We start from the raw sequence: 112,351 nt of genomic DNA on the forward strand, positions 1-112,351 counted from the left end.
CAACATCGTTCATGAGTAAAGTGGACGGAATTGCGACGAAATTCAGTCCAGAAACGATTTTGTCACAGCTGGATAAATTCACAACATCGTTCATGAGTAAAGTGGACGCAATTGCAACGAAATTCAGTCCAGAAACGATTTTGTCGCAGCTGGATAAATTTACGACATCGTTCATGAATAAGGTAGATGAAGTCGCCACAAAGTTTAGTCCAGAGACAATTTTGTCGCAGCTGGATAAGTTCACAACATCGTTTATGAGTAAAGTGGATGCAATTGCAAGTAAATTCAGTCCAGAAGCGATTTTTAAGCAGCTTGACAAGTTTACAGATTCCTTTATGAAAAAAGTGGATGATATCGCAAGCAAATTCAGTCCAGAAGCGATTTTTAAGCAGCTTGACAAGTTTACAGATTCCTTCATGAAAAAAGTGGATGATATCGTAAGTAAATTCAGCCCGGAAACAATCTTTAACGAGCTTGACAAGTTTACAGATTCCTTCATGAAAAAAGTGGACGATGTCGTAAGTAAATTCAGCCCGGAAACGATTTTTAACGAGCTTGACAAGTTTACAGATTCCTTTATGAAAAAAGCAGATGATGTCGCCAGCAAATTCAGTCCAGACGCCATTATTACTAAAGCGGAAGACTTTGTAACAAATATTGTTGACAAAATTTCAGAGAAATTTAATTTCCTGAACCCGGATAAAATCGCTAATAAAGCAGAAAAGTTTGTTGATAACATTGTTTCAAAAATCGCCAAGAAATTCGAGAAATTCAGCCCTGATAAAATTATTGAAAAAGTGGGAGAGTTTTTTGAAAAAATTATAAAAGGCATTGCTGAGAAGCTGGGGAATCTGGATATTGGCGGGTTGTTTGGCGGCAAATCCAGCGGAAGCAAAGGCAAACAAAAAGCTTCAAAAGCCAATACAAAGAACTCAACTTCTAACAATTCAAACCGCACTAAAAAACCTTCTATGAACCAAAAATCTTCAGGTTCAAAATCGAAAAAGTCAGGCGGCAAATGGGGCGGGGCTTGTGGTTGCTGCTGTGCCGGAATCAGTACAGGCAAAAGCAAAAAAGTCAAAAATAGAAACGGTTCATCAACAAAAGGGAATAAAACAAATCCTGTGAATACACCTAAATCTGCTAAAGGAGCAGCAGGCAAAGGTTTTTCAGGCCTTCTGAAAACATTGGGTGAATCAAAAGGCTTAAAAGGCGGACTGAAGGGCTTAAAAGGAGCTGCAAAAGGAATACCGGGATTGGGCGAAATACTGTCCCTTGCTGACTTAGCCGGTATCAATAAGGATAATGCTGGTGAAAAAGTAGGTTCAGCCGGCGGAGGTTTAGCAGGAGCCGCTGCAGGAGCGGCTATTGGAAGCGTTGTGCCGGGAGTCGGGACCGCTATTGGCGGTGTTGTAGGAGGAATTGCCGGTACTTTCGGCGGTGAAAGTTTAGGCAAGGCAATTGATGCCGGCGCTCTAGAAGATACATGGAACAGCATCACAGAGGGTGCGCAAAATGCCTGGTCAGCCATTCAGGATACTTGGGGAACTGTATCAACATGGTTTATGGACAATGTCTGGACGCCAGTATCAACTGCAGTTGTGGGTGTAGCAACAAGCATATGGTCCAACATCGTAAATGCATGGACAACGATTCAAACGATATTTAGCACGGTGGCAACATGGTTTATGGACAATGTCTGGACGCCGGTTTCATCAGCAGTTGTGGGTGTAGCAACAGCAATATGGTCTAAAATCGTAAATGCATGGACGACAATTAAAAATGTGTTCAGTACAGTTGCTTCATGGTTTATGAGTAATGTGTGGGGGCCAGTCAAATCTGCTGTAATAGGAGCGGCAACTACAATCTGGGATAAAATGACCGGTGCTTGGAATAAGATTAAGAGTGTTTTCAGTACGGTATCGGGATGGTTCATGGATACAGTTTGGAACCCGGTCAAAAATACAGTCTCAGATGTAGGCAAGGGAATCTCAGAGGCTTTCAAAAAAGCGATAGACACCGTTAAGAACATTTGGAAAGGCCTGAGCGGCTGGTTTAAAAAGAATATTCAAGAACCTCTTACAAAGGTGGGAGAAGCGATTTCAGATGCTTTTTCTAAAGCGTTCGGCTGGGTGAAGCAAATCTGGGATAAAGCTGGCGGCGTAGCTAGTAAAGTAATTAATTTTGTAACCGGCGGCGGTGATCCGAATAAAGGTAAGGATCCGGATAAAAATGCCACAGGCGGCTACATCACCAAACCAACCATCTCGTGGATCGGTGAAGCCGGCAAGGAATTCGTTATCCCGGTCGATAACAACCGAGGCCGGGGGAAGATGCTTCTTTCACAAGCGGCGTCTAAGCTGGGTATGCAAGTTGTAGACGACATGGGAGCAGCTTCGTCTTCTGGCGGAAGTCCAGCATCTATTTCAGGAGGAGCAGCTGTCAGTCCTTTATCAGGCTCAGCCTCCCCAGCAATGAACACTGCAAATCTTACAGGCCAAGCGTCCACACTTGGACAGCAATTTTCAGAAGGCTTTGGTAAAGGCATCAGCGATCAGCCGGTCAAAATGGAAGACTGGAAAAAGAAAAACATCAATACGCCATTTACACAAATGATTTCTGCTTCACCAAATTACGGTAAACAAATGGTAAGCGGGTATGCCAAGGGCCAAAACGGCACTGCAACCGGAACGGACGGCTTTTTGCAATCAAAAGTTAAAACGCCGTACCAAGCCACTATGAACAAATCGTCTTCATGGGGCACAGGAACGGTCAAAGGCTTTGCGCAAGGACAAAACTCAACCCAAACAGGGACTGCACAGTATGTGAGTACACATGTTGACAAACCGTTCCTGCGTTCAAAAGACACATCGAACAGCTGGGGTTCAGGCATGATCGGTAACTTTGTGACAGGCATGAATTCTAAATCCAGTGAAGTAAAACAAGCAGCAAAGGATATGGCCAAGAGAGTGGAGCAGGCTTTCCGTGAGGAGCTAGATATCCATTCACCTTCCCGTGTCATGATGAGCTTGGGGCGTTTTGCTTCAATTGGTGTTGTCAAAGGCCTTGGCTCAGTAGATGTAAAGAAATATGCTGAAAAACAAGCCGGATCACTGGCGGCTGCCTATTCGGGAATGGGAGCCATGGGCGGGAACGTAAAACAATGGATTATGGCTGCTCTCATGGCCACCAAGACACCGATGAGCTGGCTTCCGGGACTCATGACGATTGCGCAGCATGAATCCGGAGGCAATCCGAATGCAATTAACTTGTGGGACAGCAACGCAAAAGCGGGGCATCCGTCGCAAGGGCTGATGCAGACGATCCCAAGCACCTTTAATGACCATAAAGCACCGGGGATGGGTAACATTAAAAACCCGATTCACAATGCAGCTGCTGCGATCGGCTACATTAAAAGCAGATATGGATCAATCAACAATGTGCCGGGTATTAAAAGCCTGAATCATGGCGGACCGTATGTCGGTTACGCAAACGGCGGGCTGATTACAAAAGAACAAATTGCCCGTGTCGGAGAAGGAAACAAGCGGGAATGGATCATTCCGGAGGAGCGAGGCATCCGCGGCCGCTACCTCCTTCAGAGAGCTGCGCAAGCTCTTGGTATGGAAGTGACAGATCCGTCTCAATCCCAGCAGTCTGAGCTTTCTTCAGGACAAGTTTCAGCAGTTACATCCGGTACACGGCAAACGATACAAACAGCCGGAACGAAAGAAATAAAGATTGAGTTTAACGGCGATCAGCATTTCCATAATGGACAGGATGCTGATGGCCTGGTTGCGAAAATCAAGCAGGCATTACTTGATGAATTACAAAAAGACATTAACACCGGAACAAAGGGGGTCGTGGCTTTTGACTAAGTCTATCTATGAATTTTGGATATCACAGGGGAAAGAAAAGCTGCGATTCCCGGTTCTTCCTGAAGCGATTGATATAGCGAATAGTGTACAAAATGACTCAGTAAAGATAACGGGATTGGGTGAACTAACGTTTATTGAAGAACCCGGAGCAAAAGAAATTTCATTTTCTTCTTTTTTTCCAAAAAAGTATACGCCGATAGCTGAATATCAAAATCTCCCGTCTCCGGAAAATGCCATTGCGAAAATTGAAAAATGGATGAAGGCAAAAAAGCCTGTTCAATTTTTAATTACGGGAACAAAAATTAATATGACATGCAGTATTGAAAGCCTTAAATATAGTGAGGGAGACAATGAAATAGGTGATCGGGATTTTGATATTGTGCTAAAAGAATACAAAACCGCTTCTCCGCGGAAAATCAAGCAGAAGAAAAAAACAAAGGCAAAACGTCCGTCGAAGGCTGCGCCGAAGACGTACACAGTGAAAAAGGGAGACACGCTATGGGACATTGCAGGCAGATTTTACGGGAACAGTACTCAATGGCGCAAAATTTGGAACGCCAATAAAACAGCAATGATCAAACGAAGCAAACGGAACATTAGGCAGCCGGGCCACTGGATTTTTCCCGGCCAAAAATTAAAGATACCGCAATGAAACAGGTGATGTATGATGATAGAACTGTTCGTCATTAAAGACACAGAGTGGCTTGAGCTGGTTGCAGAAAGCGTATCGCTTGAAGGCCATCGTTATCAGGCGCCGCGCTCCATTGAAGCGACCATCGTCACCAAACAGGGCGACCAGACGTATTACAGTGTCTCAGAAGGAGATACGGTCTTGTTTAAATGGAAGGGAAAAGAGCTTTTTCGGGGCATTGTTTTTGCAAGAACCCCGGACGAGCATACGCTTGCCTTCAGCGCTTATGACATGCTGCAGTACCTGGTCAAAAACCAGGATATGTACGTGTTTTCCAATCAGCGGGCCGACCAGATCATCAGAAGGATTGCTAGTGACTTCCAGATACCGACAACCTCGATCGCGAACACAGGCCATACGATCAAAAGTCTTGTCATTAAAAATGATACGACATTGTATGACATCATATTAAAAGCGCTGAAACAGACGAAAAGCCAGACAGGACGACATTACCAGCTGTATTCGGAAAAAGGAAAGCTCGGTCTGCGCGCTTGGCCAGATCCGTCAGAGGTATGGGTGCTTGAAACGGGCGTCAATATCACGGGCTACCAATACAGCACTTCTATAAACGACACTGCTACTCGGGTGGTGCTTCGCCGGCAGAAGGACAATAAGACATATAAAGCCTCTGCCAAGGACAGTTCAGGCTTAAATAAATACGGTGTGCTTCAATATACGGAAACGGTCACAGATGACATCAACCAGGCACAGCTTCAGCAGCGGGCAGATGTACGGCTTGCTGAAAAAAAGGGCGTGAAAAAAGAACTGAAAAATATTCAGGCAGTGGGCATCCCGGAAGTGCAGAGCGGCTTGCCTGTCTATATTTCTATTCCGGAGGCCGGCATCAAGAAAACCTATTGGGTAGATACGGACCGGCACGAATTTAAAGGAACGAAACATACGATGACGATCGATGTTGTCGAAAAGAATACGATGCCGGAAGGAGTTTCCTGATGAGATTAAGTGAGGCTATAAAACATTTGGCAGTCGGCGCAGTTGACGCTGAGTCTCCGGTAGAACTGCTCCCGGCTGAAGTCGTTTCGGTTTCTCCTGTGGAAATCAAATTAAAAGAAAACAGCAAACTGATCATACCGGAAGACGCCATCATTATCCCAAAACGAATGCAGTCCGGAGGAGACGATGCACTCGAGCCGGGGGATCGCCTCATGACCGCGGCTCTGACTGGCGGGCAATCGTTTTTTATTTTAGATAAGGTATAGACAAAACCGCTTCAGTACGAAGGGGTTTTTATTTAGCATGTAAAAGGAGTGGGCATCATGGCCCTGACACCAGAAGTGGAGTTTGAAGATATTGAAGATGAGAGCGAAGTCATTGAAACCTCGCAAACGTACAAAATAGATTTTGAAAACGGAAGAATTACGAATGAGCTGATTACCGGGCTTGAAGCGATCAGGCAGTTCGTGTATATCGCCTTACAGACAGAACGCTATGCGTATTCCATATACAGCCATAATGTCGGAAATGAGCTTCAGGACGTGCTGACAGATCATGAGACGACTGATGCCTATAAAAAGATGGAGATTCCGAGGCTGATAGAAGAGGCGCTGGTTTATGATGACCGGATATCGGCTGTAACAGACTTTGAGATAGAAAAACAAGGCGATGCGTTTCATGTGTCCTTTGTGGTGGAGACGGATGAAGGAACGCTTGAGATTGAGGAGGTGATTGGCGAAGATGTTTGAAGATCAGACTTTTGAAGCGATTATGGAGCGTATGCTGAACAGCATTTCCGCAGATATTGACACAAGAGAAGGCAGCGTCATTTATAATGCGTTAGCCCCGGCGGCGGCCGAGCTTGCGAAGTCTTATATATGGCTGGATACTGTGCTTGAGCTAGTTTTTTCTGATACCGCACAAGGCGAATTTTTAGACAGGCGTGCAGCGGAAGCGGGAATTGAACGGACAGCCGCGACAAAGGCGGTCAGAGCGGGAGAGTTTACATCTGGAGTTACTATTCCTGTCGGCTCCCGCTTTTACGTGGATAATCTTTATTTTCAATATACGGCAGACGGGACGCTCATCTGTGAAACACCTGGTGAAGCGGGAAACGCCAATCTGACCGGACGCAATTTACTGTCATTGGATACCATTCCCGGTTTAGAAACGGCCATTGTCAAAGAAATCCTGATTCCGGGGCGCGAGGAAGAGGGAGATGACAGCTTGCGAGAACGGTATTTTACAAGGGTTCGGCGTGAGGCCGTCAGTGCCAATAAAATGCATTATAAAGAGTGGGCTGAGGAAGTGGACGGTGTGGGAAAGGCAAAGATCTTCCCGCTTTGGAACGGTGAAGGCACGGTCAAAATTGTCGTCACGAATGCGAATCTTGAGCCCGCTTCTCCTATTTTAATTCAAAAAGTGAAAGATTATATCGACCCTGAACCAGGACAGGGAGAGGGACAGGCGCCAATCGGAGCCGTTGTCACAGTGGAGAGCGCGGTCTGGAAAGAAGTTGAGATTTCTGCCGAAGTGCTGCCTGAGATCAATCACTCAATTGATGAAGTGAAGTCAGAAATTGAGGAAGGCGTTTTAAATCTCTTTAAGAAAATGGCGTTTGAAGACAACGTTATCCGCCTTTCTCAAATTAACAATATCGTCTATAATTCACCGTCAGTCAGTGATTACTCCAATATTCAAATCAACGGCACGTCTGAAAATCTGGTGCTGAGCGACGTGGAAATTCCTAAGCTTGGGCAGGTGAAGATCATTGAGCAAACAAGATGACATGACAGCGTATCTGCCGCCGTTTCTCACCAGCCTTAAAGAAATGGCTGAGCTGCTGAAAGCGGAAGCGCCTGAGTTTGATAAACAGAATAACAGCATATTTGATCTGACGGATCAGTTATTCGTACCGACGGCGACATGGGGGCTCAGCCGCTGGGAAAAGATTTTAAATGTGCCTCGGGAATCAGGCGACACAGATGAGATCAGACGATTGCGGCTCATTTCCAAAATGTCGAACATCCCGCCAATCACATATAGGGCCATTGAGCAGGCGGTAAACCGTTTCTTGAAAAACCCGTCTGCACAGATCCGTCTGCTTCCCGGTGAATACCGCTTTAACGTGGATATCAATGTTGATGACCTCCAGCACATGAATGAGCTGATTGAAGCCATAGAAAATATGAAGCCAGCTCATTTGGCGTATACGCTCAGAGGCGGATTAAATGAGACGCTTCAAATCAAAGATACAGTCATCCTGAATCACCGCAGATACCGAACGGCCAGTGAACTCAAGGTCGGTTATTCTGTCACTCTTAACAACAATGAGGTGGTTTTAACTTGATTTCAACCATATACAGAGAACGTACAGCGGCTGATCTAAAAAGCAGAATCGATCACGTGCTGCTCAACGGCCAAAAAACAGAAATAGTAGAGCTCGCCATTGACGGTGCGACCGTCACCGTTCTGACAAAACGTGAGGAAGACATTAAGCATATCGAAACGGTACAAATTTTTGACGAGCTGGGCAACATCATCACAGAGAGAAAGGCTGACCTGGACGTCAGCGAAAACAGAACACTTGATTTCAGATTTACTTTTGAGGTGGTGTAAACATGGCATACGAAGAAAAAACAGACTGGCTTCCGGACGACCCCATCAACGAAGATGACGTCAACCGCTGGGAAAAAGGCATAAAAGAAGCCCACACAGACATGGCTGCCCACAAAAACGACATGAACAACCCCCACAACACAACAAAGGCGCAAATCGGGCTGGGGAATGTGGATAATGTGCAGCAGGCGGCGAAGAAGGATTTTGACAAGCATGAGCAAGATCAGGTGCGGCATGTTACAGAGGAAGAGCGAGAGAAATGGAACAAAGGTCAATTATCTAAGATTACAAAAGATGATGGCTCAGTCTTTATCAACATAGACAATGGACAAGATTTTAACAAAGCAGCTGCTGAGCAAAGGAAGTCATTTACTTTTCATACAGAAAATACAGGAGTGAATACACCTCCACAATCAACGAAAGGCATTTATTTATACTTTTCCGAAAACGACGGGGAAGCGATTGCTATGACAAATGACGGGGGAATTTGGAGAAAAACATTAACGAGCGGAGTGTGGTCCGAATGGGTATCATTCGAGACAGAAGCAGGATCTAAGAGTAAGTCTGAACAGGCTGAGGAAAATGCTAAAAATTATATAGACAAACATATTGGTAATAGCAACATTCATATCACTAATGATGAACGTGTGAAATGGAATGGTGCTCAACTCAAAAAATTGACCAAAGATAATGGTAGAAGAACTAGGGTACCTGATGGGACAGATATTCTATCATTATCAACCGGTTTTTATTATGCATTAGGTAAAAATATAGTAAACAACCCAGTTGAAGGAGATAATGCTTGGTATAACTATGATGTCATAGAGGGGGAGAGCAGCAGAAAAACAATTGTTGCTTACCAAAGCTATGAAGTGACCATGTGGATCGGAATGGTTCATACTGACGGTGAGTTCAGAGGATGGAAGCGGCTGATTACTTCAGAAGAATTAAAAAGTGAAAATATCAATAAAATTGCTGATGAGTCACTGTATCAAGATGCAGCATATTCAGGTAACAATTATCCAATCGGTATTACCACCGTCAGTATTCTCCAAGGGTCTACAGGTTATCCCTATGAATTTGGTGAAGTGCTGAATATAAAATCGAGCATATATCGATTTGCACAGTTTTTCTTTTATGCCGGAAACGCAGGTCAAAAGAAAATATTTATTCGTCACTGGTATGATAGCACAGGCTGGACTGAGTTTATTACGATCCCTTCATCAGATGAACTAGAAACTGTTTTAAATACAGCAAAGCTTTATACGGACAGTCATGCTAATAACACGGAAATCCATGTCACGCAGAACGATAAAACTAAGTGGAATAACAGTCAGATTTTCAAATTGACTCAAGATGATGGAACGTTGGGAAAATTCTACAATGAAGATTTAAATAATATAATTAAAACAGGATTTTATTATATTTATTCTTCTACGACTGAATTAAATGCTCCTATTAATAGAAATGGGTATTTGCTTGTATATAATGTTGGTACCTATCCGTATCAAGAATTTACTACTTATTCGGGAGAAACAGCTTCTATTCCAGACAATAGAAGAAAATTTATCCGAAATAAAAAGCAAGATTCAGAAGAATGGACTCCGTGGATGGAGATTGAAAATTCACAAGGAGCACAGGCAAAAGCAGACAAAGCTTTAGCTGATGCTAAAACCTATGTAGATACAAATTATACAAATCAAAAATTAACCAAACTTTCAGGCTCTGATGCAATAACAGATGCTAGAACTGGAGGGGATGAGTATCCTCAGGGATTAACTTTAATAGATATTGGTCAAGGAAATAATACCGGTTACCCGCTTCGTTACGGCTTCGTGAAAAATGAGAAACACAGTGATTTTAGATTTGTTCAATATTTTTATGGCACTGGAAATGAATCTGGCAGTTACATTGATAGTACTGGTACATGGATAAGGCATTGGTGGAGTGGGTCAGGCTGGACAGCTTGGCATAAAATTTCTGGATTTGCTCATGCAAATATAGGAACTACAGGCATACAGTATTTGGATAAAAAAGCCCACACAAAAATTCAATTTAACCGCAAAAGAAAAGATAGTCACAATGCATTTGATACAAAAAATAGTAGATTCGTTGCTCCTAATGATGGAATGTTTTTAGTAGGAGTGGGGCTGTATATGATAAATACACCGGCTTACATCAATTTTCATCTGAAACTCTATCTAAATGGATCATTGTATAAACCAATTGACCATTTGAGGGGGGACTTTAATGATAAGGAAAGTGAAATGAACCTTGACTTAAATGGTACTGTAACCGTTCCTATGAACAAAGGTGATTATATAGAAATCTATTGCTATTGCAATTATAGCGGTGATGATAGAAGAGGTGTATCCGATTATAACGAGGCATACAACTATATAGACATTCAAGAACTTGGAGGGCTTAACTATCCTACAGTATAAGTATAGGAGGAAAAACGATGATCGCAGAAGCAATCATGTATAAATACCCCAATGCAGATCCAACAAAAGATTTTATCGTTCAGAATGATGGGGAAGGGTCTTATATAGCTGAATGGAACCTGCGCGCCCCAATCCCAACACAAAAAGAACTCGAAACCTGGTGGGAAGAGCTGCAAAAAAATCCGCCGTACGAGCCGCCTGATCAGGTGGAGCTTCTCGCTCAAGAATTGTCACAAGAAAAGCTGGCACGCAAGCAGCTTGAAGAGCTGAACAAAACTTTGGGAAGCGAGTTGTCAGATATAAAGCTATCATTACTTTCCTTGAAAGGAGATCTTGCCGAATGAATTATTGGGTGCTAGCCCTTTATTATGAGTGGGCGACAGCAGATATGGTAAAACAAGCATTAGCATATAAAGACTGTTCAATTGAGGATCTGGCAGAGGGTGTGAACAAAAAGCTGATCACAGCTGACCAGTATAAAGAAATTACCGGTAAAGCCATGTAAGGCTTTTTTATTTTGCCTGTTTTTAGATCAAAGGAGGATGAAGATGGTGAAGTATCAATATGAATTTCCTCTCGATAAGGCTGGAAAAGCCGGCGCTGTAAAGCCCTATCGAGGAGGAAAAAATGATTTTGTGACACCTGTTTCGAATTTGTCAGGCGTAGCGGAGATTTTAACAAATGCTGCTTTAAAGGCGACTGAGGCATACAGTCAGCTCGGGCAGGACAGGCTTGGCGCAGTTCTGATTTCGAAAGTGAAGGGCTGGGCGTATGCAGATCGTGAAGGTACGCTCTTTATAGAAGAAAGCGACAACAACAATGTTTGGACAACGACAGCAGCAGTTAATGTCGCAGCAGGCGTCCTGACAGCGACGGACTGGGTATATCTTTCTAAACGCTATTACCGTTTCCGCTATGTGAACGGGAATCTTCAGCAATCTGAGTTTGTATTATACCAATCAGTCGGTGCGGGTGAGATGGATGTGCGTGTCAATGAAAAAACGCCTTTACAGATTGACTTTGCGGAGAATCAAACACAAGATGGACGGCTGAAAGTCGAGGCTCGCAAAACATTTGACTTTGTCTTTCATGAAAATGCAGAGTCCGCCGGCGAGGGGGCTGCTTTACCTGTTGACGGTGCCGCGCATTTACTCGTTGAAGTCTACGGCACAGCAGAAATGAGCGAAGTCAAATTTTGGGGCAAATCGGTGTCAGGACAGAAACTGCCGATCAGAGGCGTGAAAACTGATGATGCTACCACTGCCTCCAGTACATTAGGAAAAGCTGAGGCATGGGCCTTTGATATTAAAGGGTTTAAGGAGATCATCATGGAGATTATCAGTATCACCGGCGGTACTCTTTCGGTAAAAGGGACCGCGGTTTCATAATAGTCTCGGCCCTCGGAAGGGAGGTGATCTGCATGTGAAGGAGGAGTGAGAGATGCAGCAAGAGGCAGACGTGAATGTGTTTCAGCAGGATTTAGCAGACATGAAAGGCGAGCACAAAGCACTTGAGCAGAGGGTTTCCGCATTAGAACGCGTGTCTGACCGGCAAGACCAGCAAATCATGACGCTGAACGAAAAATTAAACAAAATTGAAGAAAACACCACGTGGATTAAACGCACCATCACAGGTGCCATCATTACAGCAGTGTCTACAGGCATCATTGGCGGAGCCATCGCCATTATGTACAGCCTGCTGCAGCATTAAAGGGGGATTTTTATGAACACGTTTGACAAGGGCACGGTCATCAGGACGGTGCTTCTTTTAATTGCTTTAATCAACCAGACCATGCTGATGCTCGGCAAATCACCATTGGACATTCAGGAGGAGCAGGTCAATCAGCTCGCTGACGCTCTTTATTCAGCCGGTTCCATCGCATTTACAATTGGAACGACACTTGCCGCTTGGTTTAAAAACAACTATGTAACAGAAAAAGGGAAAAAACAGCGCGACTTGTTAAGGGACAATAATCTGACGAAATAAGGAGAGATGAAAATGGTTAACATTATTCAAGACTTTATTCCGGTTGGCGCAAATAACCGTCCAGGCTACGCAATGACGCCGCTTTACATTACGGTGCACAACACAGCGAATACCGCAGTAGGAGCAGATGCTGCAGCGCATGCCCGCTATTTGAAAAATCCTGATACGACGACAAGCTGGCATTTTACAGTTGATGATACAGAAATTTATCAGCATCTACCTTTAAATGAAAACGGCTGGCATGCGGGAGACGGAAATGGCAGCGGCAACCGGGCTTCTATTGGAATTGAAATTTGCGAAAATGCCGATGGCGATTTTGCAAAAGCAACAGCAAATGCCCAGTGGCTCATCAAAACATTAATGGCTGAACATAATATCAGTCTCGCCAATGTCGTCCCTCATAAGTATTGGTCAGGGAAGGAATGTCCGCGAAAATTGTTAGATACGTGGGATTCGTTCAAAGCAGGAATTGGGGGAGGCGGCAGCCAAACTTACGTCGTGAAACAGGGCGACACACTTACATCCATAGCGAGAGCATTTGGTGTTACGGTTGCTCAGCTGCAAGAGTGGAACAATATCGAAGACCCGAATCTTATTCGCGTTGGTCAAGTATTAATTGTAAGTGCTCCATCGTCCGCTGAAGAACCCGAGCTCTATCCGCTCCCTGATGGTATCATTCAATTGACAACACCTTATACCTCAGGAGAACACGTCTTTCAGGTGCAACGAGCACTTGCGGCTCTGTATTTTTACCCTGATAAAGGCGCTGTTAACAACGGAATTGACGGCGTTTACGGACCGAAAACAGCTAACGCAGTTGCCCGTTTTCAGTCTGTTAACGGTCTAACTGCTGACGGTATCTACGGGCCTGCGACGAAAGAGAAGATCGCAGCGCAATTAAGCTGATCAAAGACCATAAAAATCCCGGAGCCGCTCCGGGATTTATTTTTTCTTCTTCAACTTTTTTATAATTCCAGCACTGCGCTCCCTCACCCGAAGCGAGTACCCGGAAAGCCCAAACCTTCCGTAATCAACAAACTTCACACGCCTCACCAATTTTTTCACTGTATCACCTGACATTATCCTCTGTTTGTATTTATTATATGTCACCCTTTAAGAAAAGGAATAAGGACAAGAGCTGTTTTCCCTTGTCCTTTTAGTGTGATCATGCTTTTTTTCGTTTATACTCGTCAATCAGCCGTTCGTTTTCTTTGAAGATTCTTGCTGTATGCGGACTGACTTGATAGCTTGCGACACTGGTGGTTGAACGTTTTTTCAGGATTTTAAACGGCTTCGCCGCTCTGGGCTCGCATCTGTTTTGAAACGCACGTTCCATTATCCTTCACCTTCCTCCTCAATTGGCAGCACCAAATCATATATGCTCGTTAATGACGTAAATAGCAAATAATCAAATTCCGTGACAATGCTGTCAGACGTCAGCTTGATGACATAGTTCTGTGTCTCGATGGTAAAAGGGATGAGAACCACTTTTCCGTATTGGTCGTAATAAACATCCTTTCGATCGAGCCGTGTTTGTACATCTGCCGGATCATCCATATGCTCGGTTAACCGGTCTTTATCAGCCTGTGTCGAATAGTGGCAAAGAGAAGCCGTTAAGTTCATTTTATCAGCATAGGTTTTCAGCAGCTTATCAATACCTTCAGCATAAGCATCTATACTTCCATAATAAACATGGATCGGTTCGTTTTTCAATAGGTATTGGTATGTTTTCAGCCGATTGAGATACATGTGGAGCATTTCGTTGTTTTCTTCAAGAATTTCTCTTGTGTCTGTTTCAAGCTCGCTGCCGGCCAGTTTTTTGACGTATGCACTTAAGAAGATAAAAGCATCAATCAAAGCAAAACTGACTGCGACAATGAGATACCGTTTCCAGTGGGTAAATAGGGAAGTGGGCTCATATGTCCAGTATACCATAGCGCCTAGAACAAACAGCAAATACCAAGTTTTCCGGATGGCGGACATTTTTTCTTTGACCTTCGCTTCGAAACGCCACGTGGCATATACGTATAACCCCAGTCCGGCCACGATGCACCAGACCATGATCTGAAAGAATAAAACCATATTCGAATCCCTCACATCTGAAATAGGTTCTGCTTATTGTATTCGAGAGATCCGGATGGTTTTCCTGTTCCATCAAAAAAACCGCTCCTTTGACAGAAGCGGTGTGACATTAAAATATCATATTTAAAATAAAGTAGGCGATGGCACCAAGTGTCGCTGAAATCGGAAGCGTGATGACCCATGTAATGAGCATTCGCTTGGCCGTACCCCAGTTTACGCCTTTTACGCGGTGGGACGCACCGACGCCAAGAATTGATGAAGAAATGACGTGGGTTGTACTGACCGGCAAATGAATAAATGTGGCGCCGAAAATAATGGCTGCTCCGGTTAAGTCAGCGGAAACACCGTTTACCGGGCGGATTTTCATGATCTTTCCGCCAACGGTTTTGATGATTTTCCAGCCGCCGATTGATGTTCCGAGACCCATAGCTGTCGCGCAGGCGAATTGCACCCAGGTAGGAATATCATTAGCAGAAGTATGTAAATTCGCTGTGATGAGAGCCATTGTGATAATTCCCATTGCTTTTTGCGCATCGTTTGTTCCGTGTGTATACGATTGCAGGGCAGCTGTTACAATCTGCACTCTGCGGAATTGCTTATTCGTTTTCGCCAAGTTGCTGTCTTTGAAAATCAGCTTAACGATGCTATAAAGAATAAAACCAAGGACAAAGGCAATAATTGGTGATAGGATCAGTGCTTCAATGATTTTAATGAAGCCCTTATAGTTTAACGCTGCAAATCCGGCTGCCGCAATGGCTGCACCGGCAATAGCGCCGATGATGGCATGGGATGAGCTGCTTGGGATACCGTAGTACCATGTGATAAGGTTCCAGGCAATTGCAGCGAGTAGCGCAGCCAAAATGACAACAGAGCCATTTTCCAGCGTATAAGGATCTACGATGTCTTTCGTAATGGTTTTGGCAACACCTGTAAACGTCATTGCTCCGACAAAGTTCATCACAGCAGCCAATATAATGGCATGGCGTGGTTTTAACGCTTTTGTTGATACCGAAGTCGCAATTGCGTTTGCCGTATCATGAAACCCGTTGATGAAATCAAACGCCAGAGCACAAATGACTATTAGTATCGTTAATATTAATAGAATATCCATTTTTACCCCTCGTTACGCGTTTTTCATAATGATGGTTTCAAGATTATTGGCAACACTTTGACAAGAGTCGGCGATTTCTTCAAGCGTTTCGTATATTTCACGATATTGAATGACTTTGATTGGATCTGTTTCATTTCCGAAAAGATTCTTTAATGATTTTCTGTGCAAGTTGTCACAACTGTGCTCATACTCTTTAATTTTGATTGCGTGAGGCTGAATATCCTTTAAGCGATTTTCTGCCAGCAGCTCGATCGTAATCAAAATCTCTTTCGCACATTCTCTGATATATCCGCTGAATTTATCAATATGCTCGTCTGATGAAGTAATTGAGAAAATCTCCATCATGGCAGAGAAATGTTCGATTCCGTCAAGCACATCATCCAAGCTGTTTGTCAGCTGAAGGATATCTTCGCGCTCAATAGGAGTGATGAACGCTTTGTTAAGCTCTTTAATCATGACATGAACATGATTGTCACCTTTTGTTTCATATTCCTTTAACGTATCTGCAAATTCTTTAAGAGTCGTTTGGTTAGTGACCTTAAAATTCACAAAATATTCTGCAGTTTCGTCTATGTTCTTTGCAATTTCTGTTAAAAGGAGTGAGAACTTATCTTTTTTTCTTCTTATCATTAAAAACCCTCCATAGTTTGAATGAACAATGCACACATCAAATTATTATATAGCCTTTTGTCGAAAAAAAACAGGTAAAGTCGAAAAAAACGTATCTTGACTTTTTTGATAAATCGTGTCTCCTTATTTTGACCTACTTCGCTTTAAAAAAACGACCCAAGTTTGCAAAAACTTTCTGCTTAACGTAAAAAGTATATCAAAAGTTGTGTTTTTCCTGTCAACTTTTATCTTCTGTTTCACCAAAAAACGGTTCCCTAAACAAGGGAACCGTTTTATCAGCTTGCTTTTCGTTTTTTCATCCCGTAATAGACAGGCAGTCCGGCAAGGCCGATGAGGATGGATAATCCGCAGCTCATTGTATCTGTAATGAGTGTGCTGCCTAACACAAAGAAGGAGCCCGCGATTGCCAGAATTGGCATAAATGGATAAAGCGGAACACTGTAGGCGCGCTTTTCTCCCTTTGCTCGCTTGCGGAGAATAAACACTGCAAAAAAGGCCATCACATAAAAAATGTAGATCATGAAAATGGAGATTTCTGAGAGCTTATCAGGGTTGCTGATAAGCATCATAATCAAAGCCAAAGCAATTTGAAAAGAAATCGCAATCCATGGTGTGCGGAACGACGGGTGTACATGTGACAGTTTTTCAGCAAATGGAAGCTGTTTGCGTTCCGCCATTGCAAATGAAACACGCGGGAAAGAAAGCACCTTTCCATTTAAGCACCCAAAGATGCTGACGATAATCCCTACACTGATCAGCTTTCCGCCAATTGAACCGAACAGCATGGTTGCAGCGGTGCTTGTCGCATTTTCACCAAGCGTGACAATTTCGTTCGCTGACAGGATGTGAAGCAATGCAAAATTAATGAAAATATAGATCGCCGTTACAATTAATAATCCGCCCGTCATAGCGCGTGGCAGCAGCTTTTCGGGATTTTTCATTTCTCCGCCGAGAGCGGCAAGGAGAATCCATCCGTCATAAGCAAACAACGTAGCTAAAATAGCCGCCCCGAAGTTCATATCAGAAATGCTTTCGTTTACTGCTGTGAAGATGTGCTGATCGCCTTTCCAAAGGCCAAAGATGATGATGCAGGCAATCGGAATCAGTTTTCCGATCGTTGTCAGCGTTTGGACAAAACCGCCGTATTTTGTACCGATAATATTAATGACGCATAAAAAGAGAACTGCTATAATTCCAATGACTTTTGATAGTCCAGATCCCCAGCCGAAAAGATTCGCCATTAAAGATCCAAAATATAAACCCAGCGCGCCGATAATCGCCGGGCCGTAAATGATAATCTGCACCCAGCCGCACAAAAATCCCCAAAACTCGCCGTACACTTCTTCAAGGTACGTATAAAGCCCGCCGGTTTTTGGAATCTGCGTTCCGATTTCCGCGATTGTCAAACCGCCCGCCAGTGTTAAAATACCGCCTAACAGCCAGGCGAAAAGCGCCATTTTTGAATCACCTGAATAAGCAAGCACAGCGCCGGGCTTCATAAAAACACCAGAACCGATAATGGTTCCGATGACAAGAGTAAGGGCAAACAAGAGGCCTATCTCTTTTTTCAAACCGTTGTCTTCAGTATGCATGTCCTTAACCTCCTATGACGTTGAAGCTTCATGTTGAATAATCTATTTTTTCATATTGTAAACCCTATTTTAGAAAAGTGAAATAAAATAAATTTTCTGATTTTCGAAATTTGCTTTGTGTACAGCAAATAAAACTGTAAAAACGCCTGTTTTAACAATCTATAAACGAATAAACTTCATGATTTTTATTTGCAAAGTTCGTGTTTTCTGTATTAGGATTTTAGCCGGTACGGAGGGGAGGTGAGAATTCAGAAAATGAACGAACCTTCGGTGAAGCTGATATGTTGACTTTCTCATGCGAATAAAATACTTTGTTATTAGAACAATAAATATACAATTATGATACGATATCTCGAAATCGAGATAAAATAACCTGGAGGGACACATATGAAAGTTAACGGCATTCACCACGTATCGGCATTAACGGCCGACGCACAAAAAAACTTGGATTTCTATAAGAAAGTATTAGGATTAAAGCTCGTGAAAAAATCCGTCAATCAGGATGAACCGACAATGTACCATCTGTTCTACGGAGATGAAGTGGCAAACCCGGGAACTGAGCTGACGTTTTTCGAGATTCCCCGCATTGCACCGTTTCATGCGGGAACAAACAGTATTTCTTCTATTGGATTGCGCGTTCCAAGCACAGAAGCCCTGCATTACTGGAAAGAACGTTTTGAAGAGCAGCAAGTAACGCACAGCGGTATATCCAAAAGAGCTGGACGTGACATATTGGCATTTCAAGATCATGAAGGGCAGCGACTTGTGCTGACTGCTGATGAGGAAGGAAAAGGATATGGCCTGCCTGTTAAACAGAGCGGCATCCCGGAAGAATTTTCGTTTCGCGGGTTAGGGCCGATTGAACTGACTGTGCCATATGCTGAACCAACCTTACACGTATTGACGAATATTCTTGGATTTACAGAAATCAGCCGTGAACCAGTCGAAGGGCAAGGAACCGCCGTTATTCTGGAATCAGGAGAAGGCGGTGCTGCAACGGAAATCCATTTAATAGAAAGAAACGATCTTCCGCGCGAGCGTCAAGGCAAAGGGAGTGTTCACCATGTCGCATTTCGGGTAAGAGATGAAGAAGAACTTGCCGGGTGGCACCGGATCATCAGCCGCGAAGGCTTTAGCAATTCCGGCATTGTGGAGCGCTACTATTTCAAGGCGCTGTATTTCAGAGAACCGAACGGCATTTTGTTCGAGTTATCAACGGACGGACCGGGCTTTATGGTAGATGAAAATCTTGACGAGCTTGGCCAAACGATTGCTCTTCCGCCATATCTAGAGCATCGAAGAGCAGAAATTGAAGCGAAATTGAAACCGATCCAATAAATTGTGATTCATTTGCCTTCCGGCGCCGCCGGAGGGCTTTTTTTATTACCATAATTAATTTTGACCTAAACAGCATGCCTTATTAGGGAGGAAATATCAGATGCTGATTGGGAGAAATGGCTTAAAACCCTTTGCAAATATGGGTGATTGGTATGGAATGGCCTCGGCAAAAATATTGTCTTTGTTTATTAATAGTTTATTCATATTTGCTTGTTACACTATTCCCAAGTTAGACAAAAAGGAGTGAAAAACACGTGGAAAAGAAAAAACGCGAGCTGGATATTTTCCTCATCCTCATTTTGCTCGCATCTGCATTCTTAAATATCTATAACATCTGGAATGATGATACGGTGAATCCTTATTACACCGCTGCAGTCACAAGTATGATGCAAAGCTTTCATAATTTTTTCTATGCCTCATTCGACGCGGCGGGGTTTATAACGGTTGATAAACCGCCTATTACGTTCCAGATACAAACCATCAGCGCACTTATATTCGGTATGCACGGCTGGAGCGTCATCCTGCCTCAGGCACTTGCTGGTGTAGGTTCTGTCCTTTTAATGTATCTGTTAATAAAACCGACATTCGGTAAGACAGCAGCAAGAATTGCCTCTTTCATCATGGCATGTACACCGATTGCTGTAGCTGTAGCACGTACAAACAATGTTGATGCATTACTGGTATTTTTCTTATTGCTTGCTACATGGCTTCTCTTTAAAGCGATCAGAAAAGGAAAGCTGATCTGGCTGTTAGCAGCATTTTTCGTTGTTGGAGTAGGTTTTAATACAAAAATGCTGCAGGCTTACATGATTTTACCGGCCTTCCTATTGTTCTATTTGATTGCGGCAAATGCCGCGATGAAGAAAAAAATCATTTCGCTGGTCAGTGCGTTAGCCGTATTAGCAGCCGTTTCGTTATCGTGGCCGCTCATTGTCGACAATATCCCTGCAAGCAAGCGGCCTTATATCGGAAGCAGCCAAACCAACTCTGTTTTGGAATTGGCTTTTGGCTATAACGGAATCCAGCGGCTGACAGGCCAAAATTCAGGCGGCGGCCAGGGTGCGCCAAACAAAGACGCTTCAAAAGAAATGTCTTCTTCTGATAACACTCAAGCACCGCCTAATCAGTCATCAAACAGCAGCTCATCAAATGATGACAAATCTTCAAATGGCAATATGACGGCACCTCCATCCAATGGCCAAATGCCAAGCGGAGGAGAAATGCCAAGCGGCGGTCAAGGAGGCCCTCCAAGCGGCGGAGATGGCGGCCAAGGCGGACCTGGCGGAGACGGAGGGAAAGGCGGTACAGGAACCGGTTCGAAAATGCAATCAGGTTCAGGGATGTTTGGAACGGGAACACCTGGTCCACTGCGGCTTTTCCAAACAGAGTTATCTGATCAAATCAGCTGGCTTCTGCCATTTGCGATATTTGGAATCGCAGGCTTACTGATCGCAGGCGCGAGAGAAAGAAGAAGATTATCTGTAGAGCAGAAGGAAACGGTGTTCTGGGTTGCGTGGCTTGTACCGATTGCCGGATTCTTCAGTGTCGCAGAATTTTTCCATCATTATTATCTCATCATGCTGGCACCGCCGATTGCGGCTCTTGTTGGTGCGGGATGGGTTGCCCTTGTTCATCTGTATCGCAATCAGACAGGCTGGAAAGCATGGCTTTTGCCAGGAGCAATTATTGCGACAACTGGATTTGAATTGTTTATTCTCAGAAACTACAACGATCAAATCGGTGTTGGATGGAGTATCGGGGTAGGTGTTATCGGCGTGTTGTCAGCGATTGCTTTGCTGCTGTTTAAACAGCGCCAAAAACCGTTCAGTTATTATGTTTCACTTGCAGCTCTCTTCGCATTGCTGGTGATGCCGATTTATTGGGCAAGTACGCCACTTCTGTACGGAGGCAACAGCTCACTGCCTGAAACAGGCCCTCAGCTCGCATCAATGAGCGGAAAAGGCATGGGAATGTCTGATGCGACTGTAAATGAAAAACTGATCAAATATCTAGAGGAGAATAACTCCGGAGCTGAATACCTATTCGCCACAACCGATTCGAACACAGCGGCACCATATATCATTAAAACGAAAAAAGCTGTCATGGCTATTGGCGGATACAGCGGTTCTGACCCGGCAATCACACTGACTCAATTCAAAAAACTTGTAAAAGAAGGAAAAGTGAAATACTTCTTGGCTTCTGGAATGGGAAGAGGCGGAAACAATGACATTGTTGAATGGGTTGAGAAAAATGGAAAAGAAGTAGCATCAGAAAAATGGCAATCAAGTTCTGATCAAAAAACAGAAAATACTGATTCAGCTGATACATCAAGCAGCAAGGCTTCAGGTGAAAACGGCAAAATGGGCGGACCTGGCGGAATGAATCAGTCAGCAACATTATACGAACTACATGCTGATGAATAGGAGGCAAAAACATGAGCAGACATATTCAATATTCAATTGTTGTACCTGTGTATAATGAAGAGCTTGTCATTCATGAAACCTATCAGCGCTTAAAAGAGGTCATGGATCAAACGAAGGAAAACTACGAGCTGCTTTTTGTAAACGATGGCAGCAAAGACCGCAGTATTGAGATTTTAAGAGAGCACAGCCTGATCGACCCGAGAGTGAAAATTATTGATTTTTCAAGGAATTTTGGACACCAGATCGCCATTACGGCGGGTATGGATTATGCACAGGGGAATGCAATCGTCGTCATTGACGCCGATTTGCAGGACCCTCCTGAACTGATTTTAGATATGATTGAAAAGTGGAAGGAAGGCTATGAGGTCGTGTACGCCGTGCGGACTAAACGAAAAGGGGAAACCTTTTTCAAAAAACAAACCGCGGCTATGTTTTACCGGCTTCTCAGCGGTATGACAGATATTGATATCCCGATTGATACGGGGGATTTTCGTCTCATGGACAGAAAAGTCTGTGATGAAATGAAGAGATTAAAAGAAAAAAATCCATTTGTCAGAGGGCTAGTCAGCTGGGTGGGCTTTAAACAGACAGCGGTCGAGTATGTACGTGATGAAAGGCTTGCCGGAGAAACAAAGTACCCGCTCAAGAAAATGCTGAAGCTGTCAATGGACGGCATCACGACATTTTCACATAAACCGCTGAAGCTGGCAAGCTATGCGGGGATTTTAATGTCAGGTGCTGGATTTCTGTATATGTTTATCGTGCTGTATCTGAAGCTATTCACAGACAGCACGATTACCGGCTGGTCATCACTTATTGTGATCCAGCTCCTGTTCAGCGGCATTGTCCTTCTGATTTTGGGCGTGATCGGCGAATATATCGGCAGAATCTACGATGAAGCCAAAGACAGGCCGCTTTACATCGTCCAAAAATCGTATGGAATTGAAAATAAAAGACTCTATAGAGACCAGCATATGTCATAACCTCAAACCCCCTGTCCGTTACGGACAGGGGGTTTTTATGTTCTGAGCACGATCTAAAGCAAAAGATGCTGATAGATATATGGAAATTGGGTAAAGAAGAGATTGTGAGCTTGTACTGCGGTTCAGTCATGCTGAAATAAAAACAGCAAAACTTAAAGATTTCGTCCTCGGCTTTGCTGCATGTCAGCTGTTATATTGGGGGGCTTTTAAGAAACGCATGATTAGAGCCGTACCAGTTATATTTAATAGAATACTGGTACCCAATACAATTCCCCACGTCAACGTCGATTCAGAGAGAAGAAAGCTCAGCAAAAGAAAAGCCAATCCTGCGCAGATCATACTCAGTCCCACGGTTTACATGTTCATGCCTCCTAGCAAACGATGTTTCTAGCATCTGATGTGAATGATGTCAATCTGTATGATATACGGATATCTCGTCAGAAAGTTTCATAGAACAATTAGGTCTTTTATCTAATAAAAAGCCTCAGACCGCTTTTACGGCCTGAGGCGTTATGTCTTACGAAGTTTTCTCTTCTTTTTGATCCAGTTTAATTTTTTTCGTCATTTCTTTGCCGTTTCGGAGAATTTTCACTTCAACGGTATCACCGATCTTTGCGTCTTTATATAAGATATTGCGCAATTCACTGCCTGTATCAATTTCTTTACCTTTTAGGCCGATGATAATATCCTCCGCTTTTAATCCGGCCTTTTCCGCAGGAGAGCCTGAAGCGACCTCACGGATGTAAACACCTTTATTCAGCTGGCTGCCGAACAGGCCGAGTGTGCCTTCTTGGTAATTTTGCGGCACTTGTTCTAGATCAAGCATGCTGACACCGATATATGGACGTTCAATTTGTCCTTTAGACAGCAATTCTTCAGCAATCGGTTTTACGTCATTGCTTGGAATGGCGAATCCGATACCCTCAACATCATCCTCACTGATTTTCATACTGTTAATGCCGACAATTTTGCCGTCTGCATTTAACAAAGGACCGCCGCTGTTACCTGGATTAATTGCTGCGTCTGTCTGAATGACGTTAATGCTCGTTTCGCCGGCTGATGTAGACATTGAAACCGTTCTGTCCACGCCGCTTACAATTCCTTGTGTTACTGTGCGGGACAGATCTTTTCCAAGCGGATCCCCAATCGCAATAACGGTCTCGCCTGTTCTGAGATCAGATGAATCACCGAAGTTTGCCACTTTTGTGACGTGGTCATCACTGATTTGGAGGACGGCTAAATCAGTTAACGAGTCACTGCCTACCAGCTTTGCAGTAACCTCAGTGCCGTCATATAAAGATACCTTCAGTGATGATGCCCCTTCTACGACGTGGTTATTTGTAATGATATAAGCCTTGCCATTCTCTTTTTTGAAAATGACACCTGACCCTGAACCGCTTTCTGTATCTTCGCTGGAATCAGAAGAACTAGAGCCGAACAAAGAGCTGTTTGATTGTGCCTGAAGATTTGTAATACCGACAATCGCTGGTGAAAGGTCTTCTACCATATCTGAGATTTTAGAAGAGTCCTCGCTCTTGAATGCAGATGAGCTGCTTGAGCTTGATGAGCTTTTTTTAGATTCAGAGGAGGTGCTTGTTGCTGTAACAGATTGCGTTTGCTGCTGGCTGGATGATTGTTTTGCAGTGTCCTGAGAATCATGGTCGCCAAGCGGTGTAAACGTGTAAATGCCAAGGGCGAGACTGCCGCCGATCACTCCGCCAAGCAACGGTCTGAACCATCCGAATCCTCGTTTTTTCTTCTCCTGATCATGAATGACATTGCGGGCCGAGTAGGAGGCGCTCTGATCGTTCTCTTTCGTTAAAAAGACCTCATTCTCATTACCTTTCGTTCTGTTTTCATCACGATAGTTATCCATCATGTTCACTCCGTTTCTCTATTTTCACATGTCTATTTATATTGATAGGTTTATGACTTGAGTTTATCATAAACAAAAACTGTGGGATAAAAATGAAAAGATTATGGGAAATTGTGAAAAAGTGCGGAAAACGGTACACTTCATATTGTATATGAAAGGACTGAGTAGATGGAACAGATTGGATTGATTGGATATGGCAGCATGGCGGATATGATCGCCAGACAGCTGTTGAAACATGAACAAATAAAAGAGAATGAGCTATTTATTGAGACGAGAACGAAGGGGGAGCGGCTGCGGGCACTCATGTCAGATTATCCAAACGTATCGGCTGATCCGTTGGAGAATTGGGCAAATACGTGCCAATTGATTTTGATATGCGTCCCGCCACTCCATGTCATCGAAACAATGCGCCGTCTGCACCCGTATGTGAACAGAAATACTCACATCGTATCCATAGCTGCCGGTGTGCCGCTGCGTCTTTTGGAGGCAGAAACAGAAGCGGGTATCTCACGTGTTATTCCTGCCATTACGTCCGAAGCAGAAGCTGGCATTTCACTTGTCGTTCACAGTGAAGCACTGGCTGCGGAGAAGAAAGAGCATCTGAATGAATTGTTATCGGTTTTCAGCCGTGTTCGAGAAATCAAAGAATCGAATGTTGATGCGGCCAGCAATTTAACGAGCTCGGCACCGGGATTCATAGCTGCAATCTTTGAAGAGCTGGCACTGTCTGCCGTCAGAAACAGCAGCCTGTCCAAAGAAGAAGCCTTTGATTTTCTGATTCATTCGCTATACGGAACTGGCAAGGTGCTGATCGAAAAAAATATGTCTTTCGAGGAGACGCTGGAACGTGTTGCAACCAAAGGCGGAATAACGGGAGAGGGAGCTGAGGTGATACACGCCTCTGTGCCGGACGTTTTTGATGAGGTGTTTGAAAGAACCCTGAAAAAATATGAACTGCTTACAGAACAGGTTGGTAAACAGACATGAATCCTTGAAAGAGGATTCTTTTTTTATCACTGAATGATTGAGATTTTTCCCAGTTATATTGCATTTTTCCTCTTTTTTTAATATAATTTGTTAGAATATTCATAATTTAGTAAAAAAGGAGGAGCGTTATGAAATTGTACATGTCAGTAGATATGGAAGGTATTTCGGGTCTTCCGGACGATACCTTTGTGGATTCCGGCAAGCGGAATTATGAACGCGGACGGCTTATCATGACTGAAGAAGCAAACTACTGTATTGCTGAAGCGTTTAACAGCGGGTGTACCGAGGTGCTGGTCAATGACAGTCATTCGAAGATGAATAATCTGATGGTTGAAAAGCTTCACCCTGAAGCAGACTTGATTTCTGGTGACGTCAAACCATTTTCAATGGTGGAGGGACTGGATGATACGTTTACAGGCGCTTTGTTTCTCGGTTATCATGCGAGAGCCTCGACTCCTGGTGTCATGTCACACAGCATGATTTTCGGCGTCCGTCATTTTTACATAAACGATCGGCCTGTCGGTGAGCTTGGATTAAATGCATACGTTGCCGGTTATTATGGTGTCCCGGTATTAATGGTAGCCGGGGATGACCGGGCGGCAAAGGAAGCGGAAGAGCTTATCCCGAACGTGACGACAGCCGCAGTCAAACAAACCATTTCAAGATCCGCAGTAAAGTGCTTGTCGCCTGCGAAAGCCGGACGGCTGTTGACAGAAAAAACTGCGTTTGCCCTGCAAAACAAGGACAAAGTCAAGCCGCTCACACCGCCTGACAGGCCGGTTCTGAGCATTGAATTCGCCAATTATGGCCAAGCAGAATGGGCGAATCTGATGCCGGGAACGGAAATCAAGACGGGAACTACAACCGTTCAATTTCAGGCGAAGGACATGCTTGAAGCCTATCAGGCGATGCTTGTCATGACTGAGCTTGCGATGCGGACATCATTCTGCTAAAGGGGTGTTTTAGGCTTTGGCGCGATACATGATAAAGCGTTTTTGGGCAATGGCAGCTACGATTTTGGTGATTACCACCCTGACTTTTGTTCTCATGAAGGTCATTCCCGGATCTCCTTTTAACGAGGAGAGAGGCACAAATGAAGCCGTTCAAAAAAATCTCGAAGCCTACTATCACTTAGACGATCCTCTCATTTTCCAATACATTTTCTACTTAAAATCCATCATTACATTCGATTTCGGACCTTCAATTAAAAAACCGTCGGACAGTGTAAATGATATGCTGGAACGCGGATTTCCCGTTTCCTTTGAGCTTGGGATGACAGCGATTGTCATTGCTGTGATTTCTGGGCTGGTGCTGGGCGTAATTGCTGCACTCCGCCGCAATGGCTTTTTGGACTACGCCGCGATGAGTCTTGCAGTACTCGGCATCTCCATCCCGAATTTTATTCTGGCAACATTGCTCATTCAGCAATTTGCTGTCAATCTCAAACTATTTCCCGCTGCGACATGGACGAGCCCGATTCATATGGTGCTTCCGACCGCAGCGCTTGCTGTAGGGCCAATGGCGATCATTGCCAGGCTGACACGGTCGAGCATGGTCGAAGTTCTGACACAGGATTATATCCGCACAGCAAAAGCAAAAGGGCTTTCTCCGTTCAAAATTATCGTAAAACACGCACTCAGAAATGCACTCATGCCCGTCATTACCGTCCTGGGCACACTCGTCGCCAGCATCTTAACAGGAAGCTTTGTCATTGAAAAAATCTTTGCCATTCCGGGAATGGGAAAATATTTTGTTGAAAGCATTAATCAGCGGGACTACCCCGTGATTATGGGAACGACCGTTTTTTACAGCGTCATTCTGATTATCATGCTGTTTTTGGTCGATTTGGCCTACGGTCTCTTAGACCCGCGCATTAAACTGCATAAGAAAGGGTGAAGCGTGTGAATCTCCCTGTACAAACGGATGAACGCCAGCCAGAACAGCACAATCAGGTGCCTGATGAGTGGTTTGTCTCGAATCAGGAAAAAAATCGGGAAGCCGATTCGGTCAAGCGGCCGAGTTTGTCATACACGCAGGATGCCTGGAGGAGGCTGAAAAAAAATAAATTAGCGATGGCCGGACTCTTTATTCTTTTATTTCTTTTTGTCATGGCAGTTATCGGGCCCTTTTTATCGCCCCATAGTGTCGTACGCCAATCGCTGACAGAACAAAATCTTCCGCCCTCAGCCGATCATTGGTTCGGCACCGATGAACTCGGCCGGGATGTGTTTACCCGAACATGGTATGGCGCGAGAATCTCGTTGTTTGTCGGCGTGATGGCAGCACTGATTGATTTTTTGATCGGTGTCATTTACGGAGGCGTTGCCGGCTATAAAGGCGGCAGGATTGACAGCATTATGATGCGGATTATCGAAGTGCTGTACGGGCTGCCGTACCTGCTTGTTGTCATTTTGCTGATGGTGCTCATGGGGCCGGGACTGGGCACTATTATTGTGGCGCTTACTGTGACCGGGTGGGTCGGCATGGCGAGAATTGTAAGAGGCCAGGTGCTTCAGATTAAAAATTATGAATATGTACTCGCCTCGAAAACCTTTGGCGCGAAAACCTTTCGCATCATCCGGAAGAATTTGCTGCCGAATACTATGGGAGCGATCATCGTACAAATGACATTAACCGTACCTGCCGCCATATTCGCAGAATCATTTTTAAGCTTTCTCGGCCTCGGCATACAGGCTCCGTTTGCAAGTTGGGGCGTGATGGCGAATGACGGCCTGCCTACGATTTTATCTGGGCATTGGTGGCGCCTGTTTTTTCCGGCCTTTTTCATATCTCTGACGATGTACGCGTTTAATGTGCTGGGGGACGGATTGCAGGATGCGCTTGACCCTAAGCTGAGGAGGTAGCTGTATGGAAAAAGTTCTGTCAGTCCAAAATCTGCACGTGTCTTTTACGACTTACGGCGGGACGGTTCAGGCGGTCAGAGGGGTGAGCTTTGATTTGTATAAAGGAGAAACCTTTGCGATCGTCGGCGAATCCGGCTGCGGCAAAAGCGTTACCTCCCAAAGCATCATGGGCCTGCTTCCGCCTTATTCGGCGAAGGTGACAGACGGCAGCATTCTATTTAAAAACAAAGACCTTTGCCGTCTCTCTGACAAAGAAATGAGAGGTATAAGGGGAGCCGACATTTCTATGATTTTTCAAGACCCGATGACGGCGTTAAACCCTACGCTGACTGTCGGCGACCAGTTGGGGGAAGCGCTATTGCGCCACAAAAAAATGAGCAAAAAAGCGGCACGGAAAGAGGTGCTTTCCATGCTGTCATTGGTTGGTATTCCAGATCCCGAAGAGCGCCTAAAGCAATATCCCCACCAATTCAGCGGCGGTATGAGACAGCGGATTGTCATTGCGATGGCGCTGATTTGCGAGCCTGATATCTTAATTGCGGATGAACCGACCACCGCCCTGGATGTAACCATTCAGGCACAGATTTTAGAGCTGTTTAAAGAGATTCAGAGAAAAACGAATGTGTCTGTCATTCTGATTACGCACGATTTAGGGGTTGTTGCCCAGGTAGCTGACAGAGTCGCAGTCATGTATGCCGGGAAAATGGCGGAAATCGGCACAAGAAAAGATATTTTTTATCAGCCGCAGCACCCATATACAAAAGGCCTGCTGGGCTCTGTCCCGCGGCTGGATTTAGATGGCGCTGAGCTGACCCCGATTGACGGAACGCCGCCGGATTTATTTTCGCCTCCGCCGGGCTGCCCGTTTGCCGCTCGCTGTCCGAACAGGATGGTTGTGTGTGACAGGGTGTACCCGGGCCAGACGATCAGATCTGACTCGCACACCGTCAACTGCTGGCTGCAGGATCAACGAGCAGAGCATGCGGTGCTGTCAGGAGATGCGAAGGATTGAACATGAAAAGGGGGAAGAGGATGAAACGAGTGAAAAAGCTATGGGGCATGGGTCTTGCATTAGGACTTTCGTTTGCGCTGATGGGGTGCACAGCAAATGAACAGGCCGGAAAAGAAGGCAGTCATGATAAGGCAAAAACCAGCGGAGAAAAGGTGCTGTATGTAAATAATGAAAATGAACCGACTTCATTCGATCCGCCGATCGGCTTTAATAATGTGTCATGGCAGCCGTTAAATAACATCATGGAGGGGCTGACGCGTCTTGGCAAAGATCATGAGCCCGAGCCGGCAATGGCGGAGAAATGGTCTGTTTCGAAAGATAATAAAACTTACACATTTACGATTCGGGAAAATGCGAAATGGACAAACGGAGATCCTGTAACAGCCGGAGACTTCGAATACGCGTGGAAGCGGATGCTTGATCCGAAAAAAGGCGCTTCATCGGCATTCCTAGGTTATTTTATTGAAGGCGGCGAAGCATATAACAGCGGGAAAGGGAAAAAAGACGATGTGAAGGTGACGGCAAAGGATGATCGAACCCTTGAAGTTACATTGGAAGCACCGCAAAAATATTTTCTGAGCGTTGTGTCCAATCCTGCGTATTTTCCGGTAAATGAAAAGGTCGATAAAGACAACCCAAAGTGGTTTGCTGAGGCGGATACATTTGTCGGAAACGGCCCGTTTAAGTTAACGGAATGGAAGCATGATGACAGCATCACAATGGAGAAAAGCGACACGTATTGGGATAAAGATACAGTGAAGCTTGATAAGGTGAAATGGGCGATGGTCAGTGACAGAAATACAGATTACCAGATGTTTCAATCAGGGGAACTTGATACCGCTTATGTCCCTGCTGAGCTGAGTGATCAGCTGCTTGATCAGGATAACGTCAATATTGTTGACCAGGCGGGTCTCTATTTCTATCGATTTAATGTCAACATGGAGCCGTTCCAAAATGAAAACATCAGAAAAGCCTTTGCGATGGCTGTGGATCAAGAGGAAATTGTAAAGTACGTCACGAAAAATAATGAAAAACCGGCGCACGCCTTTGTATCGCCTGGGTTTACGCAGCCTGACGGCAAAGATTTCCGTGAAGCAGGCGGAGACCTGATCAAGCCTAACGAAAGCAAAGCGAAGCAGCTGCTCGAAAAGGGCATGAAGGAAGAAAACTATAATAAGCTTCCTGCGATCACGCTTACTTACAGCACAAAGCCGGAGCATAAAAAGATTGCCGAAGCTATTCAGCAAAAATTGAAAAATAGCCTTGGAGTCGATGTGAAGCTGGCCAATATGGAATGGAACGTATTTTTAGAGGATCAAAAAGCGCTGAAATTCCAATTCTCTCAAAGCTCATTTTTGCCTGATTATGCAGACCCTATCAGTTTTCTGGAAGCCTTTCAAACGGGAAATTCGATGAACCGCACAGGCTGGGCCAATAAAGAATACGATCAGCTGATCAAACAGGCGAAAAATGAAGCCGATGAAAAAACACGGTTCTCTCTTATGCATCAAGCTGAAGAGCTGCTCATCAATGAAGCGCCGGTCATTCCGGTTTATTTTTATAATCAGGTTCACCTGCAAAATGAACAAGTAAAAGGAATTGTCCGTCACCCTGTCGGCTATATCGATTTAAAATGGGCAGATAAAAACTGATGGCGGTGATTGAGGAAATACTGCTTCTTTATGCGAAGGAGCGGTATTTTTTCTCTTTCTTGCACGTATACGTAGGGTGCAGAGCAAATGAAAGGAGTGTTTTCGTTGAATTACAAGCCGAAAGCGCTGAAAAAGGGTGATACAGTCGGAGTGATCGCGCCCGCAAGTCCGCCGGATCCAAAAAAGCTTGACACCGCGCTTTTATTTTTAGAAGAGCTCGGTCTTCAGGTGAAGTTGGGCAAGGCGCTGAAAAACCAGCACGGCTATTTAGCGGGACAGGATGATGAGCGGCTGGCGGATCTCCATGAGATGTTCAGAGACGATGAGGTAAAAGCAGTGTTGTGCGCATGCGGGGGTTTTGGCACAGGACGTATCGCCGCGGGCATTGATTTCAGCTTGATCCGCAAACACCCTAAAATCTTTTGGGGATACAGCGATATTACGTTTTTACATACTGCCATTCATCAAAACACAGGTCTTGTCACTTTCCATGGCCCGATGCTCAGCACGGATATTGGCCTTGACGACGTTCACCCGCTGACAAAAGCGTCATATAAGCAGCTCTTCCAAGAGACGGAATTCACCTATACAGAAGAGCTTTCTCCGCTGACCGAGCTTGTTCCTGGAAAAGCGGAAGGCGAGCTTGTCGGGGGAAATCTGTCTTTGCTGACGTCTACACTGGGCACGCCATTTGAAATTGATACGAGAGGAAAGCTTCTGTTTATTGAAGATATTGACGAGGAGCCTTATCAAATCGACCGAATGCTGAATCAGTTGAAAATGGCGGGGAAGCTGACGGACGCGGCCGGAATTCTAGTTTGTGATTTTCACAATTGTGTCCCGGTGAAGCGAGAGAAGTCTCTCTCGCTTGAGCAGGTGCTGGAAGACTATATTATATCTGCGGGCAGGCCCGCTCTGAGAGGATTTAAAATCGGCCACTGCTCGCCAAGTATTGCCGTTCCGATCGGTGCGAAAGCTGCTATGAATACAGCAGAAAAAACAGTCGTAATAGAGGCGGGCGTTTCAGAAGGGGCGCTGAAGACATGAAAATCATTCGAATCGAAACAAGCCGAATCGCCGTTCCGCTGACAAAGCCGTTTAAAACCGCGCTTCGCACTGTGTATACGGCTGAATCAGTCATAGTAAGGATTACTTATGACAGCGGTGCAGTCGGATGGGGAGAAGCACCCCCGACGTTAGTGATTACAGGAGACAGCATGGATAGCATTGAAAGTGCCATTCACAATGTTTTGAAACCGGCATTGCTTGGAAAAAGCCTGGCGGGCTGTGAGGCCGTTCTGCACGACATCCAGCATCTTCTTACAGGAAATATGAGCGCGAAGGCTGCTGTAGAAATGGCGCTATACGACGGCTGGGCGCAGATGTGCGGGCTGCCGCTTTATCAAATGCTTGGCGGATATCGAGATACGCTGGAAACAGATTATACCGTCAGTGTCAACTCACCTGAAGAGATGGCAGCTGATGCCGAGAATTATCTCAAACAAGGCTTTCAAACGCTGAAAATAAAGGTCGGAAAAGATGATATTGCAACAGATATCGCCCGTATCCAGGAAATCAGAAAACGTGTCGGATCAGCTGTGAAACTGCGTTTAGACGCTAATCAGGGGTGGAGGCCGAAGGAAGCGGTAACTGCCATTCGGAAAATGGAGGATGCGGGTCTAGGCATTGAGCTTGTCGAGCAGCCTGTCCATAAAGATGATCTCGCTGGGCTTAAAAAGGTGACAGATGCAACAGATACGCCGATTATGGCTGATGAAAGTGTTTTTACACCGCGCCAGGCGTTCGAAGTTCTGCAAACCCGGAGCGCAGACTTGATCAATATTAAATTGATGAAAGCGGGCGGCATTAGCGGAGCAGAGAAAATTAATGCCATGGCGGAGGCCTGCGGGGTGGAGTGTATGGTCGGCAGCATGATCGAAACGAAGCTGGGCATTACGGCCGCGGCGCATTTTGCGGCAAGCAAGAGAAACATCACACGCTTTGATTTTGACGCGCCGCTGATGCTGAAAACAGATGTATTCAAAGGCGGCATAACATATCGCGGCAGCACGATTTCGATGCCTGGCAAACCGGGCCTCGGAATCACCGGGGCTGCGCTTTTGAAAGGGGAAAAAGAGCAATGATGCACACTGTCATATCAGCAGTGGCCAACATCTGGACAGCGCCTAATTCACCTCGTCTGTCTGATCAATTCATGCTTCAACCGACTGTAATGATCAGAGACTGGCTGGAGCGCATGACGTATGATGAACGGCTTGGATTATGTACAGACAATGTAATCCAAACTCAGGTTCTCTTTGGCGAAAAGGTACTTGTGACGGCGGAACAGGGGGAATGGGTTTCTGTGATCGTGCCTAGCCAGCCATCCCGAAAGGATCCGCGCGGATACCCGGGCTGGATGAAAAAGTACCAGCTGGAAAAAACAAAGCCCATCCATACACAACACGATGTGATGATCAGCAAACCTGCTGCCTTTTTGTACAGAAGCAATGGGGAAAAGGAGATCGAATTAAGCTTTTTGACAGTTCTGCCCCTTATTGCAAAAGAAAACGGATATTTTAAGGTTTCGACCGTTTTTGGGGAAAGGTTTGTGAAGCAAAGTGATGCAGTGCCTGTCAGCCAACAGAAAGGGACTGCTGAAGACATCATTCAAACGGGTGCGTTTTTTCTTGGCCTTCCCTACCTGTGGGGAGGGATCAGCGGGTTTGGGTTTGATTGCTCCGGATTTATGTACAGTATATTTAAGGCGAATGGATACAGCATCCCCCGTGATGCGGGAGATCAGGCTAAGGCGGGGAAGGGTGTCCCGCTTGATGATATGAAGGCTGGTGACCTGCTGTTTTTTGCTTATGAGGAAGGAAAAGGAGCGATTCATCACGTCGGTCTGTATGTAGGCGGCGGGAAAATGCTGCATTCTCCAAAGACAGGGAAATCAATCGAAATCCTCACATTAAAAGAGACAATCTATGAAAAAGAATTATGTGCGGTGCGCCGCTGTTTTTCAGAATAAGGAGGGAGACAAATGACGCCACTGCCTTTGTTAGAGGTCAGCCAGCTGAAAATGCATTTTGACGCAGGGAAAAAGCGGACAGTCAAAGCCGTCGACGGGGTCACCTTTCAGATTCGTGAAGGAGAAACGTTCGGGCTAGTCGGGGAATCAGGGTGCGGGAAATCAACCTTGGGGAGAGTGCTGATGCGCCTTTATCAGCCGACAGAAGGAAGTGTGATATACAGAGGCACAAATCTTCATGCACTGAGTGAAAAAGAGCAGTTTGCCTTCAACCGCAAACTGCAGATGATTTTTCAGGACCCTTATGCTTCACTTAACCCGCGCATGACCGTTCGAGAAATTATTTTGGAGCCGATGGAGATTCATAATCTCTACAATACCCATAAAGCACGGCTTCTCGTCGTGGACGAGCTGCTTGAGGCAGTTGGGCTTCACCCCGATTTTGGCAGCCGTTATCCGCATGAATTTAGCGGCGGGCAAAGGCAGAGAATCGGGATTGCGAGAGCACTGTCGCTGAATCCTGAATTTATCGTGGCGGACGAACCGATTTCTGCACTTGATGTCTCTGTTCAAGCGCAGGTGGTCAACCTGCTGAAGCGGCTTCAAAAAGAGAAAGGGCTAACGTTTTTATTCATTGCCCATGATCTTTCGATGGTGAAGCATATCAGTGACAGGATCGGTGTCATGTACTTAGGGCACATGATGGAAATTACAGAGAGCGGCACCTTGTATCGTGAACCGCTCCATCCCTATACAAAGGCGCTTTTGTCCTCGATTCCGATTCCAGATCCTGAATTGGAGGACAAGCGTGAGCGTATTCTCTTAAAAGGAGAGCTGCCGAGCCCGGTCAATCCGCCAAGCGGCTGCGTGTTTCGGACCCGCTGTCCGGAGGCGATGCCTGAATGTGGAGAATCTCGTCCCCAGCTTCAAGAAATCGAACCCGGCCGTTTTGTCGCTTGCCATTTGTATCGAAATGCTGAAACGAAGGAAAAAGTGAGATAAATAAAAAGAGTGGCTCCTTTTTACTAGAGCCACTCTATTTGTTTATATTTGATGTAAAAACTTTACACAAACCGGGTAAGGGACAGAAACCGTTGATGGGAGGAGTGTCAATCGGCCGGTTTCTTTGTCTCTTTCAAACAAGACAAGGTTGCCTGTTTCTTCATTTGAAGCAACGAGGAACCCTTCCGTTGGGTCAAATACAAAGTCACGAGGCCAGTTTCCTTCTGTCGACACTCTTTCTACGAAAGCCAGCTCTCCTGAATATTGATTCACTTCAAATACGGCGATACTGTCATGGCCGCGGTTTGCGACATAAACAAAACGTCCGTCCTGCGTGACATGAATTGCGCTTCCCTGGCTGTTATCTGTAAAATCATCAGGTATGGCAGAAACAACTTGGATTTCTCTAAATTCGCCGGCTGTCGGGTTGTATTCAAGCGCAATCACTTCATTGCTTAATTCTGTCATGACATAAGCGTATTTTTCTTTCGGATGAAAAGCGATATGGCGAGGTCCTGCACCGGGAGCGAAGGAGTGGCTTCCAGATTCAGTCAATACGCCGTCTTTCAGCTTATAGGTGTACAACTTATCTATACCTAAATCAACCGCTACCACATAATTGTGTTCAGGTGTGAACCCCGCGTAGTGTGTATGCGGTTTTTCTTGTCTTTCGTGCGGCCCTTTTCCTGTGTGAGCGGCCTCTGAAACAGGTGATTGCAAACTGCCGTCTTCCTGAACCGGAAAAACGTGTACCTTCCCGCTGTGATAATTGGCAGTCAGTACGAATTGATTTTGATCATCAACGCTTACGTGGCATGGCGAAGGGCCATCAATTAACTGATGATTCAGAAATGTCAATTCGCCGCTGTTTTTATCGATTTGATAGGCAGCAACTCCGCCTTGGCCGTCTGCTTTTTCGATGGAGTAAAGGATGGTGTTGTTTTTATTCGGCGCCACATATGTCGGGTTGCCCAGCTTAGCGGCCAGCTTTGGCTCGCTCAGTGCTTTTTTCTCAGTATCAAGCTCAAATGAATAAATTCCTTCGCTTCCGCCTTTTGTATATGTTCCCACATATCCTATGTATTTTGTCATGCGATTTCCCCCTTAAAAATGATGTCACCTCTATATTAACGTATCTTGCTAAAATAAGCTGTTCAAAACATGAAAAAGGGGAAGATTCTTCAATCGCCTCGAATCAGCGGCATTGTGCAGCACCTGAAGGAGCCGCCCGATTTAATAATTTCTGACAGGTCAATTTCGATAATGTGATAGCCTCTTTTCGATAGCTGTTGATTGACATGGCGGTTGCCAGGGAGACTGATGATCGTTTTTTTTCCGATTGAAAGGACGTTGGTGCCAAGCGTAAATTGTTCGTCCTCGGGCACCTCAATAAGATCATAACGTTTTGCCAGCATATCGGCTGCCTTTGGCTCAATGGCTTGTGGATAAATTAACGCTTCGCTTTCAGATACAATGTTAAATACGCAGTCCAAATGCAAAAATTTTTCATGCAGCTTCACTGGAACGATCGTGTTTTCAGGAAGTGCCTCTTCCAGCTGGCCGATAGCTGAAATGTCGGTGCGCTGGCTGATTCCAACATAGACAATGTCATCATCGATAATGACGTCTCCGCCTTCAATACTCGTATCAAGCATGCGGGTGTAAGAGATACCTTGGCTGTGAAAAAAATCTTTTATAACGGCTTCTTCTCCTTGGCGAATCGGTTCAGTCATGCTCGATAGGAACGCTTTTTCTCCGATGACAAACCCTATATCCCTAGTGAAAACCTGTTCTGGGAGTCCGTCGCGAACGGGCAAAAGGACGACCTCAACGTTGTGTGACCTAAGTGCCTCCACTAAACGGCTGTGCTGGTCGTTGGCGGTTTTTACATGAATATTGTCATCTTCAAAATGTTTTTGTGTTTCGTTTATAACATCTTTTATGGTCATGTGCTCAGGTTTGCATAAGATCACTTTCTGAAGTGTGCCGTATTCCGTTCGGCATACTGTTTTGTGCTGAGATTTCGGGATGGATACGTCCATTTGTTTTTCCTCCTAAAGTGTGAAGAATACATTTATTATTCCCTCATCATGAAAATCATTAAACCATTTTAAATTTTAGACAAATGGAAGAGAATATTGTTTAATAGGAGAATATAAGTGCATTTAGCTAAAAGATCAGACATCAAAGGGGAGAAAGGTATGGAAACACCGGAAACAAGATTTTGTAAAGAGTCAAAGGTTGTAAAAACCAGCAGGGTGTTCCCGCTTGACACGAACAACCATAATACGCTGTTTGGCGGAAAATTAATGAGCTACATCGATGACATTGCCTCTATTTCCGCGGCGCGCCATTGCAGACGTGAAACCGTAACGGCTTCAATGGATTCTGTAGATTTTTTAAAGCCGATCGGGCAAAAGGATTCTGTCTGCCTAGAGTCATATGTGACATGGGTCGGCACATCTTCTATGGAAGTATTTGTGAAAGTCATTAAGGAGCATTTGATGACTGGCGAACGGGAACTCGCTGCCACATCCTTTTTGACATTTGTCGCATTAGATTCAAATGGCAAGCCGGTGCCTGTACCGAGAGTTGTACCGGAAACAGAAGAAGAAATCATGCTTCATAATACAGCAGTACAGCGCGCTAATGAACGAAAGAACCGCAAGAAACACAGCCAGGCGCTTGCAAATGCGCTCGGAACTGATAAACCTTGGTGACGTTAAACCCAAAACATAAGTTGTTTTGGGTTTTTTTTTGTACTTATCAATGGTGATTATTACAATGGTTAGTCCGTTTTTGCTAGGGGATTCTATAAAAAAGTAACAAATGTCATGTTAAATTGATAATTTTGTGACAACTTTATTAAAGATTCATTTTAGATATATCTTTTATTCCTAAGATCATGTATTTTAAAGATATATTCTAAATACATCTTTTCGAAAGGATTGTTTATACAATGTTAGATAACAAAACAATCGAAATTATTAAAAGCACTGTACCCGTATTGCAACAGCATGGAGAAACAATCACTGGCCGTTTTTACGATCGGATGTTTCAAGACCATCCAGAGCTTTTGAACATTTTTAATCAAACAAACCAAAAGAAAAAAACACAGCGAACTGCACTGGCAAATGCCGTTATTGCAGCTGCGGCAAACATTGACCAATTAGGAAACATCATTCCGGTTGTCAAACAAATCGGCCACAAGCACCGCAGTATCGGAATTAAGCCTGAGCACTACCCAATCGTCGGTAAATATTTGCTGATTGCGATTAAAGATGTATTGGGAGACGCTGCAACCCCTGACATTATGCAGGCATGGGAGAAAGCGTACGGAGTCATTGCTGACGCGTTCATCGGAATTGAAAAAGACATGTATGAACAGGCGGAAGAGCAAGCCGGCGGCTGGAAAGAGTATAAGCCATTCGTTATCGCAAAAAAAGAGCGGGAAAGCAAAGAAATTACATCCTTCTATTTGAAAACGGAAGACGGCAAGCCGTTACCTGAATTCCAAGCAGGGCAATATATCAGCATCAAAGTTCGGATTCCTGATTCTGAATATACGCATATCCGCCAGTACAGCCTGTCTGATATGCCGGGAAAAGACTATTATCGAATTTCCGTGAAGAAGGATGGTGTCGTGTCTTCCTACTTACACGATGGGCTGCAGGAGGGAGATTCAATAGAGATCAGCGCACCGGCAGGGGACTTTATTTTAGATCCTGCATCACAAAAAGATCTCGTTTTGATCAGTGCCGGAGTTGGCATTACACCAATGATCAGCATGCTGAAAACATCTGTTTCCAAACGGCCTGAACGGCAAATTCTGTTCATTCATGCGGCGAAAAACAGTGAATATCATGCATTGCGCCATGAGGTAGAAGAAGCAGCAAAACATTCTGCTGTTAAAACAGCATTTGTGTATCGCGAGCCGACCGAGGAAGACCGTGCAGGTGATCTGCATTTTCATGAAGGACAGATTGATCAGCAATTCCTCAAAGAACTGATTGCCAACACAGATGCGGATTACTATATTTGCGGTTCACCGTCGTTTATTACGGCAATGCATAAGCTTGTATCAGAACTCGGATCAGCGCCGGAGTCTATCCATTACGAGCTATTCGGTCCGCAATTAAGTTTGGCGCAGTCCGTTTGAACACATACATGAAACTCTTCTCCTTTCAGAGAAGAGTTTTTTATTGAGATATAAGAAGGTAGACAAACGCCGGTTTCTACATCCGGACAATCACAGACCCGCCGCCATTTGTGCATACACGGTTTTGCTGTTCTTGCATTGTTCTCAGCAATTCATTGTTTACCTCAATCGCTCTAATTAGTTGCTCCATCCTTAGCTCCAAACCGGCCAGCCTGTCGATTGTTTGCTGCTGGTAGCCCGCGGGTTGGGGAGCCAATGGCAGATCAAAGGGCCAAAGGGTATTCGACTTCTGATTTTTCATATTGCGTATTGCGCCTCCAATCGGTGTCACTTTCTATTATGTTATGTTCAGGCGATGTGCACGTTCGCCTATTTAGACACTGATGCATAGAGGGCCTGCCAAGGGGCACAATAGGCTCAATATGACCAGCGGATGGAGGTAAAGATCGGTGTTATGGATGATATGGGTATTTTTACTGAAGCCAGTTATCGTATTTTCGATTGCATATATTTTATTTCGGCTTGCCGGTAAAAAAGCTGTGTCACAAATGAACAATTTTGATCTGCTTTTGACCTTCGCAATCGGAACTATTATCAGTGAGCCGATCCTTACATCCAAGCTGCCGATGTCAATTTATTATGCGGGTGCTTTTTTGGTGCTTTATCTTATCATGAGCAAGCTCTCTTTATCTAATAAATGGCGATGGCTCCTAGTCGTGAGCCCGACTGTCCTAATCCGAAACGGGGATATTGATGAACGCGGCCTTCGTAAAGAAAGGCTGACTGTTAATGAACTGCTCGGAAAGCTGAGGGAAAAGGGCTATGCCGACCCGGCTGACATTGATCTTGCTATCATTGAAGAAACGGGAGAAGTAAGCGTCATCCCGAAAGAGGAAGCGAGAGCGGTGCAGGTGCGGGATTTGAATATGGAAGCTGAACGGAATTTTATCCCGATTCCGCTCATACTGGATGGCGAAATCCTTGATCATAATTTGAAATATCTCCAAAAAAACCGATCCTGGCTGTTTGAGAAGCTTGAGGAAAAAGGGTACAGCCCCAAACTGCTGTCTTCGATCACCTTAGGCACGATGAATGCGCGTGGTGATATATCCCTTGATTTAAATACCTCTAATGACCCGCAGCATGATCCTTACTTATATAAACCGGGAAATAACAACTAAGATGGCTCTCTCTTGTAATGAGAGCTTTTTTCTTTTTTAAAGGGGATTTTTGTTTGGTGTCAAATGTACCTAGTTAGGAGGGGAACTGAACATGAAGGACTTATCCATAAGAAACGACATGGCGCCAACGGTCAGTCTGCTGTATTCCGCAGTGGAAGAAAACAGTCTCCGTCTGGCTTCTATCGTAAGCCATATGACACACAGTGAACTTTACTATAAGGGGCGCTGCCAAACAAAAAACAGCACGGCTCAGCTTTTGCACCATATCACAAATGTTGATATCAGATGGGTCTGGCGTATCAAGGAAAATCGGATACCGAACCATATTGAACAGGCATACGGCCCGATGACAGATGAAAGCGGACGGCTGCCTGAACCGGTGAATCAGCCAGACTTAGATGAACTCCTGAAAAGACATCAGCATGTAGTAGACGAGCTGAAATCGGTATGCTTCACTTTAACTGAAAATGCTTTGAACCAGCCGCTTTCTTTCGAAGGTGACACCGCGACGATACGATGGGGAATTTGGCATATGGCAGATCATAACCGCTATCATCAGGCACATATTGAAGCTCTCAAAAAAGAATGGAAGCAGGATGTGGCGAAGTATGAACGCTAAAACGAAGCTTGTGACTGATCGAATTCGTTTGCGCTGTATGGAAGATCGGGATCAAGCCACTTTGTTTGGGCTGCTTTTTAATGATCCTGACGTCATGAAATATTATTCCGGTTTAAAAGATAAGAGGCAAACCCGCGAGTGGGTCAATTGGAACCAACGAAATGAAAAAGGGTACGGCGTTAGTCTGTGGATCGCCGAAGATAAGCGGACAGGGGAGTTTTTGGGGCAATGCGGCATCGTTCCCCAGCAGATCGAAAATCAAACCGTAATGGAAATTGGCTATATGTTTGCCCGCCGCCACTGGGGGAACGGCTATGCGCAAGAAGCGGCTCGGGCCTGTCTGGACTATGGCTTTAACGAGCGGCAGTTCGGCAAAATGGCGGCTTTGATTGATCCGGGTAACAAAGCGTCCATACGGGTAGCGGAGAAAATCGGCATGCATTACAGCAAAACGATCAGAAAATGGAATAAACAGATCGCGGTATATGAAAGAAAATCTTACAATTGAAAGATAGAGCTGAGTTTAGTATCATGATATCATGTAAAGTTTTCTAGGGTTCCGCATGTCAATTGACATGGACTGGTCCGAGAGAAAACACATACGCGTAAATAGAAGCGCGTATGCACACGGAGGGAAAAAAGCCCGGGAGAGTCAATCTCATGTGAGACGACTGTCCGGGGTTTTTTTGTTTTCGGAGAATCCTAATAGATAGAAAGGAATGACTCAAAATGAAATGGGGATTGGTCGTGCTTGCCGCTGTTTTCGAGGTTGTTTGGGTGATAGGCTTAAAGCACGCTGACTCAGCCTTAACATGGAGCGGCACTGCCATCGGCATCATATTCAGCTTTTACCTTCTAATAAAGGCGACTCACAGTCTGCCTGTTGGTACCGTGTATGCCGTCTTTACCGGACTCGGCACAGCGGGAACAGTACTTAGTGAAATCGTTCTGTTTCATGAACCGATTGGATGGCCGAAGCTATTGTTAATTGGCGTGCTCTTAATCGGTGTAATCGGGTTGAAGCTTGTGACACAGGATGAGACAGAGGAAAAAGGAGGCGAGGCATAATGCTGCACTGGATCAGTTTACTGTGCGCGGGCTGTTTAGAAATGGCCGGCGTGGCCCTTATGAATCAATATGCGAAAGAAAAAAGCGTGAAATGGGTGCTGTTGATCATTGTTGGTTTTGCCGCTTCATTTTCCTTGCTGTCGTACGCAATGGAAACCATTCCGATGGGAACGGCTTACGCGGTCTGGACAGGAATTGGCACCGCCGGCGGGGCGCTTGTCGGCATCCTCTTTTACAAGGAGCAGAAAGACGCCAAACGGATCTTCTTTATCGCGTTGATTTTATGCTCAGCGGTTGGTTTAAAAATTCTGTCATAAATTGATTTTTATCAAATCTTCAGTATAATGGATAAATAGTTTAGACTTACAAAGATAAGAGGGATTATTCATGAAATCATATATGACTCAGCGGTTGGACGAATACCGTGACGGAAATGAGGATAAAGGGCGGCTCTTGGTCAGCTGCCCCGATCAGCCGGGTATCGTCTCTGCAGTTTCCGCATTTTTATTTGAACACGGTGCCAATATTATAGAATCAAATCAATATACGACAGACCCTGAAGGCGGCCGGTTCTTCCTGAGAATCGAATTCGACTGCGCGGGCATTCGTGAGAAAAAAGCATCTCTTCAGGCGGCGTTTGCCTCTGTAGCGGAAAAATTCGACATGACATGGAGCTTAACTTTGGCAAGTGAATTGAAGCGTGTCGCCATTTTTGTTTCAAAGGAGCTTCATTGCCTGCATGAGCTGATTTGGGAATGGCAAACCGGCAACCTGATGGCGGAGATCGCTGTTGTCATCAGTAACCATGAGGAAGCGAGAGAGCTGGTTGAGCGCCTGAACATTCCATTCCACTATATGAAAGCGAACAAAGACATCAGAGCGGAAGTCGAAAAGAAGCAGCTTGAACTGCTGGAGCAGTACGATGTTGATGTCATCGTGCTTGCACGCTATATGCAGATTCTAACTCCTGATTTTGTTTCGGCTCATCCGAATCGCATCATCAATATCCACCATTCATTCCTGCCTGCTTTTATCGGTGCGAATCCGTACAAACGGGCTTACGAGCGCGGCGTGAAACTGATCGGTGCGACATCTCACTATGTGACAAACGATCTTGATGAAGGGCCGATCATTGAACAGGATATTGAGCGCGTGGACCACCGCGATAATGCGGAAGCGCTGAAAAACATCGGAAGAACAATTGAACGCAGCGTGCTTGCCCGTGCTGTGAAATGGCATTTGGAAGACCGTGTCATCGTTCATGAAAATAAAACAATCGTCTTTAACTAGACTGAAAGAGGCCCGCGCAAAGCGGGCTATTTTTGATGACAAAAAACCTTGACAAGTGTCTTTTTTCTTTGCATAATATAAAAAAATCATTGAGCGTTGAAGAGGATTAGTAAGCAGATCTTTCTGTGACAGAGAGCAAAATGAATCGCTGAAACATTTTGCCGCATGAAACCTGCCGAACCTGCCTTGGAGTCCTAGGGGGAAAACCTAGGCGCATAACCTGGCGTTACAGGAGAGCGGAGCGTGCAAAAGCGCGTTCAATCAAGGTGGTACCACGGAAACCCATTTCGTCCTTATGAATCAGGATGAAATGGGTTTTTTTATTGTAGAAGAGCCGCGGAGGAGAATAAATGAAAAAACAAAGAATAGTAGTGAAAATAGGAAGCAGTTCGCTCACAAATAGCAAAGGAAGCATTGATGAGGCAAAAATCAGAGAGCATGTTCAGGCGATTTCCGTGTTAAAAAAAGCGGGGCATGAAATGATTCTGATTACCTCGGGTGCCGTAGCGGCGGGGTTTTCCAGCCTCGGTTATCCGTCCCGTCCCGTTACCATCAAAGGAAAACAGGCGGCGGCCGCGGTCGGACAAACACTGTTAATGCAGCAATATATGAATCAATTTAAACAATACTCACTGACTCCGGGACAAATCCTTTTAACGAGAAATGATTTTTCGAAAAGAGAACGGTATCGAAACGCGTATGCTACGATAATGGAATTATTGGAACGCGGCGTCATTCCGATTATCAACGAGAACGATTCTACATCTGTTGAAGAATTGACATTCGGAGATAATGATATGCTTTCTGCGTTAGTCAGCGGATTGATTCACGCGGACCAGCTCATGATTCTCACCGACATTAACGGACTGTATGATGCCAATCCAAATGAAAATCCTGAGGCGAAACGATTTGATTATTTGCCGGAGATCACGCCTGAATTGCTTGGATATGCAGGTTCAGCCGGATCAAAGGTCGGAACCGGCGGAATGAAATCAAAGCTGTTAGCCGCACAAACCGCGCTGTCTCTGGGAGTGAAAGTATTCATTGGAACTGGCAGCGGAGAGCAAAAACTTGCGGACATTTTGGACGGCAGGGGAGACGGCACTTATATCGGAGACAAAGAACTATCTTCGGTTAACAACACAAGGCAGTGGATTCAGTTCCACTCGCCGATATCGGGAGAAATTATCATTGATGCGGGTGCCGAGGAGGCGATGATCCATAATGGAAGCAGCCTTTTGCCCGCTGGCGTTGTGGGTGTGAACGGAAGCTTTCCGAAAGGGGCGGTTGTGGAAGTCAGGGGACCGGGCGGCGTGATCGGCAAAGGCCAAACCCATTACTCCTCTGAGGAGATTATGGAAGCCAAAGGCAAACGCAGTGACGAACTTGATTTTGAGAAAACGTTTGAGGTTATTCATAGGAATGACTGGGTCAATGTAAACGACTAGGAGGCGGAAAAATGAGTGAAGTTTCTGTAAAAGCGAAGCTGGCGAAAGAAGCAGCAGCCGAAATGATCATGAAAACAACAGCCGAGAAGGATGAGGCGCTCAGCCTCATTGCAAACGGACTTCGCAAAGAACTTGATTTTCTCTTGGCGGAGAATGCAAAAGACATTGAGAACGGAAAAGAGAATGGTTTAACACCGGACATCATTGACCGTCTCACATTGGATGAGAAACGGATACGCGATATCGCGGACGCGGTGGAGCTCTTAATCGACTTAGCGGACCCGGTCGGCGACTCTCTTGAAACGATTGAAAAAGAAAACGGCCTGTTTATTGAAAAAATCCGTGTGCCGCTCGGTGTCGTAGGAATGATTTATGAGGCGAGGCCAAACGTCACAGTTGATGCAGCTACCCTTTGCCTGAAGACAGGGAACGCGGTTGTTCTGCGGGGAAGCTCCTCAGCCATCCATAGCAACAAAGCGCTCGTCAGTGTCATTCACAGAGCACTTGAGCAATCAGCGCTTCCGATTCACGCTGTGCAGCTGATTGAGGATACGAGCAGAGAGACAGCAAAAGAGCTCTTTACGTTAAATGATGGTTTAGACGTATTGATTCCGCGCGGAGGCAAGAAACTGATTGATCTCGTTGTGAGAGAATCAACAGTTCCTGTACTAGAAACGGGAGCAGGAAACTGCCACATATTCATTGACGAAACAGCCAAACCGCAAATGGCAGAAAAGGTTGTTGTAAATGCCAAAACGCAGCGCCCTTCTGTATGCAACGCGATTGAATCATTGCTGATTCACAAGGCTTGGGCGAGACAGCACGGGAAAGAATTGCTGGACCAGCTGGAAAACGCGGGAGTTGAAATTCGCGGTGATGAATTGGTATGTGAACTTCATCCTTCAAGCAAACAAGCATCAAAAGAAGATTGGGAAACCGAATTTTTAGCGCCTGTCCTCAGCGTAAAGACGGTTGAAAACGTCCGAGAAGCTGTAAAGCATATCCAACAATACGGCACCAATCATTCTGAAGCGATTTTAACTGAAAATGACAAAAACGCGGCATATTTTCAAACGGCTGTCGATGCTGCCGCTGTCTATCATAACGCGTCAACCCGCTTTACCGACGGCTTTGAATTCGGCTACGGAGCCGAAATCGGCATCAGCACGCAAAAGCTTCATGCAAGAGGACCGATGGGGCTTCCTGCACTGACTTCTACAAAATACATCATTAAAGGAACTGGGCAAATCCGTGAATAGCGGGGCAATGTTCAATGAAAAAGCTTATCTCGTAATGAGATAAGCTTTTTTATACGTGAAAAATTGACATACCAAAATTAATTGTGTACAATTTAATTGTATAAAATATATTGGGGGAATGAAAAATGAGTCAGCCATTATTTACAGCAACTGTTTCAGCGGTAGGAGGAAGAGAAGGAAAGGTCATTTCATCAGACCGCGTTCTTGAGCTTGATGTCGCAATGCCGGGGACACCGAGAGCCAAGAAATTAGAAAAAGCGACAAATCCAGAGCAGCTGTTTGCAGCAGGTTATGCAGCTTGCTTTGACAGCGCCCTGCAGCTTGTCGCAAGAACAGAACGAGTAAAAGTAGAGACAGAGGTTACAGCGAATGTAAGCCTGTTAAAGGATGAAGCGGACCAGGGCTACAAGCTTGGTGTGACGCTGCAAGTAAAAGGAGAAGGAGTCAGTGCATCAGAATTGGAGGCGCTTGTGAAAAAAGCGCACGGCGTCTGCCCGTATTCAAAAGCAACCTCCGGAAATATTGATGTGACACTTGAAGTTGCTGAATAAATAAAAAGAGGATGCCTGTACAAGGCATCCTCAATTTTTTTGATGAAGTGTTTCCAGCAATGTATATAGAGCGGATTTTAACTGTTTGAGATCCTCCCCAGACTGCTTTGAGAGCCCCAGAATTGTCTCTGGAATGTCAACCGCTTTTTCTTTTAATAACGCTCCGTCCTCTGTCAGGCTGATCAACACGGATCGCTCATCCTCTTCAGATCTTTTTCTCGTAATCAAACCCTGTTGTTCCATTCGTTTAAGCATCGGAGTGAGCGTCCCTGAATCTAAATACAGCTGTTCGCCCATTTTTTTGACAGTAAGCGTTTCATGTTCCCATAACAAAAGCAAAGCCAAATATTGAGGGTATGTTATATTCAGCTTATCAAGCAGAGGCTTGTATTGCTTTGTCATTTCCCGCGAACTCGCATATAGCAAAAAACAAAGCTGATTCTCCAATTTCATATGATCAAATTGATTTTCCATTTTGTTCACCAACTCTTTTTGTCATTCGATTCTATTGTATCTGAAAAACTTCACTTTTCCTATTCTCGGCAAACATAGCATGTTTAAAAAGATCAGAAAGGGAAATATAACAACTAGATACAAATAAGGGGGTTGGAAAATATGGCATTATTTACAGCAAAAGTAACCGCGCGAGGCGGACGGGCAGGACATATTACATCAGATGATGGTGTTCTTGATTTTGATATTGTCATGCCAAATGCCAAAAAAGAAGGACAAACCGGCACAAATCCGGAACAGCTCTTTGCGGCAGGGTATGCTGCATGCTTTGGCGGCGCGCTCGAACACGTAGCCAAAGAGCAGAATATCGAAATTGATTCGGAGATTGAAGGGCAGGTCAGCCTCATGAAGGATGAGAGCGACGGCGGGTTTAAAATCGGTGTCACACTTGTTGTGAACACGAAAGATTTAGATCGGGAAAAGGCACAAGAGCTTGTCAACGCCGCTCATGAATTCTGTCCTTATTCAAAGGCAACCAGAGGAAATGTTGATGTAAAACTAGAATTAAAATAATGACCGGCATCCTGAGGGTTCTCAGGATGTTTTTTGGTGTCGGAGCGGGTGTGATTTTTTCGAGGTCTGAAACATTTCTTATAAATGGATTCAGACTTATATCCATTATGAATTGACGCGGAACGGGGTAGGAGTGGGCACAGAAATTGATAAAACGTCAGAGAAGCGATCACAGCGTTTAAAGCCTGCAAAAGTTACAGATGAAGGGGGCGGCTGGCTCGGTGTCTGCCAAGCTGAATTCCGGCGCGCATGATGGCTGTTTTGTATTTGCACAGGGCATAGCGCTACTTGGAGAAATAACAAGGACCAGGCCGCGCATGCCTGATCCTTTTAATATTCTTTCTTATTGGCGAAGTTCCGCCATGCTTGAAAAGGGGATAAATGCTCTGTTAGTGTCACTTGATAAAAGGGGATCGTTCTTTCTTCAGCAGGTTTATCAATTTCTTTATAAATGAATGAATCATCAAACCCGGCTTCGGCAGCGTCTGTGTGCTCAGCTGCATAGAAAACGGCTTTAGGCCGGGCCCAGTAGATGGCGCCCAAGCACATTGGGCATGGTTCACAGCTCGTATACAAAATGCAGTCATCAAGCTGGTATGCTCCTAGCACCTTACAGGCTTTCCGAATAGCTGTGACTTCCGCGTGGGCAGTCGGATCATTGCTTGTTGTGACGTTGTTCTGTCCCTCTGCAATAATGGCTCCGTCTTTCACGATAACGGCTCCAAAAGGCCCGCCGATTCCTGCATTCACTCCTTCACATGCGAGAGTGACAGCCCGTTTTAAGAACGTTTCATGATTCATCCCAATCCCTCCTGTCAATAGAGTGTTATTAGTATAGCCGAAAAGAATGCAAAGAACATTCTTAAAAAAGTGCAAAATAAATAAAGTATTTGGGGGATTTGCTAAATAAGAAACCGATTGTGGCTGTATTATAGAAAAAAACCATCTGCCAAATGCAGATGGTTTTTTCAAATTATACTAGCTGTGTCTGCTGTGCTCTTGCCTGTTTTGCGGCTTCAACCATGTTTTTCAATGCTGCAACCGTTTCTTCCTGCTGTCTTGTTTTCAATCCGCAGTCCGGATTTACCCAGAAGCGGTCAGTCGGACAGACGGCAAGCGCATCAACGATAATATTGTACATTTCTTCAGTTGACGGCACACGAGGGCTGTGAATGTCATATACACCAAGGCCAAGCCCTTTCAAATACGGGTGGTTTTTTAAGTAATCTAAAAATCCTCCGTGGCTTCTGCTATGTTCGATTGTAATCACATCGGCATCAAGATCATTGATTGTATCAACGATATCTTCGAAGTTGCTGTAGCACATATGTGTATGAATCTGTGTCTCGTTTTTCACGGAAGAAGTGGTTAATCTGAATGCTTCTGCCGCCCAAGTCAAATACTCATCCCAATCGCGGGTTTTCAATGGAAGGCCTTCGCGCAGCGCTGGTTCATCAACTTGAATGATTTGAATGCCTGCGTCTTCAAGCGCTTTAACTTCTTTGCGAAGGGCAAGCCCGATTTGGAAGGCGATTTCTTTCCTCGAGATGTCGTTTCGAGGGAAAGACCAGTTTAAGATTGTAACCGGGCCCGTCAGCATTCCTTTCACATGCTTGGAAGTCAATGACTGTGCGTAGACTGTGTCTTTCACTGTCATCGGTTCAATAAATTCAACATCTCCGTAAATGACTGGCGGGCGGACACAGCGTGAGCCGTATGATTGAACCCAGGCATATTTAGTGAAGGCGAAACCGGCCAGCTTTTCACCGAAGTATTCGACCATGTCTGTCCGTTCAAATTCGCCGTGAACAAGGACATCAAGCTCCAATTCTTCCTGAATATCAATCCATCTTTTTGTTTCCGCATTGATAAAGTTTTGATACTGTTCATCGGACCACTCAGCTTTCCGCCATTTTTGGCGTGCGCTCCGCACTTCAGCAGACTGCGGGAAGCTTCCGATCGTTGTCGTCGGCAAAAGCGGAAGGCCGAGAGATTCATTTTGCAGGGCTAAACGTTCTTCAAACGGAATCGGGCGCTTGAAGTCTTTATCGGTTAATTGCTCAAGCTCTTTCTTTTGTTCGGAATTGGCGCCTGTTGCAAACTGTTTAAGCGCCTGGATATCAGCCTTAGCCTGCTGAATCTCTTCGCTGATCGCCGCTTTTCCTGATACTAAGCCTTCTTTCAAAGCTGTCAGCTCGGCCAGCTTTTCTTTTGCGTAGGATAATCCGTTCAATAGGTCTTTTTCCAAATGCTCATCAGGGTGTTTCGCTACTGGAACATGCAGCAGGCTGCTGGAAGGCTGAATCCACAGTTCATCAACTTTTGCAATGCTGAGAATATCAAGAACGGCATCGAGACGCTCTTCAAGGTCCGCTTTCCAAATGTTGCGTCCGTCGATAACGCCGGCTGCCAGCACTTTGTCTGTCGGAAAGCCATGTGTTTTAAGCTGTTCCAGGTTTCTGCCTTTGTCGTGAACGAAATCAAGGCCAATTCCCTGAACCGGGTAAGAGATCAGCTCTTCATAAGCATCAACAGAATCAAAATACGTCTGCAAAAGCACATTCAAGGATGAAAGCTCACTTGTAATGCTTTCAAATAATTCTTTTGCGCCGCGGACATCTTCACTAGAGGCGGTAACGAGCGCCGGCTCATCGATTTGAACCCATTTTACGCCTTCTTCTTCAAGCTCTTTCAAAAGCTGTACATATAATGGCACAAGGCGTTTTTGGATCGCTTTTGCTTCAGACGGTTCATAGCCTTTAGCAAGCGTAACGAACGTATAAGGGCCGACAATCACAGGCTTTGTTTCCACACCGTATTCCTGTTTGATCCGGCGATAATCTTCGAGTTGTTTGTTTCTTGTCAGACGGAACTCAATGCTCTCGTCATATTCCGGAACGATGTAATGGTAATTTGTATTAAACCATTTTGTCATTTCACTAGATACGGCGTCTTTGATTCCGCGGGCGATAGCGAAGTATGTATCGGTAGCGTCAGTCAAATGTCTGAAACGTTTCGGGATCCAGTTGAAGCTGACTGCTGTGTCGAGTACATGGTCATACTGTGTGAAATCAGAAACAGGCACAACATCAATCTGCTGGTCAATTTGTGTTTTTACTGCGGATAAAAATAGTTCGTCGATTTGCTTCAAAAACGTATCTTTATCAGTACTGCCTTTCCAATACGCTTCAAGTGCTTTTTTCCATTCCCGGTTCAGTCCGATTCTCGGAAATCCTAAATTCGATGTTTTGATGGTTGTCATTGTTTCTCCTCCTTTATATGTAAAACACTCTCGTTAACCCGCGGATACAGGCTGCTAAGAGGTTTTCTCACAACAAAAAGCCTCTTTCCCATGAGAGAAAGAGGCTTTTCTGCGTAAAACACTGCCTCTCTCATCTCTCAGATTCAATCTGATGGAATTAGCACCGTGCCTTATGAGACATCAGTCTCGGCGCGAAAAGCAGTGCGCCCCATTTCACAATGGTATTACGGTCGGTTGCTGTTGGGGTCAAAAGGCCAATCCCTCGCCCAACTCTCGATAAGAGAAAATGTTATTAATTTTTTGAAAAGTTGAATCATTTGTTGGTAATCTTAACAGTAATTCAAATTCATTGTCAACATAGAATTTGAAATTTTTATTTATATGATGTGGTGTATATTATATAAGAAAAATAATCTTATAGGGTCAACAAATGTGATTGCTCTGCTTTTTCTGCGAGCTCATCAGGAGCTGTTAAATACAGGAATCCATTGCCTGCCAGCGTTTTTGCAATATCAAGAGGAAGTGTCCTGCGGATTAGCTGTGCGAAAACCTCAGATTCAGAAAGCTTTCTTTGAAATGATTCTTCTTCATAGCTTTTGATTAAAGCAAGCGCACCGCTGACATGAGGGGCAGCCATTGAAGTGCCGGTCAGCTTACCGTACTTCTTGTTGGGAAGGGTAGATAAGATGTTTTCTCCTGGAGCCACAAGGTCAATCTCTTTATTCGCGTTAGAAAATTCTGATAATTCTCGCGCTACTGAAACAGATCCAACTGCAATGACTTCGTTATAAGCTGCGGGGTAGGAAAGCTCTTCTGTGCGTTCGTCGCCGTCACCCTCATTTCCCGCTGCACAAACGACAAGCACTCCGTTTTTGACTGCGTTTTTCACTGCTTCTTCCAGCTCTGGCACATCGCTTGGCCCTCCAAGGGACATTGAGATGATGTCGACTTTCTGTTCCACCGCGTAGTTGATGCCGTTGATTATCCATTCGTATTGTCCGCTGCCGTTCTCGCCGCCAAGAACCTTCACAATCAATAGGCTTGCCTCAGGCGCGACTCCGGCAATGCCTCCGTTTGAATCATTAGCTGCAATCGTTCCGGCGACGTGTGTGCCGTGTCCGTTGTAGTCGGAAATCGCATCTTCCTTGCCGCCGTCGTCATCCGTGAAGTTCTTTCCGCCGATGATTTGATTTTTTAAATCAGGGTGGCTTGTGTCGCAGCCCGTGTCTAATACAGCAACTTTAATATTTTTGCCTTTTACCCCTTTTGCCCACATTTCTGGCGCCTTAATCACTTTAATGCCCTCAGGAAGCTCGTTTACATCCATGATCTTCTCATTCGTCACATACGGGATCAAGCGGATTTCACCATTCATAAAAAAGCCCTCCTTTTTTATGCTTTCAAGTGGATTCAAGGGTGTTGCCTCATATTATATGAAAAAAGCAAGCGCTCGGACAGAGCCATTTGAAGCATTTTGAAAAAATAGGATACACACCAAAGAATTAGTAATCTTCAAAATATTGGATGGCTTCGGCGTGTATGACTGGGATTCAACTGTAAGTCAAGTTATAATAGTGTTGGGGAAAGGAGCAGTGTCATGAAACTGAATGAAAAATTATATGCATTTTTTTCAGAGCATGTGGAACAAATGGCCGAGGAATGGATTGAAACGATGGAGGAAAGTGATCCGAATTCGCTTTACGCCCTACATAATGCAACAGTAACGGAAGAATTGAAAGAGCAGGACAGAGAATTTTACCGGCATCTGAATTACATGTATGTTTTACCGGAAAAACAATTTCTCGAAGAGTTTCAAGAGTGGGTCATTGAGCTGACCAACGATCAAAAACATCTCGACACACCGGTTCAGTATGTCATTCGGGAGTTTATGAGAAACAGAAGATTATATACGAAGTATTTTGAGAAGTTCGCAGAAGAAAATGAGTCAGCGTTTGAACCGGGAGAGAAGCAAAAATGGGCAGATTTGATTGTAAAAGTATTTGATTTCACCATTTATACATTCGTTGATCACGCTGAAATGAATGCCAAGCAGCAATTAAACGCCCAAAGAGAAATGATATTGGAACTAAGCTCACCTGTCATTACCCTGAGCAAATCAACAGCTCTGCTGCCGCTTGTCGGTGACATTGATACCGAACGGGCGAAGTTTATTCTGGAAAACACGCTTCAAGCTTGTGCGAAAAGACGTGTGGAGCATCTGTTAATCGATCTGTCAGGTGTTGTTGTTGTGGATACGATGGTGGCGCACCAGATCTTTAAATTGATTGAGGCGCTTAATCTGATCGGTGTCCGGTCAACCCTGTCAGGAATCAGGCCTGAAATTGCGCAAACTGCTGTACAGCTGGGGATTGACTTTTCGAATATTACCATTAAAACCAACCTTGCCCAAGCATTAAACTATCATCAATAAAAAAATCCGCTATCTGTGATAGCGGATTTTTTATGATGCGAAACATAAAGATACGAGAAAGGATCCCGCGAATAATAAGAGGACGAGGCAAAAGAACACCCAGTCGCGCCGGTTCACGCTCAATTTCCTATAATATGTCCGGTTTCTGCTTCCTGTAAAACCTTTCGATTCCATCGCAAGTGCTGTCCGTTCCGCTTTTCTGATGGCGCTTGCCAATAGCGGTATGGTATATCGTTTTAACGCACTGATTTTCTTAATGATGCCGCTCTCCGCCGCTCCTCCTCTGATTTTATGAGCCTGCTGAATCAGCTGGATCTCATCCTTTAACAGCGGAAGAAAGCGAAAGCCTGCAATGACACCGTACGCGAGCTTTGGTGAGAGCCTGCACTGCTGGACAAGGCTCAGCATAAATAAAATCGGATCGGTTGTAAAAACAAACATCATCGATAAGGCGGAAAAGCATAAAATACGAAACCCAAGGGAGATGCCGACAGACACATTATCGCTGTTAATTGAGATAGGGCCTGCTTGAAACAAAAAATTATTCGGTGTTGTCGGCACCTTTCCAAAAACTGCGGCTGTCCACACGCACCCGAATGCTAAAATCAAAAACGGAATCGTAAACAACAACCATTTTTTCAATGGGATTCCGGCCGCCAGTAGAACGCCCGCAACGATGATGATATAAAAACATGCCGGAGTGTAAGGGTTGTAAATAAACGACAGCATGACGACACAACAAAAAACCGCCGCCGCTTTCACAGTCGGATTAATGAGATGTAACGGCTGCTTCATCACGCACCTCCTCTTGATATGCCATCCATTCATATAGAAGGGGAAGGGTGAGCTTTGCTTTTTGGACAAGCCCTGTTTCTTGAGAAAACAACTGCGCTGGAGATCCGTCAAAGGCCAGGCCCGGATCGTGAAGCACAAGCACGCTGTCAGCATACGAAGAGACTAGCTCCATATCGTGTGTAATCATAAGGACAGCGGTTCCCTCTGCCTTGATACGCTGAATCATTTCCATGCATTCAGCCGCCGTGCGGGCATCCTGGCCAAAGGTTGGTTCGTCTAATAATAAAACCTTTACGTCATGCATGAGCATAGTAGCTACGCTCAGTCGCCGTTTTTGCCCTTGGCTGATCGCAAACGGATGATGATCAGCCAAATGCGCAAGACCAAAACGCTGCAGCAGGTGTTGCGCTTTTTTCTCAGTTTCAGCATTTGCTTTCTGGCCGAACAGAAGCTCGTCATACACCGTATCGGTGACGAATTGATGCTCAGGGTTTTGAAAAACAAATCCCATCCGTTTACGCAATTCTTTTTCTTTATATTTCTGCAGCGGCTGGTCATAAAGAAGGATTTTGCCGCTTTGCGGTTTCATGAGACGGGCCAGAACTGATAAGAGCGTCGATTTTCCAGTGCCGTTCGGACCGACAAGCGCCGTTAAAGAGCCTCCGCGCAACGAAAAGCTGATGTCTTTGAAAATCGCCTGCTGTCCTCTCGCGAACGAAAGGCTGCTGACTTCAAGCACACTCTCCCCAGAAGGGGCTTTCTTCTTTTTGACATGCCCGGCAGGAATAGGCTCTTTGAACAGCATCTCTTTTGATAAAGTAAACGGCATACTCAGCTTTTCCTGCAGATGACAGACCTTTGGAATGGCGATGCCCAATTTCTTTAGTGTCTCCACTTCGTGTTGAAATAGATTTTTCGTCAGGCCATCCAGCGCCTTTTTGCCTGATTTGTCGAGTACGATCGTTCTCTCAATCCAAGGCGCCCATTCATCAAGCTGGTGCTCAATGACGAGGAGGCTGAAACCTTTTTCCCGCTGAAGATCCTTCATCAGATGAACGAACTCCCGCGCTGAGAAAGGGTCTAAAAGAGAGGTCGGCTCATCTAAAATAATAAGCTCAGGCTCCATCGCCAAAATACAGGCGAGAGCCACTTTCTGCTTTTGTCCTCCTGAAAGGGTTGAGATCGTTTTTTCTTTTAAATGGGTAATGCGTAATTTTTCTAATACGGCGTTGATTTTCTCTGTCATTGCTTCTTTTGGAATTTGCAGATTTTCCAGCCCGAACGCAATTTCATCCTCTACCGTCAGCATGCAGAACTGCTGATCAGGATCCTGAAAAACGACCCCGGCATGCTGAGCAATCGTTTCGGAGGTTTCAGCATCTGTGACCGGCTTTTGAAATAGAAAGACATGTCCGGACTGAATGCCGTCGCAAGCCTCCGGATATAGACCGTTTAAACAAAGGGCGAGCGAGCTTTTACCGCATCCGCTCGGTCCTAATAATAAAACGCATTCTCCTTTTTGAATCTCAAACGAAATGTCTTGAAAAACCGGTTTCTCGTCTTCTTCATAAGAGAAGCTGAGCTGCTCAACCGTCAGAAGCTCATCAAAGGCTTGCATGTTCTGACGCCCGCTTCCGTTTCTTTTTCAGTTCCTTTCCGAGTGCCATTCCGTTTAACACACCTGTATAAGCGAGAGAGTCGCTGACAGCTTTTCCGAGAAGCCCCGCCAAAAGCGCGCCGGAAATGAGACGGATCACAAGCATAATGAGCAGATAACCTGGTGAATAGGCTGCATAGCCAGAAACAAAGAGATCATAGATAAAGCTGGCTACTGAAGACCCCATACCGGCCAGCATAAGGACAGGGAGAGAGTATGCTTTCCAGCGTGTTGCAAGAAATACAGCCTCAGCCCCGAGCCCTTGAACAATGCCAATGACGATGACCATCGGGCCAGACGGATTTCCCAGCAGGCACTCAACGAGAGCGGCAATGATTTCAGAAACGAGCGCCGCACCCGGTTTTCGAATCATGTACGCGGCGATCACAGAAACGATAAACCAAATGCCGTAAATCGGTTCATAGGCGATTGGCCCAAACATACCTGCAAGCACGTTTCCGAAATGTGTAAATAATAAATAAACAACGGCAAATACGATACTGATAACGGACATGATGACAATTTCTTTTACTTTCCAGCTTTTCATGTTATCCCTGCTTTCTGTTTTTTCTTGATGGACTGTTAGCCGAAAGATTCACAGTCATGGTGATGTGGTTTGTTTGCTGCTCAGCCATGCGGAAAACGGCTTCCAATGTGCTGAATACGTCATGCGCATCCCCGTCAAGCTCGCTCGCGTAATGGACACCCTGTACGAAAGTGCCTTGGGCTTTTGCAATGTCGACAGCCTTCCTAATCAATCCCATATAATCCGGCTCGTTCATTGGATAAAGGGCAAATTGGCACGGCGCTTCCGCCTTCAAGCCTCGGACAGCATCTTCATTGACACGCTTATCACCTTTGGAAAGATATGTATCCCCCTGTGTGTCACCCGGGCATCCAATGGAAAACGTGCCGTTCATGACGATGTGTTTTTCGCTGTTTGCTGCATGAAGGTAAATGGCTTTTGCAGCATCGAATACATGATCAATCGATCCGCGTAACACCGTGCTGATATGGTCGGTTTTCGTCCATACATTGGATGTATCTGTTTTTTTCAGCGCAGACTTGATCACACTGATAAAATCATCCGTCATCGGATATAAAGAGAAGCGAAAACCGGCGATTCTGCTTGTACCGCAAATATGCTCCATTTCTCCGACCTCCTGTTTTTTTGGTAAAATAAAAAACTGCATATCCTAAGGGAATATGCAGTCATAGATCGATTAAGCGCACAAAAAAATACACCATTCGGTCAACCTGCACTTCCCCACGCTGGTATTATCCAGATCGGGTCATAAGGGATCAAAGCGCGTTTCTTCCGCGCTTTATCTCAGCCAAAACAGCACCCCTAGTGCTTTCCGTATACAATTTTTTATTTTGACATCATAATAGATGATAAGAATCATTTTGTAAACAACGAAATCATTTTTTTCATATAGGGACGGGAGAGGATGATCAAATTTGGAAAAAGGAAACATATTAATTGTGGAAGATGAAGAAAAAATCGCCAGGGTTCTTCAGCTTGAATTGGAATATGAAGGATACAGCGTCACCATCAAACACAATGGCACAGAAGGTCTGGATGCGGCAGCGAAAGGCGGGTATTCCTTGGTGCTTCTTGATGTCATGCTTCCGGGGCTTAGCGGACTGGAAGTGCTGCGCCGCTTGAGAAAAACGGATCCGCAGACACCGGTCATATTATTAACGGCGCGAGACAGTATTCCTGATAAGGTAACAGGTCTGGACATCGGTGCAAATGACTATGTCACCAAGCCGTTTGAAATCGAGGAATTGCTTGCGAGAATCAGGGCGGCGCTGCGGCAAAATGGAACAAAAACGGAAGATATCGGCACCTTTCTTACATATGACGATTTGCGGGTGAACGAAAAAACCCGTGAAGTGAGACGCGGAGACAAAGAGGTGGAATTAACGCCGCGGGAATTTGATCTACTCGTCTATATGCTAAAGCATCCGCAGCAAGTGCTGACACGGGAGCAAATTCTAAGCTCGGTATGGGGATTTGATTATATCGGTGATACAAATGTCGTGGACGTCTACATAAGATACATCAGAAAAAAACTGGACTATCCTTACGAAAAACAGCTGATCCATACGATACGCGGGGTCGGCTATGCCATTAAGGGGTAAACGATGAAGCTGAAGACCAAGATTCATCTATACACATCAATATCACTGTTGATTTTATTAATTTTGGTGCATACCGCAGTCTATCTCATTTTTTCGTCTGCGCTGACATCAAAGGATGCATCCCGGCTTGCTGATGAGACGGATAACATTGCCGAAGCGCTGCGTGCCGCTGAAACAGAAGGAGTGGCTTTGCAGGATATGCTGCAGGCCTATCTTCCGGCAAAGGGCATGGTGCGTGTAGTGAATGGTGATCAAAAAGCCGTTATGACGATCACAAAAGAAAAAGCCTATAAAGATTTTCCTCTCTCTTTTCATAGCGGAGAAACGGCAGATGTGAGGAAACATGACGGCAAGCTGTTTGCCGAGGCTGCTGTTCCGGTGATTTGGACCGATGGACAAGTGGTTTCTCTTCAGCTGGTTGAAAGGCTTGAGAACACAGAAGAGAGTCTGTTTCTGTTGAAAATCATCTTAATCGCTGCAAGTGCTGCTGTCTGCATTGCTTCTTTTTTTGCAGGCAGCTTGCTAGCCCGCCGAATCATCAATCCGATCAGACGATTAATGATCACAATGAAAGACATACAGCGAGACAAAGAATTTAAAACGATTTCTTTAGAAGGACAGTCCAACGATGAATTGTATCAAATGGGGCTGACATTTAATGAAATGGCAATGATGCTGAAGGAGCACTATGATAAACAGCAGCAATTTGTTCAAGATGCTTCACACGAATTGAAAACGCCGCTCACCATTATAGAAAGCTACAGCAGCCTGATGAAGCGGTGGGGGGCAAAAAAGCCGGAGGTGCTTGAGGAGTCGATAGAAGCCATTCACTCAGAAGCGGTGCATATGAAAAAACTGACCAATCAGCTTTTGGCGCTGGCCAAAAGTCATCAAGAGCTTGAGCTTGATCTGAAAACAATCGATCTGATTGAAGCGGCGCGCGCGGTTATGCAAACGCTCCAGTCCGTTTATCAGCGTGACATATTGCTTGAAACTGATAAAGAGAGCCTGCTTGTAAAAGCTGATGAAGAACGCATCAAGCAGCTGTTGACCATTTTGCTTGATAATGCAATAAAGTATAGTGAAAAGCCTATTGAGATGTCAGCTGGAACGAGGAATGGACGGCCATTTTTATCAGTGAGGGATGAAGGCATCGGAATACCTGAGGAGCATATCCCGCATTTGTTCGAACGGTTCTACCGGGCAGATGAAGCACGAAACAGAAAAACAGGCGGAACGGGTTTAGGCCTTTCCATTGCCAAGCAAATCGCCGATGAGCATGGCATTGAGCTGTCTGTCAAAAGCAAGCCGGGACAAGGAACAGCTGTCACCATGCAATTCAGCGAACAGAATGGGGGAGGCCGATGACTAAAACAATAAAAACAGTATCTTTTGCTGCAGCAGCCATTTTAGTTGTCATCATCTGTACGTTTCTCATCATTCGGCAAACCCATGAGAACGTATTGTCAAAGGAGACTGTCGTAAAAAAAGTCGAAGCCTCTTATGAAGGCAAGGTCACGAAAGCAACACAATCAAAGGATAAAAAAACATATGATATAACGCTTGAAAATCAAAAGGGAACTTACTTTGTAAAAGCAGACGCAATATCGGCTGACATTCTTTCAATGAATAGAGTAAAAGCAGTGAATCCATCTGCCATGACAGAAAAAGAAGCCGAGCATCTCGCGCTTGAGCGGGTGCCGGGAACGGTCAAAAAACAAACACGACAAAGTCGAGTTGCCACTTATACCATACAAAAAGAAGATGGGAAAACATACGAAGTGAAGGTAGACATGCAGGCAAAAACAGTCTTGTCTGCCGATCAAATCAGCAGCAAAGATCAACAAAAAACGCCGATTACGAAAAAAGAAGCCAAAACAATTGCTGAGCGAGAAACGGGAGGAACAGCGGATGACGCAGATCTCGAAGATAGTGAGGGCACTCTCATCTTTGAAGTGGACGTTGATCTTCCTGATAATAAGGAAGCGACAGTGAAAATCAATGCCTACACAGGAAAGGTAGCTAACATTGTGTATGAAGACTGACGGTTTCTCATCAAATTCTCATCTTGCTCTCGTTTTCCTTTCATGTTGAGTGTGTAAACTGTACTCATACAAAACAAAGGAGGACTCACAAATGCTCAAGAAAAAATGGATGGTCGGTCTTTTAGCAGGGTGCCTAGCGGCCGGAGGATTCAGCTACAACGCGTTTGCCAAAGAAAACAATGAAAACAGACAGGCTTCTTCTAAGACGGATGCACTCACTGAACAAGAAGCAGAAGCAATTGCTAAAACAGTTGTTGATGGCACAGTAGAAGACATTGACAGAGACCTTTACAACGGCAAAGAAGTCTATGAAGTGGAGATTGAAAAAGAAGGTGAAGACTACGACGTTTATGTAGATATTCATACAAAACAAGCGCTTAATGACCCGTTAAAGGAGAAAGCAGAACAAGTCGCCATAACCAAAGAAGAAGCTGAAGAAATTGCTTTAAAGCAAACAGGTGGAACCGTAACAGAAAGTAAGCTTGACGAAGATGACGGTGCTTACATCTATGAAATGGAAATCCAAACGAAGCAAGGAACTGAGACAGATTTTGAAATTTCCGCAAAAGATGGACGCATTATCAAACAGGAGATAGATGACTAATCAAAACCCCCGCTGCAGCGGGGGTTTTTCATGATAAGAAACCTTCTTTTGGACAATCTAAGTAGAAAAGGAGGCGAAACGCATGGAAAAGAAAGAGGAGCAATACATCAATCAGGCTGAATATGTCCCTCATCCGACGAAGGAAGGAGAGTACGCCTTATTTCTTCATGAAACGTATCATTTGCTTTCTGAAGATGACGAGACACAAACAACAGAATAAGGGCTTTGGCCCTTGTTTTGTTCCGTAATTGTGATGTAAGCGCATTTATTACTTTTTTGAGTTGACACAGCTTGTTTTTTTCTGTAATCTCAGTGTGTCAATTCAATTAGGAACTTCGTTAGGTGAGGCTCCTGTATGGAGATACGCTGCTGCCCAAAAATGTCCAAAGACGCCAATGGGTCAACAGAAATCATCGACATAAGGTGATTTTTAATGCAGCTGGATGCTTGTCCTATGCCATACAGTGCTAAAGCTCTACGATTGAAGGCGCCCGCACGCTTTTTTTGCCGTGCTTCTTTCACCTTCAATCCCGAAGGCTTTTTTTATGCCTTTAAAACGAAACCAATCAAAGGAGGTGCGGAGTATGGATTCTCCCCATTCGAGTCAATCTGAAGAAGTACCCATATACTATGACAGCAAGACAATTGATTACACGATGAGGAGACGAACTGCCGCACCTTCTGGCGAGGCCGGCACGTCTCCGTAGAGGAGGTACGAGTCCCGATGGTTCAAAACATGACCTATGACGAACTCATTTTACGCATCATTATTTTACTGCGAGACGGGAAAATCAGGGATTTCAGAAGTGTTATTGATGAGCTTCAGCCCTATGACATGGCATTTATTTTTAAAGAAATGCCGGAAAAACACCGCGCCCGCTATTTATCTTATTTAACTGTAGACGATATCACTGATATGATCGGGGAGCTGGAACGCGAATTTCAGCTTGTCGTCTTAAATAAAGTCGGAAAAACAAAAGCAACACTGGCGATGAACAAAATGGACAACGATGACCTCGCTCAATTGCTTGAAGAAATGGACGAAGAACTGAAGGAACAGCTTTTGTCCAGCATGGAAGCGTCAGAATCAAAAGCTGTACAGCTCTTGATGAATTACCCGGCTGATTCAGCGGGACGCATGATGACAAACCGGTATGTGTGGATTCCTCAGCATTACACGGTAAAAGACGCGGTCGTCAAACTGAAAAGCTTCGCTGAAATAGCTGAATCGATCAACTACTTATATGTTATTAATGAAAGCAAACAGCTGGTTGGGGTTCTTTCCTACCGCGATTTGATTCTGGGTGAACCTGAAGAAAAGGTGCAGGATTTAATGTTTACCCGCGTCATATCAGCAGATGCTCTTCAGGACCAGGAAGAAGTTGCCCGCCTGATTGAACGTTACGATTTTTTGGCAATACCGGTTGTAGAAGAAAACAACGTGCTTGTCGGCATTGTGACGGTCGATGATATTATCGACGTCGTTATTCGGGAAGCTGATGAGGATTACGAAAAATTTGCCGCTTCCGGTAAAGACATCACCTTTGACACAAAAGCTTACGTGGCGGCATACCGGCGCCTGCCATGGCTGATTTTACTCTTGTTTATCGGACTGATTTCAGGAAGCATTATCAGCTATTTTGAAGATGCGCTGAAGCAGGTTGTCGCGCTTGCGTTTTTCATGCCGATGGTGTCAGGGATGACAGGAAATACGGGAACACAATCTCTCGCGGTTGTCATCAGAGGTTTGTCTAAAGAAGAAATGAACAAAAAAACGATTGTGCGTCTAATCTTCCGGGAGTTCAGAACAAGCATTTTTATCGGAGCGGTTTGTTCTGTGCTGATTGCGATTGTCTCCATCATATGGCAGGGGAATGCGCTTTTGGGATTTGTTGTCGCCTCTTCACTGTTCTTAACCTTAATCATCGGCACGATGTCAGGAACGATTATCCCTATTATTTTACACAAACTGAAAGTAGACCCGGCAATTGCTTCTGGACCGCTGATTACAACGTTAAACGATATTTTATCTTTATTAATCTACTTTGGCATTGCCACTGCATTCATTCACTCATTATAAACGTAAAAAGTCCGTCTCAACTGCGAGCCGGACTTTTATTATTTAACGGTTTTTGTACCGAAAGTGAGCATTAAGCTGCCCCTCCAGCATTTTTTTCCGCACTTGCGGATCGTTTTTTAACATCTGTTCTTTTTTGCGCATATCCTTTAAAATCTCTGCCGTCTGTACGCCGTCTTCACGTTTATTGGCGATATCCATCAGCCGCTCTACATCAGCAAAGGAGTATTTTCTTGTCCCCCTTGAAGAACGCTGCGGGTAAATGAGCTTTCGTTCCTCATAATACCTGATCTGTCTTACGGACAATCCTGTCAATTCACTCACAATTCCGATTGAAATCACTTTTTTGTCTTTATAAGAATGATCTTCTGTGGTCATTTTTCCACCCCTGGATGTCTTTTGATAATAGTATATAAAAAACAAAGAGAAAAAACCTGACGCTTGTCATATTTTCTAACATCAAATAGAAGATTTTTGAAAAAATACGGAAGAAAAATTAACAAGAATAATGCGTAACACCCAAGCGCGTTTTATCCTTTATGTAACGAATCAAACGAGGAGGAAGGATAATCATGGAGGAAGAAAAAGCGGTCTCACTGGCGAAAGAAATTATAGAGTTGGATATCAAGCGTGATGAAATGCTGGAGACGTTTATGCAGCTTGCCGGAGAACAGGCTTTTCAATTATTAAGATCGGTTCAAAACGGACAATACCGAAAATCTTCGTAAACATAAATTCTTTACATTAGATTCATACCACGTTCATTTAAAAAGAGTATCTTTTGTATAGGATACCTCAAAATGAAGGAGGACGCTATGAGTAATTTATTGAAATCCGCTTTAGAAAAAGAACGACGCCATTATTCTGAAAAACTCTATCAGATAGGGGTTTATAATAAAGAGGTCATGAACAAAATGACGATTTCTGAGCTTCGGAAAGAATATGCTTATTTCTTTCGAAGCATTACAAATCATAAAAATTATCCTTATACAAGATAATGTATAAGGATTTTTTTGCTTTTAGAAGGAATTTCTCGAATTATAGCGAATACGTATAGTAAGGGACTGAACTCTTATTATATGTAAGGGTTTTCATTATTTTTTTATAAAAATCCTATATACGAGGTAGATATGATGAGATTATCGTTTAACGAAGAAGAAGTTGAGCGTGCGATGAATTTGTACAGAGTTTTTGCAAGGGCTTTCAAAAGTGTGTCCGAACATAGTATCCGTGATAGCAAAGAGCACGGTTTTAATCCCACTGAATTTGCTGTACTGGAACTCCTGTACACAAGAGGCCCGCAAAAATTACAGCAAATTGGGTCGAGACTTCTGCTTGTAAGCGGAAACGTCACATATGTTATTGACAAACTAGAAAGAAACGGGTTTTTAGTAAGGGAGCAGGACCCGAAAGATAAACGCTCTGTTTACGCACATTTAACTGACAAGGGAAATGAGTATTTGGATAAAATTTATCCGATTCATGCACTGCGTATTGCGAGAGCGTTTTCAGGCCTTTCGCCTGATGAACAGGACCAGCTGATCGTCCTGCTCAAGAAAGCAGGCATACACAGCCAGCATTTGCTGTTTCGTTAACTATTCTACACTCTCTGTTTCAGGAGAGTGTTTTTTTGTTTCATAAGATTCTTTTTAAAACATCTTCAATCTTCCTATCAGACATTTCGCCAAGGTATCTATTGACGTGTTTTTTATACTCCTTCATCTGTTCGTTCGATTGAAAAAATGCCGCGATATACTCTTCTGCTTTCTTCATGTCCCAGTTTCTCATATCTGTGACGAGTTTCCTTTCATGTAGAAGGTTTAAATTCATTTCCTCCTGTCCCGGCAGTGCATGATAAATAAATACCGGAAGCCGTTTCTGTAAGCATTCACTGATGGTCACGCCTCCGGGTTTAGTCATGATGCCTGTCGACTGTTCGTACAAATGGTTCATCTCTGCTTTGCTGTGAAGGTAAGGAATCGCCTCAATCAAGGGGTGGTGTAAACTTTTGACATAGGAGTAGAGCTTTTCGTTTCTGCCGCATAATATTTTGTATAAGATCTTTCCGCCTGGCGACAGTTCCTGCACCCATTTTAAAATCCCGCCGACCCCCATACTGCCCCCTGTGATGATGATGGTATATGGCGGGTGGTGCTGCAAGGTATCTGCTGATTCCATTTCAAAATTTCGGTGAACTGGAATACCGGTCAAGTATATGTTGTTCTGATCGATCCCCTCTGATATTAGCTGCTTCTTTACTTCCGTGCTCGGAACAAAATGGTAATCAATGTTCTTCCGTCCCCATAATTGATTTACGAAAAAATCAGTGTATACATTCACAACCGTCAGATTCGGATATTCAGGCTTTAATCGGTTCAGCAGATAAGAAGGCAGCGCATGTGTGCAGAAGGCGATATCAGGCTGTTTTTCTCGGAGAATGTGCCTCATTTGCTGTGTGAACAGCCATTCGTACATGAAATAGCGTTTATCATGCTGAAATTCTCCGCAGGCGAGGAGCCTGTAAATGCCGCTGTACGTTTTCGGGAAATATTGAATCCATTTTAAATAAGCCACGGAGGACAATTTTTCTAACCGTCTATACGCATGTGAAAAGATATCAATCTTTTCAGCTGCCAGCCCTTGAGACTCTAATTCAGCCTGCAATGCATCAGCCACATGATGATGGCCGGTGGAAATGCTTAAAAAAGGAAAAATGAGAATGTTTTTCATGACAGTCCTCCTTAAAAAATATGGCAACTATATTTTGAGGAGAACGTTCACAAAATATAAGGGTGTTTTTGATCATAAGGAAGGTGAAAAGATGAAAACCTGTTTCCTTTCCATATGGAGAGTGGTTGACCCGATTTATTTCTTTTTTTCAAGGCTAAGCTTGATTGACAACGATCAAAAAAGCGTTTTTCGAGTCAGGCTGACGAAGTATAAAGGACATCATGTCGTACTGAGCGATGGAACGCATATTAGAAAAAATGATGTGCTCGTTAAAATTCATCTGCACAATATTAAGCTGATAAGAGAACTGCAAAGCATTGAGAGCGCGGTCAGAAAAGGAATCATTATTTATCAGAAAGTATATCAATCGATGCCGCTTCTTCTTGACTATATCAACAATCATAAAAAAAGCGAGAAAATCAAAGGAATCATTGGGATTACAATGCTTGACAAAGGTGTGGAAAGGCTCGGCTTTGATGTGATCACCCCGGTGAACCCTTTTTACAGGTGCTTTAAAAAAGTGTCCCATGTGCCGATTTTATATTTGACTTCAAAGCCTGTGAGCTTGCGGCATTTACCGAATTCATCCTATTTGTTTATCTCAAAAGAAAAGCTGCAGAAAACCTATCAAAAAAAAGACTGATGCCTCGGTCAGCACAGTCTTTTTTGATTAAATCTGATGAAATGTCACTTCAGGGCGGCTTCCGACACGGATATTTACGCCGGTTTGTCCCAAGCCCTCGCTGATATAAAATGGTTTATCGTGATGATAATGAAGGCCTTTAATCATGTTCATTCGCACGAGCTTTCCCATTTTCACCAAATGATACGGTTTTGGCCAGTGAATTTGCCCGCCGTGAAAATGCCCTGACAGCAGGTAATCATAATGAACATCTTTCATATCCAGAATAATATTTGGGTCATGTGTTAAGACAAGATGATAGCCATTTTCCAGACTTTGATAAGAGCCGGTGATATTACTCCGATTCGTACTGTAATCATCAATGCCGATAATATTGACTGGCCCTGCAGCCGTCTCGATTCGAACATGTTCATTTTGCAGCGTAATACAGCCGTTTTCCTCTAAAACTCGCTTCAATCTCCGAAAGTCCTCTTCTTTCAATACATAATCGTGGTTACCGAACACCGCGTACATTCCATATGCAGGCTTTAGCTTTTGCAAGGCGTTCAAGTAACCTGCCAGCTTCGGAATATTACGTTTCCGATCAAGAAAATCCCCGGTAAGAGCAATGATGTCCACAGGCTGATCTTTTGTTAAATGATACAGCTCCTCAGGTGAGACTGAAATGTTTTCCAAGTGAAGATCAGATAAATGAAGGATATTTAATTTTTTTCTGGCTGGAAGGCCGTCTTTTTGGTCGATTGAAATGGTGTTGACTTTCACATCTTTTGTATTGCGGTTCGCTTTATATAGAAATGGCACAAATACGAGTATGGCCAATGAAAGTAAGATTGTAAACAAAATATATCCCCTCCCTTCTATCAGTATAGTAAGTGATCAAGCCCTATGGATAGCGGGAATTAATGGGTAGAGACAGGCTGAAAAACGGATTGTCATATGATGAATGATTTGGAAGGGAAAAGGGATAATAAATTTTGACACATGAGGCAGAACATGCCGACGGAGTCAGAATAACAAATGGATGTGTAAGCAATGTTACGATTGATGAGACAACAAAAAAAAGAAACATATTATCTCTGGATCGCATTATTTCTTCTTTTATTGTATGTATCCCCGCTTTTTATTTTAAAGGAAGATGCCCATATCCGGGTCCACGATAATTTAGATTCCAACATCGCTTGGTACAAGGTTCTGGCCGATAGCGGAGAAATCGTCGGCAAGGTTGACGCTGCCATTCCGCAAATCATTAACGGGCTGCCCCGGGATGCCTTTGGCACCGAGTGGAGCGGAATTGTTTGGCTCCATGCTTTCTTTTCTTCCATGACCGCCTATGCAATAAGCCAGACGGTTACAAGAGTTGTCGCTTTTTTTGGAATGTATGTGCTGCTGAAGAAACATATAATCCCGGAACCAAAAGCGGCTTTCATCCGAATTGGCGTATCGCTTGCATTTGCCTTAACACCGTTCTGGCCTTCGGGAATGCTGAGTACGCTTGGGTACCCTTTGGCACTGTGGGCTTTTTTAAATATCCGAAAAGGGGATATCTCATGGAGAGAGTGGCTGACGCTGGGCTTGCTCCCTCTATACTCAAGCTTTGTTCTAGGCTTCTTCTTTTTCCTGACAGGGATGGCGTGTTTTTGGCTGTATGATGCCATTACAAAAAGAAGATGGAATTTGATGTTCTTAGGCAGTATTGCATTTATGACGAGTATTTATCTTTTCGTTGAATATCGGCTTGTCTATTCGATGCTGTTTGAGCACGCACCGATGCATCGTATCGAATTTATCTCATCCAGGCATGACGTTTGGCATTCTCTTCGGCTATCCGTAAAAAACTTTGTCTATGGCCATAATCATGTGATGACCGTTCATACCGTTGTCATCCTTCCGATCCTGATGGTCGTATTTGCTGCTCTGCTGTTCAAACGAAATCGGACAAAGCCAGAAAATGTTTATCTGTTTTTATGTGTGCTTAATTACGGGTTGTCATTATGGTATGCGTTTTGGTTCAACAAAATTTGGGCTGTTCCAAAGCAGAAATTTGCCTTTTTAGCAGAATTTAATTTTGCCCGTTTTCATTTTCTTCGGCCGCTTGTTATATACGTGAGCTTTGCACTTGCTTTATATCTCATTTGGCGGATGGGGAAAGGATGGAAATGGCTTGTGTACGCCGCAGTCGCTGCACAGCTGATGGTGTTGGCGCCTTTTAATGAAGAATATACGTATGGCGTTCATTACAACGCGCCGACATTCAAGGAGTTTTATGCATCGGAGCAATTCAAAGAGATTAAGGAATATATCGGACGTCCGCAGGATTCGTACAGGGTGGCGAGCATCGGACTGCATCCGTCTATCGCCCAATATAACGGGTTTTATACGTTAGATACGTATAACAATCTGTATCCGCTTTCATATAAATATGAATTTAGGAAAATCATCGAAAAAGAGCTGGAAAAAAATTCTCGGCTGAAACAATACTTTGATGAATGGGGCAGCCGCTGCTACCTTTTTGTCGATGAACTCGGTAAACGATATGATTTCAAAAAGAACTCGAAGAAAACGATCAACAACCTTCAATTAAATATAGATGTATTTAAAAAAATGGGCGGACGGTACATTTTTTCTTCAGTTCCGATCATGAATGCTGAACAAAACCATCTCGCGCTCGTTAAGACGTTTGACCATAAAGATTCCGCCTGGCGCATTTATTTATATGAAACAAGATAAGGAGGATATCGATTGAAACAGTCACAGCCAGTATTAACCATCGTCGTTCCGTGTTTCAATGAAGAGGAAGTGTTTCAAGAAACAAGCCGTCAGCTGACAGAGGTTGTAGATGATTTAATTGAAGAAAAATTAATTGCTGAAGACAGTAAAATTCTGTTTGTCGATGATGGCAGCAAAGACCGCACTTGGGCTTTGATTGCTATGGAGAGCATTAGAAACAAGAAGATTACCGGCTTAAAATTAGCCTGCAATGTCGGCCACCAAAAAGCGCTTTTAGCCGGACTGCATAAAGCGAAGAATAAGTCAGACTGCGTCATTTCGATCGACGCTGATCTTCAGGACGATATCTCTGTGATCCGGGATTTTATGCTGAAATATCATGAGGGCTGCGAGATCGTTTACGGTGTACGCCGGAGCAGAAAAACCGATACCTTTTTCAAGCGCACGACCGCGTTAGGGTTTTATCGTCTCATGAATAAGCTTGGGATTAAATTAATTTATAATCATGCTGATTTTCGTTTAATGAATAAAAGGTCCCTCGAAGAGCTTGAGCGTTATCCGGAAGCGAATCTGTTTTTAAGAGGTATTGTCCCTATGATCGGCTTTAAATCGGCCGAAGTTTTGTATGACCGCAAGGAACGCTTTGCTGGCAAAACGAAATATCCGCTGAAAAAGATGCTATCCTTCGCTTTTAACGGGATTACTTCATTCAGTGTCGCACCAATTCGATTCTTTACGCTTTTAGGGTTTGTTTTGTTTTTCCTCAGCGCTGTGGCAGGGATTGGCGCGTTTATTCAAAAGCTGCTCGGCCATACGAATGCAGGCTGGGCGTCTCTCATCATATCCATTTGGTTTTTGGGCGGGCTGCAATTGATGGGAATTGGAATCATCGGAGAGTATATTGGAACGATTTTTTCTGAAGTGAAAAGACGGCCAAAATACGCGATTGATATTGATTTGTATAATGAGCAGCTGAGCCCGCTTCAGCGCCAGGAAAAAGAGCGGTTAGAAAAAAAGTACAGTTAAACACGGAAAGAGCTGACTTCATTAGTCAGCTCTTTTTCTTCAACTGATGCAATATGGCGCTAAGCGGTTCGTCTTGCGGGTTGCGGTAAAAATCAAAAAATGGGCAGCCCTGCTTCTTAATTCGATCGATGACCGTATCAATTGTAAACAGAGCGGGTGTTAAAGATGATTGCACCTCATGCCAGTAGAGCGGGGCTGCGACAGTCCCAAGCTCATTTCCTCTCGTCGAATAGGGACAGATAATCGTTTTTCCTTCTGCGTGCTGCAAATAATCAAGATACAATTTGCCGTGTCTGTTTTTAATCAAGCGTTCAGTGGTAAAGAGCTCGGGAAATGCATTGGTGCAGTACTCTGCGATCAGCTGTGTAAATTGGCGTGTTTCTTCATACGTAAATGCCTCGGGAGACAAGGGAATATAAAGCTGGATGCCTTTGTTGCCGGACAGCTTCGGGTACGATGTGATGCCAAAGGAATCCAACAGCCGCTTCAGTTCATTTGCGGCCTGCACGGCCATAAGAAAGTCATCTCGCGAAGGAGGGTCTAAATCAATGACAATCTCAGCCGGACGCCTGCTTTTAATGGTTTGAAAAGGAACGTGAAACTCCAAAGCAAGCTGGTTGCAAAGCCATAGCAATGTAGACATATCCTCACAGACAATATGTTCATGGCTCCCATCATAGAAAGATTGAACAAAATCCGGCGCATAGTCCGGCTTGTTTTTTTGGAAAAATGATTCGCTCCTAGATCCATGCGGATAGCGGATGACGGTGACAGCACGGTTTTTCAGAAATGGGAGCAGGTAGTCACTGACTTCAATCATATACTGAATAAAATCTTCTTTTGTTTTTTTATTCTTTTCAAATATGATTTTATCCAGGCTTGTGAACTGGAGCTTTGGGTGAACGGGTTTGGAGTGTCGTATGACTTGCGCATATGTGCATTCGGTCCAGTCCATTTGGAATTCGAAACCGATAAACGATACCTCTCTTAATGTACCTTGGAGAATTGTTAAGTATTGAACAGCTGCACAAATCGAAGGTTCAAGCGTAAACTCGCCTGAGGGTGTTTGATGTCCATGCTGTTCCATAATCTTGCGTATAGCGCTTTTTTCCTCATCGCGCATTCCGTGCGAGACAGAGGCAATCGGTGTCATTATTCCGTTTTTTAATACCGATACCGTCAGAAACCCGTTATTAGGGTTGAATCCTGTTATGCAAACATAAGCTTGTTTAAAGTTTTTATATTTGAGCCAATCGGACGACCGCTTCTTTTCAAGCCATTTGCTGTTTGTTTTCTTCGCTACAATTCCTTCTCCGTCATATTTTATTACCATCTCCCAGAGTTGATCAAAATGATCATAACAGGGAATGGATTGAATGGTTTCTTTTGCGTAAGGATTTGGAGATGCAGGAAGCTTTGCTGCGGATATGAGATCATGCAGCGATTTTTTGCGGTCCAAATACGAAAGAAGCGTTACATCTTTTCCGCTTCGCTCTAACAAATCAAAGGCGAGAAAGCAGCACGGCCGCGCGTTTGCCGATTCCTGAATCTTGTCTGGCCTTTTCAAACGCCCCCGCACTTGAAGGTGTTCAAAATCTGCACGACAAGGATTCACCAAACATACGATTTCACCATCAAGTGTCAGCGGAAGCTCTTTTTCCATGTGCTGAAAGGCAGTTTTGGCGAATTGTGTGATTTCAGGGAAGGTGCTGCTGAGCTCCACACCATTTCTGCTGGTTAAGGTCACACCTGAAGAATGGATGCGGAGAATACAGCGGTACCCATCATATTTTACTTCGTAACGCCATTCTGCTCCGATTGGCGGTGACGAAGTTAAGACCGGCTGCATGGTAAACGCCATGGGCTATGACGTGCCGGAGGCTTTTTTTCTAGTTGTTTTTTGTTTTTTATCTCCGGCTCCTTTCGGTTCAGCGGCTTGTGCAGGTGCGGCAGCCGGTGTCTCCCGGTTCGGCCTTCTGGTTCTGTCGATGCTGGCTTGCAGAGCGCTTACCAGGTCAATGACATCTTCACGAGGTGGCGCTTTATCAGGAGTGACAGCCGTTTCTTTATTTTCTAGCTTGTCGTTGACTCTTTGCAGCAGCGCCTGTCGGTACGTGTCTTCATATTTCTCAGGCTCAAACTCAGCAGTCAGTTCATCTATTAATGTGATAGCAGTTTGCAGTTCCTTATCGTTTACATTCGATTGATCAGGTACACCTGGGACATGAGCGGCGCTTCTGACCTCATCCGGATAATGGATAGACTCCATGACGATACAATTTTCATAAACGCGGAGAATCGCCAGCTGCTGCTTTGACCTGATTGTCAAATTGGCGATACCGATCTTTCCGGTTGAGCGCAGCGCCTCACGCAGCAGGGTATAGGCCTTCGTCCCATTATCCCCGGGGCCGACAAAGTAGGAGCGGTTAAAATAAATCGGATCAATTTCCTGAAGCTGAACAAAGTCAACAATCTCAACTGCTTTCTCCTCATGCTCCTGTTTTAAGCTTTTTAAATCTTCGTCCGTCAGCACTACATATTTGCCTTTTACATATTCATATCCCTTCACAATTTCATCAGGACTAAGAGTTTTTTCGCAATTTGTGCAAACTTTCTCGTATTTGATTGGTGCGTGATCCTCTTTATGGAGGCTGCGCAGTTTAATATCTTTATCTTCTGTGGCCGCATATAGCTTGATGGGGATGTTTACTAATCCAAAGCTGATCGATCCCTTCCACATTGTATGCATATCGATAAACCCCTTTTTTTCTTTAGTGTGAAGAGAAGGAGTACGATTCATGTGTAGTAACTTATGGGTGAAAAAAAGCCGGCGCAGTTATTGCGACGGCTGTTCAATAATGAATTGTTCGAATTGTTCCGGAGGTATTGGCCTGCTGAAAAAGAAGCCCTGCAAATGGTCGCAGCCTTTTTCAAAAAGAAGCTGCTTTTGAGCTGCATTTTCCACACCTTCGGCAATCACCTGCAAAGACAGCTGATGCCCCATGGCAATAATAGCTCCGGTAATTTGCTCTGATTTAGGATGGGTCTGAATATCGTCAATAAATGATTTGTCAATCTTCAGCCTGTGAATCGGGAAGTCCTTCAAATAGCTAAGAGAGCTGTGACCAGTACCGAAATCGTCAATACTGATTCTGATTCCTAATTCTGTTAGGGATGATAAAACCTTTTTGGAGTGATCGAGATTGTCCATTGTCATGCTTTCCGTCACCTCCACTTCAAGAAGCTGCGGGGGAAGCTGGTATTTATTAAGCGTATCCTTGATGAGGGGAATCAGATCTTTGGATTGGAACTGTCTGGCGGAAATATTAATGGCGACAGAAAGATCATAGCCTTTGTCATGCCAAATCCTTGCCTGCTTGCATGCTTCATCTATAATCCACTTTCCGATATCAATAATAAGTCCCGTTTCTTCTGCAACACCAATGAATTCTCCGGGCGGACGCAGCTGCCCGTCTGGTGTCACAAGGCGTATCAGTGCTTCTGCTCCTGTCATTTTTTGTTTTTTTACACTGAATTGCGGCTGATAATGCAACACAAATCTATCGTTTTCGATTGCTTCTCTGAGTACCATCTCTTGGTTAAGCTTGACGGTTTCTTTGTTGCCGATTGAAAAAGAATAGTATCTGTATTTGCTTTTGTTTCGTTCTTTAGCCGCATACATCGCCATATCAGCCTTTTTCATCAATTCAAGTCCATCCGTCCCGTCTTTTGGAGATATCGCAATCCCGATACTGACAGATGTGACAAGGGTGTGATCTTGAATTTTGAAAGGTTTTTTGAATTTTTGGATAATTTTTCTTGCTAAAATATCTGCTTCGCCTGTTCCTGTATTGGCATCTGTTAATATAATAATAAATTCATCACCGCCAAGACGGGCGATAAATCCGTTATCAGGGACTACAGATGACAGGCGTTTAGCTGCAAACTGAAGCAGTTGATCACCGACATTATGCCCTAATGCATCGTTAATCACTTTAAACCGGTTTAAGTCGAGAAAGAATACAACGGTGTTATAATGCAAGGAATGCTCGCGATTCAGCACCTTTGTTAGATGAGAGATGGCATGCCTTCTGTTAGGTAAGTCTGTAAGTGAATCATAATGAGCCATTCTATGGATTTCTTTTTCTGCTTTGTACTGCTTCGTCATGTCTTTGCAAATGACATAAATGCTGTCTAGTTCCTGATTGACCTCAACAGGTATAAGCGTAATATTTAAGTGGAACTGGCCTTTTTCAGTGATAAGATCGCTATCGCTGTTCATCGCTTGTTTATCTTTTTTAACTTGCTCAAAAAGGCGCTTAATCTTCTGTGATGTATAATTCCTCCAGTCATGCATGCTGAAGCCAAATTTGCTGATCATTTCCTCACCAGCGTGATTGGAAGATATTATGTCTCCTTCTAATGATAAAATAAAGATTGCATCAATATTGTGGACGATTAAAGACTGAAATCGCTGTTCGTTATCCTTTATGCGTTCGCTCTGTTTAATAAACTTTCGATCTGCATGGGAACTGAATAACAATAACGTTTGGATACAAAAAATAATTAAAGTAACAAAAATTGACCAATGAAACGTTTGCACCTCCATATGGCTTCCGGGCGGAGCCATGTTCTTATGGAAAGTTGCCGCAAGCATCCCTGTGTAGTGCATGCCCGAAATCCCAATACCCATTACAATTGAACTGATGACTTTATAGAATATAAGATGCTCAGAATGTTTTTTCACGGCCAAGTCAAAGAATATTTTTAACGAGACGAAAGAGGCTGCGATCGCAATGATAATTGAAACTGTAAATAAAATCGGTTCGTAAATAATCATTACCCGGGAAATGGCAGACATTCCGATATAGTGCATAGAAGCAATAGATGCGCCAAGTACAACTGATCCGGTAAGCAGTCTGTAATATGTAAGAATGTGCCGGCTGACAAAATATAATGACACAAATGATCCCGAAACAGATGCGCCAATGGCTGCCATTAAAGGCATGAATTCATATTCCATCGGCATTTCCATATGGACGGCCATCATCCCTACAAAATGCATTGACCAAATACCGAATCCCATAATAAGTGAGCCGCCGATCAGCCAAATTTTACTTTTTAAGCCTGTATTGATGGTGACTTTCCTTGAAAGTTCAAGGGAAATATACGAGGCGGTACAGGCAATTAGAATAGATAAACATATGAGCGTCGTATTATATGTAACGTGTATTTCCAAATGGAGATTCCCCCCGTATCGTGTGTTCCAGTCTTGTTGACTCTCTTTATTATCGGCTGCTTAACCGCAGAGTTTCAGCCTTCAAAACGATAGAAATACGAGGGAGATCTATTTTTAGTTCAAATGACCGTGAAAAATGTGTTAAAATCATCTTGACGTTTTCCGAAAAAACAAAAATGTATGATACATAAACATGAGACAAGGGAGTTGGTGGCTATCGAAGAGTTGGTTATGTCATGGATAGAAGCATTTAAAAGCTTATCTTATTTTGGAATATTTCTAGCGCTCAGCATTGAGTTTATTCCAGCCGAAGTCGTCTTGCCGCTTGCGGGCTATTGGGTATCTAAAGGCGATATGACACTTGCCGGCGTTGTTTTGGCAGGATCGCTTGGAGGAGTGGCCGGTCCGCTTACGCTGTATTGGATAGGCCGGTACGGAGGAAGGCCGTTTCTTGAACGTTTTGGGAAGTATCTCTTTATTAAACCTGAAGCGCTTGATAAGTCAGATAATTTTTTCAAAAAACATGGGGGCTTTGTCGCGTTCAGCGGCCGTTTCTTGCCTGGCATCAGGACATTGATTTCCATACCGTGCGGAATTGCAAAAATGAATGTTTGGGTGTTTTCGCTTTATACATTCATTGCTATGCTTCCGATTACATTTGTATATGTTTATCTCGGTGTGAAGCTCGGTGAAAATTGGAAGGAAGTCGGCTCTATTCTTGATCAATATATGCTTCCGATCGGGATAGCGATTTTGGCGCTGTTCCTGCTCTACTTACTGATGAAAAAGAGGAAGAAACGCACGCATTCCGAACAATTATCTGTATTTTTAAAAAATAAACGTTGACAAATCATTGCGCTGCGCATATCATTGACGTATAAAATCATATTTCTTGAAATCCCAAAGGGGAGTAGCGTCCGGAATGTACTCCGGAAACAAAGTCGTCATTTCATGGATTGTATCCATCGGCTTTGTTGGCATGCCTGAATTCATGTCTAGCAAGACCTTTGCCTTATGTCGGCAAAGGTCTTTTTTGCATGGTCCGGCCGGCATAAGATCGGATGAAGAGAAAGAAAACAACTTTTTTGGGAGGGTATCATTTATGGATGCAGCATTATTATTAGAGTATGGTTGGGTTCTTCTCGTCTTGATCGGGCTGGAAGGGATTTTAGCCGCCGATAACGCGCTGGTTATGGCGGTAATGGTAAAACATTTGCCGGAGGAAAAAAGAAAAAAAGCGTTATTTTATGGATTGGCAGGGGCTTTTGTTCTGCGATTTGGCTCTTTATTCGCCATTTCATTTTTGGTCAACGTATGGCAGGTTCAAGCGATTGGCGCGATCTATTTGCTGTATATCTCAGCAAGCCACTTATTGAAAAGATATGTATTTAAGAAAGAAGATACACATAAAGAGACGAAGCAAAGCGGTTTTTGGCCGACTGTTTTAAAAGTTGAACTGGCAGATATCGCGTTTGCTGTTGATTCCATCTTAGCAGCAGTAGCGCTGGCGGTTACACTTCCTGGGACATCACTCCCGAAGATCGGCGGACTTGACGGAGGACAATTTCTCGTCATTTTGGCCGGCGGTATCATCGGACTGGTGATCATGCGGTTTGCGGCTTCCATGTTTGTGAAGTTATTAAAGGAACGTCCAAGCCTAGAAACAGCAGCCTTTGTGATTGTCGGCTGGGTCGGAGTGAAGCTTGCTTTATATACGCTTGCCCATCGCGACATAGCGGTTGTTTCTGAGCACTTTATTCATTCTGGAACATGGAAGCTGATATTCTGGGGTGTCTTAGCAGCAATCGCGGTTTGCGGCTGGTTTATGTCAGGTGGGAAAAAACAGCCGGAGGGCGCACAAAACGAACAAAAAAACAGCACCCGTGAACGGGCGTAATCTGAAAGACTCTGCTTAAAAGCAGAGTCTTTTTGTGTTTGAAGCGTTTTCATAAGCGAAATAAAATAACATTTTTATAACATCTTTGTTACAAAAAACACGCATAAAACCCCCTTAATTCTTTAGAAAGGCACGAAATCATGTATAGGACGTCAGAATGGTTTGTCATAATTGAGACATTGGAAATCAATATTTCTTTTTCTCCTTTGCGAATCCCTATCAAATTAGCTATCATTAATGAGTAGTTATAGGGAGGAACTGAGGTGAAACCAGTGCTTAGCCTTTTGTTTAAATTGGGAAAAAAGAAGCAAACACTTGAAAAAGCTGTTGAGAGTATACAAAAAGGCAATAAAGATCTGCAAAATGAATTAATACAGCAATATAAGCCATTTATCGCAAAGACGGTTTCATCCGTTTGTAAACGATATATAGATGAAAAAGACGATGAGTTCAGTATTGGACTGATCGCGTTTAATGAAGCTATAGAAAAATATTCACCTGAAAAAGGAAATTCTCTGCTCGCATTTGCTGAGCTTATTATAAAAAGAAAAGTCATTGATTACATTAGAAAAGAAGCCAGAAGCGCACAAAATATAAATATTGATTTACAGGAAGGAGACGATCAGGAGTCATCACAAAGCCTGATTGAAGCCGAGCTTTCCATTGATGAATACCGCCGTCAGATTGAACAGGAGCAGAGGCGGGAGGAAATCCTCTATTTTCAAAAGCAGCTCAAGGATTATGGTTTATCGTTTAAAGAACTGCTTGAAAATTCTCCAAAGCACACGGATGCAAGGCAAAACGCCATAAAGGTGGCAATGACGCTTGTTGAACATGAAGAATTGGCCGCTATCCTGTATACAAAGAAGCAGCTTCCGGTCAAACAGCTTGAACAGCTTGTCTCTGTAAGCCGAAAAACGATTGAGAGAAACAGAAAATATATTATTGCGATGTGTATTATCATTACGGGTGATTATATTTATTTAAAAGATTATCTTAAAGGGGTGCTGCACTCATGAGAAGAGGGATTATAGTAGAGAAAAATAAAAAATTCGTCACGTTGCTGACCCCTGACGGACAATTTTTAAAAGCCAAAAATGATCGACACAGCTATGAAATCGGTGAAGAAATCATGCTTCCGAGTGAAACACGCATGGGCAGAAGGGCCAGCTTTTTTGATTTTTTTAAACTGCGCCCTTTCAAAATGGGGATTTTTACGATGACTGCTATTATGCTTTTTATTTTTATAGTTCTCCCCGTTTTTTCTAATAATAAGGCCTATGCGTATATGACAATCGATATCAATCCAAGCGTCGAAATGGCGTTAAACAGCGATTATGAAGTGATTGAACTGACACCTCTAAACGATGAGGGACAGAAAGTCGTGAATGATATAGATGATTGGGAGAAGACTGATTTTAAAAAGGTGATTGACGATATTATAACCGACTGCAGTGAACACGGGTATGTAAAGAAATCGAAAGAAATATTGATTTCCACTGTTTATGAAAACACAGAAGACAATACATATAAAAAGGCTGTGAAAAAACAGCTGAATGATGTGACTGAAAAATATAAAACGACATACCGCATGGAATCTCTCGAGTCAGATATGCAAACGAGGGAAAAAGCGAAGAAAGAAGGCGTCTCAACAGGCAGCTACATCAAATCAAATGAAAAGAATGACAATAAAGATTTAAAAGATGACTCCAGCAAACCATCCGGAGAAGAGGATCAAAAGAGTGATGAAAATGAGGATGAAAACACCGATCAAACTGACACCCAGGACAGCAAGCAAGGAGATAATGAACAGCTGAATGATGCGGATTCCGGAGACCAGAAAGAAGATAAAGCGGATGACCAGATTGGTGATAGTGACAAAGATAAAAAAATAAAGGAATCAGATGAAAACACAAATACCGAAAAAGATGGGGACCATGAGCAAACCCCAATACAAGATCCTCAAGATAAAGGAAATGAAAATAACGGCGCTGACAAGGGCCAAAGCCAATATCACAGGGACTGGAACAATGGTGAACAAGGCAAGAACCGTTCTTCGTCGAGAAGGGATAACGCTTCAGACCGACGTAATCCAAACGGCTACAGCAGTGATAATAATTCAGCTCAAAATGAAGATTCGCCGAGTGCCCCCGGCGAATAAAGACCTGAATTTATTTAGTTGTGCCATTTAATTGTGATTGTGCTTGCTGTACCAGCCGCTTTGTCATTTCTCCGCCTACAGAGCCGTTAGCGCGTGCGACTGTATCAGAACCAAGGTTCACACCGAATTCTTGAGCCACTTCGAGTTTAAATTGGTCTAGTGCCTGCTCCACCCCTGGAACAACGAGTTTATTTCTGCTCGCCATCTTTTTCATCTCCTTTTTCGATAAAGAAATTCTTAACGCGTATTTAGTTTGAAATATACGGGGTTTATTTATGCTGGCAATTGTTGTGGAGAAAAATAAAACCCCGGCCTCTGAGCCGGGGTGGCGCAGACTATAGAATGTCTGCTGTCATTTTATGTGCGGTTGCCTGAATATGGAATGTCAAAATGGAGAGGACTGTAATGGCGATAATCTGTCTGATTTTAAGCCATTGGCTGTCATTCAGTTCTTCAAAACGGTGACGGAGACGCTCTGTCTCCTGTTCGGCGATCTCCTGCAGATTTGATTCTTTCATGGAAGGAGTATCTTGGTGATGGATGGCATCAAGCACATATGCGCAGCTTTCATAATAAGCAATCGGGCTGATGACATCATCAGATCTGTCTGAGATTGTGTTAAAGGCCACTTTTAAAATAGCCCGTATGTGTTCAAAGTCATAAATGGATTTTAAATCACGTACAATTAAAAGAATAACTGCCTGTTCAATTGAGTATTTTTTGCCTAGCTCAGGGTGTCCGATCAGATCTTTGATATCACGCTTTACCCAGTTTTGAATCGCGGTTGACTTTAACGAAGTCAGCTCGCATAAGTTGCCAAGCTCTACGATTTCATTTGTAGACAGACCGTATTCTTTTTTCTGTTTTTTTCGTTCGTATCTTGTAAGAAATTCAGGAATTTCTAGGTGATTGGCTGCTTTTTCTGCTGACATGTTCGCTGATTGGACGAGAATGTCGAGCGGGCTATGTTCTCCTTGTCCTTTTAGGGAATAGAGCAGCCGCACCATATCGGTTCGAGAGAGTTTAAAAATGTTCATTGTTCACCTCTTTAAACAATTTGACGCGGATATAGGTCTATGTATAAGTTCAAAATTCAAGCGTCAGCAAATTACATTAACATCATACGTCGAATTCCTTGCATTTTCAAATGGATGTTTTATAATTTAAATATACGGGTTCTTTTGAACTTAAAATAACGGAGGTTGTTATGGCGAAAAGAATTTTTCTGTTTATTCTAACGAATATTTTGGTGCTTACAACAATCGGAATCGTTTTGTCTGTTTTAAGCTCTGTTACAGGAGTCGGGACGTACTTTACAGCTGATGGCGGTATCGATCCAATGGCGCTTCTTGTGTTCAGTTTAGTCGTTGGATTTGTCGGTTCCTTTACGTCTCTTGCGATGTCCAGATGGATGGCAAAGACGATGATGGGCGTCAGAGTGCTGAATCCGAAAAAACACTCGCTCAGCTATGAGGAACAGCAATTGGTTGATCGTGTTCACAGATTAAGCCGCTCTGCCGGTTTAACGAAAATGCCGGAAGTCGGGATTTACCGTTCACCTGAAGTAAACGCGTTTGCGACTGGACCGTCAAAACGCCGTTCACTTGTCGCAGTATCGTCAGGGCTGCTGGAGCAGATGGATGACGCAGCGGTTGAAGGTGTGCTTGCCCACGAGGTCGCGCATATCACAAATGGTGATATGGTAACAATGACGCTTTTACAAGGTATCGTTAATACCTTTGTCGTCTTTTTATCGCGTATCGCCGCTTGGATTGCAAGCCGTTTTGTCAAAGAAGATCTAGCGCCGATCGTTCATTTTATTGCAATGATTATTTTTCAGATTGTCTTTTCGATACTTGGCAGCCTGGTTGTGTTTGCGTATTCACGCCATCGTGAATTCCATGCTGACAGGGGAGGAGCGGATCTTGCCGGCAAGGACAAGATGATTCATGCGCTGCGGACGCTTAAAAGCTATTCTTCCCGGATTATGGAAGACGATCAGACAGCTGTCCAAACGTTAAAGATTAATGGCAAGAAGCGCTCTTCGCTTTTCTCTACTCACCCTGATTTAGATGAGCGAATCAGACGGCTGGAAGCTAAATAATACAAACACATTGTTCCTCTGAGAGAATTCTCAGAGGTTTTTTATTTTATCCATTGACTAAAATCATAAAAAAATAAGCAAGTTAAGAAAATGTTTCGTAAAAGCCTTTAAAAATGGACCTAATATCTTTAGAATAATTACCGTACTTAAAAAGAGAGGCAGAAGGATTTTACATGAGATTAAAGTTTGGAAAATTGATACAGGCCTTGTCACCGGCCCAGTTGATCGCATTATATTATTTTCTTGCTGTTACTGTGGCCGTTATATTGCTGAGTTTGCCGGCGGCCCATAAACCGGGGGCGGATTGGACGTTTATTGATGCGCTTTTTACAGCTGTCAGTTCAGTCAGTGTAACGGGGCTGACGGTTGTTGATACAGCTGATACATTCAGCACAATAGGGATTTTTATATTAGCATTTGTTCTGCAATTTGGCGGAATCGGAATTATGACGCTCGGAACGTTCATTTGGCTGATCATGGGAAAACGAATCGGGCTGAAAGAACGGAAGCTGATTATGGTTGATCAAAACCAATCCCAGTTTTCAGGAATTGTCAATCTGATGAAGCAGGTACTGTTTCTGATCTTGTGGATTGAATTTTTTGGCGGGCTGATACTCGGCACATATTTCTTAACCTACTATGACTCCTATCAGGAAGCTTATTTACACGGATTTTTTGCCAGTATCAGTGCAACGACAAACGGCGGATTTGATATTACCGGTAATTCGATGATTCCATTTCGCCACGATTACTTTGTGCAGTTTATTACAATGCTTTTAATTATATTTGGAGCGATTGGATTTCCTGTGCTTGTTGAAGTAAAGGATTTCCTGTTTTCAAAGCATCGGCGTTATCCATTTACGCTTTTTACAAAGATCACGACGATTACGTTCGGCTCACTTGTCTTGTTTGGAGCCATTGGCATCTTTGCTCTGGAAGCAAACCATGCGTTCGCAGGAAAATCATGGCATGATATTTTGTTTTTGTCCTTGTTTCAATCAACGGCAACCCGAAGCGGGGGACTGGCAACAATCGATATCAGCCAATTATCAGATTCCACACTCTTTTTTATTTGTGCGCTGATGTTTATCGGAGCGTCGCCAAGCTCAGTCGGGGGCGGCATACGGACAACGACTTTTGCTTTGAACCTTCTTGCGCTGTTTCATTTTGCCCGCGGCAATAAGGCCGTAAAGGTATTCAAACGGGAGCTACACCCTGCTGACTTGATGAAGTCGCTTGTTGTCACGATGATGGCGATCCTGCTCGTTTTTGGCGCGACACTCATTCTGACCATTACAGAAAAGCATTCCCTGCTGGAGCTTTTGTTTGAAGTGTGCTCGGCATTCGGTACAACAGGCCTGTCGCTTGGAATTACGGCAGATTTGAGCAGTGTTGGAAAATGCGTCATTATGGTTGTCATGTTTATCGGGCGAATCGGCATCCTGACCTTCCTGTATCTGATCGGAAGAAAGGAAATTGAAGCGAATTATCACTATCCAAAGGAAAGAGTGATTATCGGATAGGCAAAACACCGCATATTTTGCGGTGTTTTTTGATTGCCAAAAAAAAGATGTGTGCCTCCTGTTCAGTTGGAGAAACTAACTTCGACAGGTGCAATTAACGCTCCTGCATCTTGAAGTGAGTAAAATGTCTGAAAACTGGCGAGGAGGATTCGTATGAAGCGTAAAGCTGAAGTGAATGAAGCCATTAAAAATAACAATACACCTACCGAGAGCATGGACCCCAATTCATATAAGACACAATATCATGACGACCCTAATTTTAGAGGGGCAAACCGCAATTCCAAACAGGGCCAGCAGGGAGGCATGTAATTGTGAAGAAAAACCGTCATAGCAGAGACATGCAAAATCATAAAAAGCCTATGAATAAAAAGGTGCTGGAGGAAGAATTCTCAAGTGAACTTGGGGATTACAATGCCGGAAAGATCATCGAAACGCTGGAAGTCACTAAGCCTGAAAAGAAAAAAGAAAAAAACAAAAATAAAAAACAACAATAAAAAAGACCTCTTAGGCGGCGTCCGCTTAAGAGGTGCTTTTCTATTTTAAATAAGCATTTTTGCCCGTTCCTCTGACAAATTGCAATAAGCTGGTCATCCTCAGCTCAATGAAGGGCTGAGCGACTGTCTTAACAAAGTTGCTGGAGAGGACTGATGTCAGGGCTGCTGTTAAAAGCAAGAGGATCACTAAGCTTTGATAGTCAGTAAGCCAATCCTCAAGCCCGACCTGCCGTAATGTTTTAATAATAAACCCGTGAAGCAGATACACGTAAAATGTCCGGGTTCCCCATCTGGTAAAGAAATACCGTTTTTGCGGAACAAGCGCTAAAAAGCTGAAGGTTGCCCCAAAGGCGAGTACATACCAGCCGATTCGGGATAGTCCGCTTACAAGGGTAACGTCTCCAAATGAAGAATACGGTTTTGAACCAAACAGAAAAGAATAGTCAAAATCGATGCCCCAGCAGATGACGAATACTGCGGCAAGCACTCCGAGCGCAATTTGTTTGCCGCGTTTTGATCTCAATAAATCAAAATGATGTTTATTTAAATAAAAACCGACAAGGAACATCGGTAAGAATACGAATGTCCGTGACAAGCTCAGCGTGCTGCTGACAAAGTCCAGATAACCGATCAGCACGGCGATTCCGCAGCTGACAAACAGCGCCCACTGCTTTGAAAGCTTTGAAAAAGGATATAGGAGCAGGTTCCAAAAGAATAAGCTTACAAGAAACCATAACGACCATTGCGGATCAATCGGGTTCACATTTGCCATGCTTTCATCTTGCATAATGTAATAAAAGACGGAATAAATGATTTGGAAAATCAAATACGGAATAATCAGCTTGACCGCCAGCTTTTTTACATATCCCGCCCGTTTAAAGCCTTTCGCGAAATAACCGGATACAAGAATAAATGCAGGCATATGGAATGTGTAAATGAACTTGTAGAGGTAGAGCATAAAATGATTATCATTAATAAAGGAACGAAGGATATGACCGAATACAACAAGGAATATCAATAAAAATTTTGCGTTATCGAAATAACTGTCCCGCGATTTACTCATAGCATCACCTTCTCTTTCATCAGTCACTAAGAGATTATTCCCTGCTGGTACATATTTTAAAATAAAAGATGAAAAAGGAATCTAAAAAAATGCTGATTGTTAGGTCGATGTAAAGTGACGGTAAGGATCGTAGAAAATGTCTTCGTAATGTAATGGCGCTGAAATTTTCTGAAATTTATAGGGCAAATGAAGGAAGTTCCCGCATTTTGTAGAAATATTGAGGGATAGGTTTTGAAGAAGGAGTGTACATGCATGGAAACTCTTGGTGTCCAGACAAACTCGGAGCTGCGAGAGGAACTGAATCGCCTCAAAGAAGAAAACGCGCGACTGAAAAAGGAATTGAATCAGCATCAAGTGATTGTCAACAATACGCTCGATGCTATTTTTATTTGTGATAACGAAATGCGGATTGTTCAGGCAAATGAAGCAACAGAAAGGATGCTTCAAGTTGACTCGGAAGATTTGAAAAAGCGTTCTGTTTTGGATTTTTTGTTTTCCATCCCAAAGGATGAACTGAATCTTTCCGTAAAGAAGTTTTTTAAAAAAGGCTTTCTGTGGAAGGAGGTTCCGATCAGGCTTGATTGCGGGGCAACAAAATACATAGAGTTTCTGGCCAAAAGAGGCATTGGTGAGGATTTCTTTTTTGTTGTCATGAGGGACATATCTTCTAAGAAGATTCTGGAGCGGGAATTCTCTATGAATGAACAGCTTTTTAAGGACTTGTTTGACAGAGCAGTTGACGGAATCGTCCTGTTTGATAAAGATGGCGGTTTTATTGATGCCAATTTGTCCTTTTGTAAAAGCTTTGAAATCAATCATAATGAGCTGTCTCATTTATCTTTGTATGAGTTCATAGACAGCGGCTCACGAAAAGATTTCGACAATATCTGGAAGGCGCTCAACCGCAAGGGAAAAGCGAAGGGGGAGCTGCCTGTCAAGCTTCGTTCAGGAGTTCAAAAACTATTTGAATTCACGATTACATCAAACATCATCAGCGGTTTTTATATGTCCATTATGAGGGATATCACAGAGAAGCGGTCTATGGAGCTGCAGCTCTTTAAAAGTGAGGAGCGCTTCAGAGAAATCTTTGAAAATGCAATGGACGCCATCATCATCTGGTCGAATGACGGAAGAATCGTAAAAGCGAATCAATCAGCCTGTAAAATTTTTGAGCTGCCGATGAATTTGCTGTTGAAAAGAAAGCTGTGTGATTTTCTCGTTGACTCGCAGCAGAAATACAGCATAACGAAAAGGAAATACGCAAAATACGGAGAGATCAGAGAAGAGCTGCTGTTTCAAATGGGGAACGGGCAATTCAAAGAGCTTGAATTTACTTCAAAACGGACAATCCTTGAAAATCAGCATTTGACGATCTTAAGAAATGTAAGCGATAGAAAGCGGATGGAAAAGGAGCTTCGGGAAAGCGAGCTGAAATTCAGAAAAGTGTTCAACGGCTCAATGGACGGCAATGTATTGTTCGACAATCAATACAGGATCATCGACGCCAACCCATTAGCAAGCCATATTTTGGGCCTGTCACATGAAGAGATAAAACAGCACAGCCTGTTAGACATTATTTCTGCTTATGAAATAGAAAATCTGGCATCACCGGCAAGGCAGATTAATTTTGATGAAATGGACAACGAAATTCCATTTTTGCTGAGCAGCGGTGATAACAGAAAACTCGAATTCTCATTTAAACGGAATATTATTCAAAATATGAACTTGGCTATCTTTAAAGACGTAACAGAGCGAAAAGAATTGGAGGAACGCCTGCGCAAATCAGATACCCTTCATGTTGTCGGCGAACTTGCAGCCGGCATTGCTCATGAAATCAGAAATCCGATGACTGCTCTTAAAGGCTTCATTCAGCTTCTGAAAGGGAGTGTCGAGGGAGACTACGCCCTTTACTTCAACGTGATCACCTCAGAACTAAAGCGCATCGAATCCATCATCACCGAATTCTTGATTTTAGCTAAGCCCCAGGCCATTATGTATGAGGAAAAACATGTTACCCAAATTATGAGGGACACGATAGACCTTCTAAATGCGCAAGCCAATCTCAGCAATGTACAAATGCAACTTGATTTAATTGACGACATTCCCCCGATTTACTGTGAACCGAATCAGCTGAAACAGGTTTTTATCAATATATTAAAAAACGCCATCGAAGTGATGCCTGACGGCGGAAATATTTTTGTAACGATAAGGGCATTGGATCAAGATCATGTTCTTATCTCCTTAAAAGACGAGGGAATCGGAATGACAGAAGATAAATTAAAGCGCCTTGGTGAACCATTTTATACGACAAAGGAACGGGGAACTGGACTTGGGCTTATGGTAAGCTATAAAATTATTGAAGAACATCAAGGCGAGATTATGGTAGAAAGTGAAGAAGGGAAGGGCACCGTTTTCCATATTACGCTTCCTGTCAGACAGAATGCTGAAGAAAGAAGGAATGATGAATGAACTACTATACGACAGCCGAAACGCCGCTCGGTGAACTTATCATTGCCGAAGAGGAGGACCGGATCACTCGTCTATTTCTCAGTCAGGAAGATTGGGTGGATTGGAAAGAAACGGTTCAGAATACTGAGCACAAGGAAACACCTAATCTTGCAGAAGCGAAACAACAGCTTCAAGAATATTTCGCAGGCGAAAGGAAGACATTCTCCCTGCCGCTCAGCCAAAAGGGCACTCCTTTTCAGCAAAAAGTGTGGCAGGCGCTGGAGAGGATTCCATATGGCGAATCCCGAAGCTATGCGGATATTGCCGCTGCGGTCGGCAGTCCGAAAGCGGTGCGCGCTGTCGGACAGGCTAATAAACGTAACGACCTGCCGATTTTTGTCCCGTGCCACAGAGTGATCGGCAAAAACAGTGCGTTAACAGGATACGCCGGAACCAAAACGGAGATCAAAGCATTTTTGCTAAACATCGAGCGAATCTCCTATAAAGAAAAATAAAACATATGGCACGTTCCCTTTTTTCACGGCCGACATATCATTTTATTAAGTTAAAAAAGTTGGTCTGATGAAAAAGGAGGACAAAGCAATTGAAGCCGAGCCGCTCTGAGAAACTTGCCGTTTTTGCCGAACTGTTTGTGAAACTGCATATCTTATCAAGCGCTCAAAAAGATGAAATCATCAATGTTAACAAAAAGAAACAAAAAAACCGCTGACTCGGCTCCAAATGAGCAAAGTCCAGCGGTTTTTTAATGCACCTTTTCTCCTCTAAACAGCTGTTCAATCTCTTCTTCATAGTTTCCGGTCATAATCCCTTTTTCTGTGATGATTCCTGAAATGAGATCATGAGGTGTAATGTCGAAAGCGGGATTAAAGACAGGCACATTGGATGGAGCGGTCCGAACTCCGGAAATCTGCCTGACTTCCTCGGGATCCCGTTCCTCTATCGGGATATCAGCGCCGCATTTGACCTTTGTATCAAATGTAGATAAAGGTGCGGCGACAAAAAACGGAATATCAAAGGCGTTTGCTAAAATAGCAAGACCGTATGTGCCGATTTTATTTGCCGTATCACCGTTCTTTGCAATTCGGTCGGCTCCGACGATAACAGCGGAAATTTGTTTTTCCTTCATCGTATGGGCAGCCATGCTGTCTGTGATCAGAGTGACATCAATGCCCCCCTGCATCAGCTCCCAAGCAGTAAGGCGTGAACCTTGCAGGACAGGCCTTGTTTCACAGGCATAAATGTGTAATCCCAAATCTTTTTGTTTGGCCAAGTAAAACGGAGCTAGCGCCGTTCCATAGCGGCTTGTCGCGATTGAGCCGGCATTGCAGATTGTCATGATCCTGTCGCCTTTTTTGAAAAGCTGCAGGGCGTTTTGGCCGATCAACCGGCACGTTTCCTCATCCTCGACCTGAATCTGAATGGCTTCATGGACAAGGTTTGTTTTTGCTTCATTTACGGAAATCGCGTTTTCGACCGAATGACTCAGTCTCTCAAGCGCCCATGACAAATTAATGGCGGTAGGCCGTGAGCTGTTTAAATATTGTTTGATGTCTTCCAGTCTGCGGCGGAATTCCGTGACATTATCTGTTTCAATGTTTTTGGCAGCAAGCGCCAGTCCAAAGGCAGCCGTAATGCCGATCGCCGGAGCGCCCCTTACTTTGAGCGTGACAATCGCATCAAATACATCCTCTTTCGTCGTCAGCTCCAAATATTCCGTCTCATCAGGAAGCTTTTGCTGATTTAAAATGGTAATAGCTGTTTCTTTCCATTCAACAGAACGTGGAACAGCAAATGAATGGGTCATGAATGGATCATTCCTTTACAAGTAACTTAAATAATTCAATAACATCTGTTATCGTTTTGAATTCCGAACGTTTTTCGATAAAGGCTGTGCCGGTTTCGAGCGCCAGGCGTTTTCTGCCGATTCGTTTATCAAACGGCACGATCGTATCCAGGTCAGCTACATGGGCAAGGCCGATCGTGCGTCGTATCAGCTCACAGCCCGCAAATCCGATTGCTTCTTCAAAAATATGGCTGAGCGTATCAGTGAGGTAACCGTCGATGTTGGCGTAAACATCCAGACTGTCCTTCTGCCAGGCTTCACTAAACGTCTCTTCAAACGTTTCCCAGACCTGGTTGACATGTTCATATAACGGCTCTCTGTCAGCCCCGTCACGGCTGAGTGCGTTCAAAAATAAGTTGGCGATAAATTGCCCTACATCAAAGCCGATCGGTCCGTAAAAAGCAAACTCAGGATCAATCACCTTTGTTTCGTGCTCACTTGCGAAAATGCTTCCTGTATGCAAATCACCATGAATCAACGTTTCTGCAGACGTTAAAAATGACTTTTTCAGCTTAGCGGCTTCGATTTTAACGCTGTCATTATTCCAAAGCTTTTCGACAAAAGGACGAAGCTCTTCTTCAAAATCATTTGTGTCATGGTCGAAGAAAGGATCTGTAAAAACAAGTCTTTCCGTAATGTCGCATAGCTCTGGATTTGTAAACTGTTTAACAAGCTGTTTTTTCACCTTAGGTTCAAGCGCGTAATCTGATGAGTAGAAAAGTGTTTTTCCTAAAAATTCACCGATGTGCTGCGACAGATGAGGATAGTTTTCACCCTCAATGAGTCCTTTTCTTGCGATCTTGAGGTGAGAGAGATCCTCCATGACGGTAACCGCCATTTCCGTATCAGAATAAAAAACTCTTGGAACCAGGTGAGGCACATGCTCGCTCTGACGGATGAGAGCGCTGCTTTCGATTCTTGCACGGTCGATTGTCAGCGGCCAGCTTTCTCCCACCACTTTTGCATACGGAACCGCCTGTTTAATGATCAATGCTCTGTCATGTTCTTGATCATAAATATGAAAAACGTAATTTAAGTTGCCGTCTCCGATCTCTTGGCATGTCAGCGTGCTTTTGCTTGGAAATAGGCCAAGCTTCACCGCCAACGCCACAGCGGAGCTTTCATTTAATGTTTCGTATAAAGGTGTTTTTGTGACTCCCATCATCATAACCTCCAATTATGTAATCACTTAATATGTGGCCGTAAAAAAGCCTCCTTCTCAGAGAGAAGGAGGCTTAACATCTATGTCCGCCTCTCTTATCTCTCAGATCAGATCTGAATGGAATTAGCACCGTGCCTTAAGAGACCAGCGTCTCGGCGCGAAAAAGATGCGCCCCATTTCACAATGGAATTACGGTCGGTTGCTGTTGGGGTCAAAAGGCCAAATCCCTCGCCCAACTCTCGATAAGAGAATATATTCACTTGTTTGACAATTCTAATTTATCAGTTGATGAACATGGTAACAGGTAATTTAGTTAGTTGTCAATATATTTTTTAATATAAATCTTTTCTGATATCATCGAAAACAGGAATGCTCTCCCGAACTTCTGCGCTTTCTTGAAGGTCGATTTCCGCTCGGACTATGCCTTCTTCCCGGCTGCCTTCAGCAAGTACACGCCCCCATGGATCAATAATCAGGCTATGTCCTGCAAATTCATTATCCGGATTTGAACCGGTACAATTGCAGGCTGCGACAAAGCATTGGTTTTCAATGGCCCGCGCAATAAGCAGGCTTTTCCAATGATCAAGGCGGGGAAGAGGCCATTCCGCAGAAATAAACAGCACGTTGGCGCCTTTTGTCGTATGTTTTCTGATCCATTCCGGAAAACGGATATCGTAACAGATCAATCCTGAGCTTTTGACGCCGTCAAGCTCAAAGTATCCGTCTTCGGAACCGGCTGATAAATACAGATGCTCATCCATCAGCTGAAAAAGATGGGCTTTTCTGTACTCTTTAATGATTTGCCCTTCCTTATCCGCGATGTACATTGTATTATAAACATCAGAATTCTTCCTGACAGCGACCGATCCGGCGACAATATGAACACCATGTTTTTTTGCCGTTTTCTTCAGCCAGCTCTGAGCGGAGCGGCCGTCTTCGTCAGCGAGTTCATCAAGATTGGCCAGATCATATCCGGTCGTCCATAATTCAGGCAGAACAAGAACATCAGCATGTTTGCTTTCTATTCCGATGAAAAATTCAGCCTTTTTTATATTTTCCGAAGGTTTTCCGTATGAAATATCAAATTGAAGACAAGATATCGTCCATTTCATCTTTTTAACACCCCAAATTTTTCTTTACTTTTTTCATTTAACCATATATGATGATGGACTATCATTTCAAGATTTTTTTAGAAGGTGAGAATAGATGAAATTTGAACAGTCTCATGTATTGAAGGAATTGCCTAAACAATTCTTCGCTTCTCTGGTGCAGAAAGTGAACCGAAAGCTCGCAGAAGGACATGACGTTATCAATCTAGGACAGGGAAATCCAGATCAGCCGACTCCTGAACATATTGTCGAGGAGATGAAACGAGCTGTTGCTGATCCTGAGAATCATAAATATTCGTCTTTTCGCGGCTCATACCGTCTGAAGTCAGCGGCTGCTGCATTTTACAAAAGAGAGTACGGCATTGATCTGGATCCGGAAACCGAAGTCGCTGTATTATTCGGCGGAAAAGCCGGTCTTGTCGAGCTCCCGCAATGCTTGTTGAATCCCGGTGATACGATTTTAGTTCCCGATCCGGGTTATCCTGATTACTGGTCGGGTGTCACACTTGCAAAAGCAAAGATGGAAATGATGCCGCTCGTAAAGGACAGGGCGTTTCTCCCTGATTACAGCAGCATAACCGCTGAAGTAAGGGAACAGGCGAAATTGATGTATTTGAATTATCCGAATAATCCGACCGGAGCTGTTGCTACTTCCGAGTTCTTTGAAGATACCGTGCGTTTTGCGGCTGAAAACGGAATCTGCGTCGTTCACGATTTTGCTTACGGCGCTGTAGGATTTGACGGCTGCAAGCCTTTAAGCTTTTTGCAGACTGAAGGTGCGAAGGATATCGGAATTGAAATTTACACGCTGTCAAAAACGTATAATATGGCAGGATGGCGGGTTGGCTTTGCCGTCGGAAACGCTTCGGTCATTGAAGCGATCAATCTTTATCAAGACCATATGTTTGTCAGTCTTTTCAGAGCGACTCAAGAGGCTGCAGCAGAGGCACTGTTAGCCGATCAGACGTGTGTGGCAGAGCAAAATGCCAGATATGAGAGCAGGAGAAACGCTTGGATCACGGCATGCCGGGAAATCGGCTGGGATGTAACAGCTCCCGCAGGTTCTTTTTTTGCATGGCTGCCTGTGCCTGAAGGCTATACTTCTGAGCAGTTCTCAGATCTTTTGCTGGAAAAAGCGAATGTGGCGGTTGCGGCTGGAAACGGCTTCGGTAAATATGGCGAGGGCTACGTCAGAGTCGGACTTTTAACAAGTGAAGAAAGACTTAAGGAAGCCGCTTATCGAATTGGCAAACTGAACCTGTTTACCCAAAAAAGCATTGACAAGACTTTATAACGATGGGATAATTCAAAATAATTTATAAAATCTATATTTTCTTATCAAGAGCAGGCAGAGGGACGAGCCCGATGAAGCCCGGCAACCGACTTATAAAGCACGGTGCTAATTCTTGCAGCTAGCGGCTGAGAGATAAGATTCGGACGAGAAACGAAACCTCTTTAGACGCGATTGCAGTTTGAAGAGGTTTTTTGATATGGATGAAAATGAAAGGAGCTCTGGCATGAGTGAGTTATTAGCGACATATCTCCTGACCGAACCGGGAGCCGATACAGAGAAGAAAGCAGAACAAATCGCAACAGGATTGACAGTAGGCTCCTGGACTGATCTGCCCCTTGTAAAACAGGAGCAAATGCAAAAGCACAAGGGGCGGGTGATAAAAGTTGAGGAGAGAGAGGGAACTGCATCAGAAAAACAAGCGGTCATCACAATTGCCTATCCTGAAATCAATTTCTCTCAGGATATTCCGGCTTTGCTGACAACAGTGTTTGGCAAGCTGTCCCTGGACGGAAAAATCAAATTAATCGATCTTCACTTCTCTGAAGCATTTAAGCGTGCACTGCCGGGACCGAAGTTTGGCGTATACGGCATCCGGAAGCTGCTGGGAGAGTTTGAGAGACCGCTGTTAATGAGCATATTTAAAGGCGTAATCGGAAGGGACCTGAGTGATATTAAAGAACAGCTCCGGCAGCAGGCGCTTGGCGGAGTTGACTTGATTAAAGACGATGAAATTTTCTTTGAGACTGGTCTAGCGCCTTTTGAAACAAGAATTGCAGAAGGAAAGCAAATATTGAAAGAAACGTATGAACAAACCGGACATAAAACGCTGTATGCGGTGAATTTGACCGGACGTACGGCTGATCTGTTAGACAAAGCGAGACGCGCCGCCGAGTTGGGAGCGGATGCGCTTTTGTTTAATGTCTTCGCTTACGGCTTGGACGTTATGCAAGGCCTTGCAGAAGATCCTGAAATCCCAGTTCCGATTATGGCGCATCCAGCAGTGAGCGGAGCGTTTACGTCTTCTCCGTTTTACGGTTTTTCTCACGCTCTTTTACTCGGAAAATTAAACCGATATTGCGGTGCTGACTTCAGCCTCTTTCCGTCTCCATATGGTTCGGTTGCGCTTCCAAGAGCAGATGCACTGGCGATTCATGAAGAATGTGTGAGAGAGGATGCTTTTAACCAAACATTTGCTGTTCCGTCAGCAGGCATTCATCCCGGCATGGTTCCGCTATTAATGCGTGATTTCGGCATAGACCACATTATTAACGCCGGAGGAGGCGTACATGGACATCCGAACGGTGCCCAAGGCGGGGGGCGAGCGTTCAGAGCCATTATTGATGCGGTCCTAGAGGCCCAGCCGATTGATGAAAAAGCCGAACAATGCAAGGACCTTAAGCTTGCGCTAGATAAATGGGGAAAGGTTGAAGCCGTATGACGACTCGAAAACCTTTTATTATTTGTGATTTTGACGGAACCATCACGATGAACGACAACATTATAAATATCATGAAAACATTTGCTCCCCCAGAGTGGGTGGCATTAAAAGACGGCGTACTTTCCAAAACGCTGTCGATCAAGGAAGGTGTCGGGCGGATGTTCGGCCTTCTGCCCAGCAGTTTAAAAGAAGAGATTACAAGTTTTGTATTAGAAGATGCAAAAATCAGGGAAGGCTTTCGGGAATTTGTAGCATTTATCAATGAGCACGAGATTCCGTTTTATGTTATAAGCGGTGGAATGGACTTTTTTGTATATCCTTTGCTTGAAGGCATTGTGGAGAAAGACCGCATTTATTGCAACCATGCTTCATTTGACAATGACTATATCCATATTGACTGGCCTCATTCCTGCAAGGGCACATGCAGCAATCAATGCGGGTGCTGTAAGCCGTCGGTCATCCATGAACTTTCTGAACCGAACCAATATATCATCATGATCGGTGATTCGGTTACAGATGTGGAGGCAGCAAAGCTATCTGACCTATGCTTTGCAAGGGATTATTTATTAAACGAATGCCGGGAGCAAAACCTCAATCATCTTCCGTATCAAGATTTTTATGAGATCAGAAAGGAAATTGAGAATGTAAAGGAGGTACAGGAATGGCTGCAAAACAAGAACGCTGGCGAGAGCTCGCTGAAGTAAAAAGGGAATTGGCAGAGAGAGATTGGTTTCCGGCGACTAGCGGCAATCTGTCAATTAAGGTTACAGATGATCCTTTAACATTTCTCGTCACTGCAAGCGGAAAAGATAAACGCAAAGAGACGGTTGAAGATTTTCTGCTGGTTGATCAAAACGGAGAGCCTGCTGAAAGCGGGCATTCTCTGAAACCGTCAGCAGAAACGCTTTTGCATACACATTTGTACAATAAAACCAATGCCGGATGCTGCCTGCATGTCCATACGGTAAACAATAATGTGATTTCAGAGTTATACGGAGACCAAAAGAAAATCACATTCAAAGGCCAGGAAATTATAAAAGCACTCGGCTTGTGGGAAGAGAACGCAGAAGTGACCATTCCGATTATAGAAAATCCGGCACATATCCCGACGCTTGCGGCACTGTTTGCGGAAGAGATTTCAGAAGATTCAGGAGCTGTTCTGATCCGAAATCATGGTATTACGGCTTGGGGGAGAACAGCATTTGAGGCAAAAAGAGTGCTTGAAGCGTATGAATTTTTGTTCAGCTACCATTTGAAATTGAAAACACTCCAGCATCAGCTGGTTAAATAAAAGGAGGAATTGAAATGGCTACAATTCGAATTCATGATGAGGCAAATACAACGATTGAAAATCAAGAGGAAGTGGCAATCTTTCTGGACAGTCAAGAGGTTATTTATGAGCAATGGGATATCACGAAGCTTCCGGAACATCTCTCAGAGAAATATGACCTGACAGAAGAAGAAAAACAGCAAATTCTTGATACCTTCGAAACTGAAATTAAGGATATCTCAACCCGCCGCGGCTATAAAGCACAGGATGTTATTTCATTGTCAGACAGCAATCCGAAACTTGATGAACTGCTTGAAAACTTTAAAAGAGAGCATCACCATACAGACGATGAGGTTCGTTTTATTGTAAGCGGACACGGTATTTTTGTCATTCAAGGCAAGGACGGCACGTTTTTTGATGTCCGTTTAAACCCTGGAGATTTAATCTCTGTGCCTGAGAATATCCGTCATTACTTCACGCTTCAGGAGGACCGCAAAGTTGTCGCGGTGAGAATTTTTGTCACAACTGAAGGCTGGGTTCCGATTTATGAAAAAGACAGCGTGAATCAATAAGTATGAGAAAGCCCCGTTCATCGAACGGGGCTTTTTATATTTATTGCAAACGCCACTTTTCATACTGTGACAGTTCTTTTTTAATCAGTGTCCAAATCAAACCTAAAACAGCTGCATCGTCAATGAACCCAAGACCGAGGATTACGTCTGGAATGATATCGAGCGGCATGACGATATACAGAATTGCGGCAGTTAACAGCAAAAGTGTTTTAACCTGTGAACGAGGGTAGTCGCCATTACGCCAATCGCGAAGCATCTGAAAAAAAGTAGTGATGTGCTGAATACATTTTTTTCGGTTTTTCCTCTTCAAAATTGCTTTTCCGCCTGCCGCTCCGAGCATAATTGCTTTCTTTTTCTTCATTGGGCATACCTCCTGCCTGGCGGCGTGTTTAAGATATTCTTCACCTGGGTATTGTTCTTCTAATCCTATCAATATATCTATTATACCTGAAAAATTAACTTATTTAATGAAAATATGTTTACAAATAAAGTATAATCTGTAATAATGCACAATAACCCAATCAAACTTGTTTCCTATTTCTTAGCGGCGAGGGGTGAAGTGAATGGGCGGTTCTTCTGAACAAGAAAGATTGTTGGTGTCTATTGATGAAAAAAGAAAGTTAATGATAGATGCCGCTAGAAAGCAGGGATTTACAGGGCATGACACGATCAGGCACAGTCAGGAGCTGGATTGTTTAATAAATGAATATCACCAGCTTATGCACGAAAACGAACATTCCCAAGGGATTCAAGGCCTTGTAAAGAAATTAGGCTTGTGGCCCCGCAGAGATGTTATGCCAGCATATGATGCAAATAAATAGCGGCCTATCAGATGCATATATAAAGAGAGAGCTTTTCGGAAGCGCTCTTTTTTTCTGGAAAAAATTCATATGAAAGAGGGAACTAATGAAAGAACTGGCGATTCTCATTACCGAAATGGTCAATCAATTTCATGATGCTTTTATTTCCTTATGCGGAATATTTGGCATTCATTTAACTGACAAAGAAATGCATTTTTGGGTGATCGGCATTTTTGGCATATTCTTTTTCGGCGTCACTCACGCTGTGTTTACATGGCTTTCTAAATGGAGTATGACAGCCTTGTCCTTTATCTATACCGTTACAGTCATCATTGTCATCGTATTTGCGATTGAGATTCAGCAAAAGGTGACGGGGAGAGGGAATATGGAGTTTTTAGATGCCACGGAAGGTATAAAGGGTTTTTTAGTATTTTTTATGTTTTTTTTGCTTTTGAAAATGCTGTTGCGTTTCATCAAAATCCTTTTTTCTGGAAGACCAGCAAGCAAATCGAATGGCAATGCCCGATCACGAAGATAAAAAACCCTCCTGACATGGTCAGGGGGGCTATGATGCGGATACGGGGAGGGTGATTGTCACCTCTGTGCCTCTTCGCACTTCACTTTCAATATGAATAGAGCCTCCGTACATCAGCACGATCCGTTTACAAACAACAAGGCCGAGCCCGGTTCCTTTTTCTTTAGAAGTAACAAAGGGAAGGAAGATGTGATCCAGCATTTCCTGAGAAATCCCTTCACCGTTATCCACAACTTTGATTATGGCTTTTTTATCTAAAGCTCCCAGGGAAATCGTTAGTTTGCCTCCTTCAGGCATTGACTCGAGGCCATTTTTTGCTACATTTAAAATCACTTGTTTAATATGATCTTTTGTACATTTTACGAGTAAGGGCTGCTCGGTTAAATACTGTAATTCGACTTCAACATTGTATAGATTGCCCTCAGAATAAATGATCGGCATAATCTCTCCGATAATGTCCTGAAGTGAGTTCAGCTCCCATTTTTCAGCTGTCGGCTTGCCGAGAACAAGAAACTCACTCACTATTTGATTGATGCGCTTTATCTCCTGTTCGATAATGGAGAAGTAAAGCTGATCTTCCTCACCTTTATATTTCTTTTGCAACAGCTGAATAAAGCCGCTTATGCCGGTAAGAGGATTACGGATTTCATGGGCTGTGCTGGCAGCAAGCGTCCCGATCAGCTCTAATTTTTGCGCCTCATTTTCTGAGCGCTCCAGCTGGGTCTGCCGCTTCAGCAAATAATACAGCACGAGAATAAAAAGGATATTCAGCAGAACAATAATACATGAAAGCGGAAGCACTAGGCTTTTCGTCAGTTCTTCTATTGTGACCGGGTTCGGATAGACTTTCATATTCCAGCTGATATCATCCAGATATCCGCTGACAGGTTTCTGATCCTCTGCATGAGATGCTTGTCCGCTCGCAAAAATCATTTTCCCGTCTTGGTTCACAACTTCAATATAAACATCAGGGCTTAGTAAGTTAATGAGATTTTTCAAATAATCAATTTGAATAGCTGCGACAAGATAATCTGTCACATTACGTTTTGAGTCCAAAACAGGGACACAAATTGTGAAAATTGGCTGACCAGTAATTCTGCTCGAATAACTATCTGAAATGACTGTCTTTTTAGTTTCCTTTGCTTTTGTAAAAAAAGATCTGTCGGCCAGGTTTACTTTCGTTTTTAATTCGGTTGTGCTTGCGGTGACGTCTCCTTTGGCATTGAGAAAATAGAGACCGGAAAATCTCGGCTCTGAATCAAAGGTCTTTTCCAAAATTGACTGCATTTTCTTTATATCAACCGGTCTGTCGATGGCGATGGACAAGGAGGTCATTCTCGCCATTGTTTCTCCGATTAAATAATTGATTTTGTTGCGGTGAAGGTTTAGCAGGACACTTGCTTCTTGTTTATGTTCTGCAGCTATTGTATCTTTTTCTTTTTCATATACGAAAAAGCTGATGACGATTGCCGGAATCACGACCAGTATGATATAAAGTTTGACTCTCCCGCAGGCGCCTTTTAGTATTTTCAATTTGCATCGCTCCAACATACACCTGATTAGAGGTATTATATCATTGTTTCTTCTTCTTTAATAAGAAAAAATAACCAAAAAAATTAGAAAAAGGTGTTGGCAAGCTTACATTTTAAAAAAGAAGAGAAATATTGGAAAGATTTTTATTGACATTTTGGTCTTTGTTTATTAATGTTTCTCTGTAACGGTTTCTAAAAGGATGATTGAGACATGACAGAAAAATCACTGAAGTTATTTATCGTGCTGTCGCGCGCGTATCGGTCTATTAACGATCATATGAATAAGCATATTCATAAGCATGGGCTGAATCCGACTGAATTTGCTGTGCTAGAGCTTTTGTACCATAAAGGCGATCAGCCGCTGCAGCAGATAGGAGATAAAATTCTCTTGGCTAGCGGGAGCATCACATACGTTGTAGATAAGCTGGAGCAAAAAGAACTTCTCATTCGGAAAGCGTCTCCTACAGACAGACGAGTGACATTTGCGCAAATTACTGAAAAAGGCATCGGTCTTTTGAACGATATTTTCCCTGATCACGCTGCTGAAATTGATGAAATGATCAGCGTATTAAGCGAAGAAGAGGTAGAGATGTGCACCGAAATGTTAAAAAGAGTAGGATTAAACGCAAAACAGTTTCATAATAAGTAAAAAAAGGAAGCCTGATATGTCACAAGGCTTCCTTTTTTGTTATTTTTCATTTGTTTCCGCTGCGCCTCTCGGCAAAATGAGAACTTCAACCCGCCGGTTTTTGCTTCGGCCTTCCGCAGTTTTATTGGAAGCCACCGGTTTATACTCGCCATAACCCTTGGCGCTGAACACTTTTGCATCGAGCTTGGGGTTTTCAATCAGGAGCCCCATAAAGTTTACCGCTCTCATGACGCTTAAATGCCAGTTTGATTGGAATTCAGAATTTTTAATTGGCATATTATCAGTATGTCCGCTGATAATGATATTTCTTGGCGGGTTAATCACAAGAAGATTTGAAATCTCTTTTGCAAGCGGCACATCTTCCTTACGGATGGTCGCTTTTCCAGAATCAAAGAAGATGCTGTCTTTAATCGTAATCAGAAGGCCTTCACTAGTCATCTTCGTCTCCAGCTGATGTTCCAGCTTTTTATCTTTGATGAACTTTTCCACCTGGCTCTTCACATTTTCAAGTTCTTCTTGATCAGCTGCTTTTTCTTTTTCTTTCTTGTTTTTCTCTTTCTCTTCTTTTTCCTTTTTCACTTCATCGATGCCGTCTGACTCGTTTTCAGGAGGAGTGACACTGGAGTAGTCCAGTACACCGGTTCCGCCTGTAAAAACTTCATTAAATGATTTTGAGAGCATTTGAAACTTAGCTGCGTCAATCGAGCTGCTCGCGTACAGCACAATAAACAATGCCAGGAGAAGAGTAAGGATGTCGGCGTAAGGAACGAGCCATGATTCATCAACGTGCTCGTCCTCATGCTTCTTCTTCTTTTTTCTCGCCATTTTGCGCCTCTCCTTGTTCTGCAAATTTCAAGCGGTCCTTCGCAGGAAGATACATTAAAAGCTTTTGTTCGATGACTTTCGGTGCTTGTCCTTCTAAAACGGATAAAACACCTTCAATCATGACCTCACGCAGTTTTACTTCTTGTTTTGATTTTCGTTTTAATTTATTTGCGAAAGGATGCCATAACACATACCCTGTAAAGATACCGAGAAGTGTGGCAACAAAGGCGGCACTGATGGCGTGTCCAAGCTCATCTGTGTTATCCATATGAGAGAGAGCGGCAATCAGCCCGATTACAGCACCGAGTACTCCAAGTGTCGGGGCGTACGTTCCCGCTTGTGTAAAAATAGCGGCTCCGGCTTGGTGCCTGTCCTCCATTGCTTCGACTTCCTCTGTCATAATATCTCTGATAAATTCCGCGCTTTGCCCGTCAACAGCCATGCTGAGCCCGTTTTTCAAGAAAGCATCATCTACATCCTCAATGCTTGCTTCTAAAGCAAGCAGACCTTCGCGGCGTGCAAGCTGAGCCCATTCAGAGAACATAGGAATGAGTTCCTCTATTGTGAGCTGTTTATTTTCCTTAAATAACACTCGAAACAACGCAGGCACTTTTTTAATTTCTTTTGTTGGGAACGCAATAACGACTGCTGAGATTGTCCCGGCGATAATAATTAAAATGGCAGCGGGGTTTGCAAGGGCGCTGAAACTGACGCCTTTCAGAACCATCCCGACGCTCAATGCCACAAAAGCAAGAATAATACCGATTAACGAAGTTTTATCCATAGTTTTTCACCAAATCCTTTTTTACTAGCTTGTCTATGGTTAATATCGGTTTTGGTGCCCGGAACTTTAGGGACATTGTGAATTTGTTCATGAAATATTCAAGGAAGAGGCATAGAAGGGAGAAATAAACAAAAACGGGCTCTCCAAAATTGAAAAGCCCGGGTGTCTACTGAAATTAGCAGCTTTCTTGCAAGCTGTCCTTCAGATGGTATTCGTATAATAGTAGAAATACATATTCACTGTATATAAACATGTTCCATCCCTCCTTAAAAAAAGTGTAAAGGATGAAGGGAAGTAGCGCTTCAGGGGAAGGGACCGTATTTTCTAAGTCAAGAGTATGAAAGCATAAAAAAAGCGGCTTCCTAAAAGGAAACCGCTGATTGTTATTTCGCTCGCACTTTGATTTTATCATCTTCTAAAATCACGTGAAAACTTGTGATCTCGCCATTATCAAGCAGCAGATCGGTCATTTCATCCTCAACCCATTCTTGGATGGTTCTTCTAAGCGGACGTGCACCGAATGAAGGGTGGTAGCCCAGCTCAGCGATTTTTTCTTTCGCTTCATCTGTCACATTCAAGCTAATGCCCCGTTCAGCCAATGTTTCTTCAAGTTCTCCAAGAAGAAGGCTGACGATTTTGACAAGATGTTCTTTTTCCAATGAGCGGAACTCAATAATGCTGTCAAAACGGTTGAGGAACTCAGGTTTAAAGAACATGCTCAGTGAATCAATTAATGTTTGTTCTTCGATGACACTGTCATCTGATTGGAAACCGACTTTCGTTTGTTTCTCACCAGCACCCGCATTACTTGTCATGATGATCACAGTGTCTTTGAAGCTTACGGTTCTGCCTTGGCTGTCTGTCAGACGGCCATCCTCCATAATTTGCAGGAACATATGCTGAACGTCTGGGTGTGCTTTTTCAATCTCATCCAGCAACACAATGTTGTAAGGATTGCGGCGCACTTTCTCAGTTAATTGTCCAGCTTCCTCATGGCCGACATATCCAGGCGGTGAACCGATAATTTTAGATACGGCGTGTTTCTCCATGTATTCGCTCATATCGAGTCGGATAATAGCGTCTTTTGTGCCGAATAATTCATCTGCCAGTGTTTTAGAAAGCTCTGTTTTCCCTACGCCGGTAGGACCTACGAAGAGGAAGGAGCCGACTGGTCTGTTTTTGGATTTTAATCCGGCGCGGCTTCGTCTTACCGCTTTTGCCACTTTTTGAACAGCGGCTTCTTGTCCAATCACGCGTTCATGAAGTTTTGCTTCAAGCTCTTTCATTTTCGTTTGTTCGTCTGCCTGCAGTTTGCCGACAGGGATGCCTGTTTTTTGTTCAACAATTTCCTGAATGTGCTCAGCTTCCACAGTGACAGCGGTATGAGCGGAGGAGCTGTTCAGTTTTTTCTCCAATGCAAGTTCTTCATCACGGAGTTTTGCCGCCAGTTCGTAATTTTCTTCTTCAAGGGCTTTTGTTTTTTCGGCTTCAATTGCAGTTAAGCGGTCAGCGGCATCCTCATCATTCAGTTCATCAATTAACAGGTTGGCTTTTGAACCTGCTTCATCTAATAAATCAATTGCTTTATCCGGCAGGTGTCTGTCCTGAATGTAGCGGGATGATAAAGTGACACATGCTTTGATTGCTTCATCACTGAATGTTACGCCATGGTACGCCTCGTATTTGTCTTTAATCCCTTGCAGAATGAGGATAGCCTGTTCAATTGAAGGCTCCTGCACCATGACAGGCTGAAAACGTCTTTCCAGCGCGGCATCTTTTTCGATTTGACGATATTCTTTCAGTGTTGTCGCGCCAATGACTTGCAGTTCGCCTCTGGCTAGGGCCGGTTTGAGAATGTTGCCGGCGTCCATTGATCCTTCTGCAGAGCCTGCGCCGACGAGAAGGTGAATTTCATCAATGAACAGAATGACATTTTTTCGTTCCTTCAGCTCAGTGATCAGCTGTTTCATTCTCTCCTCAAATTGGCCTCTGATCCCTGTGTTTGCAACAAGAGATGCAACATCAAGCAAATATAGCTCTTTGTTTTTCAGTTTGTTTGGAACATCACCTTCAGCAATTTTTAAAGCGAGCCCTTCAGCGATGGCAGTTTTCCCTACACCCGGCTCACCAATAAGAACCGGATTGTTTTTGTTTCGGCGGTTTAGAATTTCGATCACTCGCGCCACTTCATCATCACGGCCGATGACGGGATCAATGAGACCGGCTTTAGCACCGTTTGTAATATTTTGAGCCAGCTCATCAAGCAGCCCTTTTTTTCCGCTTTGTTTTGCTGCGCTCTGTTCTTTCGGCTGGAATGCCTGTTCAAACGGAAATCCGAAAGATTGAGGACCCATACTCATTGAAGGTTTACGGGTCAGTTCGTTATAGCAAGTTTCACAAAGAACCATCTGTTTATGAACGGAATTTATTTGCATGTTAAGGCGAATCGTCGCCTCGTTTTGATGACAATGTTGACAACGCATTTGCCAAAACCTCCTTAATAATTTGATCTTCTTTGACCAATGAAAGTGAATAAAAAGGTCTATTGGATTTGACCTTCTTTGACTATTAGTATACGGCAAACTTAACGGCATTCAAACCAATATGCTCAAAGCAGACTGAATATTTGACTATCTTTGACCAATTGATTTTTAAAAAAGGCCGGTTTGTTTGACCAACTTTGATTAATAGTATACTCTGACTATCTTTGACTTTCAAGTCTTATGCACAAAAAATTTTTGATTTGTTACAAAGTAAAACATGTTTTCTTCGTCTTTTCAAGGAACTTGTCTCATAGGTTATAAAAAGGCATATATGGACAAAACTGCGGTTCGTTCGGAGGGAAGAAATGGAACAATCAAAAGGGTCTGCAAGTCAGCTTGCTTTTGTGTATGTCGGCACAGTAGTCGGAGCTGGATTTGCGACTGGGAGGGAAATTGTTGAGTTTTTTCTGAAGTTCGGCTGGTTCGGTTTATTCGGCATTCTCGTCAGCGGCGGAATGTTTACGTTACTTGGGGCCAAGCTGATGATCATTTCAAAGCGAATCAATGCCAAGTCATATCAAGAAATGAACATATTTTTGTTCGGGGCGACGGCTGGGCGGATTATCAATGTATTTATGCTGTTTGTTCTCCTTGGAGTTACATCTGTTATGCTTTCAGGGGCAGGGGCGCTTTTTGAGGAACAGCTGGGGATGTCCGCTCAGATTGGGATGCTCATTACAATCGGTCTGAGCTTAATTGTGATGACTAGAGGAGTAAAGGGCATTTTCGGTGTCAATGTGTTTGTTGTTCCTCTTTTAATCATCTTTTCAATGATTGTGGTGGCCGACTCTTTTATATTCAGCGAATCACGTAACGCAGCTCAGTGGGTCTGGCCACATCGCTGGGATTGGCTGTTATCAGCAGTTTCTTACGGGGCTTTAAATTTATCGCTTGCCCAAGCTGTTTTGGTTCCGCTGGCGAATGAAATGTCATCGGAGAAAGTGATAAAAAAAGGCGCTTTAATCGGAGGCACGATGCTGACGATTGTGCTGTCCGCGAGTTTTCTGTCTTTGTCGACTCTTCCGGATGTATTTTTGTATGATATACCGATGGCGCAAGTGGTTTATCTCTTTGCACGTTCTGTCCATTTGATTTATTTACTCATTATTTTCGGAGAAGTGTTCACATCAGTTATCGGTAATCTATATGGATTAGAAAAACAAGTGCAAAGCTTTCTTCCAGTGAAAAGCAAATATATCTTTGCAGCTATTATGATCACGGCTTATATTACGAGCCAAATAGGGTATGGCAAGCTTATTTCAACGATTTATCCCTTGTTTGGCTATGTGAGCCTGGCCTTCATAGGCGCTTTGCTTTGCAAAAAAGCTCCTCGGCGGCGCAGTTTATAAATATATATAATGAAACGAACCGTCACTATAGAGCGATAATTGATCTAGGAACCGGGGACTGACTTTTTTATTGTCAAGAAAAACATCATTATGGTAAGATAGCAGAAGTGAAAAAATTGAAGAAAATCCGTGCGATATGCGGGAGAGGTTCTAGCTACACCCTCTATAAAAAACTAAGGACGAGCTGTATCCTTGGATACGGCCTTTTTTATGTTTTTCTAGAGCACCTTCCGAAAAAAGGTGTTTTTTTGCGTGAATTAGCTGTAGCGATGTCTCTCGCCGACTTTTTTATTGCGGAGAAGGAGAGGAATCATGAAAAAAGAAAAAGCAATTGTCGTATTTAGCGGCGGTCAAGACAGCACAACATGCTTATTGTGGGCCTTAAAAGAATTCGAAGAAGTCGAAACGGTGACTTTTCATTATAATCAGCGACATTCGCAGGAAATTGAAGTGGCTAAATCCATTGCGGAAAAGCTTGGTGTGAAAAATCATTTGCTTGATATGTCACTTTTAAATCAGCTTGCACCGAATGCCCTGACTAGAAATGATATTGAGATAGAAGTAAAAGACGGAGAACTGCCATCCACATTCGTTCCAGGCCGCAATTTGGTTTTCTTATCCTTTGCGTCTATCCTGGCTTACCAAATTGGCGCGCGCCACATTATTACAGGAGTTTGCGAGACAGACTTCAGCGGTTACCCTGATTGTCGTGACGAATTCGTGAAATCTTGCAATGTAACGGTAAATCTGGCGATGGAGAAGCCGTTTGTGATTCATACGCCTCTCATGTGGCTCAATAAGGCGGAAACGTGGAAGCTTGCAGATGAGCTTGGCGCGCTGGAGTTTGTGAAAAACAACACGCTGACATGCTATAACGGCATCATCGCCGACGGCTGCGGCGAATGTCCGGCATGTCATCTTCGTTCAAAAGGTTATGAAGAATATATGGTGATGAAAGGAGAGCGTGTATAAATTGTTATCTCAAATTTATCCGCAGGCCCAGCATCCTTATTCGTTTGAACTGAATAAGGACATGCATATCTCAGCCGCTCATTTTATCCCTAGGGAAAGTGCGGGAGCGTGCAGCAGGATTCACGGGCATACGTATACCGTAAATATAACCGTTGCCGGCGACGAACTTGACGATTCAGGCTTTCTTGTCAATTTCAGCGTACTCAAAAAACTGGTGCACGGAAACTATGATCACACGCTATTAAATGATCATGAAGATTTTTCTCAGGACGACCGGTATTCGCTGCCGACAACTGAAGTCGTGGCGAAAACGATTTATGACAACGTACAGGCTTATTTAGACACTTTGGAGAATAAGCCAACCTGTGTACAGGTGTTTGTCCGTGAAACACCGACAAGCTACTGTGTCTACCGTCCGAAAAAGGGTGGTTTGAATGGCTAAAGGAATTCCTGTATTAGAAATTTTCGGCCCGACGATTCAAGGAGAAGGCATGGTGATCGGACAGAAAACGATGTTCGTCCGGACAGCCGGCTGCGATTATTCCTGCAGCTGGTGTGACTCCGCTTTCACTTGGGACGGGTCTGCTAAAAAAGATATTCGCTGGATGACGGCGGAGGAGATTTTTGCGGAGCTTAAGGACATTGGGGGAGACGCGTTTTCTCATGTGACGATCTCAGGCGGTAACCCGGCTCTGTTAAAACAGCTGGATGCTTTTATTGAACTGCTGAAGGAAAATAACATCCGTGCAGCGCTTGAAACTCAAGGGACCGTTTATCAGGATTGGTTTACGCTGATTGATGACCTGACAATTTCTCCAAAACCGCCAAGCTCAAAAATGGTAACGAACTTTCAAAAGCTTGACCACATTTTAACTTCACTTCAAGAGAATGATAGACAGCATGCTGTCAGCTTGAAGGTTGTCATCTTTAATGATGAAGATCTGGAATTTGCCAAAACTGTGCACAAGCGGTATCCGGGAATCCCGTTTTATTTACAAGTCGGAAATGATGACGTGCATACGACAGATGATCAGTCACTGATTGCACATTTGCTTGGAAAATATGAAGCGCTTGTTGATAAGGTAGCTGGCGATGCGGAGCTGAATCTCGTCAGAGTGCTCCCGCAGCTGCACACCCTGTTATGGGGCAACAAACGCGGAGTATAATAGAAAGGAAGATGAACATGACGACAAGAAAAGAATCAGAATTAGAAGGTGTAACATTGCTAGGCAATCAAGGTACAAATTATTTGTTCGAATATGCACCGGACGTGCTGGAATCCTTCCCGAATAAACATGTAAACCGTGATTACTTTGTAAAATTCAATTGCCCAGAATTCACATCTTTATGTCCTAAAACAGGCCAGCCTGACTTTGCGACAATCTACATCAGCTACATTCCTGATGAAAAAATGGTTGAAAGCAAATCATTAAAGCTGTATCTGTTCAGCTTCAGAAACCATGGAGACTTCCACGAAGACTGCATGAACATTATCATGAACGACTTGATTGAATTAATGGACCCGCGCTACATTGAAGTATGGGGCAAATTCACGCCAAGAGGCGGAATTTCCATTGATCCGTACACAAACTACGGAAAACCTGGCACGAAGTATGAGAAAATGGCCGAGTACCGTATGATGAATCATGATTTGTATCCGGAGACGATTGATAATCGCTAATCATTCCGTTGTGTGATACGGAGTGTGAAGCGAAGTGTGGTCACAGTAAAATCCGAACATTTAGCGTTAATTTTCAGCGGAAATGTGACCTGGTCACAGCGAAGTGTGACCGGAGTGTGACCCGCACTAAGCTCAATAAAAGTGTGACCTGAGGTGCAACCTGAACTGTGACTTTTATGCAGTGAAAAATTGATAGTACAGAAGCAGATTAAGGCGTACAATTTGTACGTCTTTTCTTTTTTATCCGAATGAAAAAATGCCTATCTAGAGATCATAGGCATTAAATATTATTATCAATATCTTCATTTATTTTTTGGATAAGTTTCTGAACCTTCTCTTTAACATTTGAAACAGCTCTTTTTTGAATTTCATCAAAGTTCTCCTGAATATAGTCGATGACACTTCTTATTAGAACTTCACTTTCAAAATTGAATATCTCATTTATTTCTGACTGTTCTTCATCTGTTAGGTGATGGTATTGAAGTTGTTTAGCATTTACTTCAGCAGCTACATCAATCCTAACTTAGTTGTTCTGGTTGTACAATTTCATATTCACCTTCTGTATACTTTTGCTCCGCATAATGGCTTCCCCATTGACAGAGCTCCTGCAAGATAGGTTTAAGAGATTCTCCAAGTTCAGTGGATGAATATTCAACCTTCGGCGGTACTTGACTATACATCTTTCTGCTCACAAGTCCACTGGCTTCAAGCTCTCTAAGTGTTTGAATCAGCATTTTCTGAGTTATATTTGGGATAATGCGCTTTAATTCACTCGTTCTCTTTGGTCCATTCATTAAAAAGTATAATACAAGACCTTTCCATTTTCCGCCAATAACTTCCTTTGTCACTTCAAACCCACAGCTAAATTTTTTCATGTCTAAAGCTCTCCATTCCACATTTATTACTTTTTAGTTACTATATCACAAAAAAGTGGGTACTTCCGATAATGGGCTTACTGAAGGATACTATATCTTGTAAGTTGTTCTTCAAGTACTTAAAGGTACTAGACATAAAAAAATATTAATTCTAAAGGAGTGTTAAGTATGGGTAAATTTGAAGGTAAAATAGCGCTTGTAACGGGTGGAACAAGTGGGATTGGTCTTGCTACAGCGCAAAAATTTGTAAACGAAGGTGCATATGTTTATATCACGGGACGTAGACAAAACGAACTTGATAAAGCTGTTAACCAAATTGGCAAGAACGTAACCGGTGTTCAAGGTGATATTTCTAAGCTTGAAGACTTAGACAAACTATATGACATTATAAAGCAGGAAAAAGGTAAGTTGGACATTCTTTTTGCTAATGCAGGCATCGGCAACTTCCTTCCATTAGGTGAAATTACTGAAGAGCAGGTTGATAGAACGTTCGACATTAACGTTAAAGGAACCATCTTTACTGTTCAAAAAGCGTTATCACTATTCCCGGACAAAGTAGGTTCTATTATTGTAACGGGCTCTACTGCTGGATCAATTGGCAACCCAGCGTTTAGTGTATATGGAGCATCTAAAGCAGCATTAAGAGCACTGGTTCGCAACTGGATTCTTGACCTAAAAGGTACTGAAATCCGTGTAAATGTGGTTAGTCCAGGAGGTATTCTTACACCTGCCTACGATGAGCTTTTTGGTGATGCACTAGAAGAAGTAATGGAAAATAGCAGAAATACTGTTCCAGCTGGAAAAGTTGGGACACCTGAAGAAGTAGCAAACGCTGTATCTTTCCTTGCTTCAGACGAAAGCAGTTACTTGACGGGTGTTGAATTGTTCGTAGATGGCGGGCTAGCACAGGTATAATTTCACTGCGCAGAGATTACCAATAGTCCCCAAAAAAGGTTAATGGGGATTTACTTGAAGAAGTCGTATAAAAAAGTCGTTTTCCTTAAAGGACAGGGAATTCGACTTTTTTATGTTTGAATTTGATTAACGTTGTAAATTCGCATTTTCCTGGGGCTACCACTAAATGACCTGTAAAAAAGATTACTTTGTGAATAAATGTACTTAAAGTAACGGGGGCGTTAGTTGAAAAACAAACAACACCGTTGTTGTAGTAAATGAGGTCATTTGTTGTACAAAAAAAGGATAGTTGAATACAGGCATTTTCACCCTGTTCATCTATCCTCTCTTTTTGTTTATAAAATGTGTGACATTTCATTTGGTTTCTTAATTATTAATAAAATTAAACATTTTCTTGACTTTTAATAAAAAATAATATCCCTGTCCTTGTATTCTAATACTTTTAAAAATATTTAAAGGAATCCTTATGTCCTGAATAACCACATAGGAAAATATGTTGTAGGTTGCTTTCTTTTTTTGTGGGGCATCCCACACAAGCTATCACGTGATCTCACACCTGAACGTTTTTTATAGACTAGTACCGCGACAAGTTATATTACATATACATACCAATAAAGTAGACATTAAAAAGTGAAAGAGAGGATGGAAATGTGTGAAAATTCTTTTCCTTGAGAGTCATCCCATGTGGCTCTATGGTTTACCGAATGGGTTTAGGGAAGCAGGACATACCGTAATGATTTCCGGTCCTGTAAGTCGGGAAAATATCACTGAAATGATAGACGAATTTAAACCAGATCTAATAGTATCTATGGGATGGACACCAGAGCATTCAAGGGAAAAGCAGGCCTGGATTCGCAACGCTACTAAAAAGGTGAATATCCCTCTCGTTTATTGGGCAACTGAAGACCCGCTGCACACTCAAAACTTTACTATCCCGTTAATTAAAAAGATGAAACCGGATTTTGTTTTCACGGTTACGCCTTCTCTGTGTAAAACTTATGAAAGCATGGGGATTAAAGCAGCTCACTTAGACTTTGCATTTCACGAAAGTATACATCACCAGATTAAACCATTAGCAAAATACAGTTGTGATATAGCGGTGGTGGCTAATGCTTACCCTAATTTTCTTGAAGAACATCCGGATGTGTTCCGTTCGTCCTCTTTAAAAACGCTTATTCGTCCTCTTATACGGAAAGGTATTCGCATTGATTTTTGGGGGAGAAACTGGGAAAAAATGAGTAAATATATAGGAAGAGAAATTCCCCGCAATTGGATCCATGGATACCTTGATTATACTGAAGCATATAAAGTTTACAGTTCAGCAAAAATCATTATCGGTTTGCAAAACTGTGAAAGCCAACTTACGCAACGCACCTATGAGATTCTTGGTTCCGGGGGGTTTTTATTGACATCGGATACACCAGCAGTTCGAGATAAATTCAAACCTGGCCGCGATCTCATCGTTTCTTCCTCCCCAAAAGAAACATTGGAAAAGGTTAAATACTATTTGAATCATGATAGCGAGAGAAAAAAGATTCAGATAAACGGTAAAAAGGCTGTAAAGAATGATTCCTATCGGCATAGAGCCGAGAGAATGCTTGAGGTGCTAAAAAGCAGAGGAATTATAAGAAACTTAGGGGAAACCATTCATTATGTAGATGTTCTTAAAGAAAAATACGTGATCCATCATGTTACTCCCGGTGAAACATTATCAATAATTTCCAGGAAGTATAATGTTTCCCTGCAGCAACTCATGGAGCTTAATCATTTCAAATCAGATCAAATATATGCTGGACAAATCATTAAGATTAGAGAGAAACTGTTTAGAAATATTAATAACAAATTATTCTAAAGGAGAGTAATATGAATGAAGGGGAAAATACCTAAAATAAGAAATCAAGCGAATAAAGTAAAAAGAACGCCTCGTTATATGGAATTTCCCGTAACATACGAAGTGTATCATGTGGAATCCGGCGATACATTATGGACGATTGCCAAATCCTTTAAAATTCCGGTACAACAACTTATGAATCTTAATAAGCTTTCTTCAGATAGAATTTATCCTGGACAAATTATAAAGATAAGAGAAAGGTAATCTTTGAGGTTTCGGAAACGAATCAAATTGAAATGACAATCCTCATTTTTTTATTTGTGGGGAACTTGATATTTTTGGGGATGAAGGAGTTATGAGATGTTTCAAATGAGCTATTTCTATTCTGGATTAGGATGGGATTTTATTCAACATGTTGATCAAACGAACGGAGTATTAAATGTTGTGTCTCCTGATTTTTTCTATATCAGAAAAGATGGATCATTACTTCTCCGTTCAGCTAATCCCGATGTGATTAAAGCTCTTCATAGAAGAAAATTAAAAGTAGTTCCTTTTCTAAGCAATCATTGGGATCAGGATTTGGGACGATTTGCATTAATGAACCGAGTTCTTTTAGCTAAACAAATTTCTCATGCAATAGAAGAACTGGATTTGGACGGAGTTAATATCGATATAGAAAACCTTACAGAAAAAGATCGGAATCTATTTACAGATTTTATTAGATTAGTAAGGAAAAGTATTCCTAGACATAAAGAAGTATCAGTTGCAGTGGCGGCAAATCCTTTTGGCTGGACGAAGGGCTGGCACGGATCATATGATTACGAGTATTTAGCTAAATATGCAGATTATCTTATGGTTATGGCCTATGATGAAAGCCGCCTTGCTGGGCCTACCGCAAGTGTAGGATGGGTGGAAAAGTCCATTCAATATGTTCTGACCCAAAAAATCTCTCCTCAAAAACTAGTTTTAGGATTGCCATTCTATGGCCGCTGCTGGATGGAAGGCCAATCTGCCTCTCAAGCCATTCCCCTTTACCTTGTTGACTCCTTAGTAAAAAGGCATAGCGGGACAATTATTTTTGACACCAAGAGTCAATCTCCAAAAGCTATTTTTACTGTCAATCACGATAACAAGGGGCCGTTGCCTTCGGGAACATATACATTATGGTTTGAAAATGAACAGTCACTCAGAGCAAAAATAAAACTCGCTCAAAAATATAATCTGAAAGGTCTTGGCAGCTGGAGTCTTGGACAAGAAGATGTGTCAGTCTGGAATACAGTGTTTAAAAATATATAATGATTTATAGTTCAGAAAAAAATTCGAAGATAATTGCAATGAATCTCTAAATGGACATACTGAAAGGAGTTTATTACGGGTGCGGGTAAAACAGTGAGGGCATTCCATAGGCCCTTCTCCCGAAATGTTCTATACGAGGCATTACATTGGGCTTGAAATACACATTCAAACTTATGTTATAGTACGCATTTCAAGTAATTACGGATGTGTTGAATTTATTCTGCTTCC

118 protein-coding genes, 1 pseudogene, 7 riboswitches and 1 other annotated feature are annotated in these 112,351 nt (G+C 43.5%); of the genes and pseudogenes, 83 read left to right on the forward strand and 36 right to left on the reverse strand.

The genetic code is table 11. The features are described from left to right. From AC07VD_RS07465 to AC07VD_RS07535, 15 genes are all read left to right on the forward strand, one after another. Nucleotides 1-3,875, forward strand: a 3,875-nt coding sequence (locus tag AC07VD_RS07465; RefSeq protein ID WP_494724393.1) for a transglycosylase SLT domain-containing protein, incomplete at its 5' end; no start/stop codon positions are given. Further along, complete coding sequence (locus AC07VD_RS07470; RefSeq protein WP_038828716.1) at nucleotides 3,868-4,527, forward strand: LysM peptidoglycan-binding domain-containing protein; 660 nt, start codon at nucleotides 3,868-3,870, stop codon at nucleotides 4,525-4,527. The genes AC07VD_RS07465 and AC07VD_RS07470, both read left to right, overlap by 8 nt. A gap of 15 nt (nucleotides 4,528-4,542) precedes the next feature. Then, a complete protein-coding gene (locus tag AC07VD_RS07475) occupies nucleotides 4,543-5,520 on the forward strand; it encodes a phage-like element PBSX protein XkdQ (protein ID WP_003245730.1) in 978 nt (325 codons plus the stop codon). Continuing rightward, nucleotides 5,520-5,786, forward strand: coding sequence for a DUF2577 family protein (locus AC07VD_RS07480; protein ID WP_003244812.1), 267 nt, complete (start codon nucleotides 5,520-5,522; stop codon nucleotides 5,784-5,786). The genes AC07VD_RS07475 and AC07VD_RS07480 overlap by 1 nt, the downstream gene beginning before the upstream one ends. A gap of 57 nt (nucleotides 5,787-5,843) precedes the next feature. After that, the gene (locus tag AC07VD_RS07485) at nucleotides 5,844-6,269 is read left to right on the forward strand and encodes a DUF2634 domain-containing protein (protein WP_024573154.1); all 426 of its coding nucleotides are present in this window, start codon (nucleotides 5,844-5,846) and stop codon (nucleotides 6,267-6,269) included. Next, on the forward strand, nucleotides 6,262-7,308 hold the full coding sequence (locus AC07VD_RS07490) for a baseplate J/gp47 family protein (RefSeq protein WP_003232669.1): 1,047 nt from the start codon (nucleotides 6,262-6,264) through the stop codon (nucleotides 7,306-7,308). The genes AC07VD_RS07485 and AC07VD_RS07490 overlap by 8 nt, the downstream gene beginning before the upstream one ends. Further along, nucleotides 7,292-7,870 carry a YmfQ family protein gene (locus AC07VD_RS07495; RefSeq protein ID WP_217017610.1) on the forward strand — a complete coding sequence of 193 codons (579 nt, stop codon included), beginning with the start codon at nucleotides 7,292-7,294 and terminating at the stop codon, nucleotides 7,868-7,870. The genes AC07VD_RS07490 and AC07VD_RS07495 overlap by 17 nt, the downstream gene beginning before the upstream one ends. Next, nucleotides 7,867-8,139 (forward strand): hypothetical protein, encoded by a 273-nt coding sequence (locus AC07VD_RS07500; RefSeq protein WP_217017613.1) that lies wholly within the window; start codon nucleotides 7,867-7,869, stop codon nucleotides 8,137-8,139. Before AC07VD_RS07495 ends, AC07VD_RS07500 begins: the two co-directional genes overlap by 4 nt. Before the next feature lie 2 nt (nucleotides 8,140-8,141). Next, nucleotides 8,142-10,583 (forward strand): pyocin knob domain-containing protein, encoded by a 2,442-nt coding sequence (locus AC07VD_RS07505; RefSeq protein ID WP_217017614.1) that lies wholly within the window; start codon nucleotides 8,142-8,144, stop codon nucleotides 10,581-10,583. A 17-nt stretch (nucleotides 10,584-10,600) separates the two neighbouring features. Then, nucleotides 10,601-10,927 carry an XkdW family protein gene (locus AC07VD_RS07510; protein WP_217002562.1) on the forward strand — a complete coding sequence of 109 codons (327 nt, stop codon included), beginning with the start codon at nucleotides 10,601-10,603 and terminating at the stop codon, nucleotides 10,925-10,927. Continuing rightward, nucleotides 10,924-11,088: an XkdX family protein gene (locus tag AC07VD_RS07515; protein ID WP_014479563.1), complete on the forward strand. Its 165-nt coding sequence runs from the start codon at nucleotides 10,924-10,926 to the stop codon at nucleotides 11,086-11,088. The genes AC07VD_RS07510 and AC07VD_RS07515 overlap by 4 nt, the downstream gene beginning before the upstream one ends. A gap of 43 nt (nucleotides 11,089-11,131) precedes the next feature. Then, nucleotides 11,132-11,971 carry a phage-like element PBSX protein XepA gene (gene xepA, locus AC07VD_RS07520; protein WP_494721675.1) on the forward strand — a complete coding sequence of 280 codons (840 nt, stop codon included), beginning with the start codon at nucleotides 11,132-11,134 and terminating at the stop codon, nucleotides 11,969-11,971. A 52-nt stretch (nucleotides 11,972-12,023) separates the two neighbouring features. Continuing rightward, nucleotides 12,024-12,293, forward strand: coding sequence for a hemolysin XhlA family protein (locus AC07VD_RS07525; RefSeq protein WP_003232655.1), 270 nt, complete (start codon nucleotides 12,024-12,026; stop codon nucleotides 12,291-12,293). A 12-nt stretch (nucleotides 12,294-12,305) separates the two neighbouring features. Next, nucleotides 12,306-12,569 carry a phage holin gene (locus AC07VD_RS07530; protein WP_003232653.1) on the forward strand — a complete coding sequence of 88 codons (264 nt, stop codon included), beginning with the start codon at nucleotides 12,306-12,308 and terminating at the stop codon, nucleotides 12,567-12,569. Nucleotides 12,570-12,581: 12 nt separating this feature from the next. Next, nucleotides 12,582-13,475 carry an N-acetylmuramoyl-L-alanine amidase gene (locus tag AC07VD_RS07535; protein ID WP_217002560.1) on the forward strand — a complete coding sequence of 298 codons (894 nt, stop codon included), beginning with the start codon at nucleotides 12,582-12,584 and terminating at the stop codon, nucleotides 13,473-13,475. A gap of 36 nt (nucleotides 13,476-13,511) precedes the next feature. Here AC07VD_RS07535 and spoIISC read toward each other — a convergent pair whose 3' ends face one another. The 6 genes from spoIISC to steT form a co-directional block, all read right to left on the reverse strand. Then, nucleotides 13,512-13,649 carry a three component toxin-antitoxin-antitoxin system antitoxin SpoIISC gene (gene spoIISC, locus AC07VD_RS07540; RefSeq protein ID WP_003232648.1) on the reverse strand — a complete coding sequence of 46 codons (138 nt, stop codon included), beginning with the start codon at nucleotides 13,647-13,649 and terminating at the stop codon, nucleotides 13,512-13,514. Nucleotides 13,650-13,734: 85 nt separating this feature from the next. After that, nucleotides 13,735-13,905 (reverse strand): three component toxin-antitoxin-antitoxin system antitoxin SpoIISB, encoded by a 171-nt coding sequence (spoIISB, locus tag AC07VD_RS07545; RefSeq protein WP_003232646.1) that lies wholly within the window; start codon nucleotides 13,903-13,905, stop codon nucleotides 13,735-13,737. Beyond that, a complete protein-coding gene (gene spoIISA, locus AC07VD_RS07550; protein WP_017695117.1) occupies nucleotides 13,905-14,651 on the reverse strand; it encodes a toxin-antitoxin-antitoxin system toxin SpoIISA in 747 nt (248 codons plus the stop codon). The genes spoIISB and spoIISA overlap by 1 nt, the downstream gene beginning before the upstream one ends. A gap of 109 nt (nucleotides 14,652-14,760) precedes the next feature. Beyond that, nucleotides 14,761-15,762, reverse strand: coding sequence for an inorganic phosphate transporter (locus tag AC07VD_RS07555; protein ID WP_003232642.1), 1,002 nt, complete (start codon nucleotides 15,760-15,762; stop codon nucleotides 14,761-14,763). A 12-nt stretch (nucleotides 15,763-15,774) separates the two neighbouring features. Continuing rightward, nucleotides 15,775-16,392 (reverse strand): DUF47 domain-containing protein, encoded by a 618-nt coding sequence (locus AC07VD_RS07560; RefSeq protein ID WP_003218470.1) that lies wholly within the window; start codon nucleotides 16,390-16,392, stop codon nucleotides 15,775-15,777. A 275-nt stretch (nucleotides 16,393-16,667) separates the two neighbouring features. Next, nucleotides 16,668-17,984 (reverse strand): serine/threonine exchanger, encoded by a 1,317-nt coding sequence (gene steT / locus AC07VD_RS07565; protein ID WP_085186195.1) that lies wholly within the window; start codon nucleotides 17,982-17,984, stop codon nucleotides 16,668-16,670. A 387-nt stretch (nucleotides 17,985-18,371) separates the two neighbouring features. On the opposite strand from steT, the gene AC07VD_RS07570 reads away from it, so the two are divergent. The 4 genes from AC07VD_RS07570 (at nucleotide 18,372) to AC07VD_RS07585 (ending at nucleotide 22,728) form a co-directional block, all read left to right on the forward strand. Then, the gene (locus tag AC07VD_RS07570) at nucleotides 18,372-19,322 is read left to right on the forward strand and encodes a ring-cleaving dioxygenase (protein WP_041344800.1); all 951 of its coding nucleotides are present in this window, start codon (nucleotides 18,372-18,374) and stop codon (nucleotides 19,320-19,322) included. A gap of 100 nt (nucleotides 19,323-19,422) precedes the next feature. Then, complete coding sequence (locus AC07VD_RS07575) at nucleotides 19,423-19,569, forward strand: hypothetical protein (RefSeq protein ID WP_122894618.1); 147 nt, start codon at nucleotides 19,423-19,425, stop codon at nucleotides 19,567-19,569. A 7-nt stretch (nucleotides 19,570-19,576) separates the two neighbouring features. Next, complete coding sequence (locus AC07VD_RS07580; protein WP_124059770.1) at nucleotides 19,577-21,745, forward strand: glycosyltransferase family 39 protein; 2,169 nt, start codon at nucleotides 19,577-19,579, stop codon at nucleotides 21,743-21,745. Nucleotides 21,746-21,756: 11 nt separating this feature from the next. Continuing rightward, complete coding sequence (locus AC07VD_RS07585) at nucleotides 21,757-22,728, forward strand: glycosyltransferase family 2 protein (RefSeq protein ID WP_015715747.1); 972 nt, start codon at nucleotides 21,757-21,759, stop codon at nucleotides 22,726-22,728. A 517-nt stretch (nucleotides 22,729-23,245) separates the two neighbouring features. Here the strand turns inward: AC07VD_RS07585 and htrA are convergent. Further along, the gene (gene htrA, locus AC07VD_RS07590) at nucleotides 23,246-24,604 is read right to left on the reverse strand and encodes a serine protease HtrA (RefSeq protein WP_124059938.1); all 1,359 of its coding nucleotides are present in this window, start codon (nucleotides 24,602-24,604) and stop codon (nucleotides 23,246-23,248) included. A gap of 168 nt (nucleotides 24,605-24,772) precedes the next feature. Here htrA and proG point away from each other — a divergent pair, with 168 nt between their 5' ends. The 10 genes from proG (at nucleotide 24,773) to AC07VD_RS07640 (ending at nucleotide 35,152) form a co-directional block, all read left to right on the forward strand. After that, entirely contained in the window at nucleotides 24,773-25,591 is an 819-nt protein-coding gene (gene proG, locus AC07VD_RS07595; RefSeq protein WP_124059771.1) for a pyrroline-5-carboxylate reductase ProG, read from the forward strand. 128 nt (nucleotides 25,592-25,719) lie between these two features. Continuing rightward, on the forward strand, nucleotides 25,720-26,544 hold the full coding sequence (dppA, locus tag AC07VD_RS07600; protein WP_029317684.1) for a D-aminopeptidase DppA: 825 nt from the start codon (nucleotides 25,720-25,722) through the stop codon (nucleotides 26,542-26,544). Nucleotides 26,545-26,560: 16 nt separating this feature from the next. Beyond that, nucleotides 26,561-27,487, forward strand: a complete 927-nt coding sequence (dppB, locus tag AC07VD_RS07605) for a dipeptide ABC transporter permease DppB (RefSeq protein ID WP_003245446.1) — start codon at nucleotides 26,561-26,563, stop codon at nucleotides 27,485-27,487. Nucleotides 27,488-27,492: 5 nt separating this feature from the next. After that, nucleotides 27,493-28,455, forward strand: a complete 963-nt coding sequence (gene dppC, locus AC07VD_RS07610; RefSeq protein WP_014476568.1) for a dipeptide ABC transporter permease DppC — start codon at nucleotides 27,493-27,495, stop codon at nucleotides 28,453-28,455. 4 nt (nucleotides 28,456-28,459) lie between these two features. After that, entirely contained in the window at nucleotides 28,460-29,467 is a 1,008-nt protein-coding gene (dppD, locus tag AC07VD_RS07615; protein WP_038829055.1) for a dipeptide ABC transporter ATP-binding subunit DppD, read from the forward strand. Between the two features lie 2 nt (nucleotides 29,468-29,469). Further along, nucleotides 29,470-31,119, forward strand: coding sequence for a dipeptide ABC transporter substrate-binding protein DppE (gene dppE, locus AC07VD_RS07620; RefSeq protein ID WP_124059939.1), 1,650 nt, complete (start codon nucleotides 29,470-29,472; stop codon nucleotides 31,117-31,119). Nucleotides 31,120-31,206: 87 nt separating this feature from the next. Further along, entirely contained in the window at nucleotides 31,207-32,166 is a 960-nt protein-coding gene (locus AC07VD_RS07625) for a S66 peptidase family protein (protein WP_069322536.1), read from the forward strand. Continuing rightward, the gene (gene ykfB / locus AC07VD_RS07630) at nucleotides 32,163-33,263 is read left to right on the forward strand and encodes an L-Ala-D/L-Glu epimerase (RefSeq protein ID WP_305090502.1); all 1,101 of its coding nucleotides are present in this window, start codon (nucleotides 32,163-32,165) and stop codon (nucleotides 33,261-33,263) included. Before AC07VD_RS07625 ends, ykfB begins: the two co-directional genes overlap by 4 nt. Further along, nucleotides 33,260-34,150, forward strand: a complete 891-nt coding sequence (eepC, locus tag AC07VD_RS07635; RefSeq protein WP_326237657.1) for a gamma-D-glutamyl-L-lysine dipeptidyl-peptidase — start codon at nucleotides 33,260-33,262, stop codon at nucleotides 34,148-34,150. Before ykfB ends, eepC begins: the two co-directional genes overlap by 4 nt. Nucleotides 34,151-34,162: 12 nt before the next feature. Further along, nucleotides 34,163-35,152: an ABC transporter ATP-binding protein gene (locus AC07VD_RS07640; protein ID WP_033884972.1), complete on the forward strand. Its 990-nt coding sequence runs from the start codon at nucleotides 34,163-34,165 to the stop codon at nucleotides 35,150-35,152. A 42-nt stretch (nucleotides 35,153-35,194) separates the two neighbouring features. Here AC07VD_RS07640 and pgl read toward each other — a convergent pair whose 3' ends face one another. Both pgl and AC07VD_RS07650 read right to left on the reverse strand, forming a co-directional pair. Then, nucleotides 35,195-36,244 (reverse strand): 6-phosphogluconolactonase, encoded by a 1,050-nt coding sequence (pgl, locus tag AC07VD_RS07645; protein ID WP_494721676.1) that lies wholly within the window; start codon nucleotides 36,242-36,244, stop codon nucleotides 35,195-35,197. Between the two features lie 89 nt (nucleotides 36,245-36,333). Continuing rightward, entirely contained in the window at nucleotides 36,334-37,194 is an 861-nt protein-coding gene (locus AC07VD_RS07650) for a dimethylarginine dimethylaminohydrolase family protein (RefSeq protein ID WP_160831824.1), read from the reverse strand. A 159-nt stretch (nucleotides 37,195-37,353) separates the two neighbouring features. Between AC07VD_RS07650 and AC07VD_RS07655 the strand changes: the two genes are divergently transcribed. Then, nucleotides 37,354-37,872 carry an acyl-CoA thioesterase gene (locus AC07VD_RS07655; protein WP_003232595.1) on the forward strand — a complete coding sequence of 173 codons (519 nt, stop codon included), beginning with the start codon at nucleotides 37,354-37,356 and terminating at the stop codon, nucleotides 37,870-37,872. 227 nt (nucleotides 37,873-38,099) lie between these two features. After that, the gene (gene hmpA / locus AC07VD_RS07660; protein ID WP_354666318.1) at nucleotides 38,100-39,311 is read left to right on the forward strand and encodes an NO-inducible flavohemoprotein; all 1,212 of its coding nucleotides are present in this window, start codon (nucleotides 38,100-38,102) and stop codon (nucleotides 39,309-39,311) included. 76 nt (nucleotides 39,312-39,387) lie between these two features. On the opposite strand, the gene AC07VD_RS07665 is transcribed toward hmpA, so the two are convergent. Then, complete coding sequence (locus tag AC07VD_RS07665) at nucleotides 39,388-39,612, reverse strand: hypothetical protein (RefSeq protein ID WP_029946312.1); 225 nt, start codon at nucleotides 39,610-39,612, stop codon at nucleotides 39,388-39,390. A 148-nt stretch (nucleotides 39,613-39,760) separates the two neighbouring features. Between AC07VD_RS07665 and AC07VD_RS07670 the strand changes: the two genes are divergently transcribed. The 9 genes from AC07VD_RS07670 (at nucleotide 39,761) to AC07VD_RS07710 (ending at nucleotide 46,727) form a co-directional block, all read left to right on the forward strand. Continuing rightward, nucleotides 39,761-40,492 (forward strand): DUF421 domain-containing protein, encoded by a 732-nt coding sequence (locus AC07VD_RS07670; RefSeq protein ID WP_017695102.1) that lies wholly within the window; start codon nucleotides 39,761-39,763, stop codon nucleotides 40,490-40,492. Nucleotides 40,493-40,583: 91 nt separating this feature from the next. After that, the gene (locus tag AC07VD_RS07675) at nucleotides 40,584-41,111 is read left to right on the forward strand and encodes a DinB family protein (protein ID WP_086343750.1); all 528 of its coding nucleotides are present in this window, start codon (nucleotides 40,584-40,586) and stop codon (nucleotides 41,109-41,111) included. Continuing rightward, complete coding sequence (locus tag AC07VD_RS07680; protein ID WP_494721677.1) at nucleotides 41,101-41,619, forward strand: GNAT family N-acetyltransferase; 519 nt, start codon at nucleotides 41,101-41,103, stop codon at nucleotides 41,617-41,619. Before AC07VD_RS07675 ends, AC07VD_RS07680 begins: the two co-directional genes overlap by 11 nt. Nucleotides 41,620-41,651: 32 nt before the next feature. Continuing rightward, nucleotides 41,652-41,763: riboswitch (guanidine-I (ykkC/yxkD leader) on the forward strand. Between the two features lie 77 nt (nucleotides 41,764-41,840). Continuing rightward, the gene (ykkC, locus tag AC07VD_RS07685; protein WP_024572769.1) at nucleotides 41,841-42,179 is read left to right on the forward strand and encodes a multidrug efflux SMR transporter subunit YkkC; all 339 of its coding nucleotides are present in this window, start codon (nucleotides 41,841-41,843) and stop codon (nucleotides 42,177-42,179) included. Then, nucleotides 42,179-42,496, forward strand: a complete 318-nt coding sequence (gene ykkD / locus AC07VD_RS07690; RefSeq protein WP_014476583.1) for a multidrug efflux SMR transporter subunit YkkD — start codon at nucleotides 42,179-42,181, stop codon at nucleotides 42,494-42,496. Before ykkC ends, ykkD begins: the two co-directional genes overlap by 1 nt. 70 nt (nucleotides 42,497-42,566) lie before the next feature. Next, nucleotides 42,567-43,469, forward strand: coding sequence for a formyltetrahydrofolate deformylase (gene purU / locus AC07VD_RS07695; protein ID WP_041056054.1), 903 nt, complete (start codon nucleotides 42,567-42,569; stop codon nucleotides 43,467-43,469). 87 nt (nucleotides 43,470-43,556) lie between these two features. Further along, nucleotides 43,557-43,767 (forward strand) — a binding site (T-box leader). A gap of 52 nt (nucleotides 43,768-43,819) precedes the next feature. After that, nucleotides 43,820-44,917, forward strand: a complete 1,098-nt coding sequence (gene proB / locus AC07VD_RS07700; RefSeq protein ID WP_017695098.1) for a glutamate 5-kinase — start codon at nucleotides 43,820-43,822, stop codon at nucleotides 44,915-44,917. 11 nt (nucleotides 44,918-44,928) lie between these two features. Beyond that, on the forward strand, nucleotides 44,929-46,176 hold the full coding sequence (gene proA, locus AC07VD_RS07705; protein ID WP_017695097.1) for a glutamate-5-semialdehyde dehydrogenase: 1,248 nt from the start codon (nucleotides 44,929-44,931) through the stop codon (nucleotides 46,174-46,176). A 125-nt stretch (nucleotides 46,177-46,301) separates the two neighbouring features. Next, on the forward strand, nucleotides 46,302-46,727 hold the full coding sequence (locus AC07VD_RS07710) for an organic hydroperoxide resistance protein (RefSeq protein ID WP_003232574.1): 426 nt from the start codon (nucleotides 46,302-46,304) through the stop codon (nucleotides 46,725-46,727). A gap of 30 nt (nucleotides 46,728-46,757) precedes the next feature. Here the strand turns inward: AC07VD_RS07710 and ohrR are convergent, their stop codons facing one another. Continuing rightward, on the reverse strand, nucleotides 46,758-47,201 hold the full coding sequence (gene ohrR, locus AC07VD_RS07715; protein WP_160831821.1) for an organic hydroperoxide resistance transcriptional regulator OhrR: 444 nt from the start codon (nucleotides 47,199-47,201) through the stop codon (nucleotides 46,758-46,760). 141 nt (nucleotides 47,202-47,342) lie between these two features. Between ohrR and ohrB the strand changes: the two genes are divergently transcribed. Next, on the forward strand, nucleotides 47,343-47,753 hold the full coding sequence (gene ohrB / locus AC07VD_RS07720; protein ID WP_003232570.1) for an organic hydroperoxide resistance protein OhrB: 411 nt from the start codon (nucleotides 47,343-47,345) through the stop codon (nucleotides 47,751-47,753). A 330-nt stretch (nucleotides 47,754-48,083) separates the two neighbouring features. On the opposite strand, the gene guaD is transcribed toward ohrB, so the two are convergent. From guaD to isp, 3 genes are all read right to left on the reverse strand, one after another. Then, on the reverse strand, nucleotides 48,084-48,554 hold the full coding sequence (gene guaD / locus AC07VD_RS07725; protein WP_003245084.1) for a guanine deaminase: 471 nt from the start codon (nucleotides 48,552-48,554) through the stop codon (nucleotides 48,084-48,086). Between the two features lie 172 nt (nucleotides 48,555-48,726). Further along, nucleotides 48,727-51,015 carry a 5-methyltetrahydropteroyltriglutamate--homocysteine S-methyltransferase gene (gene metE, locus AC07VD_RS07730; RefSeq protein WP_003232565.1) on the reverse strand — a complete coding sequence of 763 codons (2,289 nt, stop codon included), beginning with the start codon at nucleotides 51,013-51,015 and terminating at the stop codon, nucleotides 48,727-48,729. Between the two features lie 127 nt (nucleotides 51,016-51,142). Then, a riboswitch (SAM riboswitch) is annotated at nucleotides 51,143-51,298 on the reverse strand. Between the two features lie 132 nt (nucleotides 51,299-51,430). Beyond that, complete coding sequence (gene isp / locus AC07VD_RS07735; RefSeq protein WP_029946400.1) at nucleotides 51,431-52,390, reverse strand: serine protease Isp; 960 nt, start codon at nucleotides 52,388-52,390, stop codon at nucleotides 51,431-51,433. Nucleotides 52,391-52,612: 222 nt separating this feature from the next. Here isp and rsbRB point away from each other — a divergent pair, with 222 nt between their 5' ends. After that, complete coding sequence (rsbRB, locus tag AC07VD_RS07740; RefSeq protein WP_003232560.1) at nucleotides 52,613-53,446, forward strand: RsbT co-antagonist RsbRB; 834 nt, start codon at nucleotides 52,613-52,615, stop codon at nucleotides 53,444-53,446. Between the two features lie 30 nt (nucleotides 53,447-53,476). Here the strand turns inward: rsbRB and thiX are convergent, their stop codons facing one another. Genes thiX through thiU form a run of 4 tightly spaced genes read right to left on the reverse strand, consistent with a single transcriptional unit; the run spans nucleotide 53,477 to nucleotide 57,049 of the window. Next, nucleotides 53,477-54,241, reverse strand: coding sequence for an HMP/thiamine ABC transporter permease ThiX (thiX, locus tag AC07VD_RS07745; RefSeq protein WP_128471761.1), 765 nt, complete (start codon nucleotides 54,239-54,241; stop codon nucleotides 53,477-53,479). Beyond that, a complete protein-coding gene (locus AC07VD_RS07750; protein ID WP_160831820.1) occupies nucleotides 54,216-55,859 on the reverse strand; it encodes an ABC transporter ATP-binding protein in 1,644 nt (547 codons plus the stop codon). Before AC07VD_RS07750 ends, thiX begins: the two co-directional genes overlap by 26 nt. After that, on the reverse strand, nucleotides 55,846-56,445 hold the full coding sequence (locus AC07VD_RS07755; RefSeq protein WP_003232554.1) for an ECF transporter S component: 600 nt from the start codon (nucleotides 56,443-56,445) through the stop codon (nucleotides 55,846-55,848). Before AC07VD_RS07755 ends, AC07VD_RS07750 begins: the two co-directional genes overlap by 14 nt. A gap of 1 nt (nucleotide 56,446) precedes the next feature. After that, nucleotides 56,447-57,049, reverse strand: coding sequence for an HMP/thiamine ABC transporter substrate-binding protein ThiU (thiU, locus tag AC07VD_RS07760; RefSeq protein WP_160831819.1), 603 nt, complete (start codon nucleotides 57,047-57,049; stop codon nucleotides 56,447-56,449). A 96-nt stretch (nucleotides 57,050-57,145) separates the two neighbouring features. Further along, nucleotides 57,146-57,258, reverse strand: a riboswitch (TPP riboswitch). 101 nt (nucleotides 57,259-57,359) lie between these two features. Between thiU and ykoG the strand changes: the two genes are divergently transcribed. The 7 genes from ykoG to mgtE all read left to right on the forward strand — a co-directional run bounded on the left by ykoG (nucleotide 57,360) and on the right by mgtE (nucleotide 62,775). Beyond that, complete coding sequence (gene ykoG, locus AC07VD_RS07765; RefSeq protein WP_101169469.1) at nucleotides 57,360-58,046, forward strand: two-component system response regulator YkoG; 687 nt, start codon at nucleotides 57,360-57,362, stop codon at nucleotides 58,044-58,046. Between the two features lie 3 nt (nucleotides 58,047-58,049). Next, nucleotides 58,050-59,414, forward strand: coding sequence for a two-component system sensor histidine kinase YkoH (ykoH, locus tag AC07VD_RS07770; RefSeq protein WP_160831818.1), 1,365 nt, complete (start codon nucleotides 58,050-58,052; stop codon nucleotides 59,412-59,414). After that, nucleotides 59,411-60,091, forward strand: a complete 681-nt coding sequence (locus AC07VD_RS07775; protein ID WP_160831817.1) for a PepSY domain-containing protein — start codon at nucleotides 59,411-59,413, stop codon at nucleotides 60,089-60,091. The genes ykoH and AC07VD_RS07775 overlap by 4 nt, the downstream gene beginning before the upstream one ends. A gap of 91 nt (nucleotides 60,092-60,182) precedes the next feature. Further along, a complete protein-coding gene (locus AC07VD_RS07780; protein ID WP_160831816.1) occupies nucleotides 60,183-60,695 on the forward strand; it encodes a PepSY domain-containing protein in 513 nt (170 codons plus the stop codon). Nucleotides 60,696-60,777: 82 nt separating this feature from the next. Continuing rightward, nucleotides 60,778-60,915, forward strand: a complete 138-nt coding sequence (locus tag AC07VD_RS07785; protein WP_003218541.1) for a transcriptional regulator SplA domain-containing protein — start codon at nucleotides 60,778-60,780, stop codon at nucleotides 60,913-60,915. 107 nt (nucleotides 60,916-61,022) lie between these two features. Continuing rightward, a riboswitch (M-box (ykoK) riboswitch) is annotated at nucleotides 61,023-61,188 on the forward strand. Nucleotides 61,189-61,279: 91 nt separating this feature from the next. After that, nucleotides 61,280-61,402 carry a hypothetical protein gene (locus AC07VD_RS07790; RefSeq protein ID WP_009967087.1) on the forward strand — a complete coding sequence of 41 codons (123 nt, stop codon included), beginning with the start codon at nucleotides 61,280-61,282 and terminating at the stop codon, nucleotides 61,400-61,402. A gap of 17 nt (nucleotides 61,403-61,419) precedes the next feature. Further along, nucleotides 61,420-62,775 carry a magnesium transporter gene (gene mgtE, locus AC07VD_RS07795; RefSeq protein WP_003232543.1) on the forward strand — a complete coding sequence of 452 codons (1,356 nt, stop codon included), beginning with the start codon at nucleotides 61,420-61,422 and terminating at the stop codon, nucleotides 62,773-62,775. A gap of 42 nt (nucleotides 62,776-62,817) precedes the next feature. Here the strand turns inward: mgtE and AC07VD_RS07800 are convergent, their stop codons facing one another. Next, complete coding sequence (locus tag AC07VD_RS07800) at nucleotides 62,818-63,150, reverse strand: MerR family transcriptional regulator (protein WP_003232541.1); 333 nt, start codon at nucleotides 63,148-63,150, stop codon at nucleotides 62,818-62,820. A 194-nt stretch (nucleotides 63,151-63,344) separates the two neighbouring features. Between AC07VD_RS07800 and ykzB the strand changes: the two genes are divergently transcribed. From ykzB to AC07VD_RS07815, 3 genes are all read left to right on the forward strand, one after another. Then, complete coding sequence (ykzB, locus tag AC07VD_RS07805) at nucleotides 63,345-63,500, forward strand: protein YkzB (RefSeq protein ID WP_003232538.1); 156 nt, start codon at nucleotides 63,345-63,347, stop codon at nucleotides 63,498-63,500. An 87-nt stretch (nucleotides 63,501-63,587) separates the two neighbouring features. Further along, complete coding sequence (ykoL, locus tag AC07VD_RS07810) at nucleotides 63,588-63,770, forward strand: stress response protein YkoL (protein WP_003245766.1); 183 nt, start codon at nucleotides 63,588-63,590, stop codon at nucleotides 63,768-63,770. A gap of 132 nt (nucleotides 63,771-63,902) precedes the next feature. Beyond that, a complete protein-coding gene (locus AC07VD_RS07815) occupies nucleotides 63,903-64,367 on the forward strand; it encodes a MarR family winged helix-turn-helix transcriptional regulator (RefSeq protein WP_003232536.1) in 465 nt (154 codons plus the stop codon). A gap of 5 nt (nucleotides 64,368-64,372) precedes the next feature. On the opposite strand, the pseudogene AC07VD_RS07820 reads toward AC07VD_RS07815, so the two are convergent. Then, a pseudogene (locus AC07VD_RS07820) lies at nucleotides 64,373-65,502 on the reverse strand (MGDG synthase family glycosyltransferase). Between the two features lie 91 nt (nucleotides 65,503-65,593). On the opposite strand from AC07VD_RS07820, the gene AC07VD_RS07825 reads away from it, so the two are divergent. Beyond that, nucleotides 65,594-66,145: a YkoP family protein gene (locus AC07VD_RS07825; RefSeq protein ID WP_003245777.1), complete on the forward strand. Its 552-nt coding sequence runs from the start codon at nucleotides 65,594-65,596 to the stop codon at nucleotides 66,143-66,145. Between the two features lie 27 nt (nucleotides 66,146-66,172). Here the strand turns inward: AC07VD_RS07825 and AC07VD_RS07830 are convergent, their stop codons facing one another. Beyond that, nucleotides 66,173-66,985, reverse strand: coding sequence for a metallophosphoesterase (locus AC07VD_RS07830; protein WP_015715771.1), 813 nt, complete (start codon nucleotides 66,983-66,985; stop codon nucleotides 66,173-66,175). A 192-nt stretch (nucleotides 66,986-67,177) separates the two neighbouring features. On the opposite strand from AC07VD_RS07830, the gene AC07VD_RS07835 reads away from it, so the two are divergent. Next, a complete protein-coding gene (locus AC07VD_RS07835) occupies nucleotides 67,178-68,872 on the forward strand; it encodes a DUF6044 family protein (protein WP_160832125.1) in 1,695 nt (564 codons plus the stop codon). Nucleotides 68,873-68,884: 12 nt separating this feature from the next. After that, on the forward strand, nucleotides 68,885-69,898 hold the full coding sequence (locus tag AC07VD_RS07840) for a glycosyltransferase family 2 protein (RefSeq protein WP_087960816.1): 1,014 nt from the start codon (nucleotides 68,885-68,887) through the stop codon (nucleotides 69,896-69,898). Nucleotides 69,899-69,923: 25 nt separating this feature from the next. Here the strand turns inward: AC07VD_RS07840 and AC07VD_RS07845 are convergent, their stop codons facing one another. The 3 genes from AC07VD_RS07845 to AC07VD_RS07855 all read right to left on the reverse strand — a co-directional run bounded on the left by AC07VD_RS07845 (nucleotide 69,924) and on the right by AC07VD_RS07855 (nucleotide 75,137). Further along, nucleotides 69,924-71,759 carry a DNA ligase D gene (locus tag AC07VD_RS07845; RefSeq protein WP_160832124.1) on the reverse strand — a complete coding sequence of 612 codons (1,836 nt, stop codon included), beginning with the start codon at nucleotides 71,757-71,759 and terminating at the stop codon, nucleotides 69,924-69,926. Between the two features lie 3 nt (nucleotides 71,760-71,762). Beyond that, nucleotides 71,763-72,647: a non-homologous end joining protein Ku gene (gene ku, locus AC07VD_RS07850; RefSeq protein ID WP_440615922.1), complete on the reverse strand. Its 885-nt coding sequence runs from the start codon at nucleotides 72,645-72,647 to the stop codon at nucleotides 71,763-71,765. Nucleotides 72,648-72,734: 87 nt separating this feature from the next. Further along, the gene (locus AC07VD_RS07855) at nucleotides 72,735-75,137 is read right to left on the reverse strand and encodes an EAL domain-containing protein (protein WP_024572506.1); all 2,403 of its coding nucleotides are present in this window, start codon (nucleotides 75,135-75,137) and stop codon (nucleotides 72,735-72,737) included. A 180-nt stretch (nucleotides 75,138-75,317) separates the two neighbouring features. On the opposite strand from AC07VD_RS07855, the gene AC07VD_RS07860 reads away from it, so the two are divergent. The 4 genes from AC07VD_RS07860 to rsgI all read left to right on the forward strand — a co-directional run bounded on the left by AC07VD_RS07860 (nucleotide 75,318) and on the right by rsgI (nucleotide 79,195). Then, complete coding sequence (locus AC07VD_RS07860; protein ID WP_024572507.1) at nucleotides 75,318-75,983, forward strand: DedA family protein; 666 nt, start codon at nucleotides 75,318-75,320, stop codon at nucleotides 75,981-75,983. Nucleotides 75,984-76,239: 256 nt separating this feature from the next. Then, nucleotides 76,240-77,034 carry a TerC family protein gene (locus tag AC07VD_RS07865; RefSeq protein WP_003245669.1) on the forward strand — a complete coding sequence of 265 codons (795 nt, stop codon included), beginning with the start codon at nucleotides 76,240-76,242 and terminating at the stop codon, nucleotides 77,032-77,034. A gap of 263 nt (nucleotides 77,035-77,297) precedes the next feature. Next, nucleotides 77,298-78,053: an RNA polymerase sigma factor SigI gene (sigI, locus tag AC07VD_RS07870; protein WP_003245855.1), complete on the forward strand. Its 756-nt coding sequence runs from the start codon at nucleotides 77,298-77,300 to the stop codon at nucleotides 78,051-78,053. Next, nucleotides 78,050-79,195, forward strand: coding sequence for an anti-sigma-I factor RsgI (gene rsgI, locus AC07VD_RS07875; protein ID WP_134155294.1), 1,146 nt, complete (start codon nucleotides 78,050-78,052; stop codon nucleotides 79,193-79,195). The genes sigI and rsgI overlap by 4 nt, the downstream gene beginning before the upstream one ends. Before the next feature lie 10 nt (nucleotides 79,196-79,205). Here rsgI and sspD read toward each other — a convergent pair whose 3' ends face one another. Then, nucleotides 79,206-79,400, reverse strand: a complete 195-nt coding sequence (gene sspD / locus AC07VD_RS07880; protein ID WP_003218568.1) for an acid-soluble spore protein SspD — start codon at nucleotides 79,398-79,400, stop codon at nucleotides 79,206-79,208. Nucleotides 79,401-79,530: 130 nt separating this feature from the next. Next, a complete protein-coding gene (gene htpK / locus AC07VD_RS07885) occupies nucleotides 79,531-80,232 on the reverse strand; it encodes a transcriptional regulator HtpK (protein WP_003245220.1) in 702 nt (233 codons plus the stop codon). 170 nt (nucleotides 80,233-80,402) lie between these two features. On the opposite strand from htpK, the gene htpX reads away from it, so the two are divergent. The 4 genes from htpX to ykzE all read left to right on the forward strand — a co-directional run bounded on the left by htpX (nucleotide 80,403) and on the right by ykzE (nucleotide 83,316). Next, nucleotides 80,403-81,299, forward strand: a complete 897-nt coding sequence (gene htpX / locus AC07VD_RS07890) for a protease HtpX (RefSeq protein WP_003232513.1) — start codon at nucleotides 80,403-80,405, stop codon at nucleotides 81,297-81,299. 173 nt (nucleotides 81,300-81,472) lie between these two features. Next, entirely contained in the window at nucleotides 81,473-82,822 is a 1,350-nt protein-coding gene (ktrD, locus tag AC07VD_RS07895) for a Ktr system potassium transporter KtrD (protein ID WP_024572814.1), read from the forward strand. Between the two features lie 153 nt (nucleotides 82,823-82,975). Continuing rightward, nucleotides 82,976-83,131, forward strand: coding sequence for a protein YkzP (gene ykzP / locus AC07VD_RS07900; protein ID WP_003232510.1), 156 nt, complete (start codon nucleotides 82,976-82,978; stop codon nucleotides 83,129-83,131). Between the two features lie 2 nt (nucleotides 83,132-83,133). Next, nucleotides 83,134-83,316, forward strand: a complete 183-nt coding sequence (ykzE, locus tag AC07VD_RS07905; RefSeq protein ID WP_015252223.1) for a protein YkzE — start codon at nucleotides 83,134-83,136, stop codon at nucleotides 83,314-83,316. A 40-nt stretch (nucleotides 83,317-83,356) separates the two neighbouring features. On the opposite strand, the gene AC07VD_RS07910 is transcribed toward ykzE, so the two are convergent. Beyond that, nucleotides 83,357-84,379, reverse strand: a complete 1,023-nt coding sequence (locus tag AC07VD_RS07910; RefSeq protein ID WP_015252222.1) for an acyltransferase family protein — start codon at nucleotides 84,377-84,379, stop codon at nucleotides 83,357-83,359. Between the two features lie 252 nt (nucleotides 84,380-84,631). Here AC07VD_RS07910 and kinE point away from each other — a divergent pair, with 252 nt between their 5' ends. The 3 genes from kinE to AC07VD_RS07925 all read left to right on the forward strand — a co-directional run bounded on the left by kinE (nucleotide 84,632) and on the right by AC07VD_RS07925 (nucleotide 87,557). Next, entirely contained in the window at nucleotides 84,632-86,848 is a 2,217-nt protein-coding gene (gene kinE / locus AC07VD_RS07915) for a sporulation two-component system sensor histidine kinase KinE (protein ID WP_029946305.1), read from the forward strand. Further along, nucleotides 86,845-87,342 (forward strand): methylated-DNA--protein-cysteine methyltransferase, encoded by a 498-nt coding sequence (gene ogt / locus AC07VD_RS07920; protein ID WP_029946306.1) that lies wholly within the window; start codon nucleotides 86,845-86,847, stop codon nucleotides 87,340-87,342. The genes kinE and ogt overlap by 4 nt, the downstream gene beginning before the upstream one ends. A gap of 89 nt (nucleotides 87,343-87,431) precedes the next feature. After that, the gene (locus AC07VD_RS07925) at nucleotides 87,432-87,557 is read left to right on the forward strand and encodes a hypothetical protein (RefSeq protein ID WP_003232500.1); all 126 of its coding nucleotides are present in this window, start codon (nucleotides 87,432-87,434) and stop codon (nucleotides 87,555-87,557) included. Nucleotides 87,558-87,590: 33 nt separating this feature from the next. Here AC07VD_RS07925 and mtnA read toward each other — a convergent pair whose 3' ends face one another. The 3 genes from mtnA to AC07VD_RS07940 form a co-directional block, all read right to left on the reverse strand. After that, entirely contained in the window at nucleotides 87,591-88,652 is a 1,062-nt protein-coding gene (gene mtnA / locus AC07VD_RS07930; protein ID WP_021479417.1) for an S-methyl-5-thioribose-1-phosphate isomerase, read from the reverse strand. 7 nt (nucleotides 88,653-88,659) lie between these two features. Then, a complete protein-coding gene (gene mtnK, locus AC07VD_RS07935; RefSeq protein ID WP_494721678.1) occupies nucleotides 88,660-89,853 on the reverse strand; it encodes an S-methyl-5-thioribose kinase in 1,194 nt (397 codons plus the stop codon). Nucleotides 89,854-89,945: 92 nt separating this feature from the next. Beyond that, a riboswitch (SAM riboswitch) is annotated at nucleotides 89,946-90,102 on the reverse strand. 83 nt (nucleotides 90,103-90,185) lie between these two features. Next, a complete protein-coding gene (locus AC07VD_RS07940) occupies nucleotides 90,186-90,965 on the reverse strand; it encodes a carbon-nitrogen family hydrolase (protein WP_349612056.1) in 780 nt (259 codons plus the stop codon). A 94-nt stretch (nucleotides 90,966-91,059) separates the two neighbouring features. Here AC07VD_RS07940 and mtnE point away from each other — a divergent pair, with 94 nt between their 5' ends. The 5 genes from mtnE (at nucleotide 91,060) to mtnD (ending at nucleotide 95,536) form a co-directional block, all read left to right on the forward strand. Then, nucleotides 91,060-92,256 carry a methionine-glutamine aminotransferase gene (gene mtnE / locus AC07VD_RS07945; RefSeq protein WP_120028032.1) on the forward strand — a complete coding sequence of 399 codons (1,197 nt, stop codon included), beginning with the start codon at nucleotides 91,060-91,062 and terminating at the stop codon, nucleotides 92,254-92,256. 38 nt (nucleotides 92,257-92,294) lie between these two features. Beyond that, nucleotides 92,295-92,395, forward strand: a riboswitch (SAM riboswitch). A gap of 84 nt (nucleotides 92,396-92,479) precedes the next feature. Next, on the forward strand, nucleotides 92,480-93,694 hold the full coding sequence (gene mtnW, locus AC07VD_RS07950; protein WP_216995814.1) for a 2,3-diketo-5-methylthiopentyl-1-phosphate enolase: 1,215 nt from the start codon (nucleotides 92,480-92,482) through the stop codon (nucleotides 93,692-93,694). Then, nucleotides 93,691-94,398, forward strand: a complete 708-nt coding sequence (gene mtnX / locus AC07VD_RS07955) for a 2-hydroxy-3-keto-5-methylthiopentenyl-1-phosphate phosphatase (protein ID WP_324271318.1) — start codon at nucleotides 93,691-93,693, stop codon at nucleotides 94,396-94,398. Before mtnW ends, mtnX begins: the two co-directional genes overlap by 4 nt. Next, complete coding sequence (locus AC07VD_RS07960; protein WP_024572992.1) at nucleotides 94,356-94,985, forward strand: methylthioribulose 1-phosphate dehydratase; 630 nt, start codon at nucleotides 94,356-94,358, stop codon at nucleotides 94,983-94,985. The genes mtnX and AC07VD_RS07960 overlap by 43 nt, the downstream gene beginning before the upstream one ends. Before the next feature lie 14 nt (nucleotides 94,986-94,999). Then, the gene (gene mtnD, locus AC07VD_RS07965; RefSeq protein ID WP_349612058.1) at nucleotides 95,000-95,536 is read left to right on the forward strand and encodes an acireductone dioxygenase; all 537 of its coding nucleotides are present in this window, start codon (nucleotides 95,000-95,002) and stop codon (nucleotides 95,534-95,536) included. 40 nt (nucleotides 95,537-95,576) lie between these two features. Here mtnD and AC07VD_RS07970 read toward each other — a convergent pair whose 3' ends face one another. Beyond that, nucleotides 95,577-95,897: a YkvA family protein gene (locus tag AC07VD_RS07970; protein ID WP_003232481.1), complete on the reverse strand. Its 321-nt coding sequence runs from the start codon at nucleotides 95,895-95,897 to the stop codon at nucleotides 95,577-95,579. A gap of 202 nt (nucleotides 95,898-96,099) precedes the next feature. Between AC07VD_RS07970 and spo0E the strand changes: the two genes are divergently transcribed. Both spo0E and AC07VD_RS07980 read left to right on the forward strand, forming a co-directional pair. After that, a complete protein-coding gene (gene spo0E, locus AC07VD_RS07975) occupies nucleotides 96,100-96,357 on the forward strand; it encodes an aspartyl-phosphate phosphatase Spo0E (RefSeq protein WP_003232480.1) in 258 nt (85 codons plus the stop codon). An 85-nt stretch (nucleotides 96,358-96,442) separates the two neighbouring features. Next, nucleotides 96,443-96,874, forward strand: coding sequence for a hypothetical protein (locus AC07VD_RS07980; RefSeq protein WP_003245685.1), 432 nt, complete (start codon nucleotides 96,443-96,445; stop codon nucleotides 96,872-96,874). Between the two features lie 27 nt (nucleotides 96,875-96,901). Here the strand turns inward: AC07VD_RS07980 and kinD are convergent, their stop codons facing one another. Then, entirely contained in the window at nucleotides 96,902-98,422 is a 1,521-nt protein-coding gene (gene kinD / locus AC07VD_RS07985) for a sporulation kinase KinD (RefSeq protein WP_072557174.1), read from the reverse strand. A 192-nt stretch (nucleotides 98,423-98,614) separates the two neighbouring features. Here kinD and mhqR point away from each other — a divergent pair, with 192 nt between their 5' ends. After that, entirely contained in the window at nucleotides 98,615-99,052 is a 438-nt protein-coding gene (mhqR, locus tag AC07VD_RS07990) for a MarR family transcriptional regulator MhqR (protein WP_003232475.1), read from the forward strand. Nucleotides 99,053-99,091: 39 nt separating this feature from the next. On the opposite strand, the gene motB is transcribed toward mhqR, so the two are convergent. The 3 genes from motB to clpE all read right to left on the reverse strand — a co-directional run bounded on the left by motB (nucleotide 99,092) and on the right by clpE (nucleotide 103,144). Continuing rightward, nucleotides 99,092-99,877 (reverse strand): flagellar motor protein MotB, encoded by a 786-nt coding sequence (gene motB / locus AC07VD_RS07995; RefSeq protein WP_003232473.1) that lies wholly within the window; start codon nucleotides 99,875-99,877, stop codon nucleotides 99,092-99,094. Next, nucleotides 99,849-100,661, reverse strand: coding sequence for a flagellar motor stator protein MotA (motA, locus tag AC07VD_RS08000; RefSeq protein WP_003238984.1), 813 nt, complete (start codon nucleotides 100,659-100,661; stop codon nucleotides 99,849-99,851). Before motA ends, motB begins: the two co-directional genes overlap by 29 nt. A 383-nt stretch (nucleotides 100,662-101,044) precedes the next feature. Further along, nucleotides 101,045-103,144, reverse strand: a complete 2,100-nt coding sequence (gene clpE / locus AC07VD_RS08005; protein WP_494721679.1) for an ATP-dependent protease ATP-binding subunit ClpE — start codon at nucleotides 103,142-103,144, stop codon at nucleotides 101,045-101,047. A gap of 365 nt (nucleotides 103,145-103,509) precedes the next feature. On the opposite strand from clpE, the gene AC07VD_RS08010 reads away from it, so the two are divergent. The 5 genes from AC07VD_RS08010 to queF all read left to right on the forward strand — a co-directional run bounded on the left by AC07VD_RS08010 (nucleotide 103,510) and on the right by queF (nucleotide 107,206). After that, nucleotides 103,510-104,553 carry a YkvI family membrane protein gene (locus AC07VD_RS08010; RefSeq protein ID WP_024572589.1) on the forward strand — a complete coding sequence of 348 codons (1,044 nt, stop codon included), beginning with the start codon at nucleotides 103,510-103,512 and terminating at the stop codon, nucleotides 104,551-104,553. A 138-nt stretch (nucleotides 104,554-104,691) separates the two neighbouring features. Then, a riboswitch (PreQ1 riboswitch) is annotated at nucleotides 104,692-104,736 on the forward strand. Between the two features lie 129 nt (nucleotides 104,737-104,865). Continuing rightward, nucleotides 104,866-105,525: a 7-cyano-7-deazaguanine synthase QueC gene (gene queC, locus AC07VD_RS08015; RefSeq protein WP_069837470.1), complete on the forward strand. Its 660-nt coding sequence runs from the start codon at nucleotides 104,866-104,868 to the stop codon at nucleotides 105,523-105,525. Further along, nucleotides 105,518-105,967, forward strand: a complete 450-nt coding sequence (queD, locus tag AC07VD_RS08020) for a 6-carboxytetrahydropterin synthase QueD (RefSeq protein WP_080480849.1) — start codon at nucleotides 105,518-105,520, stop codon at nucleotides 105,965-105,967. Before queC ends, queD begins: the two co-directional genes overlap by 8 nt. Further along, nucleotides 105,960-106,691 carry a 7-carboxy-7-deazaguanine synthase QueE gene (gene queE / locus AC07VD_RS08025; protein WP_124059801.1) on the forward strand — a complete coding sequence of 244 codons (732 nt, stop codon included), beginning with the start codon at nucleotides 105,960-105,962 and terminating at the stop codon, nucleotides 106,689-106,691. Before queD ends, queE begins: the two co-directional genes overlap by 8 nt. 17 nt (nucleotides 106,692-106,708) lie before the next feature. After that, a complete protein-coding gene (queF, locus tag AC07VD_RS08030; protein WP_003218613.1) occupies nucleotides 106,709-107,206 on the forward strand; it encodes a preQ(1) synthase in 498 nt (165 codons plus the stop codon). A 518-nt stretch (nucleotides 107,207-107,724) separates the two neighbouring features. On the opposite strand, the gene AC07VD_RS08035 is transcribed toward queF, so the two are convergent. Further along, nucleotides 107,725-108,081: a winged helix-turn-helix transcriptional regulator gene (locus AC07VD_RS08035; protein WP_494721680.1), complete on the reverse strand. Its 357-nt coding sequence runs from the start codon at nucleotides 108,079-108,081 to the stop codon at nucleotides 107,725-107,727. A gap of 168 nt (nucleotides 108,082-108,249) precedes the next feature. Here AC07VD_RS08035 and AC07VD_RS08040 point away from each other — a divergent pair, with 168 nt between their 5' ends. The 4 genes from AC07VD_RS08040 (at nucleotide 108,250) to AC07VD_RS08055 (ending at nucleotide 112,123) form a co-directional block, all read left to right on the forward strand. Beyond that, nucleotides 108,250-108,996 (forward strand): SDR family NAD(P)-dependent oxidoreductase, encoded by a 747-nt coding sequence (locus tag AC07VD_RS08040; protein ID WP_088325756.1) that lies wholly within the window; start codon nucleotides 108,250-108,252, stop codon nucleotides 108,994-108,996. 652 nt (nucleotides 108,997-109,648) lie between these two features. Continuing rightward, nucleotides 109,649-110,848: a spore protein YkvP gene (gene ykvP, locus AC07VD_RS08045; RefSeq protein ID WP_103803801.1), complete on the forward strand. Its 1,200-nt coding sequence runs from the start codon at nucleotides 109,649-109,651 to the stop codon at nucleotides 110,846-110,848. A gap of 15 nt (nucleotides 110,849-110,863) precedes the next feature. Beyond that, the gene (locus tag AC07VD_RS08050; protein ID WP_017695061.1) at nucleotides 110,864-111,091 is read left to right on the forward strand and encodes a LysM peptidoglycan-binding domain-containing protein; all 228 of its coding nucleotides are present in this window, start codon (nucleotides 110,864-110,866) and stop codon (nucleotides 111,089-111,091) included. A 96-nt stretch (nucleotides 111,092-111,187) separates the two neighbouring features. Beyond that, nucleotides 111,188-112,123 (forward strand): glycosyl hydrolase family 18 protein, encoded by a 936-nt coding sequence (locus AC07VD_RS08055; protein WP_024572584.1) that lies wholly within the window; start codon nucleotides 111,188-111,190, stop codon nucleotides 112,121-112,123. Nucleotides 112,124-112,351: the final 228 nt, after the last annotated feature.

This window comes from Bacillus sp. GW821-FHT01G09, from assembly GCF_059422205.1.

What these genes read in the sequence shown, in the direction of transcription:
- AC07VD_RS07475 (WP_003245730.1), top strand. Translation starts at nt 4,543, where the DNA reads ATGATAGAACTGTTCGTCATTAAAGACACAGAGTGGCTTGAGCTGGTT.
- AC07VD_RS07480 (WP_003244812.1), top strand. Translation starts at nt 5,520, where the DNA reads ATGAGATTAAGTGAGGCTATAAAACATTTGGCAGTCGGCGCAGTTGAC.
- AC07VD_RS07485 (WP_024573154.1), top strand. Translation starts at nt 5,844, where the DNA reads ATGGCCCTGACACCAGAAGTGGAGTTTGAAGATATTGAAGATGAGAGC.
- AC07VD_RS07490 (WP_003232669.1), top strand. Translation starts at nt 6,262, where the DNA reads ATGTTTGAAGATCAGACTTTTGAAGCGATTATGGAGCGTATGCTGAAC.
- AC07VD_RS07505 (WP_217017614.1), top strand. Translation starts at nt 8,142, where the DNA reads ATGGCATACGAAGAAAAAACAGACTGGCTTCCGGACGACCCCATCAAC.
- AC07VD_RS07510 (WP_217002562.1), top strand. Translation starts at nt 10,601, where the DNA reads ATGATCGCAGAAGCAATCATGTATAAATACCCCAATGCAGATCCAACA.
- AC07VD_RS07515 (WP_014479563.1), top strand. Translation starts at nt 10,924, where the DNA reads ATGAATTATTGGGTGCTAGCCCTTTATTATGAGTGGGCGACAGCAGAT.
- xepA (WP_494721675.1), top strand. Translation starts at nt 11,132, where the DNA reads ATGGTGAAGTATCAATATGAATTTCCTCTCGATAAGGCTGGAAAAGCC.
- AC07VD_RS07525 (WP_003232655.1), top strand. Translation starts at nt 12,024, where the DNA reads ATGCAGCAAGAGGCAGACGTGAATGTGTTTCAGCAGGATTTAGCAGAC.
- AC07VD_RS07530 (WP_003232653.1), top strand. Translation starts at nt 12,306, where the DNA reads ATGAACACGTTTGACAAGGGCACGGTCATCAGGACGGTGCTTCTTTTA.
- AC07VD_RS07535 (WP_217002560.1), top strand. Translation starts at nt 12,582, where the DNA reads ATGGTTAACATTATTCAAGACTTTATTCCGGTTGGCGCAAATAACCGT.
- spoIISC (WP_003232648.1), bottom strand. Translation starts at nt 13,649, where the DNA reads ATGTCAGGTGATACAGTGAAAAAATTGGTGAGGCGTGTGAAGTTTGTT.
- spoIISB (WP_003232646.1), bottom strand. Translation starts at nt 13,905, where the DNA reads ATGGAACGTGCGTTTCAAAACAGATGCGAGCCCAGAGCGGCGAAGCCG.
- spoIISA (WP_017695117.1), bottom strand. Translation starts at nt 14,651, where the DNA reads ATGGTTTTATTCTTTCAGATCATGGTCTGGTGCATCGTGGCCGGACTG.
- AC07VD_RS07555 (WP_003232642.1), bottom strand. Translation starts at nt 15,762, where the DNA reads ATGGATATTCTATTAATATTAACGATACTAATAGTCATTTGTGCTCTG.
- AC07VD_RS07560 (WP_003218470.1), bottom strand. Translation starts at nt 16,392, where the DNA reads ATGATAAGAAGAAAAAAAGATAAGTTCTCACTCCTTTTAACAGAAATT.
- steT (WP_085186195.1), bottom strand. Translation starts at nt 17,984, where the DNA reads ATGCATACTGAAGACAACGGTTTGAAAAAAGAGATAGGCCTCTTGTTT.
- AC07VD_RS07570 (WP_041344800.1), top strand. Translation starts at nt 18,372, where the DNA reads ATGAAAGTTAACGGCATTCACCACGTATCGGCATTAACGGCCGACGCA.
- AC07VD_RS07575 (WP_122894618.1), top strand. Translation starts at nt 19,423, where the DNA reads ATGCTGATTGGGAGAAATGGCTTAAAACCCTTTGCAAATATGGGTGAT.
- AC07VD_RS07585 (WP_015715747.1), top strand. Translation starts at nt 21,757, where the DNA reads ATGAGCAGACATATTCAATATTCAATTGTTGTACCTGTGTATAATGAA.
- htrA (WP_124059938.1), bottom strand. Translation starts at nt 24,604, where the DNA reads ATGGATAACTATCGTGATGAAAACAGAACGAAAGGTAATGAGAATGAG.
- proG (WP_124059771.1), top strand. Translation starts at nt 24,773, where the DNA reads ATGGAACAGATTGGATTGATTGGATATGGCAGCATGGCGGATATGATC.
- dppA (WP_029317684.1), top strand. Translation starts at nt 25,720, where the DNA reads ATGAAATTGTACATGTCAGTAGATATGGAAGGTATTTCGGGTCTTCCG.
- dppD (WP_038829055.1), top strand. Translation starts at nt 28,460, where the DNA reads ATGGAAAAAGTTCTGTCAGTCCAAAATCTGCACGTGTCTTTTACGACT.
- dppE (WP_124059939.1), top strand. Translation starts at nt 29,470, where the DNA reads ATGAAAAGGGGGAAGAGGATGAAACGAGTGAAAAAGCTATGGGGCATG.
- AC07VD_RS07625 (WP_069322536.1), top strand. Translation starts at nt 31,207, where the DNA reads ATGAAAGGAGTGTTTTCGTTGAATTACAAGCCGAAAGCGCTGAAAAAG.
- ykfB (WP_305090502.1), top strand. Translation starts at nt 32,163, where the DNA reads ATGAAAATCATTCGAATCGAAACAAGCCGAATCGCCGTTCCGCTGACA.
- eepC (WP_326237657.1), top strand. Translation starts at nt 33,260, where the DNA reads ATGATGCACACTGTCATATCAGCAGTGGCCAACATCTGGACAGCGCCT.
- AC07VD_RS07640 (WP_033884972.1), top strand. Translation starts at nt 34,163, where the DNA reads ATGACGCCACTGCCTTTGTTAGAGGTCAGCCAGCTGAAAATGCATTTT.
- pgl (WP_494721676.1), bottom strand. Translation starts at nt 36,244, where the DNA reads ATGACAAAATACATAGGATATGTGGGAACATATACAAAAGGCGGAAGC.
- AC07VD_RS07650 (WP_160831824.1), bottom strand. Translation starts at nt 37,194, where the DNA reads ATGGACGTATCCATCCCGAAATCTCAGCACAAAACAGTATGCCGAACG.
- AC07VD_RS07655 (WP_003232595.1), top strand. Translation starts at nt 37,354, where the DNA reads ATGGAAACACCGGAAACAAGATTTTGTAAAGAGTCAAAGGTTGTAAAA.
- AC07VD_RS07665 (WP_029946312.1), bottom strand. Translation starts at nt 39,612, where the DNA reads ATGAAAAATCAGAAGTCGAATACCCTTTGGCCCTTTGATCTGCCATTG.
- AC07VD_RS07675 (WP_086343750.1), top strand. Translation starts at nt 40,584, where the DNA reads ATGAAGGACTTATCCATAAGAAACGACATGGCGCCAACGGTCAGTCTG.
- AC07VD_RS07680 (WP_494721677.1), top strand. Translation starts at nt 41,101, where the DNA reads ATGAACGCTAAAACGAAGCTTGTGACTGATCGAATTCGTTTGCGCTGT.
- ykkC (WP_024572769.1), top strand. Translation starts at nt 41,841, where the DNA reads ATGAAATGGGGATTGGTCGTGCTTGCCGCTGTTTTCGAGGTTGTTTGG.
- ykkD (WP_014476583.1), top strand. Translation starts at nt 42,179, where the DNA reads ATGCTGCACTGGATCAGTTTACTGTGCGCGGGCTGTTTAGAAATGGCC.
- purU (WP_041056054.1), top strand. Translation starts at nt 42,567, where the DNA reads ATGAAATCATATATGACTCAGCGGTTGGACGAATACCGTGACGGAAAT.
- proB (WP_017695098.1), top strand. Translation starts at nt 43,820, where the DNA reads ATGAAAAAACAAAGAATAGTAGTGAAAATAGGAAGCAGTTCGCTCACA.
- proA (WP_017695097.1), top strand. Translation starts at nt 44,929, where the DNA reads ATGAGTGAAGTTTCTGTAAAAGCGAAGCTGGCGAAAGAAGCAGCAGCC.
- AC07VD_RS07710 (WP_003232574.1), top strand. Translation starts at nt 46,302, where the DNA reads ATGAGTCAGCCATTATTTACAGCAACTGTTTCAGCGGTAGGAGGAAGA.
- ohrR (WP_160831821.1), bottom strand. Translation starts at nt 47,201, where the DNA reads ATGGAAAATCAATTTGATCATATGAAATTGGAGAATCAGCTTTGTTTT.
- ohrB (WP_003232570.1), top strand. Translation starts at nt 47,343, where the DNA reads ATGGCATTATTTACAGCAAAAGTAACCGCGCGAGGCGGACGGGCAGGA.
- guaD (WP_003245084.1), bottom strand. Translation starts at nt 48,554, where the DNA reads ATGAATCATGAAACGTTCTTAAAACGGGCTGTCACTCTCGCATGTGAA.
- metE (WP_003232565.1), bottom strand. Translation starts at nt 51,015, where the DNA reads ATGACAACCATCAAAACATCGAATTTAGGATTTCCGAGAATCGGACTG.
- isp (WP_029946400.1), bottom strand. Translation starts at nt 52,390, where the DNA reads ATGAATGGTGAAATCCGCTTGATCCCGTATGTGACGAATGAGAAGATC.
- rsbRB (WP_003232560.1), top strand. Translation starts at nt 52,613, where the DNA reads ATGAAACTGAATGAAAAATTATATGCATTTTTTTCAGAGCATGTGGAA.
- thiX (WP_128471761.1), bottom strand. Translation starts at nt 54,241, where the DNA reads ATGAAGCAGCCGTTACATCTCATTAATCCGACTGTGAAAGCGGCGGCG.
- AC07VD_RS07750 (WP_160831820.1), bottom strand. Translation starts at nt 55,859, where the DNA reads ATGCAAGCCTTTGATGAGCTTCTGACGGTTGAGCAGCTCAGCTTCTCT.
- AC07VD_RS07755 (WP_003232554.1), bottom strand. Translation starts at nt 56,445, where the DNA reads ATGAAAAGCTGGAAAGTAAAAGAAATTGTCATCATGTCCGTTATCAGT.
- thiU (WP_160831819.1), bottom strand. Translation starts at nt 57,049, where the DNA reads ATGGAGCATATTTGCGGTACAAGCAGAATCGCCGGTTTTCGCTTCTCT.
- ykoH (WP_160831818.1), top strand. Translation starts at nt 58,050, where the DNA reads ATGAAGCTGAAGACCAAGATTCATCTATACACATCAATATCACTGTTG.
- AC07VD_RS07775 (WP_160831817.1), top strand. Translation starts at nt 59,411, where the DNA reads ATGACTAAAACAATAAAAACAGTATCTTTTGCTGCAGCAGCCATTTTA.
- AC07VD_RS07780 (WP_160831816.1), top strand. Translation starts at nt 60,183, where the DNA reads ATGCTCAAGAAAAAATGGATGGTCGGTCTTTTAGCAGGGTGCCTAGCG.
- AC07VD_RS07785 (WP_003218541.1), top strand. Translation starts at nt 60,778, where the DNA reads ATGGAAAAGAAAGAGGAGCAATACATCAATCAGGCTGAATATGTCCCT.
- AC07VD_RS07790 (WP_009967087.1), top strand. Translation starts at nt 61,280, where the DNA reads ATGGATTCTCCCCATTCGAGTCAATCTGAAGAAGTACCCATATACTAT.
- mgtE (WP_003232543.1), top strand. Translation starts at nt 61,420, where the DNA reads ATGGTTCAAAACATGACCTATGACGAACTCATTTTACGCATCATTATT.
- AC07VD_RS07800 (WP_003232541.1), bottom strand. Translation starts at nt 63,150, where the DNA reads ATGACCACAGAAGATCATTCTTATAAAGACAAAAAAGTGATTTCAATC.
- ykzB (WP_003232538.1), top strand. Translation starts at nt 63,345, where the DNA reads ATGGAGGAAGAAAAAGCGGTCTCACTGGCGAAAGAAATTATAGAGTTG.
- ykoL (WP_003245766.1), top strand. Translation starts at nt 63,588, where the DNA reads ATGAGTAATTTATTGAAATCCGCTTTAGAAAAAGAACGACGCCATTAT.
- AC07VD_RS07815 (WP_003232536.1), top strand. Translation starts at nt 63,903, where the DNA reads ATGATGAGATTATCGTTTAACGAAGAAGAAGTTGAGCGTGCGATGAAT.
- AC07VD_RS07825 (WP_003245777.1), top strand. Translation starts at nt 65,594, where the DNA reads ATGAAAACCTGTTTCCTTTCCATATGGAGAGTGGTTGACCCGATTTAT.
- AC07VD_RS07835 (WP_160832125.1), top strand. Translation starts at nt 67,178, where the DNA reads ATGTTACGATTGATGAGACAACAAAAAAAAGAAACATATTATCTCTGG.
- AC07VD_RS07845 (WP_160832124.1), bottom strand. Translation starts at nt 71,759, where the DNA reads ATGGCGTTTACCATGCAGCCGGTCTTAACTTCGTCACCGCCAATCGGA.
- ku (WP_440615922.1), bottom strand. Translation starts at nt 72,647, where the DNA reads ATGCATACAATGTGGAAGGGATCGATCAGCTTTGGATTAGTAAACATC.
- AC07VD_RS07860 (WP_024572507.1), top strand. Translation starts at nt 75,318, where the DNA reads ATGATACATAAACATGAGACAAGGGAGTTGGTGGCTATCGAAGAGTTG.
- AC07VD_RS07865 (WP_003245669.1), top strand. Translation starts at nt 76,240, where the DNA reads ATGGATGCAGCATTATTATTAGAGTATGGTTGGGTTCTTCTCGTCTTG.
- rsgI (WP_134155294.1), top strand. Translation starts at nt 78,050, where the DNA reads ATGAGAAGAGGGATTATAGTAGAGAAAAATAAAAAATTCGTCACGTTG.
- sspD (WP_003218568.1), bottom strand. Translation starts at nt 79,400, where the DNA reads ATGGCGAGCAGAAATAAACTCGTTGTTCCAGGGGTGGAGCAGGCACTA.
- htpK (WP_003245220.1), bottom strand. Translation starts at nt 80,232, where the DNA reads ATGAACATTTTTAAACTCTCTCGAACCGATATGGTGCGGCTGCTCTAT.
- htpX (WP_003232513.1), top strand. Translation starts at nt 80,403, where the DNA reads ATGGCGAAAAGAATTTTTCTGTTTATTCTAACGAATATTTTGGTGCTT.
- ktrD (WP_024572814.1), top strand. Translation starts at nt 81,473, where the DNA reads ATGAGATTAAAGTTTGGAAAATTGATACAGGCCTTGTCACCGGCCCAG.
- ykzP (WP_003232510.1), top strand. Translation starts at nt 82,976, where the DNA reads ATGAAGCGTAAAGCTGAAGTGAATGAAGCCATTAAAAATAACAATACA.
- AC07VD_RS07910 (WP_015252222.1), bottom strand. Translation starts at nt 84,379, where the DNA reads ATGAGTAAATCGCGGGACAGTTATTTCGATAACGCAAAATTTTTATTG.
- kinE (WP_029946305.1), top strand. Translation starts at nt 84,632, where the DNA reads ATGGAAACTCTTGGTGTCCAGACAAACTCGGAGCTGCGAGAGGAACTG.
- ogt (WP_029946306.1), top strand. Translation starts at nt 86,845, where the DNA reads ATGAACTACTATACGACAGCCGAAACGCCGCTCGGTGAACTTATCATT.
- mtnA (WP_021479417.1), bottom strand. Translation starts at nt 88,652, where the DNA reads ATGACCCATTCATTTGCTGTTCCACGTTCTGTTGAATGGAAAGAAACA.
- mtnK (WP_494721678.1), bottom strand. Translation starts at nt 89,853, where the DNA reads ATGGGAGTCACAAAAACACCTTTATACGAAACATTAAATGAAAGCTCC.
- AC07VD_RS07940 (WP_349612056.1), bottom strand. Translation starts at nt 90,965, where the DNA reads ATGAAATGGACGATATCTTGTCTTCAATTTGATATTTCATACGGAAAA.
- mtnE (WP_120028032.1), top strand. Translation starts at nt 91,060, where the DNA reads ATGAAATTTGAACAGTCTCATGTATTGAAGGAATTGCCTAAACAATTC.
- mtnW (WP_216995814.1), top strand. Translation starts at nt 92,480, where the DNA reads ATGAGTGAGTTATTAGCGACATATCTCCTGACCGAACCGGGAGCCGAT.
- mtnX (WP_324271318.1), top strand. Translation starts at nt 93,691, where the DNA reads ATGACGACTCGAAAACCTTTTATTATTTGTGATTTTGACGGAACCATC.
- AC07VD_RS07960 (WP_024572992.1), top strand. Translation starts at nt 94,356, where the DNA reads ATGGCTGCAAAACAAGAACGCTGGCGAGAGCTCGCTGAAGTAAAAAGG.
- mtnD (WP_349612058.1), top strand. Translation starts at nt 95,000, where the DNA reads ATGGCTACAATTCGAATTCATGATGAGGCAAATACAACGATTGAAAAT.
- AC07VD_RS07970 (WP_003232481.1), bottom strand. Translation starts at nt 95,897, where the DNA reads ATGAAGAAAAAGAAAGCAATTATGCTCGGAGCGGCAGGCGGAAAAGCA.
- spo0E (WP_003232480.1), top strand. Translation starts at nt 96,100, where the DNA reads ATGGGCGGTTCTTCTGAACAAGAAAGATTGTTGGTGTCTATTGATGAA.
- AC07VD_RS07980 (WP_003245685.1), top strand. Translation starts at nt 96,443, where the DNA reads ATGAAAGAACTGGCGATTCTCATTACCGAAATGGTCAATCAATTTCAT.
- kinD (WP_072557174.1), bottom strand. Translation starts at nt 98,422, where the DNA reads ATGTTGGAGCGATGCAAATTGAAAATACTAAAAGGCGCCTGCGGGAGA.
- mhqR (WP_003232475.1), top strand. Translation starts at nt 98,615, where the DNA reads ATGACAGAAAAATCACTGAAGTTATTTATCGTGCTGTCGCGCGCGTAT.
- motB (WP_003232473.1), bottom strand. Translation starts at nt 99,877, where the DNA reads ATGGCGAGAAAAAAGAAGAAGAAGCATGAGGACGAGCACGTTGATGAA.
- motA (WP_003238984.1), bottom strand. Translation starts at nt 100,661, where the DNA reads ATGGATAAAACTTCGTTAATCGGTATTATTCTTGCTTTTGTGGCATTG.
- clpE (WP_494721679.1), bottom strand. Translation starts at nt 103,144, where the DNA reads ATGCGTTGTCAACATTGTCATCAAAACGAGGCGACGATTCGCCTTAAC.
- AC07VD_RS08010 (WP_024572589.1), top strand. Translation starts at nt 103,510, where the DNA reads ATGGAACAATCAAAAGGGTCTGCAAGTCAGCTTGCTTTTGTGTATGTC.
- queC (WP_069837470.1), top strand. Translation starts at nt 104,866, where the DNA reads ATGAAAAAAGAAAAAGCAATTGTCGTATTTAGCGGCGGTCAAGACAGC.
- queE (WP_124059801.1), top strand. Translation starts at nt 105,960, where the DNA reads ATGGCTAAAGGAATTCCTGTATTAGAAATTTTCGGCCCGACGATTCAA.
- queF (WP_003218613.1), top strand. Translation starts at nt 106,709, where the DNA reads ATGACGACAAGAAAAGAATCAGAATTAGAAGGTGTAACATTGCTAGGC.
- AC07VD_RS08035 (WP_494721680.1), bottom strand. Translation starts at nt 108,081, where the DNA reads ATGAAAAAATTTAGCTGTGGGTTTGAAGTGACAAAGGAAGTTATTGGC.
- AC07VD_RS08040 (WP_088325756.1), top strand. Translation starts at nt 108,250, where the DNA reads ATGGGTAAATTTGAAGGTAAAATAGCGCTTGTAACGGGTGGAACAAGT.
- AC07VD_RS08050 (WP_017695061.1), top strand. Translation starts at nt 110,864, where the DNA reads ATGAAGGGGAAAATACCTAAAATAAGAAATCAAGCGAATAAAGTAAAA.
- AC07VD_RS08055 (WP_024572584.1), top strand. Translation starts at nt 111,188, where the DNA reads ATGTTTCAAATGAGCTATTTCTATTCTGGATTAGGATGGGATTTTATT.